The organism is Shimia aestuarii, assembly GCF_900114635.1.
Classification (GTDB): Bacteria; Pseudomonadota; Alphaproteobacteria; order Rhodobacterales; family Rhodobacteraceae; genus Shimia; species Shimia aestuarii.
Genome location: NZ_FOTQ01000009.1, coordinates 1 through 102,500 on the forward strand (window position 1 = coordinate 1; position 102,500 = coordinate 102,500).

Consider the following 102,500-nt stretch of genomic DNA (forward strand, 5'->3'; position numbering starts at 1 on the left):
AGGCCGGCGGCGGAGACGGTAAAGGTGCCGTATCCCTGGTCGGAGGCGGTTGCGGTCGTGACGGGCTGGAAGAGGTCGTCGGGATCGGCGCTGTCTGGATCGGCATGGTCGAGGTCGCCGCTGGCGGCGGTGGTGTTCTCGGCCGGGGTTGCGGCGGTGTCGCCGGTGATGACGGCGCTGTCATTACTGTCCTCTATTCTAAGACGTCCCTCGTCGAAAGCGCCGTCGTTGGTGCTCCTGTCCTCAATTTCTCTGTTGCCGCCACCATCGCCTCGGTTGTCCTCTACGGGGTTTTCACCGTCGATCAGAGGGTCGCTGTCAATCGCGTCCAGATTCTGATTGGAGTCATCGACAGGGCTTTGTTGAACGTTTGGATTCCCGGTAATACTGTCTCCAAATTCGACGAATGTCTGTCCTGCTCCAACTCTGGTTAACGCCGATTGCAGCGCGGCCATCGCATCAGCGATGATGACGTTGTCCTCTGCGTCGTCAGAAGAATTGCGAGGCTCCTCGACAGTGTCGCCATCCCCTCCTTGGATGATCCACTTCGAATTAGTGTCTGTGATGTTCGCAATGAGGTTTCCTGAAAGATCGAACAGCTCAATTTGCCCAACGCTTCCATCCATGTCGCGTGTCAGCGAAACTTCCGTCGTGACCACGCCGTTTTGGGTTTGCACATGGACAACGACTGTCGTGCCTCGAATGCCCATGGTGGACGACGGGGTGTCCACTTGCATCCCACCCGTTTTTGCCACTTGGCCGGCAATGAATACAAATCCGCCCTGAACCAGGCTGAAACCGCCGCTATTCGAGTTGCTATTCGAGTCATATACCAAATCATCGATGACCATCCGTGACCCTGATGACAGGGTGAAGATCGTGCCATCTACGAAAGTCACGGATAACTTTCCTGACTGGTCCGTAATCAGAATGTCGTTCTGGAAAACCTTCGAACCGACGTCGAGCTGTTCTCTGATGCCGCTGGCTCTTTCGACGAATGCGTTGCCATCGACAGCTTCAACTTGTCCAATAGCGCCGGTTTTCGCCACATCTCCAACTTGCGCGTACTGTCCGGGGGCTTCTGGTCCCGCCAATCGTTCAACGATATTGCCCTTTAGAACTGCGCCATTTGGGGCGTATAGGTCTGCAGGTTGCCCTTGAGAAAAGTAGTCGGCAATTCGCAGCGTGGCCGATCCCTTGTTGTGAATATACAGGTCGTGCCCTTGTCTCTCGAATTCGCCGTTAAAAAGAAGCGGAGCGTCAGGAACAACGGTCCGCCCGTCGGTAGACGGCGGAAGACTAATAATTTCAGCAGTTAATTCTACGACTTCAAATTTATCGTATGCCATGAAGTGCCCCCATTTCATGGTTAACGAGCACGTGAGTGAACACTATCAAATTGGCGCCAGTTTGTATTCAGTGTCGAAATCACCAAACGTTCGATTCAGGCTAACATCCGATTTTTTCACTCTCTTTCGCCTGACTTGGTAATGTCTCTGGGTACCGAAATACGAGTTTTTCGTTACCTTACGTCATGGTGGCCATGCCGAATCAGGGGCGAATCGGTCTGGCTCTATTGAGAACAGGTTGATTGGGGAGCATGCACACGTCTATGCGCGCTTGGGCATCAAAATGGATCGGTTGGGTCAGGGTTGTCGCCCTGCTTGGCGTTTTCTTCGGCCTGATTGTTCGCATTGGCGATCCACTTCCCCTCAGTGTTTTGAGAAACGTTTCGCTTGATTTTTTTCATCAGTCTTATCCTCGGGAATACACGCCGCTTCCGGTTGCCATTATTGATGTGGATGATCGGAGTTTGAGCGAAATCGGGCAGTGGCCTTGGCCGCGCACGCGAATTGCCGAGATTGTGCAGAAGTCTACACTGGCCGGTGCTGCTGCAATCGCGTTTGATATCGTGTTTTCCGAACCGGATCGGCTGTCTCCAGGCGCCGTGGCAATGGACAACCCGCGTTTGCCGCCCGATGTTGCGGAGCAACTGAAAAGTATGCCGGACAACGATATATTGCTTGCCGATGCTATTGCCCGAAGCAGGGTCGTTCTGGGGCAGGCCAGCGTTCGGACCATTGAAGGCAACCGGAGCACCAAGATTGAAATGGCGGATGTGCCGCATGCCTTTGTTGGAGGAGACCCGACCCCCTTTCTTCCACAGTTCCCGGACGTCGTGCAGAACCTGCCCATCTTGGAAGCCAATGCTGCGGGGTATGGTGTTTTTTCTGCGCGGCCGGACGTAGACGGTGTCTACCGGAGTGCTCCACTGGTCATCAGCGTTCAGGGCAAGGTCCGGCTTGGTCTAAGCGCCGAGTTGCTGAGGATTGCCACCGGTGGCGGACCATTCCTTGTCAGAACGAACGAAGCCGGAATTGAGGGCGTCGTGATCGCGCGTCAGTTGATCGAGACAGCTCAGGATGGAAGTGTCTGGCCCCATCTGACCCCGTCCAATCGGGCCCGATATGTGTCCGCGACAGATCTTTTGAACGATCGAATGCCGCAGGGAAGACTGGCCGGGCACCTTGTCTTTGTCGGAACATCGGCGATTGGTCTGGAAGACTTCCGCCCCACGATGCTGGGTGTTTCTATGGCGGGGGTCGAGATTCATGCTCAGGTTCTCGAAAATATCATAAGCCAGACAATGTTGAAGCGTCCGAACTACATGATTGCCATCGAACTCGTGGTGACATTGTTCCTTTGCGTTTTGGTCATCTTGTTCGTGCCGGTCATGGCCGCCCGTTGGGTCATCAGCCTGTCCTTGGCCTTGCTTGGGCTCTATGTATCGGTTTCTTACTACTTCTTTACACAGAGGGGGGTGGTACTAGATCCTTCATATCCCGTCATTTCGACATTCCTTACCTTTGCGCTCATGACCACCGTCAACTACCTGCGCGAAGAGCGGTTGCGTCGCTCGATCCGGAATGCTTTCGGGCAGTATGTATCACCTGATCTTGTCGGTCAGTTGAGTGATCACCCGGAAGACCTGAAGCTTGGGGGCGAGACACGCGAACTGACTTTGCTGTTCTCAGATGTACGTGGGTTCACCGCTATCGCCGAAGACTACAAGGATGATCCAGAAGCGCTGACACGCTTGATGAACCAGTTCCTGACCCTCGTTTCGCAGGCGATCATGGATAACGGGGGAACGATCGACAAGTTTATGGGGGACGCGGTGATGGCATTCTGGAATGCGCCGACGAACAATCCGGATCATCCTCGGGCCGCCTGTAATGCGGCCCTGAGGATCATGGCGGACATTCATGCATTCAATGAGCGATCGGCGTATGTGGAGAGTGCAGGCACAGAAGGTGGCGCGCGCGCGCGGGAGCATCACAAGATCAATATTGGTGTCGGCATCAATTCCGGCATGTGTGTCGTGGGCAACATGGGAAGTGAAACCCGCTTTGATTACACGGCCCTTGGCGATCCAGTGAATGTCGCATCGCGCCTTGAAGGGCAATCGCGATACTATGGGGTTCAAGTCATATTGGGGATGAACACGGTCAAAGTCGTCGGCGCCGAATTTGCGATCCTGAAACTCGATACTGTCATGGTGTTGGGAAAGCACCTTCCGGAAACGATATTTGCCTTGCTGGGCGACAAATCCATGAGGGACGAAGCCGGGTTTCAAGAGATCTTTTCTCTCAACGAACAAATGCACGAGGCATATGACGCTCAGGAATGGGACAAGGCACAACAGAAACTGGACCAGATGCAAAGTATAAACGAGCACCTGCAATTGAGTCTGGCGGTGTATCTGGATCTTTTCAGAAGCAGGATCTCGGAGCTTCGTTCAGATCCTCCCGGTGAAGACTGGGATGGTGTCTATAAGTTCACGAAAAAGTCGAGTTAGAGTGGATGAGGAAGGTCATGTATTCCCAGAAGCATATTGGAAAACACAGGCCGTTTTTCTTCAACGTTCGTGCATGGCTTCGGCACGTGCACGTAGAATGGGTTTCGCCAAATAGGACAAAACGGTTTTGCGACCGGTCTGGATATCTACACTTGCAATCATGCCGGGGGTTATCGGGTACACCCGATCCCCGTCCCCCAAATAGGCACGTTCAGTTCGGACGATAACGCGGAAATATTCTACGCCATCCGCATTTTGCAGAGTATCGGCGCTCACGCGGTCCACGACGCCGTCCAATGCGCCGTAAATCAGGTAATCATAGGCTGAAACTTTCACGGAAGCGGGTTTCCCAGCCGTTACAAATGCGACGTCCCGCGGGCTTAGACGTGTTTCTATCAGCAAAGTATCGTCTGTCGGCACGATTTCAATCAAGGCGGCTCCGGGTTGTACAACCGCACCCACGGTCGTTACGTGAACCTTGTTGACCGTCCCTCGGACCGGTGCCTTCAGATCGGCGCGAAATACCCTGTCGTCGGCGGCTCGGAGGTGTTCCTGAACGACCGCGAGTTCCAATTGCAGCCGGGCAAGCCGTTGGCGTGCATTCAAAATGTAGGTGGATTGTGCGGCTTTTATTTCATTTTCGACCTGGCTGATGGCGGCAAGGATTCCGGGTTCCGACGCTTCGCTGACTTCGATGTCACCTGTCAAATCAGCATATCTCGACTGTAGCCTCAGCAATTCGATCTTGGGCACGACGCCCTGCTCAACCAGGTCCCTGGTCTGGTTCATTTCTTCGACAAGTGGTGCAAGCACCGCGCGGAATTTTTCGCGTTTCGTGGAAAGTTCAACAAGATCGATGCGCCGCTGGACAAGCTTTTGCTTCAGGATTTCCAGATCGCGGTTCAGTTGGTCTCGCTGTGACTGGAATAGTTGCTCTTCTGCGATGGTTGCAAGCGGGTTTCGGCTGGACAGAGCCTCGGGAAATTCAAGCTCTGGCGCCATTTCAGCTTCTGCTGTCAGCCGGACCGCCTCGGCCATTAAGGCCTCCTCTTGCTCTCGCAGACGCCCCCGTTCGGATGTAAAATTGGTGTCGTCGATGCGCATCAGGACAAAGCCTGCGTCGACCAAATCTCCCTCTTGCACTTGGATTTCACGCACGATGCCGCCTTCCAGACTTTGCACAACCTGGATCTGTTGCGATGGGATTACGCGACCCGACGCATGCGCGGTTTCCTCGATCTCGAATAGGTATGCCCATAGCATAAAAGACGAAATTCCCGCAGCGATGACTGCAAGCACGCGCCAGGGGCCACCTGATGTGGATGTGTCCCCCGCAGCGGGCACGCGATTGACGAACTCCGTATCGCTGGGGCTACCGAACATCACCTGCTCCTGCCTGTTCGTGCTTTGGCATCAACAATTGAGCCATGACTTCTTCCCGTGGCCCTTCAAGAACCACGCGGCCCCGATCAATCACGACCAACCGCGAAGCCATTGCCGTGAGCGAGTGTCTATGCGTTGACACAATCACCCCGGTTCCGGCTTTTTGCAGTTCGCCCAATCTCGAGACAAGCCGTGCTTCCATTGTTTGATCCATGGCGTTCGTTGGCTCGTCCAGGAACAGCATTTTGGGCCTGCGAAGGATCAGGCGGGCAAGCGAGATGCCTTGTCGTTGTCCTCCGGAAAGCCGGTCTCCTCGCTCCCCGATAAAAAGATCCATGCCATCCGGGTGTTCGGAAACGAATTCGTCCATCGCGGCAAAATACAAAGCGCGCATGACTTCGGACTCGGAGGCGTGATTGACACCGATCGCAACGTTTTCCTGCAATGTGCCTGTGAAAAGTTCGGGGTTTTGTGGCAAGTAGCCTACGCCTGCCCGTAATTCAGCCGGTTCGTACTGGTTGATAGCAATGCCATCTATCAAAACGGTCCCCGAATCCGGCGAAATCAGCCCAGAAATGACCTTGCCCATGGTTGTCTTGCCGGATCCGACTCTTCCCAACAGGGCGACGACTTCACCAGGAGAGGCTTTGAAGTTCAGGTTGTTCAAAGCCGGAACGTGAGCGGCGGGATAAGTGAGGGTGACATTCTTGAGTTCGACTTGCCCATGTTTCACTTTGACGTCATGGGAGATGGATTGCGATTGGTCGACCGGCAGCTTCATGAAACTGTTCAGCGCGCGCAGAGACTTTGTCGCGTACTGTGCTCGCAGGATCGTTTGCGCGATCATCCCAAGGGGCGCCAGAACCCGCCCGGCCAGAATGTTTGCAGCAATCAGGCCACCGATTGAAACCTGTCCTTCGCTGACAAGAAACACGCCCCAGACGATAATTGTCACACTGACGATCTGCTGAATCAGGATGGTCGAATTTGCCGCAAAGCCGGACCAGATGCGCATGCGCCCGTTGACGCGGGATGCATCTGCCACGGCTTTCTCCCACTCGCGCTGCATGACCGGTTCGGCATTGACCGATTTGATCGTTTCAATTCCGGACAAGGTTTCGACCAGCACAATATGTCGCTTGGTTGCCATTTGTTGCGCACGCTCCGCGGACTTTCCAAGCGGAACCTGTGTGATCAATGCGAGTGTGAACACCACGGGCAAGGCGGCAAGGGGGACAAAAGCAAGAGGGCCAACGATCCAGAAGAGCAACGCAATAAAGATGCCAATGAACAAAACGTCGATCAGCGAAACAAAGGTTGCCGAAGAGAAAAACTCGCGGACGGTATCAAAGTCTCTGATCGTACCGGCAATTCCGGCGGCGCCTCCGGGGCGGTTCAGGAGTTTGACATTCATGGCATGAGCAAAAAGCCGAGACGCGACTGTGAGATCGACGCGTTGACCAATATGTTCGATCAGCCCGGCACGAAGCAATCTGAGCACCAGGTCCAAAGAGAGTGCAATGATCACGCCAATCGCCAACGTCCAAAGTGTCACGAACGCAAGGTTCGGAATGACTTTGTCATAGACGTTCATGACGAAGAGCGGCAGGGCGAGGTTTAGTAGGTTGAGGCAAAGTGCCGCCAGAAGCACTTGTATCCATGATCGCCTGCAGTCGCGCACGGCGCTCCAAAACCAGTGCGACCGCCGTTGCTCAGGTTTTGCGATCTCGGGCGAAAACCTGCTCTCGGACAAATCGTCAGCCTTGGTGACAAAAAGCACTCGAGACTGTACCTGGCGTCGTAACTGCCGTAACTTTATTTCCCTTTCAATGCCGCCCTCGAGGGGATCAATGACAATCGCGTTTCCCTTGCGACGGTCGATTTCATTCAAAATAATTGCGCCACCGGTTTTCCGCAGCAGCACGCAAGGCAAAACCATTGGGTCAATACGAGTTGGGGAACGCGTAACCATCCGCGATTTCAACCCGATTGCCGAAAACGCCCTTGCGATCACTTCGAGATCGTTCAGCTTGTACCCGCGGGGCATCCGCGCATCCAGGGATGACGGCGAGAAGCGCTGATCGAAGTGATCCGCGAACCAGCGAACAAGTGCCAAGTCATCTGACGCGGCCAGTTCGTTGTGTGGTGACTGATCTGCCAGGTCCACGGCCTGATGAGCAGTACCCCCATCGGATGTCATTCGAGAGGACCGATTGTCGTGTTGAAAATCAGGCTGCTTGGCGACGTTCTGGCGCGTTCACGGAAATTCGGCTCAAGCGCAATGTTGCTGCGTTTGACCCCGAAATACTCTGCCAAAGTGCCTTGCGTCGCAAGGACGCGAAAAGTGCTGTAGACAAGGCTTGCGTCGGCGCTGACCTTTTGAAACTCGACATTGAACCGCGAGCGTTCCACCTCAAGAAGATCCAGCAGGGTGCGTTTGGCCGCATCGAATTCGGTCGCATAGACACCGACGATGAGTTGGTTTATCTCCAACTGTTGTTCAAGTTGAGTCCTGCGCTCTGCCGACGTCACGTAGTTGTTCCAGGACTGAGCGGCCAATTCGCGCACCTCGCGCACGACGGTGTCGCGCTGGAAGCCAGCTTGGTATTCGGATTGAACAAGTGCATTGCGTTCGAATTTGCGCCCGCCTTGATAAACTGTCCACTTGACCGCCAATCCGACATAGGTATCGCTCCGATCGCCAGACAGACCGTTCCGGTTCATTCCGTAAGTGCTGCCAGCGTTGAGCGAAACTTCGGGTAGGTTGTCGGACAGGACAATTTGCTTGTTGGCGCGTACTTCGTCGATCTTGGTATTGGCGTGATGTATGCGAAAATTGTTGCTGAGCGCACGCTGGGTCAATTGCGAAAGAGAACTGGGAACTTTCGCTGCGAAAATACCGGATATCGAGCTGGGGGCATTGCCGATAACACGTTCGTAACGTGCATTCGCATCGCGAAGTGATCTTTTCACGTCAATAATCGCCAGATTGGCTGCATCCACCCGGTCTTCGGCGGTCAGGAGGTCCGAATACGGCAGTCGCCCGCCGTCAACCAATGAGCGAACACGCTGAGAGATGTCCTGATGCCGTTCCAGGTTGCTGCGCGCGACAGCTAGCAGGCGTTGATTGCGATAGACGTCGAGATAAGCCTCAGTGGCATTCAGCGCCATAGTCTCGGAAGCATCCAACAGTTTGAAAACATTCCCGTCCAATCGTGCAGCGCGTGCATAGACCATGTTCGCGCGCCGATAGCCATCAAACAGGACAAGCTTGGCATTCACGCCGACCTGCTGCCGCCTCTGTGTCTTACTGTTATCTGTTATTGGCAGGAATGCCGGGTCATTCACATGCTGTGCACCGAGTTCGCCAAAAACTTCAACCGTGGGCAGATAGTTTTCCCTGGTTTGGTACAGCTCATAGGCGCTCGCTTTCATTTCGGCGGAGACAGCCTTGATTGACGGGTTGGTGGTGAGCGCGCGTTGTACGGCGGCGCGCAGAGATTCCGCATCTGCAGACGCACCTGCGCCTGACAGAGCCGCTGTTGCGAGAAGCGTTTTGATCAAGACTCTCAATACAGTGCGCTCCGCTATCAAAAAATTTTTAAGTCTTAGACAGTTAACCATACTAAATTATTGGAAATTTGCAAAATTGTGTTTTTGGGAAGTCAACTTCCCCCTTTAAGACGCCAGCGAGGGCTTTGGTAAAGGCATTCGGAGTGCACCGAACGGTGCGGGGATGTCCTTGCTCCTGATATGTATCTTACCGCCTTGTTTTGCTGGGTTTCGGGCCTTCGGTAACGCGTCGGTTTCATGTCGGTATTGCGTCGGTATGGATTTGCGGTTTTCGCTAAACGGCCGGTGTTAACGCGGCGTGCGCAAGGATTTGGTAAGCATTGCCGCGTGACAAGCAGGGCACGCGCGCGGTAGCGTGGCGCATGAAACAAGTTCCCAAAAAAACCACCGATGAAGCGCTGATCCAGGCCTATCTGGACAAGGGCGGTAAAGTGACCGTCGGCGAAACCAAACCGCCCAAGCCTGAACTGGGCCTGAGCAAGAACGCGTGGAACGCGAAACTGACCAAGGAAGAGAAAGCCGCCCGCGACGGGAAGTAAGTGTCGCGGTGTGGGCCGGGTGTCGCCCGATCCGGTCCGGTGGATTTGATATTCCACATATTGAATATTTATGGCGGTGGTGCTATATCTCCTCCAGACCCGGGCCGCGTGGCCCGACCATGAGGAGAAATGAGATGACCCTTGACCGTGCCGTGCTGGCATTTGCCGGCGTGATGGTTCTTTTGAGCGTGGTGCTGACCATGTTCGTGCATCCGATGTGGGTGTGGTTCACCGTGTTCATCGGTGCCAACATGCTGCAATCGGCCTTTACCGGCTTCTGCCCCGCCGCGATGATCTTCAAGGCGATCGGGTTCAAGCCCGGGAATGCGTTCTGAGAATTGACGGAAGACCACTCACGGAAAAGCCCCGCCGGTTAGGCGGGGCTTTTTGCTTTTTGGGGAGGGGCCGGGTAGCGCCCGACCTTGGGCGAGGTGTTGTGTCTTTCCCGTTTTCGCTACGCGGATGGTTTGGGACCGGGCGTCGACCGACCGGGGTGGGCGAGCCAACCTGTTTTTGGGGCGCTTTATGGTGCCAAATACTGCCGACGGTGGTGCGGAGGGAAGAGGGGGCAAAATCGCCCGCCCATGGGGCGGTCGGGCGATGCCCGGCGGCTTGCAGAGCAAGCCTTGATTCCGGGCTAGTGATTATTGGCGGCAACTCAACCCAGAAACTATTTGAGTATCATGCGTCAGTGTATCTAATGTCAGCGTTTTCGATTTTTTCTATTAGTTGATTTAGGTCGTTCCTACATTCTTCAAAACTGTTGCCAAAGCCAATAATGTCGTTCGCGTTATGCGCGAAGTGCTTTTTGGAATGTCGAACGTCATAAACCGAACCATAGATGGAGTTTTCCACATAGTACCCAGCCGACGTGGTTGTGGAATCGTCTCTGGTGATCGTATTATTTAAGTGCGCTATTTGCCCATGGACCACTTCGTTACGTCGCTGCGAAAGCCTCTTAATGCGTTCGAGCATTGTATTCAGTTGTTTGAGCGTTTCGGAGTGGTTTTTAAGACGATATTCGGCCAAGCGTTCAATGGTGGTAGCTCTGGCCCGGAAAGACAATATCGCGCTGTAAGCTTGTGTATCGGAGAAGAAATCTCGAGACGCTAAGTTGGAGTACAGCAAGAATAGGCGAGTTTCCAAGTGTTCCCACTTGGAAACTGCGTACCCAATTGCGAGATAAAGTTCTCTAATATCTTGCGTGCCGTGTTTGAGAACGGGTTTCATCACCGCGTAAATTTCTTATGCTTCAACCGCTTCGGCTCAAGCGCATCGGCCCCCAGACGACGTTTCTTGTCTTCCTCGTAATCCTCGAAGTTGCCTTCGAACCATTCCACGTGGGCTTCGCCTTCAAAGGCGAGGATATGCGTACAGATACGGTCGAGGAAGAAACGGTCGTGCGAGATGACCACGGCGCAGCCAGCGAAATCGACAAGCGCGTCTTCCAGTGCGCGGAGGGTTTCGACGTCGAGGTCGTTGGTCGGTTCGTCGAGGAGGAGCACGTTGCCGCCCTCTTTCAGAAGACGCGCCATGTGCACGCGGTTGCGTTCACCGCCCGAAAGCAGGTTCAGCGGTTTCTGCTGATCGCCGCCCTTGAAGTTGAAGGACGAGCAATAGGCGCGCGAGTTGACCTGTGCGTCGCCCAGTTCGATGATTTCGGCACCACCCGAGATCGACTCCCAGACAGTGTCCTTGGGGTTCAGGTCGTCGCGCGACTGGTCGACATAAGAGAGCTGCACCGTGTCGCCGAGTTCGATCGTGCCGCTGTCGGGCTGTTCCTGCCCGGTGAGCATCTTGAACAGGGTCGATTTACCCGCGCCGTTGGGGCCGATCACGCCGACGATGCCGCCGGGGGGGAGGCTGAAGGAAAGGTCTTCGATCAGCTGTTTGTCACCCATGTGCTTGGAGAGGTTCTCGACCTCGATCACCTTGGAGCCAAGGCGGGGGCCGTTCGGAATGACGATCTGGGCGCGGGTGATTTTCTCGCGCTCGGACTGGTTGGCCAGTTCGTTATAGGCCTGGATACGGGCCTTCGACTTGGCCTGACGCGCCTTTTGCCCCTGCCGCATCCATTCGAGTTCGCGTTCCAGCGTCTTCTGCTTGGACTTGTCCTCGCGGGCTTCCTGCTCCAGCCGCTTGGCCTTTTGTTCGAGCCATGCGGAGTAGTTGCCCTCGTAAGGAATGCCGCGACCGCGGTCGAGTTCGAGGATCCAGCCGGTGATGTCGTCAAGGAAATAGCGGTCGTGGGTGACGATCAGGATGGTGCCCTTGTAGTCGATCAGGTGCTGTTGCAGCCATGCGATCGTCTCGGCGTCGAGGTGGTTGGTCGGTTCGTCGAGAAGCAGCATGTCGGGCGCTTCGAGCAGCAGTTTGCAGAGCGCAACGCGGCGGCGTTCCCCGCCCGAAAGGGTCGACACATCGGCGTCATCGGGGGGGCAGCGCAGGGCCTCCATGGAAACGTCGATCTGGCTGTCGAGATCCCAGAGGTTCTGGGCGTCGATATCGTCCTGCAGCTTGGCCATTTCCTCGGCGGTTTCGTCCGAGTAGTTCATGGCGAGTTCGTTGTAGCGATCAAGGATGGCTTTCTTCTCGGCCACGCCCAGCATGACGTTTTCGCGCACGGTGAGCGATTCATCGAGCTGGGGTTCCTGCGGGAGGTAGCCAACCTTGGCGCCTTCTGCGGCCCAGGCCTCGCCGGTGAAATCCTTGTCGAGACCGGCCATGATCTTCATCAGGGTCGATTTACCGGCGCCGTTGACGCCGACGACACCGATTTTCACGCCGGGCAGGAAGCTCAGGTGGATATTTTCAAAGCACTTCTTGCCGCCGGGATAGGTCTTGGAGACCCCCTGCATGTGGTACACGTACTGATAGGATGCCATGGGTGCCGACTCCGTTCGCCAAAAATCGTTTCAGGGGTGATAGCGGAGGGGGCGGGCGGGGGCAATCGGTTCCGCGTCTAGAGATGCTTTTCAAAGAAATGCGTCGGGTAGGGATCGTCGTTGAAGCGGTCGATCTGGTGCCAGCCGGTGGTTTCATAGAGGCGGATGGCTTCGGGGAGGGCGGCGTTGGTGTCGAGGCGGAGCGTTGTCATGCCAAGGCTGCGGGCCGTGTCTTCGGCGGCGGTCATCAGGCGTTTGGCAAGGCCCAGCCCGCGCGCCGCATCAGCGATCCAGAGACGTTTGATTTCACCATAGCCCTTGTCGGTGCCCTTGAGGCCGACGCAGCCCACGGGCAGGTCGTCAGACATGGCCAGAAGAAAGTTGCCGCGCGGCGGGATCATGTCGGTCGCCTCGGGATCAGCCGAGAGGTTGACGTCAAAGCCCTGCTCAAACCGGCGGGCCAGCTCGGCGTAATAGGCTTGGAGACAGTAAAGCGAGTCCGCGTCGCGGGGATCGGCGGCGATGATCTCGATATCGTCCTGTCCAAGCGCCGAGGCGATGAGGTCCATGGCCGCAAGCAGCGCTTGGGAATTGGGACCGCGCGCCAGAAGGGTCTGGGCGCGCGCGTCGGAGAGGGCGTTATAGGCGGTGAGCTCTTCCTGCCCTTTGGAGGTCAGGGTGGCGGTCCGGCGGCGGGCATCCTCGGGGTCGGGGGTCAGAAGGACAAGGTCTTCTTCCTGCAACGATTTGAGAAATCGGCTCAACAGCGTCTTGTCTAGGCCAAGATAGGTGCGCACGGTTTCAAGGTCGGCCCCGTCGCGCCCGATGGCGTGCAGGACCCGTGCCGCGCCCAGGGGGCGGCCGCGGCCAAGGAAAGACTGGTCCAGAACGCCGGTTTCGCGTGTGACAGCGCGGTTGAAGCGGCGGATGCGGGTGACGGGGTCGTGCGGCATAGTTTACCTTGGTCAACTGTTTTCCAACTTCTAGGGAGCGGATTTGTCGGGGTCAAGCGGGGAGAGGCGCGTCGAGGGCGGGCTTTGCGGTTGACAGGGGGCGGGGGCAGGGCAAGAAACCCTTGATGCGAAATGGATTGCCATACGTCGCGCCGGGTCAGGTTATCGGGCTCTTGGGGGGATCGTTTGATCCGCCCCACCAAGGACATGTGCATATCACTCGCGAGGCACTGCGCCGGTTCGGGCTGGACCGGGTGTGGTGGCTGGTGTCACCGGGCAATCCGTTGAAAGAGCGCGGCCCGGCGGCGCTGAGCCGACGTATGGCGGCGGCGCGCGAGATCATGCAGCACCCGCGGGTGCATGTCTCGGATTTCGAGGCGCAGGCCGGAACGCGCTATACGGCAGAGACGATTGTCAGGTTGCAGGCGGCCTGTCCGCAGGCCCGGTTTGTCTGGCTCATGGGCGCGGATAATCTGGCGCAGTTTCACCTCTGGAAAGACTGGCAGGAGATCATGGCGCGGGTGCCGGTTGGTGTGATGGCGCGCCCGGGTGATCGGGTCGAGGCGCGCACGGCCAAGGCGGCGCAGGTGTTCCGGCATGCCCGGATCGCGCCGCGGCAAAGCCGCGCGTTGGGGCAGGCAGCAGCTCCGGCATGGTGTTTTGTCAATGTGCCGATGGTGGATGTCAGCTCGACCCGTATCCGTGCCAGCGGGCGCTGGCGCTAGGGTTTGCGGGGCAGGGCGGCGCTGGTGATCCCGGCGCCGATGATGAGGGTAAGTCCGCCCCATGTCAGAGGGTCCGGCAGGTCGCCAAAGACAAGCCAGCCAAGCGCGACGGCGCCGACAAGTTGGAAATAGACATACGGGGCAAGTGCGGCGGCTTCGGCGCGGGCATAGGCGAAGAGCAACAGGAAGTTGCCTCCGAGCGAAAAGACCGCGCTGGCGATTGTCAGGCCCACGAGGGCAGGTGTCAGGGCGGGCGTGAGCATCCAGCAGAACGGGGTCAGCACAAGGGCGCTCAGGAAAAGCTGTGTGAACAGAAGGCTGCCGGGGCGGGCCACGGTCGAGAGCCAGCGTGAGGCGGTGAGAAATGCGCCGTAGAACGTGCCTGCGAGAACGGCAAACGCCATGCCGGGACCCATGCTGAGGCTGGGGCGTACCACGAGCAACACGCCGACAAAGCCGACGGCCATGAGCAGCGTGCGCAGGGGCGTGACCTTTTCCCCCAGAAGCAGCACGGAAAGTGCGTAGCTGACGATGGGGCCAACGAAAAAGGCGGCAAAGACATCCGCGACGGGCGCATGTTTCAGGGCGAACTGGATCGAGGTGATCCCGCCAGCCAGCAGCATCGCGCGCAGCCAGATGCGCCAGTCGCGCAGGGCGCGCAGCGTATCGGCCCGCGCCAGGGGCAGTGCGATCAGGCTGCCCAGCACAAAGCGCGACCACGCCACGAAGAGCGGGCTGACGCCGTGTTCGGTGCTCAGCAGCTTGCCTGCCGTGTCCCCGGCGGGGATCATCGACATGGCAACGAACATGAGGGCGGCGAGTTTCCACATGGGTCGCCAGTAACATGTTGGCGACAGGCTCAAAAGCACGTTCTTGGTTCTTGTAAGCCGTCGCGGGGCGGGGTTAGAATCACGGAATGAGAAAGTCATTTTCGAGACGGGTATTTCTGGCAGGGCTTTTGTCCGGGGCGGCGGTTCCGGGCTGGGCGAACCCGCCCAAGGTCTCGTTGCGCCCGGTGCTGCGCCCATCTTCGCTTCTGGCGCGCTCGGCGCCGGGGATGGCGACGCTGATCAAGGCCGCCGGGGTCAGTGGCGTTGTGGGCTGCGCGGTCGCCAATGCCCGGACCGGGGAGATGCTGGAAAGCCACGGGGCGGAAACCGGGCTGCCCCCGGCCAGTGTGACCAAGGCGCTGACCGCCCTCTATGCGCTTGAAACGCTGGGGCCGGACTATCGGTTCAAAACGCGGTTGGTGGCGGTCGGAACCCTGTCCAATGGTGTGCTGAACGGGGATCTCGTGCTGAGCGGGGGCGGCGATCCGACGCTGGACACGAACGGATTGGCCGAGTTGGCCCGCCAGCTCAAGGCCGCCGGGGTGCGCGAGGTCACCGGGCGGTTCCTTGTTTGGGGGGGCGTGTTGCCGCGGGTTGTACGCATCGACAACAAGCAGCCTGATCACGCAGGGTATAACCCGTCGGTTTCGGGGCTGTCGCTGAACTACAATCGGGTGCATTTCGAATGGAAACGGGGCGCCAAGGATTATGCCGTGACGATGGATGCGCGCTCGGACCGCTATCGTCCGGCCGTGACAGTCGCGCGCATGAATATCACCAACCGAGATCTGCCGGTCTATACTTTCAAGCAGGTCAATGGCGTTGATCATTGGACCGTGGCGCGTTCGGCGCTTGGAAACGGGGGCGCGCGCTGGCTTCCGGTGCGGCAGCCCGAGCTTTATGCCGGAGAGGTCATGCGCACGCTGGCTCGGTCTCACGGGATTGTCCTGAAACAAGCCAAGATGACCAGCGGCGCACCTCAAGGGGCTACGCTGGCGACACTTTCCAGCGACCCGTTGCGCGACATCCTCAAAGGCATGCTGAAATATTCGACCAACATCACGGCGGAAATCGTGGGGATGACCGCCAGCCGGGCCCGTGGCGCGCAGTTCAGCGATATTCGGGGATCGGCGGATGCGATGAACCAGTGGGCGGCGCAAACGCTGGGCATGGCGCATGCGGCCCTGGTCGACCATTCCGGTCTGGGAGAGGACTCGCGTATGCGGGCCAGCGAGTTGGTGCAGGTGCTGAGCCGTGCCGAACGCCAGCAGGTGCTGCGCCCGATCCTCAAGGACATTCGTTTGCGTGGGAAAAACGGCAAGGTGGACAAGTTCCATCCGCTGAAGGTGCAGGCCAAGACCGGAACGCTGCATTTTGTCAGCGGGCTGGCCGGGTATGTCAGCGCCCCCGGTGACAGCGAACTGGCCTTTGCGATTTTTGTGGCGGATACATCGGCGCGGGACCGGCTCATCGGCCCGGATCGCGAGCGCCCGCCCGGTGCGCGGACATGGAACCGCAATGCAAAGGCACTTCAGCAAAGCCTTCTGGAACGTTGGGGCGCGGTCTATGGGTCGTGATCCGGTTTGGGTCTGATCACTCGGGCGGTGGCGCGATGATTTCGACCCACATGTTTTTCAGGCCGACCGATAGCGTGAGATCAAAGAGGATCTCGGCGTTTTCCGGATGCAGGCGTACGCAGCCGGCCGACGCGGGCGTGCCCAGCCGCGCGGTCTGATCAGTGCCATGCACCGCGTAATTGCCATTGAAGAAGATGGCAAAGGGCATGGGTGCATTGTTGTAAAGAGACGAGCGGTGATACCGCGACAGGGATTGCGCGCGAAAGAGGCCATTCGGCGTGCATTTGCCGGGGCGTGCCGTGGATACCGGCCAGTCGCGAAAAATGGGCCAGCCGTCAAAGTAGACAGTAAGCGTCTGGGTTGTCTTGTTGACGCGGGCGACTACGGTTTCCGTCGCGCCCGCCGTTGCGACCCCCGGAAGGAGCGCGCAGAGAAGGGCGACAAGGAAACCGCGGAGAGACCTCATCAGGTCATGTGACGCGCCCGGGCGCCGCGTTCGATCCCGGCGGCATGGAGGCGGTCGATTTCAAGCTCGTAGCGGATTTCCTCGAGCAGGCGCAATTCCGGTTCCGCCAGCGAGCCGTCGGCGGCGGCCACGTCACAAGCCAGCGCATAGGCCGTTTCATAAAGCCGCTCGGGCAGGTTGTCGCGCACGAGGCCGAAAAGCGCGGCCAGCCCGTCCTCCTGCTCGAAGAGGTCGAACACGATCTGGCTCACTGTTTTCAAACGGTCGACATCGTATTCACCAAAGACGGGCAGGTTGTTCACCGCCGTCTGGATCTTGATCAGTTCGGCGGTGCGGATGGTTTCATCGCTGGCCGAAATGGCGACCATGACAGCCACGAGGCAGTCCTGCGGGGTAAGCGGGGTAAGAATGTCGTCTGCCACTGTCGATTTCCTCATGAATGCGGTGTTGCAGCGCAGAATATTGACTGGCGACGTCAGGAGCAATAGGAAGCGTCAGATTGCCGGATGCAATGATGTGACCGGCCGCAAAACCCCTTGCATGAACCGGAGATGGACATGTCTGACCTGCGCGACGCAGCCCTCGTATCGAAAGCCTGGCCCTTTGAAGAAGCGCGCCGGGTGCTCAAACGGTACAAGGACAAGGCGCCGGAGAAGGGATACGTGCTGTTCGAGACCGGCTATGGCCCGTCAGGGCTGCCGCATATCGGCACCTTCGGGGAAGTGGCGCGCACGACGATGATCCGCACGGCGTTCGAGGCGATTTCGGACATTCCGACCAAGCTGATCTGTTTCTCGGACGATCTGGACGGCATGCGCAAAGTACCGGGCAACGTGCCGAATGCGGAGATGTTGCAGGAGCATCTGCAAAAGCCGCTGACCTCGGTGCCGGACCCGTTTGGCGAATATGACAGCTTTGGCGATCACAACAACGCCATGCTGCGCCGGTTCCTCGACACGTTCGGGTTCGAGTATGAATTCTACTCGGCCACCGAGTTCTATCGCTCGGGCCAGTTCGACGAGATTCTGCTCAGGGCGGCAGAGCGCTATGACGACATCATGGCGATCATGCTGAAGTCCTTGCGCGAAGAGCGTCGCCAGACCTACTCGATCTTCCTGCCCATTCACCCGGAAACGGGTCGGGTGCTTTATGTGCCGATGAAAGAGGTCAACGCCAAGGACGGCACGATCACTTTTGACGACGAGGACGGCAAGGAGTGGACGCTGCCGGTCACGGGCGGCAACGTGAAGCTGCAGTGGAAACCGGATTTCGGCGCGCGCTGGGCGGCGCTGGGTGTCGATTTCGAGATGTATGGCAAGGACCACTCGACCAATACGCCGATCTATGACGGCATCTGTCGGGCGCTGGGGGTGCGGGCGCCGGAGCATTTCACTTATGAGCTGTTCCTTGATGAAAACGGACAGAAAATCTCGAAGTCATCTGGCAATGGCGTGTCGATCGACGAATGGCTGACCTATGCCTCGACCGAGAGCCTGTCCTATTTCATGTATCAGAAACCCAAGACCGCCAAGCGGATGCATTTTGATGTCATCCCCAAGGCGATGGACGAATATCATCAGCAGCTGCGGGCCTATCATGGGCAGGATCTCAAGGCGCAGCTGAACAACCCGGTGTGGCATATCCATGGTGGGGACGTGCCGCAGAGCAACATGGTGGTTCCGTATTCGATGCTGCTGAACCTCGCATCGGTGGCCGGAGCGGAAGAGAAAGACCAGCTTTGGGGCTTTATCCAGCGCTATGCGCCGGAGGCCAGTGCCGAGACGCACCCCGATCTGGATGCGGCGGCGGGATTTGCGGTGCGCTACTACAATGACTTCGTGAAGCCGACCAAGGTGTATCGCGCGCCGAGCGATCTTGAGCGCGAAGCGCTGGAAGAGCTGCGTGACAAGCTGAAAACGTGGGAAGGTGGCGCGGATGCGGACGAGCTGCAGTCGCTGGTCTTCTCAGTCGGGCGCGAGCGGTTCGACCCGATGCGCGATTGGTTCAAGGCGCTTTACGAAGTGCTGTTGGGCGCAAGCCAGGGGCCGCGTTTCGGCGGGTTCATCGCGCTTTATGGGGTTGAGGAAACCATTGCCCTGATCGAGCAGGGGCTGGCGGGCGAGCTAGCCTGATTAGAAGCCAAGCTTGACGATTTGAGATGCGTGTGACCCCGCCAATGGCGGGGTCATGTCGTTTCAGAACCCACCTAAAACGATCTGCTGCCTGTTCTGTTGCGTAATTATGCGCAGGAGGATGGAGACATGCGTGTTTTTCTTTCGTTTGTGATGGCACTCGGGCTTTGGGGGGCGGTGGCGTCCGCCAATCAGGATGACGTGAAGTTCGTGATCGAAAGCCAAATGGAGGCCTTTAAGGCCGATGACATGGCCGGGGCGTTTGATTTTGCGGCAGACGGGATTCAGAAGGTATTTGGCACAGCCGAACGGTTTGGCGAGATGGTGCGGCGGGGCTATCCGATGGTGCATCGCCCTGAAGAGGTGGTCTTTCTGGAGTTCCGCCAGGAAGCGGGATCGCTTTGGCAGAAGGTGCTGGTCACGGACCAGTCCGGCGTGGTGCATGTGCTTGACTACGAGATGATCCCGACCGAGTCCGGCTGGCGGATTGGCGCAGTCCTGTTGATGAAGCGCGCCGTCGTGGGGACATAGACGCAACGGATAAAGATTTGTTTCTTATAAGTTAAATCCCAAAGCGTAGCGTTTGGGACGGTCGTCTAAGGCCGTGAAAACCCCTTGTCTGATATTTCCCTGCTGTACCGGTTCCAGGGCCGGGGAGTGAGCCAAGCAGCGAAAAGTGACGGTGCCCCGACGAAGATGGGGTGCAGAAAGGGATTTCATGAACAAGGCGATTACGGATGGTGTGCTTTTCACGCCGCCCCAGTTCGAAAACGGGTTGGATGTCTGGTCGAGCGAGGACGGGACGCCGGGGTCCGATACCTATGAGAACGCGTTAAACGCGGCCTTCGTGCCAGCCGATCAGGATTTTGGCGGCTGCCTTGAGCTTCAGAAGACCGACAGTGTGCAAAAGCTGCGCTACATGGGCGAAACACCCATTCTGCCCGGCTGTTACCTGCGGGTCACGGCGCGGGTGAAGGCGATCAGCGGGAACCTTCCTTCGGTGCGGATCGCGGCCTGGGCCGGGAACGGCAGCCATGCCCACGTGTCCGGGCTTACCGAAACCGGGCCTTCGGTGACGTTGTCGTCATATGGCAAAATTGTCGAGGTGAGCGCGATTGTCGGCAGTGGCGGGCGCGACGGGGTCGACATGGTCTGGGGCACCGCCCCTGTCTACGGTCATTTCGGGCTGGACCTGACCGGGTTGAACGGAGGGATCATTCGGATCGACGATATCGAGATCGAAGACATCACTCACGCGTTTCACCGGGACATGATGAACTGGGTCGATGTCAAGGATTTCGGGGCCGTAGGTGATGGCAGCACCGATGACAGCGCCGCCTTTATCGCTGCGGATGCAGCCGCAAACGGACGCGCGGTGCTGGTGTCAGAAGGGGTTCACTACCTCGGGTCCGGCGTGACTTTTGACAACCGGGTCGTGTTCGAGGGCACGGTTACGATGGAGACGAATGGTATTCTGTCCCTGACCAAGAATTTCGACCTGCCCAGCTATATTGATGCCTTTGGTGACGAAGAACTTGCCTTCAAGAAGGCGTTCCAGTCGCTGCTCAACAGTGCGGACCATGAAAGCCTTGACCTCGGTGGGCGGCGGTTGACCATTTCGGCACCGATCGACCTGCAATCCGTTGTGCCCAACCGGACGTCCTACGCGCAGCGCCGTCACATCCATAACGGGCAGTTCTACGTGACCGGTGACAGCGCATGGGACCCGGATGTTGTCACCAGCCAAGCGACCTATTCCGCGAGCGACGGGCGCACTCTGCGCAACGTGGCCAATGTTGCCAATATACAGGTCGGTTCCCTGGTGACGGGCAATGGCGTGGGGCGCGAAATCTATGTGCATTCCAAGAACACCGCGACCCAGGAAGTTGTGCTGACGCAGCCGCTTTACGATGCGGAGGGCACGCAGAACTACACGTTCACCCGGTTCAAGTATATTCTGGATTTCAGCGGGTTCTCGAAGATCTCGCAGTTCCAGATCTCGAATGTCGAGTTCCTCTGCAACGAACTGGCCAGCGGTATCCTGTTGTCGCCAAGCGGCGTGGTGTTTCATCTTCGTGACAGTTTCATTACCCGCCCGCGGGATCGCGGGATCACCTCGCCGGGAGAGGGGTGTCAGGGCATGCTGATCGACCGCTGCCAGTTCCTGACCCGTGAAGGTGGCGAACGGGCGCAGGACCGGGTGACGGTGGCCATCAACACCAATGCCAACGACGTCAAGCTGCGCAACAACCGCGCCAGCCAGTTCCGGCATTTCGCCGTGATCGGGGGCACCAACTCGACCATCACCGGAAACCATTTTTTCCAGGGCGATGGTCAGGCGGACGGGGTACGCACGGCGGGGATCGTGCTGGCGCAGGGCTATACGTCGACCACGATTGACGGCAACTACGTGGACAATGCGACGATCGAGTGGACAAACGAATATGACTCGGAGCCGGAATTCACGGGCGGGTTCTCGTTCGGGGCGCTGTCGATCACGGACAACGTGTTCCTGTCGGGCGACGTGGCACCGTGGTTCGCCTATCTGGTGATCAAACCCTATGGGCAGGGCCATTTCATCACCGGCATGAACGTGACCGGCAACAAGTTCCGCTCGATCAACGGGACGATTGACCGGGTGGACCGGGTGGATACGAGCTTTGCCGGTCTGGATATGGGGCGGGGGAAGAACGTGTTCGTCTCGGGCAACACGTTCCACAATGTCACGACACCGATCTACAACCCGCTTCAGATCACCCACGAACAGAACACCGCCAGCAACACCTGGATCGTCAAATCCGAGGGGCAATTGCCCTTTGGCGGCCGCAGCCGTGGTGTGGACGCGGTGGTGGCGACGAAGGCGCTGCGCAATGGTTCGAACCAGATCACCTTTGCCACGCCCTATGTCGGGCTGCTGTCAGGGAGTGGGCAGGATGAAGTCACGCTGCACTGGGAAACCGCGATGACCGGGGATGTCACGGTAACAGTGCGTATGGACTGATCCCGATGTAGGTGAGGAATGGCGGCGCCTCCGGGGGCCGCCATTTGTCATGGGATCTGGTGCATTCGGGGGCGCGCTTCGCGCCAGACGAGGATCGCGGCGGCGGTCAGGACCAGCCCGGCACCGATCCAGGACACCCGGTCGGGATGTACGCCGAAGATCAGCGCGTCATAAAGCGCGGCAAAGGCGAGGGTCATGTAGAAGAACGGTGAGACAAAGCTGGCATCGGCGCGGGCCATGGCGTTGATGAAACAGGTCTGTGCCATCGCCATCAGGACACCGATCCCGGCCAGCGCGGCCCATTGCGCGGCAGTGGGCATCCGCCAGACAAGGAGCGCGGCACAGGTAGAAATGAACAGCCCGATCGCGTTGTTGATCAACAGGATCTGAAACGGGCGTTCGCGCCCGGCCAGTAGCTTGATGAAGATCACCTCGGCCCCCATGCTGAGCGCGGCACCGAGGGCCAGCAGGGCGCCGAATTCAAGGCTTCCTGCGCCGGGGCGCACAAGCACCAGGGCGCCGCAAAAGGCAATCGCCGCCGATCCCCAGCGCCAGGGGCCGATCCGTTCGCCCAGAAACGGGATGGCAAGAAGCATTCCGACCACCGGGTTCAGAAAGCTGATTGCGGTGGCGTCGGAGAGCGGGATGAAGGCGGCGGCGGCAAACATCAGCGACACGCCACCCCAGCCAAAGGTCGAGCGCCCGACATGCAATCCCCATGCAGGTCTAGATATGGTCGGACGCATCATGGCGGCAACGCCGGAAATGGCAAGAAAGGCGAAAAGAAAGCGGCCATGGCTGATCTGCAGGGGATGGAGTTCCGGCCCCAGCGCCCCGGTGCCAAGCGCCTTGGCCAACAAGGTTGTCCCTGCAGCGAAGGCCGAGGCCGCAATCGTGAGCACGGCGGCGAGGGCAGGGTTGGCGCTGATGGGGGGAACGCGTGTCATTCCTGCACCTTTGCGGCCAATGTTGCGCTTTCGCAAGCGTCGAGTTGGGAATCCTCTTTTCAAACGCCTTTTCCACCGCTAGAGACCGGGGCATGACCAAACACGCACATATCCTTGTTTTGCGACGCCGACGCCTGAGCGCGTAACCGGTTCCGTTTGTTCATTGCGCCACAAATTGGCGCAGACTCTTCCAACATCGTTGACGTTAATGCCCCAAGTGTTGCAGTCACAGGGCTTCACACATGCAAAAGGATGATCCGCATGATCCCGTCCGTACTTCCGACCTATTCGCGCGCACCGCTGACCTTTGTCAAAGGCGAAGGCAGCTGGATGATCGAGGCGGATGGCCGACGTTTTCTAGACCTTGGCGCGGGGATTGCGGTGAACGCGCTGGGCCATGCCAACCCGGTTCTGGTGAACGCTCTGACCGAACAGGCGGGCAAGCTGTGGCATGTCTCGAACCTTTACAACATCGAGCAGCAGCAGGCGCTGGCGGACAAGCTGGTGGACAATACCTTTGCCGACACGGTGTTCTTTACCAATTCCGGCACCGAGGCGTGTGAACTGGCTGTGAAAATGGCGCGCAAGTACTGGTATGACAAAGGTCAGCCCGAGAAGGTCGAGATCATCGGCTTTGAAGGCGCGTTCCACGGGCGTAGCTCGGCCGGGATTGCCGCGGCTGGTGGCGAAAAACTGACCAAGGGCTTTGGCCCGCTGTTGCCCGGTTTCCGACATGTGCCGTGGGGGGATCTCGAGGCGGTCCAGTCCGCGATCGGCGATGAAACCGCTGCTGTCATTGTCGAGCCGGTGCAGGGCGAGGGCGGAATCCGGCCGATGGAAGATGCCGATCTCAAGGCGTTGCGCGTGATGTGCGACGCGGCAGGGGTTTTGCTGATCTTTGACGAGGTGCAATGCGGCGTGGGCCGGACAGGGCGGCTGTTTGCCCATGAATGGGCGGGCGTGACCCCGGACATCATGATGGTGGCCAAGGGCATCGGCGGAGGCTTTCCGCTCGGCGCGGTTCTTGCGACCGAAGAGGCCGCCAGCGGCATGACGCTGGGCACGCATGGGTCGACCTATGGTGGCAACCCTCTGGCCTGTGCCGTGGGCTGTGCGGTCATGGACGTGGTGTCCGATCCCGCATTCCTTGAAGAGGTGAATACCAAGGCCGGGCTGTTCCGTCAGAAGCTTGAAGGGCTGGTGGCCGGACACCCGGATGTGTTCGAGGCGGTGCGTGGTTCGGGCCTGATGCTGGGACTGAAATGCAAGCTGCCATGCGGCGACGTCGTCGCTGCGGGGTATGGAGAAGAGCTGATTACCGTTCCGGCAGCGGACAATGTCGTGCGCCTGCTGCCGCCGCTGACGATTTCCGAAGAGGAAATCGCCGAAGCGGTGGCGCGGCTGGATGCGGCGGCCACGAAATTGGCCGCGGATGCAAAGGATTAATAAGATGAACCATTTTCTCGACATCAATAAGACCAGCGTGGATGAGCTGCGCGGCATCATCGAAGACGCCAAGGCGATCAAGGCGGCGCGCAATGGACGCCCCAAGGGCGCGCCGGATGACCAGCAGCCGCTCAAGGATCACATGGTTGCGCTCATCTTCGAAAAGCCCTCGACACGGACGCGGGTGAGCTTTGACGTGGGCGTGCGCCAGATGGGCGGGCAGACCATGGTTTTGTCGGGTAGCGAGATGCAGCTTGGCCATGGGGAAACCGTGGCCGATACGGCGCGCGTGCTGAGCCGCTATGTCGACCTGATCATGATCCGGACCTTTGAAGAAGCGACGCTTCTGGAAATGGCGGAACATGCGACGGTTCCGGTGATCAATGGTCTGACCAACCGCACGCATCCCTGTCAGATCATGGCCGACATCCTGACCTATGAAGAAAAGCACGGGTCGATTGCAGGCAAGAAGGTGGTCTGGTGCGGCGATGGCAACAACGTGTTCGCCAGCTTTGCCCACGCGGCAGGCCAGTTCGGGTTTGACCTGACCTTCTCGGGGCCGGAGCCTTTGGACCCTGAAATGGTGTTCGTGCAGGAGGCGCGCGGCAAGGGGGCCAAGGTCGAGATCGAGCGCGACCCGGCCAAGGCCGTGGCCGGAGCGGACCTGGTTGTCACGGATACATGGGTCAGCATGCATGATGCACCCTCGGCCCGCGAACGTCGCCACAACCAACTGCGCCCTTATCAGGTGAATGCAGACCTCATGCGCCATGCCAAGGACGATGCGCTGTTCATGCACTGCCTGCCAGCGCACCGGAACGAAGAGGCCACCAACGAAGTGATGGACGGGCCGAATTCGGTGATCTTTGACGAGGCGGAAAACCGGCTGCATGCCCAAAAAGCGATCATGCGGTGGTGCGTCGGGAGGTAAGTCCGACACCTGTCAACAAAACCAAGAGGGCGTCGCGCGAAACCGTGGCGCCCTTTCTTGTTTCACGTTAGGGTTGAGACGCCGCAAATTTGCCCTAAATCCGATCTAGGGCTGATCGGGGCGATTTTCTTTGAGAAAAGGGGGGGCGCAGCATGGCGTCTGATACGGCACATCACTCTGGATCACCGCGGATTGTCGTGGCGGGTGCTGGCGCTGTGGGCTGTTTCATTGGTGGGATGCTGGCGCGGGGCGCGCATGATGTGACCCTGCTCGTGCGCCCCTACATGGCCGAAGAACTTTCGCGCCAGGGTCTGACCCTCACAGATTATTCCGGTATTGACGAAGAGCTGTCTCCGGACATGGTAAGCATGTCCACCACGCCCGAGTGTCTGGCCGGGGCGGAGATCATTCTCGTGACGGTCAAGAGCGGCGCAACGAAGGACATGGCGCAGCTGATCGCACGGCACGCGCCCAAGAGTGCCGTGGTGGTGAGCCTTCAGAACGGGGTTCAGAATGTCGGTATCCTGCGCGAAATGCTGGCCGGATATGACGTGCGTGCGGGCATGGTGGGCTTCAATGTCGTCGCCATGGGGGGCGGCCGGTTTCATCGGGGCACCAGCGGCGAACTGGTGATCGAGAAGGGGCCGGGACACATCGCGTGGACGCTGAGCGTGAAAGATCTGGACTTCACTGAGCGCAAGAAAATGGCGCCTTTGCAGTGGGGCAAGCTGTTGATCAACCTCAACAACGCGCTCAATGCGCTTTCGGGATTGCCGCTCAGGAAACAGGTTCTGGACATGCGCTGGCGGCGGCTGATGGCCGACCAGATGAGCGAGGCGTTGCGGGTGCTTGAGGCGGCGGGGCTTGAGACCATCAACCCGGTTCCGGGACCAGTTCCGATGCGGCATGCGCCAAGGGTTCTGCGCCTACCGACGGTGCTTTTCCGCCTTGTTGCGCGTACGATGCTGTCCATTGATCCGAATGCGCGCAGTTCGATGTGGGCCGACCTCGCGCGGGGGCGGGATACAGAGATCGAAGAGCTGCAGGGGCTGGTTGTAAAGCTGGCGCGGGAAAACGGCATTCCCGCACCGCTCAATGAGCGTGTGCTTGAGCTGGTGCGTCAGGCCGAAAAGATCGGCACGGGGTCGCCCAAGCTGAGCCCGAAAGAGGTGCGGGGACGCAAGCGCTAGGGGCCCCGCCTGGTCTTCAGGAGACCAGGCTGTTCAGGACCAGGAAGATCACGGCCGACATCAAGGCGGCGGCGGGGACGGTGATGACCCAGGCGGCTACGATGGTCATGAAGTGCGAGCGGCGGACCAGCTTGCGGCGGCGACGCTCTTCGGGGGCGATGCGCTTGGCTGCCGGGCGGGTGGCGGCGCTTTTGCGCAGGCGGCGCTCGGCATGCCATTCGCGGAAAAAGCCCACCCCGAAAATACCCCCGACAGCAATGTGTGTCGAGGAGACGGGCAGACCCAGCCACGATGCCACGATCACCGTGATGGCCGCCGAAAGCGCTACACAGTAGGCCCGCATCGGGTTGAGCTTGGTGATCTGCTCCCCCACCATGCGGATCAGCTTGGGGCCAAACAGGAACAGGCCGAAGGAAATCCCCAGCGCGCCGATCACCATGACCCACATGGGGATTGCCACTTTGGCGGCGAAGTCGCCGAATTCGGACGCGTGCACGATTGCCGCCAGCGGGCCAACCGCGTTGGCGACGTCGTTCGCGCCGTGGGCAAACGACAGCAGAGCGGCAGAAAAGACCAGAGGCAGACCAAACAGTGCCTTGAGCGACTTGTTGCGGTTTTCCATACCCTCTGACTGTTTGCGGATCAGCGGCGCGGATACGACATAGGTGATCGCACCGGCGGCAACCCCGATCAGAAGCGCGGTGGTCAGGTCAATCTTGACGATGCGTTTCAGGCCCTTGAGCGCAAGATAAGCGGCAAAGGCGGCAGCCATGATCCCGACGAGAACCGGCACCCAGCGGCGTGCGGCGGCGATCTTGTCTTCCTGATAGATGATCTTGGCCTTGATGAAGGCGAGGAAGGCCGCCGCGATGATCCCGCCCAGCATGGGAGAGATCACCCAGCTCGCGGCGATCTTGCCCATGGTTGGCCAGCTGACAGCGGCAAATCCCGCCGCCGCGATACCAGCGCCCATGACGCCCCCGACCACCGAATGAGTGGTCGAGACCGGCGCACCCACGAAGGTGGCAAGGTTCACCCACAGCGCCGAGGAAATCAGCGCGGCCATCATGGCCCACATAAAGATTTTTGCATCGGCAAAACCGGCGGGGTCAATGATGCCCTTGGAAATGGTCGACACCACGTCGCCGCCCGCCAGAAGTGCACCCGCGCTTTCACACAGGGCCGCAATCACGATGGCGCCGCCCATGGTCAGCGCATTGGCGCCGACGGCAGGCCCCATGTTGTTGGCAACGTCATTGGCGCCGATATTGAGTGCCATGTAGGCGCCGAACCCAGCGGCGGCGACAACAACGAGGTTGGAGGGGAATGATCCGAAGAACACACTGGCCACGATGGCTGCCAGAACAATGAAGGCCAGCGCGATGCCAAGGCCGACTAGGGGGCGCGCCACATAGTTGGTGGCATATTCGACATGGGAAATGCGGTTGAGATCCTTGTCGAGCGTCGACCAGTTCTTTTGATTTGAGGATTCGGGCATCTGTTCCCCCAGACAAACAATTTGGCCGGGGGCTATCGGGGATTGAATGTGAAATCAACGGAGTTGTTACAATTCCGTTACCAGCGCGTCATATTTCTCGCAGTAGCTTTTGCAAACCGGGTTCATCAACAAGCTGGGCCGCTTCGTTCGGAGAGACCCATTTGCGGGTGCGTTCGTCGGATTCGGGAAACTCGTCGACCAGCTTCTCGACCTTGGTTTCATAGACCTGAACTTCAACGGGAACCTCGGCGCCACCGTCCAGGCGCTTGTCGTATTCGTAGGTTCCAACAGCCGATGTGTTGACCTGAGCTTTCTTGACGCCGGCTTCTTCCCAGGCTTCCTGAAGTGCGCTTCCCGGGGCGTCCAGACCGTCAATCGGCCACCCTTTGGGTAGCACCCAGCGTCCGGTGTCGCGGGACGTGATCAGCAGGACCTTGCGCTCTGTCTTGTTGTCGCAAAAGCACAGGGCGGCGACCTGAAGCCGTTTGGGGCGTCGCAACAAGGGTGTGACCACGCTTGAAAGCGCGTTCTTGAGGGCATCCGTCATGGGTTTCTGCTCTGTTCGTCCGTTTTTGTCTGTGCTTTGTATATACGTTGTTTTGGTGGGGTTCAAGGCTTTGATTGGAAAATGTTGGTTTTTGTGTGGAAATGACCGAATTCAGCGCCGTCGGGGCTTGGCGCGCAACGTTGGGGCGGCCTCGGTCGGATCCTCGGGCCACGGATGCTTGGGGTATTGCCCGCGCATATCCTTGCGCACATCCGCGTAGGAGCTTGCCCAGAAGCCGGGCAGATCCATGGTCGTCTGGACCGGGCGGCCCGCAGGCGACAGCAGCGTAACCCGTAGCGGCGTGCGCCCCACACATGGATGCGTTTTCTGTCCGAACATCTCTTGCAGACGCAGTGCGATTTCCGGGTGTTCGCCGGAATAGTCGATCGGTGTCTTGCGCCCCAGCGGGGTGGTGAAACTGGCCGGGGCCTCGCGGTCGAGCAACTGCATCTGGTTCCAGTCAAGGCATGCGCGCAGCGGGTCGAGGAGATCGAGCTTCTTCCAGTCCTGCGCGGTGCGCACGCCGCCGAGATGCGGCAGGAGCCAGTCCTCAATGGTTTCCATCAATGCGGTGTCGGACATGTCAGGCAGATCGTGGCCTGCGTCGCGCACCAGCGTGACACGCGCGATGAAACGTCGCGCCGCGTCGGAGAAGGAAAATCCAAGGTCGCGCACCCCGTCGAGCATGGCGCGGGCGATGGCGTCGTCGGGGGCGTCTTTCCAGATGCGGTCATCCAGCGGCACCGCGCCAAGGCGTTCCTGCGCGCGTGCCACGACGCGACGGTCGCGCTTGGACCATGTGCAGGTTTCGACCCACGCGATCTGGTCCTCAAAGAGCGCGCGAAGTTCGGCTTGGGAAATCTGGATCGCCTGACGGATGCGCGCTTCGCGGGGATTGCCGTCGGTGTCGGTGACGACGATGAACGGGGCGCTGGCCATCGGGTCGGCCTCGTCCATCACGGCGCCCTTGCCGCCCGAGAGGACAAAGCGGGGCGCGTCGCCCTTGCGGTGACCGCCGATGCGGTCGGGATAGGCGAGTGCGGCCATCTCCGCAGGGTTCAGGCCGTCTTTGCCGGATGTCTTCGTGGATTTGGCAAGGCGCTTGGCCTCGTCGCGGATGGTATTGAGAGCGGCGCGGTTGACCTGAAACGGGCGGCGGTCGGTGAAGTGTTTGAGGTCGCTCAGCGCCTCAAGGCGCAGGGCGAGATCGACCGGGGCATTGCGCGCCAAAGGATCACGTGCGGCGAGGAGCGCGGCGAGCGGGGCGGCGGAGGGTCCGGCGATGGTCAGCATATGCGCAAGGCGCGGGTGCAGCGGAATGCTTGCCAATATGCGCCCGTGATCAGTGATCCGATTTTGGGCGTCGAGCGCTTCGAGCATGCGCAACACCGCCTGTGCCTCGCCATAGGTGCCGGGGTTGGGTTGGGTCAGAAAGGCCATGTCTTCGGGCGAAGCGCCCCATTGCGCCAGTTCGAGGGCAAGGCCGGTGAGATCGGCGGCCTCGATCTCAGCAGGGGGGAAGGGCAGGAGCCCGCCTTCTTCGCCCTTGGTCCAGAGCCGGTAGCAAACGCCCTCGGCCACGCGGCCCGCGCGGCCCTGGCGTTGTGTGGCCTCGGCGCGGGTGACGCGCTCGGTGACAAGGCGGGACATGCCCGAGCCGGGATCAAACCGGGCGCGGCGGGCGCGGCCTGCATCGACCACGACGCGGATATCCTGAATGGTAAGCGAAGTTTCCGCGATGGAAGTGGCCAGCACCACCTTGCGCCCCTGTTCGGCGGGGCGGATCGCGGCCTGTTGATCTTTGAAGGGCATGGCGCCGAAAAGCGGGCGGATGGCGCAGTCAGCGGGGAGTTTGAGCTGTGCGGCGGTGCGACGGATTTCGCCTTCGCCGGGCAGGAACACGAGAATGCCGCCCTCGGTTTCCTTGGCGGCCTGTTCGATCAGCCGGGCTGTGGCGGCTTCGAGCCGGTCGTCCTTGCGCATCGGCGTGCCCAGCCAGCGGGTTTCGACAGGAAAGGCGCGGCCTTCGGAGGTGATGACCGGAACGTCGCCCATCAACGCAGCGACAGGGGCGGCATCGAGCGTGGCCGACATGACCAAAAGCATCAGATCGTCGCGCAGGGCATCCGCAATTTCCAAGGAGAGCGCCAGCCCGAGATCGGCATTGAGCGAGCGTTCGTGAAATTCGTCAAAGATGACCGCGCCAATGCCCGACAATTCGGCGTCGGACTGGATCATGCGGGTCAGGATGCCTTCGGTGACAACTTCGATGCGGGTGGATTTGGAGATACGGCTTTCGACCCGCACCCGGTAGCCAACGGTTTCGCCTGCGCGTTCACCAAGGGTCTGGGCCATGCGCTCAGCGGCGGCGCGGGCGGCGAGGCGGCGCGGTTCCAGCATGACAATCCGGCCCTTGGTCAGTCCCGCCTCGAGCATGGCGAGCGGCACAACAGTGGTTTTGCCCGCGCCGGGGGGCGCTTGCAGAACCGCACGTCCGCAGGCATTGAGCGCCGCCAGCAGCGGCGGCAGGGCGTCATTTATGGGCAGGGTCGTCATGCGCCCCCTTATCCGGCAAGGCTTGGGCGAGGTCCAGTCAGTCCTGACGATAGAGCGTGGCGCTGCCGTGGCGGGTCTTGACCCGGAGTTGGGTGGCGCGCCATGTCGCGCCCGTGTTTCGGTAGGTCACGGAAATGGGGGAGGTCTTCATTTCGGCCAGTTCCTCGGCGGAATAGCCGCCGATCCGGTCGTAGGTGCCCGAGCAGGTCACGCTGTCGCCATCGTTGCTGCGGCTGGTGAGCGTGATCCGCACGAGGCGGGTGCCGTCATACTGGGTTTGAGACAACTGGCAGAGTGTTTTGGCGTCCTGATCCTGCAGGACCTGCCACATCAGCGTCATTGGATCATGAGCGCCGCGCAGGTCGGCCTCGGGGATTGGGGTGGCCGGGTCCTGTGCGCCTGCCACCTTGACCGGAAGCGTGCCCGAGTATTCCAGGCGCGTTTCCGAGACGCGGCGGCCGGTGTCGATCGACCCGTCATAGGTAATCGGGCGATAGCTGCCTTGTGAAATGCGCCCGCGCGCTGAAACAGAGAAACGAATACGGCGCAACACCCCGGCAAGCCCGGTGGTGCGAAAGCCGCCCGAGCCGGTGTAGGACGTTGCATTCTCGGAAACGGTCAGGCGCAGTTCCCCGACCTTGAGGCCGAAAGCATGCACGGACCAGCCCTGCGTTTCGGCCAGAGAAGGGGTGGCGGCCATCAGGGCTGCGGCACAGGGAAGCGCAAGCGCAGGAAATCGGCGCGCGCGCCGGGGGCGGGCTGGACAAAGACGGCTGTGACGCGGCATGTACGCTTTCCAACAGGATCAGACAGGTTTGGGCCATGGATATCGCAGATTTGCGCGACAGGATATTGAAACAGGACCGCCGGGCACTGGCAAGGGCGATCACCCTTGTCGAAAGCGCGCGGGCCGACCATCGCGCGCATGCAGGGGAACTGCTCGAGTCCCTGCGGGGCAATGGCAAGCAGGCTTTGCGTATCGGTCTTTCCGGCACGCCCGGTGTCGGTAAATCCACCTTCATCGAAAGCTTTGGCATGATGTTGACCGCCAAGGGGCTCAAGGTGGCTGTGCTGGCGGTCGATCCGTCCTCGGCGCGGTCAGGCGGGTCGATCCTTGGGGATAAAACGCGGATGGAGCGGCTCAGCCGCGATCCCAACGCCTTCATTCGTCCTTCTCCGAGCCAGTCACACCTTGGTGGTGTCGCCCGCCGCACGCGCGAGGCGGTGGCGCTTTGCGAGGCGTTCGGGTTTGACGTAGTGCTGATCGAAACCGTGGGCGTGGGGCAATCGGAGACGGTTGTCGCGGAAATGTCCGACCTGTTCCTGTTGCTGCTGGCCCCGGCGGGCGGAGACGAGTTGCAGGGTGTGAAGCGCGGGATCATGGAAATGGCCGATATCATCCTTGTGAACAAGGCGGATGGCGAGCTGAAATCCACGGCGATGCGCACCTGTGCCGATTATGCCGGGGCGCTGCGTTTGTTGCGCAAACGCCCGCAGGATCCGGAAGGGTTCCCCAAGGCGATGACGGTGTCGGCGTTGCAGGAAGACGGGCTGGAAAAGAGCTGGGACGAGATGACCGCGCTGACCGAGTGGCGGCGCGAAAGCGGGCATTGGGATATGCGGCGCAGCGCGCAGGCCGATTACTGGTTCCACGAAGAAGTGCGGCAGGGGGTACTGGCTCTGTTGGAAAACGGCGATGTGAAGGCCGCGATTGACCAGTTGGGCGCGCGGGTGAGCGCGGGCGAGGTGACGCCGTCCGCAGCGGCGGATCGCGTGCTGGGGATGCTTGACCTCAAGACCGGCTGAGCGGGGGGCGGGCTTTGTGGGGGCAAGCGCGAAAAGCTTTGCCTGAATCACTTGACGCCCCCCGCGTTTCGGCCTAATGACCGCGAACGAAATTCCGGGCGCGGCCTTGGCGGCGCCCCTTTGCATTGACGGGGTCCGCTCCCCGTGGACCGAAAAACGAGGATGTACCCATGTCGCGCCGTTGCGAACTGACCGGAAAAGGCCCGATGACTGGCAACAATGTCAGCCACGCCAACAACAAAACCAAGCGTCGTTTCCTGCCCAACCTGAACGACGTGACCCTGCAGTCCGAGACCCTGGGTCGTGGCGTCAAGCTGCGCATCTCGGCGTCGGCGCTGCGCTCGGTGGATCACCGTGGCGGCCTGGACGCGTTCCTGGCAAAAGCCAAGGACGACGAACTGTCGGCCAACGCGCTGAAGGTCAAGAAAGAGATCGCCAAGGCACAGGCCGCAAACGCCTGATCTGCTTGCGAAAATCGCTTTGAGAGACAGCCCTGTCCGGATCGGACGGGGCTGTTTCCTTTTGTCGCTATACAATCTCGAATGTCCGTGGCTATATGCGGCGTGATGGCAAAGCTGCGCGCATATCTTTCCGGCGTTCTGGTGCTGGTGCTGGTCCTGACGGGGCACAGCATGGCCATTGCGCGGGGGATGCCGGGCGCGTCCGGCTACGCGGAATACTGTATCAGCGAAACCGCTGTCATGGTGCCCGTGGACGGGGAAGGCAACCCAACTGGCCCGGCGCATATCTGCCCCGATTTCAGCCTGTCCCTTCTGGATTACGTGGCGGTTGCGCCTGTGGTTGCGGTGCCTGTGAGCGGCGGCGTGAGTCGCCTTGAGACGTGGCATGTGGCCTCGGTTCACGCGATTCGCGTGGTGGTGGCCTCGGCGCGGGCTCCGCCTGTTTTCTCGTAAGTTCCAAACAAAACAAGAAATCTTACGACTGAAAACGGACTGGAGACCAGAATGTCCTTTAAAACCTTGTCTTTTGCGGCCATTGCAGCCGCATCGTTTGCCCTGCCTGCCTTTGCTGAAAGCATCATCGCGGTGGATGACCCCTATGCGCGCGTCTCGACCAAGATGTCGAAATCCGGCGCGGCCTTCATGGTGATCGAAAACAGCGGTGACGAAGATGATCGCCTGATTGACGTGAAATCCGACATTGCCAAGAAGGTCGAACTGCACACCCACAAGGATGATGGCAACGGCAACATGTCGATGGTGCATGTTGAAGAGGGGTTCGTGATTCCCGCAGGTGGCAAGCACATGCTGATGCGGGGCGGTGATCACGTGATGTTCATGGGGCTCAACAAAGGGCTCGACCATGGCGATATCGTCGGCGTGACGCTGGTGTTTGAAAAAGCCGGTGACGTGACGCTGGAGATTCCGGTCGATCTTGAACGCAAGCCTATGCACGGCATGAAGCACGGCAACTGACGCCATTCGGGACGCTCCAAAATGCGTCCTGAGAGGAGCGTTCCGTCTCGGGCCACCCTGCCTGCAGGGTGGCCTTCGGCGAAACGCGAAAAAGACGGACCCGGTGGGGTCCGTTTTTTCTTTGCCGTGATCCCTAGCGGTGGCGGTCCAGTTCGGCCTCGACCCATTGCGGCACGGTTTGGGATGCAGGGCCAAAGCAGGTCTCGGCAAAATCGGACACGGTGGCGGAGGGTTCGAGATTAATCTCGATCGTATGGGCGCCGTTGCGGGCGGCTTCCTGTACGAAAGCCGCAGCCGGGTAGACCTCGCCCGAGGTGCCAATAGATGCAAACAGGTCGGCCGTGGCCAGATGCTCCCAGATCGTATCCATGTGATAGGGAATTTCCCCGAACCAGACCACGTCGGGACGCGTCGCGGGTGCCTTGCAGGCGGGGCAGGGGTCGTCATTGTGCATCTCGGGTGGTGCGGTCCAGCGCGCGCCACAGGCCGCGCAGAGCGCGCCCGCAAGTTCACCATGCATGTGTAGCACGTTCCTAGACCCCGCCCGTTCGTGCAGGTTGTCGACATTCTGGGTGACGATCACCACTTCGCCGGGGTGATCCCGTTCCAGGCGTGCCAACGCTGTGTGGGCGGCATTCGGGCTGGCACCAGCGGCGTTGGCACGGCGCGCGTTGTAGAAGGATTGCACAAGATCGGGGTTGCGGTGGAACCCCTCGGGCGTGGCGACATCTTCAAGATCGTAGCGGGTCCAGAGTCCGTCCTTGTCTCGAAAGGTGCCAAGGCCGCTTTCCGCGCTGATGCCCGCGCCGGTGAGGATGACGATCTTGCCAGTCATGAAATGCTCCCAGAGTGTTGGATCGCCCCAACCTTGCAGGACCGGGACACAGCGGCAAGGGGTGCTTGACCTCTGTTGGGCCGTGGCGGACATAGAGTTGTGGAAACAGGAGGTCACGCCATGAAGGTTCTGTTCGTGTGTCTGGGCAATATCTGCCGGTCCCCGGCCGCGGAGGGTGTGTTTCGGGAGATGATGCCCGAAGCCGAAACCGACAGCGCGGGCACGGGGGGTTGGCATGTGGGCGAGCCGCCTTATGGGCCGATGCAGGCGGCGGCCCGCGCGCGGGGTTATGACCTGTCCGACCTGAGGGCACGCCAGTTTCGCCGGGACGATTTCGAGACGTTCGATCTGATCATCGGGATGGATAGCGACAATATCGCCAACATGGAGCGCCTGCGTCCAAATGGGAACGAAACCCCGTTGGTACTGTTCACGGACTATGCCCCCGACAGCGGGGCACGCGAGGTGCCGGACCCTTATTACACCCGCGATTTTGACGGGGCGCTTGACCTTGTGGAGGAATGCGCAAGCGGTCTGAAGGCTGCCTTGTCCTGAGACCTGTTACGGAGGCGCGGCCGCATTGAACATGGCGCGGGCGGGAATGGGTTTTTGAATTCCGAAAAGTGAGCCTAGCGCTCGAGCACCCGGAACGTGCCGTCGAGCCAGGGAAAACGCTCCACGGCCGGGGTGATCAATTCCTGACGGATCAGGCTGCGCATGGTTTGCGCGACATCGCGGGGCACCGTTTCGGCCCAATCCCGGCGGGCATAGAGCGAGATACGGCGGCTGAAGGGTTCAAACGGCAGAGGGTGGACCGAGACGCGTTCATGGAACCGGGACGCCCGTAGATAACTGAGCGGGGTGGTGATGGCCCAGCCGATGCCGCGCGACACCATGGCCAGAAGGGTCGGGTTGGACCCGATTTCGAAGCGGTTGGGAAATTGCAGGTCGAGGCGTCTCAGGTGGGCTTCGATCTGGCGTGAAATCAGTTGTTGGTGGTCGTAGCGAAGCAAGGGCAGCTCATCGAGCACGGCTTGCACGTCTTGCGCTGCGGCGGCGGCATCTGCGGGAACAACCAGGATGAAGGGATCGCGAGCAAGCGGGTATTCGGTAATGTCAGCTTGAACTTCGCCCGCCGAGGCCGCGATTCCAAGGTGGAGGCTATTGTCGAGCAATCCCCGCGTGATCTCGTGGCTGGGGGCCGTGATCAGCGAAAACTGGCATTGCGACAGGGACTCGGCAAGGGTTGTGACAAGGCGCGGCGTAAGATCGTTGTCGAAATCGTCGATGATGCCCATGTTGAGCTTGGTCAGATGGGTCAGGTCCATGACCGAAAGTTCGGATTGAGCAAGGCGCAACTGGGCAAGGACCGCGCTCGTGCGCGTCAGATATGCACGCCCCGCTGTCGTCAGCTGCATGGGACGTTTGCCATGATCCAGAAGCGCCGTACCGACGGCTTTCTCCAGGTTGCGAATCTGCTGGGATACGGCAGGCTGGGACAGGCCGGTTGTCTCGGCAGCCTGTGCCACCGAGCCGGATGCCGCCAGCGCTTCGAACACTTCGAGGCCTCGCAGGGTGATGCCTTTTTTCAGCATGCAATGTCTCCGACAGATTTGCCTTTTGTGAAACTGGCGAGGGCCGACGTCAAGTCGGAACGCCGCAAGCTGCCGGCAGACAGGGCCTAGCGCAGATGCCCGCACGACGCGGCGACGACCGTGCCGAATTCCTTGTATCGGCTCCAGAACTGTTCATGTCCGCGCGTGTCGGACTGACGGATTTCCTGTGCTTTGTGAGGGTCGGAAAAAAACGAGGCGGCAAGGCGTTGATCGGCGCGGGACAGGTTCTGGTTGGCGACCTGTTGAATACAGTTGCACATGGGGCGCGTCGCGGCCTTGCGATCAGAGCGCATGCACGCGCGGCTAAGGATGCCAGCGTCGCTTTTGGATGGCATGAACGGGATTGCAATCGCGGCGATCGCCACCGCAAGAATCAAGGGTCTGGTCATGTCTGCCTCATGGTCTCAAGACCGGCGCCCGTGTTTTCACGGTGTCATCCGGAATTGTTTCTTGCGGCAGAGTATGGGCAATTCGGGCGGGAATTTCAATTGGTCTCAGAATTGCAGCCAGATACCGAATTTGAACCGGGCCGGGCGGTCCGGCGACAGTATGACCGACGTGGTGAGGAAACTGCTCTTGCCGATCGCCTGGGCGTGAGTGGGCGTCATGGTAAAAGTTGCCGGTTTTCCGGTTTCCTGTTCAGCGGTGAATTGTATCAGGATCTTGCTGTCCGCGCCAAGCGTGACCCCGAGCGTGGTTTCAAGTTTGCCGATGGCACGGCGCAGGCGGGGAAGATAGGTCAGGGTCGCATCTGCGGACATCCAGCCATGCCTGCCCAGCAGGGTCACGTTGCGCCCCCAGCTGATCCCGGGCCGCAAGGCGACGTCCGTACCCTGAAAGGCCGCTTGAGAGCCCAGCCCGAACTCGACCGCGACCCTTGCCCGATCGCCGCGCCAGATGGAACGGCGGGCAAAGGCGATGGCCTTGCCGTACCCAAGCGTGTCCGCGCCGATGTCGAGCCCGAGAGTCCAGTCGTTGCGTGCCCCGTACTCATAATAAAGGGAGGTATAGCTTTGTTCGGCGAGCTGGGGGTCGGACGGGCTTTCCAGTGCGAGGGAGAGAAAATGCGTTCCGGGCGCACGCGGCCAGGGGCCTGCCAAAGCGGCGTCGGCAGCTAGGAACAGGCCAAGGATGCAGGTGAACGGACGGAACATGGGAGCCTCCAGTCAAGCATTTGGTGATCTTGATGAATATTGTGTTAACGCCTTGCATCTCGATGGGGTGAAAACCGGTAGCCAGCGTGGCAAACGCTGGTCTAAGCTGGAACCATCAAGGAGGAACCGATGCCAAAGATTTCAAAAGACTCCAGCCTTCAAACGGTCATCACCACATTCGAGATGACACCCGGCACCTGTCAGGATCTGATGGATGCGTTGACCGACGCTTATGAGACCTTCATTTCAAAACAGCCCGGCTTTATTGCCGCCGGATTGCACGTGAATGATGCCCAGACCCGGATCGCCAATTATTCGCAATGGGAACGGCGAGAGGATTTCCAGGCGATGCTGCGCACCGACGAGATGCGCGAGCGCAATCGCAAGATCAACCTCCTGTGCCGCAGTTTCGAGCCGGTCATGTATGATGTGGTGGCCGCGTTCAATTGATCCGGTACGCGGTGGACGTGATTTGAATCAAGGCCCTGTACGTCCCACTGTCATAAGGTGAGGCAAAACAGGAGGTGTTGATGTATCGCCATATACTGATCCCGGTATCCTTTGATGACGAGCGCAATGCCAGCGCTTCGGTCAGCGTTGCGCGCCAGCTCTGCAACGCTGATACGCGCGTTACGCTGCTGCATGTGATGGAGCAGATACCGAGCTATGCCATCAATTATATCCCGGAGGGGTTTCACGAAAAGGCCAAGGCCGCGATTGCCGAAAGCCTCGTGGCCCTTGCAGGGGATTTGCCGGATGCACACGCAGAAGTGATTGACGGCCATTCCGCGCGGTCGATTCTCGACTGGTCCGAGCAGAACGGTGTGGATTGCATCGTGATCGCATCGCATCGGCCCGGGCTGCAGGACTATTTCCTGGGCAGTACCGCAGCGCAGGTTGTGCGCCATGCGCGCTGCTCGGTTCACGTGCTGCGCTAAAGCGTGCAGCGCGACACTCATTCACGACCTAAGGAGCGAGAAAAATGTACAAAAACATCCTGGTGCCAGTGGCATCTGACCATGATCCAAAGACCGATCGTGCCGTTGGCGTGGCCCGTCTTTTGAAAGACGGCGGGGGCAAAATCACGGTTCTGACCGTCGTGGAGGCCTTGCCGGAATTCATTTTGACCCAGCTTCCTGCAGGCCAATTGGAAAAAAATCGCAAAGAGATGGAGGCGGGGCTCGCCGAAGATTTCAACGAGGCCGATGACGTCGAAATCGTGGTGATTTCGGGCCATGCGGGGCGTACGATTGTGGATTATGCGCAGGAGCAGGGGATTGACTGTATCGTGATGAACTCGCATCGTCCTGATCTGTCGGATTATTTCCTGGGCAGCACTGCGGCGCGCGTCGTGCGCCACGCGCAATGTGCCGTTCATGTTTTGAGGTAAGGAGTTTGTGGATGCGGACCGCAATTGCAGGTGTCACTTTGTCGGTGGGGCTGGTCATTGCCGGGATGTCCTCAGCAGAGGAACAGAACGGGGTTGGCTTCTCGCAGGCGCAGACCCAGCGGGCCGTGTCCACCTTCAATGACGGTGCCAAGGGCTGCATGGGGGCGCCGGTGGCGTATCGCGTGGACTGCTTTCAGCAGGTCTTTGGGCAGACCGCGCGCGTGATCAGCAAGGCGTCGGCTTATTGGGAGGCCGAGGTGGCGCTCACGCGGGTCAACCGCAACCTCTATACTTTTGTCCGCAATCACACCGACAAGAATGCAGGCCGGGAGCGGGTCAACGGCGCGCGTGTCAAGGCGGTGACGAAAGAGTCGTTGCCCGAGGCGCGCGCGGTTTTCGAGAAAAGCATCGATCAGGCCGTCGTGATCCTGCAAGGCAGCACGGCGTCTGAAACCAAATATTTCGCGCCGATTGCCGAGGCCGTCGCCGGGGTGAGAAACGCGCTGGACTGATTGGTTCAGCGGGTACGCAGGTAGGCGAACCGATAGGCCAGTGCCACACCGCCCGCCCCGCCCAGGATATTGCCCAAAGTTACCCAAAGAAGGTTGGAAAACGCCGCAATGGGCGCGATGTCTGCCCCGGCCAGCATGGCCTGTGGCAGCAGGTACATATTGGCTACCGAGTGCTCGAAACCGAGCAGCACGAAGGCGCTGATCGGCCAGAGAATGGCGAGGATCTTGCCTGCGGCCGTGCGGGCTGCAAAGGTCAGCCACACAGCGAGGCAGACAAGGGCGTTGCACAATACGCCGCGCATGAAGGCTTCGAGCGGTGAGAGGGAGGTCTTGGCCCGGCCGATGGCTTGAGCGGTGTCGCCCATCGACCCGTCCAGCAGGCCAGTCGCTGCCATGGCGCCCGCGAGCGCGAGCGAGCCAATGGCGTTGCCCAGAAAGACCAGTCCCCAGTTGCGCAAAAGCTGTGCCGGGCTGATGCGTCGGTCCACGGCGGCCATTGTCATGAGCGCGTTGCCCGTAAACAGCTCTGCGCCACCCACGATCACAAGGATCAGTCCGAGAGAAAAAACGATGCCCCCCAAGAAACGCGCTGGTCCAAAACCTGGGTCCACGCCGGTCATGACCATGGTGAAGGCCGCGCCGCCAAAGCCGATGAACACCCCGGCAAGCACCGCAAGAGTCACGGTTTGGGCCAGGGAAAGATGGGCCTTGGCGACCCCGGCTTCTTCGACAAAGCGGGCCATTTCGGCGGGTTTGTAGGCATCAAGCCCGGTTGGATTCGGCTGGGTCATGGGGTCCGGGTCCGGCTGGTAGGGTCCTGATGAGACTACAGGATTTGCGGGCCACGCCAAGCATGGGGTTGCCAAAGGTTCGGGGGGCGAAGAGACTGGTGCAAAAGTTCTGAGTATGAGGTGGCGTGATGGCTGAACTTCCCGTGGTGGGCGCACAGTTGACGGTTCTGGATATCGACAAGCACCGCGACTGGTTATTCGAGAAAAACCGGGACCTTGAATTGCCGGAATTCTGCATGGCCGACATCCTGCGGGCACCGGGTGCCTTTGTCGATATGGCCAAGGACAAGCTTGATGGCTGGAAAGGGCGGCTGGGCATTCACGGACCCTTTGCCGGGTTCGAGTTGGACACCAAGGACCGCGACATGCGCACCGTGGTGCAGACGCGCCTCGATCAGGCGCTGGATGTGTGCGCGGCGCTGGACGCCAGGCAAATGGTGCTGCATTCGCCGTTCGACCTGTGGGATGTGCACAATTTTGGAAATGGGCCCAAGGACTTGGACAAGCGCGTCACGCAGATCATGGAAACGCTTGGGCCTGCGCTGCGTCGGGCCGAGGCGCTGGGCGTGATGCTGGTTCTGGAAAACATCAAGGACGTGGACCCGGCCCATCGCGCCGCTGTGATCGACGCCGCTGGCAGTGCGTCGCTCCGCCTTTCTGTCGATACGGGGCACGCAAACTGGGCGCATGTGATGGCCGGGGCTCCGGCAGTTGACCGGTTCATAACGCAAGCCGGTGACATGCTGGGACATGTGCATCTGCAGGATACGGATGGTTATGCCGACCGGCATTGGCCGCTGGGGCAGGGCACGATCGCGTGGCACGGGGTGTTCGAGGCGCTCAAGCGCTGCAAGTCGGACCCGCACCTGATCGTGGAGATCAACGATTTTGACCGAGTGCAGGAGAGCGTTGCGCATCTCGAACGCCTTGGATTGGCACAATAGTAACCATGAGGGGTTAACCGTTTGGGAGAAAACAAAAAACCCATTCGGTATTACGTCGGTATCACGTCGGTATTGCGTCGGTATCGGATTGGTGGATTGGCAGATTAATACGGCGCGCGCTTGAGTTGGGGCGCGTCAACACCTAGGTGGGCGTCATGACCCAGGACCTGACCCTTGGCGTGCGCTCCGGATTGCCCGACGCGCTACGCATCCTTGTCGAAGAGCTGCCCCGCGAGAGCTGGGAGTCGCACCCGGAGTTCGGTGGCATGGTGCAGTTCTGGCTGGACCGTCACCTGATGTTCCGTCGCCTTCTGGCGGCGCTGGAAGAGGATGTGCAGGCGGTGCTTGACCGCCAGATGGCGTTCGAAAGCTATGCCCCCCGGCTGTCGCGGTTCGGGGGCATGTTGCTCAACCAGTTGCACGGGCATCACCAGATCGAGGACATGCATTACTTTCCCCAACTCATGCAGCTTGATGCGCGGGTCGCGCGCGGGTTTGACCTTTTGGAGGCCGATCACGGTGCCATGGATGGGTTGCTGAACGGGCTGGCCGAGGGCGCGAACGCGGTGCTTGGGGCGAAGACGGACGGGCGCGATCGGGCCGGGGAGTTCGCGCGGACACTGGAGGGGTTCCACGGGCTGCTGGATCGCCACCTTGTCGACGAGGAAGAGATCATCGTGCCCGTCATTCTCAACAGCGGGTTTGCCGGGTAGCTCGCGACGCTTGCCCCGGGACCGGGATTGCGCCACGCTGTGATCAGAGCGGGGGAGGCGGTCTTGGATATCAATACGCAAATCGTGAATGACCTGATCGGGGCCAAGGTGGGGTTTGTCACCACCGTGCCCTGCAAGCAGCTGGCCGGGGTGATCGACGTTGTCGAGGCGCACCCGGATATCCTGCACGTGCCGTCGAACAAGGAAGACGAGGGCATGGGGCTTTGTGCCGGGGCATGGATGGGCGGCACGCGGTCGGCCATCATCATGCAGAACACCGCCATCGGTGTGACGATCAACGCGCTGGCGACCCTGATCCAGTATTACCGGATGCCGTTGCCCATGCTGATCTCCTATCGCGGAGAGCTGGGCGAGCCGGTGGCCTGCCAGGTGGAGATGGCGGTACATACCAAGGCGCTGCTCGCACAGTTGAACATCCCGACCTATCATTTTCACCACGAGGCGGATGTCGGTGAGCTGCCGCGGATTCTTGAGTATACCTACATGTGCAACAAGCCCGTCGCGGTGCTGATGGATGCCACATTCTGGAAGGGGTATTGAACCATGATCCGTTACGAGATGCTTCAGAACATCCTGCCGGTGATCCGCGATCAACTGGTGGTGTGCAATATCGGGATTCCGTCGCAGGAGCTTTTTGCGCTGGATGACCAGCCAAGCAATTTCTACATGCTGGGGACGATGGGGCTGGCGAGTTCGATCGGGTTGGGGCTTGCCCTTGTACAGGACAAGAAGGTGGTGGTGATCGACGGGGACGGGTCGGTTCTCACCAATCTCGGAACCTTGCCGACCATCGGGAACAACCCCCGTGGCAATTACGTGCTTCTGATTGTGGACAACGGGTCCTACGGGTCGACCGGGGATCAGCCGACCTATGCCGGGAAAAAGACCTCGCTGGCCGAGGTGGCGCGGGCCTGTGGGTGTGACAGGGTGGTGGAATGCAGCGCAGAAGACACCCGCGCAGCGCTGGAAGACGCGCTGGCGGGGGACGAGATGACCGTGATCGTGAGCAAGTGTGAGAGCGGCAACAAGAAGATGCCGGTGATCACGATGGACCCGGTGACAATCCGCGACCGGTTCATGAAGACGGTGGCCGGGTAGGGCGCTTTAGTGGCAGCTGAACGAGCCGAGCTTGGCGTCGCTCATCAGGCGGTCGAAGTGGTGGCCTGACATGTGCACGAGTGTGCGGTGGTCGCCAGCTTCGAACCAGACCTCGTCGAGCCCCATCAGGGATTTGTCGAGCACGGTCGGAATGCCATAGGCAACGCCCACGGGCGGGGCTGCGCCGATCTCGCAATCCTCGAACACTTCGGCCAGCTCCTCTTCGGGGGCGAGGCCAAGGCGCCGGTTCATCATCAGCTGCAATTGGTGCAGGTCGACGTGAAGATGGCTTGGGATGACAGCGGCAAAGGGGCCTTCCTCCATGTGGATCAGCACGGTCTTGGCAAGGTGATCGCCGGGCACATGCGCCTGTTCGGCGGTTTCGCTTGCGGTCGCCGTGTAGGGGTGCGGGAGCATGTCGAAAGGAAAGCCGTGGGCGTCGAGGTGGTGCTTGAGGCGGGATGCAATGGGCATGGTGTCCTCCAGAGACGGAGGGCGCCGCGGCCGCGTTCTGATGCCTGTTTTTCATGGGCGCAACCGGAGCGCCCCTTGGGTTTCGTGATGGCGAAGTGTGACACCGAACGGGTGAGTCGGGCAAGGGTGGCCGGGTCTACGCAGTATTGCGGATGAAATCGGGGGCGTCGTGCCTATCTCTTTAGGGCGAACAACCAAGGAGGAGATGCTGATGAAATGCCCTGTGGATGGTGCGACGCTGGTGATTGCGGACCGTAACGGTGTGGAGATCGACTATTGCCCGGAATGCCGTGGTGTGTGGCTGGATCGGGGAGAGCTGGACAAGATCATCGAACGCTCCGCCGAATATGCCGCCCCGCCGCCGCCCCCACGCGAACACCGGGAAGACCACCGTGAAGAGTATCGCGGCGATTACCGGGGCAAGCCGCGCAAAAAGAAGAAGATGGGTGGGTTTCTGGAAGACATCTTTGATTTCTGAGGGAAGGGCGCCGGCGGGCGCCCTTTTTTGTTCAGACGACGCTGGACATCATCGCGAGGATCAGAAGCGCGGCGGGGGTGAGGGCCAGGCCAAGCGCCCATTTCAGCGCCTTGTTGTTGAGCGCCATGATCAGGGCAGGGATCACGAAAAGAGCGGTGACGGCGATCCCGATGGTCATGAAGCCAAGCGCCATACCCCGCCCCGCCGCATCCATCGAGGCGTTGACGGTGTCGATCCATGCCCATGTGAAGAGGATCACGTAGGCGAGGGACAGGGCGTAGACGGCACGTTTCATGGAAAGAGGGTAGGCGGTTTTGGGGTTTGTGTCGACGGGGTGGCTTTTTCACCCAAGCGAAATGCAGGGCATTTCGCACGCGCGCGATCGTGGTGATTGCGGGCAATCGCCGATGCGCGAGAGGTACGCCTCTTGGGGTCTTGTGGAGCGGTGGTCTCTCCATTCTCACCAATGCATGATGCTTTGCATCATGCACGCGCCCGACCCGCCCCCATGGGCGGGCGCGTTCCGCACCCACCCCGGGTCGGGCGCGTGGGGTGCCAAATTGCTTCAACTAAGAGTTGCTTTTCGTCTGCATGAAAAGCTATGGATTGCTAATCCCCAGACGAGAATTGAAATGGATGCACATTTTAAAATCACTGAAACGAGAGATCACGAAATAGTAATCTTTGAGGAACAATATCGTTCACTGAGGCGAGAGATTCTTGAACGACAGCAAAGGCGGTTTTGGATCGTAGCCGGTGGTGCCCTTGGTTTGCCAGGTTTGTCTGGGCTAAAAGTAGCGGACTTATTTCTTTTGGAATTTATCTATGCGATGCCATTTTTGATCATCGCGATGTCGCTGCTCTTCATCGTGGAGGTCAACGGTATCGCACGTGCTGGAAGGTTCATTGAGGAAAAAATAGAGAACGCGTTTAGGAATGTTTCGGGTTGGGAGCATTTTCTGAAAGACGGCGGAGCCGATAAGGGTGAGCAAATTCCCGCAGTTAGATTGGCCAATGCGAGCTTCATTGTCCTCATGCTAATTTATTATCTTTTGTCTGCGGCTTTAGCGACTTTCAAGTTGGCGGAGACGTTCAACAACGTTGTGGGTTTGCTTTATGCATCGCTAATGTTCGTAGTATTTGTTTGGTGGATATTTGAGATAGTTCCATTCTTGGGCTATTCGGCGGAAAGTCAAAAGAAAGGGCCTAGGTAAGCCCATTAACGCCCCCGTCTCTTCACATTCCCCCCGCGTTGCCCGGCCCGTCCAGCCGTTGAGCGCCCCTTGGCGCCCACGGCTTTCTCCGCCGCCGCCTCAACCGCGTATTGACGCGCCATGGGGTCGTCTGCCACCGCCAGATCGACCGCCTCCAGCCGCTTGATCTCGTCGCGCAAACGCGCTGCCTCTTCGAATTCCAGGTTCTCGGCGGCCTTGCGCATGTCGGTGCGCAGGCCGTCGAGAACGGCCTCCAGATTGCCGCCGTGCAGGGGCTTGTCGATCTTGGCGGTGACGCGGTTCATGTCGGTGTCGCCCTGATAAAGACCGGCCAGAACGTCCTCGACGTTCTTCTTCACCGTTTCGGGCGTAATGCCGTGTTCCTCGTTATAGGCGATCTGCTTGGCGCGGCGGCGGTTGGTTTCGCCAAGGGCGCGCTCCATCGAGCCCGTGATGCGGTCGGCATACATGATCACGCGGCCTTCGGCATTGCGTGCCGCACGCCCGATGGTTTGCACGAGCGAGGTTTCCGAGCGCAGGAAGCCTTCTTTATCCGCATCGAGAATGGCGACGAGGCCGCATTCGGGGATGTCCAGCCCCTCGCGCAAGAGGTTGATGCCGACCAGCACGTCAAACGCGCCAAGGCGCAGGTCGCGCAGGATTTCGATGCGTTCCAGCGTGTCGATGTCGGAATGCATGTAGCGCACCTTGATGCCCTGTTCGTGCATGTATTCGGTGAGGTCTTCGGCCATGCGTTTGGTCAGCGTTGTCACCAGCGTGCGGAAACCGTTGGCAGAGACCTTGCGCACTTCGTCGAGGAGGTCGTCGACCTGCATTTCCACGGGGCGGATTTCGACCTCGGGATCCAAGAGGCCGGTGGGGCGGATCACCTGTTCGGTGAAGACGCCGCCCGACTGATCCAGCTCCCACGACGCCGGGGTGGCGGAAACAAAGACGGATTGCGGGCGCATGGCGTCCCATTCCTCGAATTTGAGGGGGCGGTTGTCCATGCAGGAGGGCAGGCGGAAACCGTGTTCGGCCAGCGTGAACTTGCGGCGATAGTCGCCCTTGTACATGCCGCCGATCTGGGGGACCGAGACATGGGATTCATCGGCAAAGACAATCGCGTTGTCGGGGATGAATTCAAACAGGGTGGGGGGCGGTTCGCCCGGCGCGCGGCCCGTCAGATAGCGGGAATAGTTCTCGATCCCGTTGCAGACGCCGGTGGCCTCGAGCATTTCGAGGTCAAAGTTGGTGCGTTGCTCAAGACGCTGCGCTTCGAGCAGTTTGCCTTCGTTCACCAATTGGTCGAGCCGCTGGCGCAGCTCTTTGCGGATGTTGATGATCGCCTGCTGCATGGTGGGCTTGGGCGTGACGTAGTGCGAATTGGCGTAGACGCGGATCTGGTCAAAGGTGTCGGTTTTCTCACCCGTGAGGGGGTCGAACTCGGTGATGCTTTCGAGTTCCTCGCCAAAGAAGGAGAGTTTCCACGCGCGGTCTTCGAGGTGGGCGGGAAAGATTTCAAGACTGTCGCCGCGCACCCGGAACGAGCCCCGCTGAAACGCCTGATCGTTGCGGCGGTATTGCTGGGCGACGAGGTCGGCCATGACCTTGCGCTGGTCGTATTCGTTGCCGACCTTGAGGTCGAGCGTCATGGCGCCGTAGGTCTCGACCGAGCCGATGCCGTAGATACAGGAGACCGAGGCGACGATGATCACGTCGTCACGTTCCAAAAGCGCGCGGGTGGCCGAGTGGCGCATCCGGTCGATCTGTTCGTTGATCTGGGATTCTTTTTCAATGTAGGTGTCCGAGCGCGGAACATAGGCCTCGGGCTGGTAGTAGTCATAGAAGCTGACGAAGTATTCGACCGCGTTGTCCGGGAAGAAACCCTTCATCTCGCCGTAAAGCTGGGCCGCCAGTGTCTTGTTGGGGGCAAGGATGATGGCGGGGCGCTGGGTCGCCTCGATCACCTTGGCCATGGTAAAGGTCTTGCCCGTTCCGGTCGCACCCAGAAGCACCTGGTTGCGCTCGCCATCCAGAACACCGGCTGTCAGTTCCTTGATCGCGGTGGGCTGGTCCCCGGCGGGCGAGAAATCGGTCTGCATGACGATGCGCTTGCCACCCTCGAGCTTGGGGCGGTTTTTCACATCCGGGGCGGGGGTGTTCAGGATCGGGGCGTCGGCGGCGTCCATCATGGGAGATTCCTTTCGCTTGGCCCTAGATTTGATCTCTTTTTGTTCTGGTTCAAGGGGGATTTGCCCGGTGGGCTCACAAGCGCTTGGAAACGCGTTCGTTTGTATGCAAAAGATTCGTCTGAGGTGATGCTTTTAGGCGTCAATTGACGTAACGGCAGGCTCGCAAAAATAGTTGCATTGTGCACTTGCGGCAATTGAGCAACATTTGGGTGGATGTTCGGGTCCGCTTCGGACCTAAAATGACGTAAGGTAAGCCGGATTTCTCAAGAATTGGTCAACATTAATGGCCGATTTTGAAGTTTTTGAAAAGCTTGTAGGTGGTTGGGGTAATTTTCTTCTGACGGTCTTGCGTCGCATACGCAGAAATGGGTAGTCTCGTCAGTGCAAGCAGTGCGACAGGATTGCCGGTACAGGCCGCATTACACCCCTCGCTCCCCGTGGTTTGGTTGGCGTTCCGCACTGCTTGCAAGCTCTCTCCCGAAGAATGGACCATGTGATTGTGCAGTTGCGGCAAAGCGACCCGGAATCTGCCTCTTGCCGCAGCGCGCAGAATCCGGGATAAAGCGCCAGAAGCAAGGAGATTGCGATGATTGCGCGTATCTATCAGCCAGCCCGCACCGCCATGTCGTCGGGCACCGCAAAAACCAAGATCTGGGTTCTGGAATACGGGCCCTCGGAAGCACGCGACATTGACCCCTTGATGGGCTGGACCGGATCGGGAGACACCCAAAGCCAGGTCAAGATGCGCTTTGCCACAAAAGAAGCCGCCGTCGAATACGCGCGCGAAAAAGGTATCGAGGCGCAGGTGATGGAGCCTCAGAAGCGTAAGGCCAATATCCGCCCCGGTGGATATGGCGAGAACTTCGCAACGAACCGCAAGGGTCCCTGGACGCACTGAGATTTCAGAAAACCTCTGAGTTCAATGGCCTGCCGCTTGCGGTGGGCCTTTTTGATTCCTGGTGCGGTGACGCCGGAAATGCTGCTTTGTAAAGGGTTTGAGCAGGCAAGTCAGCTGCACCGTTGACAGGTCTTTCCAAAATGCTTAACATGACAACAATTATCGGACGCAGCCGTCCGGTGCTGGTAATGTCAAGCAGAGGGAGGGGGCCATGGCCGTCCTTGAGCAGAATGTCGACAAGCTGCAAGGTTATCTCGCGCGGTTTCGTGAAGGCGGAATTGCGAACCGGATCGCGGGTGCGGATCGCGCCGGAGGGGCGGGGGTGTTCCAGACATGCTCTCCGGTCGACCGGTCGGTGATCTGCGATGTGGCACATGGCACGCGTGACGACATCGACGCCGCTGCGCAGGCCGCCTCGGACGTTTTTGCCGATTGGCGCGACATGCCCGCGACCGAGCGGCGCAAGATCCTGATCAATGTGGCCGAGGCGATCGAGGCGCGCGCCGAAGAAATCGCGCTGTGTGAATGCTGGGATACCGGCCAGACCCTGCGCTTCATGTCCAAGGCGGCGTTGCGGGGGGCAGAGAATTTTCGCTATTTCGCGGATCAGGTGGTGCAGGCGCGGGATGGCCAACACCTCAAAAGCCCGACCCTGATGAACATCACCACGCGTGTGCCGATTGGCCCGGTCGGGGTGATCACGCCATGGAACACGCCGTTCATGCTATCCACGTGGAAGATTGCACCGGCCCTCGCGGCGGGCTGTACCGTGGTGCACAAACCGGCCGAAGCCAGCCCGCTGACCGCGCGACTTTTGGTCGAGATCGCCGAAGAGGCAGGGTTGCCGCCGGGGGTGCTCAATACAGTCAACGGGTTTGGTGAAGAGGCGGGCAAGGCGCTCACCGAACATCCGCTGATCAAGGCGATTGCCTTTGTCGGGGAAAGCCGCACAGGGAGCATCATCACTAAGCAGGGGGCGGATACGCTCAAGCGGATGCACCTTGAACTGGGGGGCAAGAACCCGGTGATCGTGTTTGATGATGCCGATCTTGAACGCGCGCTGGATGCGGTGATTTTCATGATCTACTCGATCAACGGCGAACGCTGCACCTCGTCTTCGCGCCTTTTGGTGCAGGACACGATCAAGGACGAATTCGAAGCGCGCCTGATCGAACGGGTGAACAATATCAAGGTGGGCCACCCGCTGGATCCGGCGACGGAAATCGGGCCGCTTGTGACCGAGGAACACTTCAACAAGGTCACCTCCTATTTCGATATCGCCAAACAGGACGGTGCCACGGTGGCGGCGGGTGGCGAGACCGTTGGCGACGTAGGCTACTTCGTGCGTCCGACGCTTTTCACCAATGCAACCAATGACATGCGCATCGCACAGGAAGAGATCTTCGGTCCGGTGCTCACCTCGATCCCGTTCTCGACCGAGGAAGAGGCGCTGGCGATGGCCAACGACACGGCCTATGGGCTGACCGGCTATCTCTGGACCAATGACCTCACCCGCGCGCTGCGGTTCACGGACAAGCTTGAGGCCGGGATGATCTGGGTGAACAGCGAGAATGTCCGGCACCTGCCCACGCCCTTTGGCGGGGTCAAGGCGTCCGGGATCGGGCGTGACGGGGGCGACTGGTCGTTTGAGTTTTACATGGAGCAAAAGCACGTGGGCTTTGCCACCGGGGCGCACAAGATCATGCGGCTCGGGGCCTGACCTCTTCCTTTTGCCGGAAATATCCCGGGGAGTGTGAGGGGCTGGCCCCTCACCCCCGCCATCGCCAAGGGAGGAACAGATGGGTGAAATCGTACTGGCTGCCAAGATGACACATGTCCCCACAATGCTCATGTCCGAGCAGGAGGGACCGATCAAGGGCAAGCGGCAGGCCGCCATTGACGGGCACCGCGAAATTGCGCGCCGCGCCAAGGCGTTGGGGGCGGACACGGTGGTGGTCTGTGACACGCATTGGGTGATCAATGCCGGGTTCCATATCAATGCCAACACGCGGTTCGAGGGGCTGTTCACGTCCAACGAGTTCCCGCAGTTCATTCAGAACCTGCCCTATGGCTATGACGGCAACCCGGAGCTGGGGGCGGCGATCGCCAAAAAGGCTAGTGACATGGGGGCTTACACGCTGGCGCATCATCTGGACTCGCTGGAGCTGGAATACGGAACGCTGGTGCCGATGCGGTTCATGAGCCGCGAGCATGACATGAAGGTGGTCAGCGTCGCAGCCTGGGCCACGGTGCATGATCATCAGGAGAGCCGCATCGTGGGCGAGGCGATCCGCAAGGCAGTGGAAGAGAGTGACAGCAAAGTGCTGCTTGTGGCGTCCGGGTCATTGTCCCACAAGATATGGGCCAACAAGGACTATGCCGCCAACAATGGCACCTTCACGATTTCCAGCGAGTTCAACCGCCAGATGGACCTTCATGTGCTGGATATGTGGCAGCGCGGGGATCATGCGACCTTCCTCAGGATGTTGCCGGAATACGCGCAATATTGCTGTGGAGAAGGCTCGATGCATGACACGGCGATGCTTTATGGCGCGCTGGGCTGGGACAGTTACGACGCCAAATGCGAGGTCGTGACCGAGTATTTCCCAAGCTCGGGCACCGGTCAGACCAACGTGATTTTCCCGGTGCAGTGACCCCGGAAAACCCGCGTCGGTATCATGTCGGTATCGCGTCGGTATCAGAACCGCCGGGCCGCAATGCGCGTCAGCCTGCCTGCATCAGGTGATGCAGGCAGCCATGCAACGCCGCGCCGTCATCGGTGATGACCGACACCGGGATATCGGCGGGGCGGACCACTTCCATGCCGGGGGCGAGATAGGCTTCGGCAAAGGCGTTGAGCGCAGGAGAACCAAGGATGCCGCGCGCGGTGCTTCCGGCAAAGATCATGCCCGCACCGGGCAGGTACTGGCAGATCAGAGCGCGCGAAAGCTGTCCCAGCCCGCGGGCAAAAAGCGTGATCGTGGCCGCCGCTTCGCGATCCTGTCCGGTGACATAGCCCTGCATGATTTCCGGCCCGCTCAGAGCCCGGCCACAGAGTGCCTCGTGCAGCCGGGCGAGCCCCAGCCCGGAAAACACATCTTCGACCGTGGTGAACCCCGCTGCCGCCGTACCAAGAGACGCTGACAGGGTGTCGCGTACCGAAGCCGGGAGTTCGGCATGGCCCATCTCGGCTTCGAACACGGTGATCCCGCCCGCCGGTCCCGGCTTGGTCAGCCCGACATTGAACCCGGTGCCCATGCCCACGACAAGGCTTTGACGGTTGTTGTCGGGGCGCGCCGTGCCACTGATCGGTTCGGGAGAGAGCTGGGGCAGGGCATAGCAGAGTGCAGAGAGATCATTGATCAGCACCCCGCGCGCTGCGCCGACCATGGCGGCGACCTCGCGCGCACAGATATGCCAGTCGCGGTTGGTCAGCCGCCCCCGACCTTGAGAGACAGGACCGGCGATGGCGATGCAGACGGCGTCAACCCCGGCGCAATCCTGTTCGTCCCGGAACCGCGCGATCACGTCGAGCAGGCTGGCGTGATCGTCATTTGGCGCACGCAACAACGTGTCGCTGCGCAGGCCGGACGCATCGGCCAGTGCAAGACGGGTGTTGGTGCCCCCGACATCGCCTACAAGAAAAGTCATGACGCTTGCCTCTTCATGCCCCTCAGCACTCTACGCCTTCGGGTTTCTTGCCAAGGATGATCATGCCCAGAAGGTCGTCATCGGTGACATCGTCAACCTTGACCGTGCCGACGAGCTTGCCGTTTTTCATCACGCTGGCCCGGTCGCACAGTTCCATCACGTCATGAATGTCATGGCTGATCAGGAAGATGCCGATACCTTCGGATTTCAGCTGCTGGATCAGCTCCGAGACCATTTGTGTTTCGTGCGGTCCAAGCGCGGCGGTGGGTTCGTCCATGATCAGGATGCGCGCGTTGAAATAGACGGCGCGGGCAATGGCGACCGATTGGCGCTGACCGCCCGAGAGGGCCGAGACCGGGTCGTTGAACTTCTGGAAGTTCGGGTTGAGGCGGCCCATGATCTTGCGGCATTCGGCCTCCATCGCGTCGTCATCGACAAAGCCGAAGGGCGTCACAAGCTCGCGGCCCAGAAACAGGTTCGAGGCGGCATCGAGGTTATCGGCCAGCGCAAGCGTCTGGTAGATGGTTTCGATATTGTAGCGCCGCGCGTCGCGCGGGTTGTGGATCTCGGCCCTTTCACCGTTGACGTAGATTTCGCCACCATCGGCCCTGTAGGCGCCGGACAGCATCTTGATCAGGGTGGATTTCCCGGCGCCGTTGTGCCCCAGAAGGCCCACGACTTCGCCCGGGTAGAGATCGACCGAGACATGATCCACGGCCTTGATGCCGCCGAACGAGATGTGCATGTCGCGCATTTCCACGAGAGGGGTTTGGGTTTCCATGTGTCTCTCTCCTCTCTTAGCTGCCGGTCCGGCGGCGATAGACGATGTCGATATAGACGGCGAGGACAAGCACCATGCCGACGACGATGGATTGCAGCGGCGCATCGACACCGACCATGGCCATGCCCGATTGCAGGGACTGCATGATCAGCGCACCGATCACGGCGCCATAGATGGTACCAAAGCCCCCGGCAAGCGCCGTGCCGCCTATGACGGCTGCGGCGATGACCCGCAGTTCATCAAGCGTGCCAAGGTCATTGCCCACCGCGCCCAGACGGGCCGAGGCGATCACGGCGGCAATTGCGGTGAGACCGCCCATCAGGGCAAAGATCTTCACCGTGAGCAGGCGGGTGTTGATGCCGGAAAGCTCGGCCGCCTCGGGGTTGCCGCCGGTGGCATAGATGTAGCGGCCAAAGCGGGTGCGGCGCGAGATGATGGTCATGGTGATTGCGACCGCCAGCAGGATCACAACGGGAATGGCGATGCCATGATTCATGGTGAAGTCATCCGGCACGTTCCAGCCACGGGCCTCGGCAATGCGGGCGGCGGCGCGGTCGGGCACCTTGTAGGAGTTCATCAGCCAGACAAACCCGACGGTGAGCGCGACCACGAGGGCGATCAGCGTGCCTTCGGCCCAGGCCGGTTTCACGGCGATGCCGTGGCGGGCCTTGGTGCGGCGGCTCATCAGCATGACGGCGGTGGCGGCAATGGCGGCGATGATGCCCACGGCCCAGCTCAGCGTTTCGCCCAGCGTGCCTTCGGCACCGCCTCCGAGGAGTTTGAAGGTCGGATCAAGCGGGGCGACGGTTTGGCCGGATGTGACCCACCACGCGGCGCCGCGATAGACGAGAAAGCCGCCGAGTGTCACGATAAAGGCGGGGACGGTCAGGTAGCCGATGATCCAGCCCTGGAATGCGCCGATCATGACGCCGAGCGCGATGCCCGCGATCACGGTGATGATCCAGATCGAAGGGTGGCCCAGCCCGACGATCTCGGGAAGCAGCTTGGCCTGCAGCGCGCCCATGACCATGCCGAGCAGGCCAAGCAGCGAGCCGACCGACAGGTCGATATGGCGGGTGACGATCACAAAGACCATGCCGGTGGCCATAACGGCGACGGACGCGGTCTGAACCGACAGGTTAAAAAGGTTGCGCGGGGTCAGGAAACGCCCATCCGTGGCCAGATGAAAGGTCAGCCAGATCAGCACAAGCGCGCCGATCATGCCGAGCAGGCGCATGTCTATCCCGAGATTGGCAAAGAGTTTTTTTGCCGCGTTTTGCATGTGAACAGCCTCCCTCTCATGGTGTTTCCGGGCCGCGCGGTAGCGGATGCGCGCACACATGTCGTGTCGCCCATGAATACCATGTTGCATGTTCAGGAAAGAAGGGATGGTGTCCCCCCGGGTGGCCCGGAGGGACGCGAAAGTTATTTGCAGTAGTCGATCGTGGCGCCGGCGCAGACGGCTTCCTTGTTGATCCACTTGGCGTCTACAACAAGGTTCAGATTGTCCTGCGTGATCGGGATCGGCTTGAGGAAGCGTGCGTGCATCTTGGTGCCTGCGGGCGAGGTCCACTGGTGCGAGCTGTCGATCTGGGCCAGACCTTTGCCTTCGGCCATCTGAACGGCGATCTTCGCGGCGGCCTTGCCGAGGTCGCGGGCGTCTTTCCAAACCGATACGGTCTGTGTGCCGAGCGCGACACGGTTCAGCGCGGCATGGTCGCCGTCCTGACCCGAGACAGGGATACCTTCCATGCCCTGAGCTGTCAGCGCGGCGACAACGCCGCCGGCGGTGCCGTCATTGGAGGCCACGACCGCGTCGACCTTGTTGTCGTTGGCTGTCAGAATCTGTTCCATGTTGCGCTGGGCGTTCGCGGGGACCCAGCCATCGGTATAGGCTTCGCCGACGATAGTGATGTCGCCCTTGTCAATTGCCTTCTGCAGCACTTCCTGCTGACCGCCGCGCAGGAAATCCGCGTTCGGGTCAGTGGGGGAGCCCTTGATCATGACGTAGTTGCCTTTGGGCTGGGCTTCGAGCACGGCGCGGGCCTGCATCCGGCCGACTTCGACATTGTCAAAGGTCAGGTAGAAGGCGCGGGAATCTTCGATCAGGCGGTCATAGGCGACAACGCCGATGCCTTCGTCCGAGGCCATCTGGACCGCCGGCCCCACGGCAGAGGCATCCTGTGCCAGAATGATCAGCGCGTCTGCGCCCTGTGCGATCAGGCTTTCGATGTCGGAAAGCTGTTTGGCGGACGAGCTTTGCGCGTCGGCCGAGATATAAGTGGCGCCGGCGGCATCCAGTGCGGCCTTGATGGCGGCTTCGTCGGTTTTCCAGCGCTCTTCCTGGAAGTTTGACCAGCTGACGCCGATGATCATGTCCTCGGCCATGGCTGCGGTTGAAATCAGCGCGCCGGCAATGATCGCCGTCGCGGATGCGAAAAGTTTCATGATGTCCTCCCAATTTCTGTGCCCGGTGCAGTTCTTGCGAACGATTTCATGGGCTGAGGACAGTTTAGAGTATTAAATTTGAAAATCAAATTAAATTGGTTAACCTTGCAAAAGGCGCGATATCCGCGCTGTTTAGAGGGGGTGGTTTGCCGGAGGTGGACGGCTCCTGCGGACCAAGATAGACAAGGGAAGGCAAGCCTAAATGTCTGTGAATCAGAGAGAATTCGGGCGGCGTGTGTTGCTGGGAGAAATCCGCAAGCACCGCCGCATTGCCCGGATCAATCTTGCCGATCACACCGGAATCAGCCGCGCAACCGTGACGACAATCACCGCCGAGTTGTTGCGTGAAGGGTTGATCGAAGAGGTGCCGGGCGACTCACCCGAGCGGGACGGCAAGCGCGGCCGCCCCACGGTCGACCTCAGAATTCGCGGCGCGGCGCACTTGGTGGCGGGGGCCAAGATCTCGAACAGGACGATCTCGCTCGTACTTCTGGATTTCGAGGGCAACCAGCTGGCCGACCATGAGGTCATTCTTGATCAGAACGTGTTCGAGGCGCAGGAGCTTGCCGGGGAACTGGCGACGCATGTCGAGGTGCTTGCCCGGAAAATCGACCGCCAGAGGACGGATATTTCCGGGCTGGGCGTCGGCATCGCCGGGATTGTCGATGCGCCGCGGGGGTTCGTGCATTGGTCGCCCCTGCTGGATCAGCGCAATGTCGAGTTCGGGCGCGTGCTGAGCGATGCACTGTCGATCCCGGTCTATCTCGACAATGATGCCAACCTTGTCGCGGTGGCCGAGAAGACATTTGGCCTGGGGCAGGGGCATTCGGATTTCATCGTCGTCACCATCGAAAGCGGTGTGGGCATGGGCCTTTATATCGGGGACGAGATCTATCGTGGCACGCGTGGCTGCGGTGCCGAATTCGGACATACCAAGGTGCAGTTGGACGGGGCGTTGTGCCGGTGTGGCCAGCGTGGTTGTCTTGAGGCCTATGTTGCCGATTACGCGTTGCTGCGAGAGGCGATGATCGCCAGTGGAGACAAGGACGGCAGGCCGGTGGAGGCCCTGTTGCGGGACGCGCAGGAAGGAGACGCGGTGGCCAAGTCCATCGTGGACCGTGCCGGGCGCATGTTTGCCATGGGGCTGGCCAATCTTGTCAATATCTTCGACCCTGAGCTGATCATTCTGGCCGGGGAACAGATGCAGGCGAGCCACCTTTACGCCGAGGAGGTGATCGAGGCGATCCGCGCGTCAATCGTACAGATCGACAAGGCGCCGCCCGAGGTGGTGATCCACAAATGGGGCAACCTGATGTGGGCACGGGGGGCCGCTGCCTATGCGCTTGATAACGTGTCCGAGGCGGCCTTGGCGGAGATGGCGGACCATGCGGGTTAGATTTGGTGCGGCCTTGGTGCTGAGCGCCTCGGTGGCCGGGGCGGCAGAGCCGGAATTTCAGCCTGTGCCGGCGCCGCAACATGTTTATGCCGGAGGGTGGGAACATTACGTGGGTGGCGGTGTGGCAGTCATGGATTGTGACGCGGACGGGCTGCCCGATCTCTATGTCGCGGGGGGCAGCAACCCGGCGCAGGTGCTGCGCAACCGGGGCGGCATGCTGTTTGAGGCAGAAACGCCTGCGGCGCTGGCGCTCACGGGCGTAATCGGGGCCTATCCGCTGGATATCGATAGCGACGGGCGCATGGACCTTGCCGTTCTGCGGGTGGGGGAGAATGTGTTGCTGCGTGGCGATGGCGCCTGTGGGTTTTCCCGCTTTGAGCCGCAGGGATTTGACGGGCGCGACCGCTGGACCACCGCGTTTTCGGCGACATGGGAGGCGGGTCAGTCCCTGCCGACATTGGCCTTTGGCAATTACGTGAACCGGGATGACCCCAAGGGGCCGTTTGAAGCCTGTGATGACAATACGTTGTTTCGCCCGGAGGGTGGGCAATACCGCATGTCGCTGCTTCAACCGGGATTCTGCCCGCTGTCCATGTTGTTTTCCGATTGGGGCCGTCAGGGGCGAGCCGATCTCAGGGTGAGCAATGACCGGCATTATTACGTGCGTGGCGGGTCGGAACAGATGTGGGCGATGGAGGACGCCCCGCGCCTGTTGGGGGCGGAGGATGGCTGGCGGACGCATATGCTCTGGGGCATGGGGATCGCCTCGCGGGACGTGGATTTCGACGGCCTGCCCGAAGTGTATCTCACCTCGATGGGGGATCAGAGGATGCAGCGTCTTGAGGGGCCGGGGGCGGCCTTTGCGGATGTACCTTACGAAATGGGCACAACGGCACACCGCCCCTATCTGGGCGGGGACGGGCGGCCGTCGACCGGGTGGCACGCGAGTTTCGGAGATATCGACCTTGATGGGTGGGACGATATTTTCCTGTCCAAGGGCAATGTCGAACAGATGCCGGACGCGGCGATGGAGGACCCAAACACACTGTTGATGCAGCAGCCCGACGGGACGTTTGTGGAAAAGGGCGATGTAGCTGGTGTTGCGTCATTGGTGCGCAGCCGCGGGGCGGCGCTGGTGGATCTTGATCTGGATGGGCGGCTTGATCTCGTGGTGGTGAACCGCCGCGCACCCATGGAGATTTATCGCAATGTGACCGAGACGGTGGGCAACTGGGTGTCGGTGGCGCTTTTGCAGGATGGTGTTAACCGCGATGCGGTTGGGGCGTGGATCGAACTGCGCGCGGGAGACCGCGTTTATGCACGCGAGATCAGCGTGGGTGGTGGCCATGCCGGGGGTGTGGCCGGGCCGGAGCATTTTGGCCTTGGGGCAGCATCAGAGATCGCGGCGCGCGTGATCTGGCCGGATGGTGCAGTGAGCGATTGGGCGGCAGTACCGGTCAATCATGCGCTGGTGTTGATACGCGCGGGCGACGCGCTGTCGGTTGCGGCCTACTGATCCACGAGCAGGCCGCTGGGCACTTCTGACGGAACGCCAAGGCGGGCATTCAGCGCGCCGGGATCGTTCAGGGCAAAACGCAGGAAGGCGACGATCTGGTCGACCTCGGTATCGGAAAGCGTCATCGGGGCCAGTTCATTTGCCGCCGCGATGGCGTTGATTTCCTCCGGGTCGGACATGATTGCGAAATCGCTGTCAAAGCCGGGGGGCAGAAGAAGCGCCTGATCGGGTTCGTAGGCCCAGAGCGACTCGACCGGGTCGAGGTGGTGGCGGACCACGCCTTCGATGGTGGCATAGGCGCCCGAATGCCCATAGGGGCCGCTGTCGGGCAGGTTGCGCAGGGACGGGGTGCGGAAGCGGTAAAGGTCGGCGTCATCGCCGGTAACACGGGCGCGGCCCGTGTCGCGGTTGTGCCGCTCAAAGCGGGCAGCCTTACCGGGGCCGATTTGGGGCATGGCGATGGCGTGATAGCCGTGGTCGGTCTGGAACTGACCAGCGTGGCAGCTGTCGCATTGTGCCTTGCCATAAAAAAGCGCCATGCCCGCGGCGGCGTCGGGGGGCAGGGGGCGTCCATTGCGCAGAAAGCGGTCAAAGGGGCTGTTGTCGCCGCGCCATTCGAAGATGATGAAATCGGCAATCACATTGGCGATGTCAAAAAAATGGATCGGCGTGTCCGGGCCGAGCACAACATCAAAGCGGGCGCGGTAGTCCGGGATGGCCTCGATCCGCTTGGCAAGGATGTCCCACGCCCCACCGGGGCCGGTGAGAAAGCCCTGGCGTACGGCCTGTGCGACATCGTTTTCCGAATAATGCCCGGCCATCTCATCGCCCGAAAGCACCGGGAACATGGCTTGTGCCGCCAGCGCGCTGTCAAAGCCGCTCTCCATCTCCGCCCCCAAAGGGGTGCGGATGCCAGAGGGGCGGGTGGGGTCTTCTTCAAGGCGGCCGTCATGGAAGAAACGGGTGAACTCGGCCGCGCCGAGGTTGAAAAGGGTGGGCGCGTTGCGCGGGATACGCAGTTCGGGTGGATTATCCGGGTCGATCACCCGGTCAATGCCAAGCCCCGTCGCCCCATCGCCAAAGCCAAGCGACAGCCCGTCGCCTGTGCCAAGGCGCGGGTGGTGGCAGGTGGCACAGGACACGGTTTTGTTGCCCGACAGGATCGGGTCGTAAAACAGCAGGTGGCCCAGCTCGACACGCGCCATGTCCGGTTCGGGGAAAGTGGCGTTGGCTTCGGGGAGCGGCCCGGCAAGGGCGGCTGAGGAGAGAAGCGCGAGGCAGGGGGCGAGCCACTTCATGTCGTGGCCTCGACGCGCAGGGTCAGGCGCTGATGATAGGGCCTGTCCGGAGTGGCGATGATGGGGGCGAAATGCGGATGGTTCACGGCGTCGGGGAAATGCTGTGCCTCAAGGCAGATCGCGTCATAGGCGGTATGTGACTGGCCCGGCACAGGGGGATGCACCGGTTCGAGATAGCGTGAGGAATAAAGCTGCATGCCCGGTTGGTCGGTTTCCAGTGTCAGGCGCAAGCCATCCGGGGCGGTCAGCGTGGCGACATTCCCATCAAGGGCAAAATTGTCGTCATACCCAAGCGCCTGCGGGTCGGCCTCGGCAAAGGAGCGCGCTGTAGTGAAGTCATGCCGGGTTCCCGAGATGGGCAGCAGCGCGCCGGTGGGGATCGAGTCGCCATCGGTTTCGGTGATCTGCGCGGCGGGCAGGCGCAGGACGTGATCGCGCGCGCTGCCATGGCCCATGAGGTTGTAGTAGTTGTGCTGGGCAAGGTTGATCGGGGTGGGGCGGTCGACCTCTGCACCCATGTCATAAGTCAGGGTGTTGCCCGCCAGCGTGATCGTGACCCTAAAATCCGCGCGCCCCGGAAAGCCCTGATCCCCATCCGGAGAGCTCAGGCGCAATTGTACGGCGTTTGTTGCGTCGGGCTCCATCTGCCAGAGGCGCTTGCCGATCCCGCCTGTTCCCCCGTGCAACATGTGCGGCGCGATATTGGCGTCGAGTCTGTGGCGCGAACCGTTGAGCGCAAAGGTGGCATGGCCGATGCGGTTGGCAACGCGGCCCACGATGGTGCCAAGATTGGCGGGGTTGTCGAGATAAGCAACCGGATCGGCATAGCCCAGCACGATCGAACGGCGCGCGCCCTGATGGGGTACGCGCCAGTCTTGCGTGATGCAGCCAAGGCTGAGGATCGCAACCGAAACATCCCCGTCCCGAAGGACATGGCGGCGGATATCTTGGGGCGCGATCCTGCGGGACATGTTTCAGACGAACCGGTTGACGTAGTTTTCGAGCATTTCCTGACGGCCCGATTTTGGGGCGGGATTGATGGCGCCGCTATTCACTTTTTCGAAGATCGTGTCGAAATCGCTGTTCAGCATCGCCTGCGCCTCGGGGCTGTCCCATCCGGCGTAGCGCTCTTTCAGCGCATCCTCAAGCCCGCCGTCTTCGATCATGGCGGCGGCGGCCTTCAAACCGCGCGCGCAGATATCCATGCCGCCAACATGCGCGGCGATGAGGTCTTCGGCGTCCAGCGATTGGCGGCGCAGCTTGGCGTCGAAATTGGTGCCCCCGGTGGTGAACCCGCCATCCTTGAGGATGTGGTAATAGGCCAGCGCCACTTCGGGGACGTTGTTGGGGAACTGGTCGGTGTCCCAACCGGATTGGTAATCGTTGCGGTTCATGTCGATCGAGCCCAGCACGCCAAGGGCGGCGGCGGTGGCAATCTCGTGTTCGAAACTGTGGCCTGCCAGAATGGCGTGGCCCTGTTCGAGGTTGAGTTTCACTTCGCTCTCCAGCCCGTATTTCTGCAGGAAGCCATAGCAGGTTGCGGCGTCGTGGTCGTATTGGTGCTTGGAGGGTTCCTGTGGTTTCGGTTCCACGAGGATCGTGCCTTTGAAGCCGATCTTGTGCTTGTAATCCACAACCATGTTGAGGAAGCGGCCCATGTGATCCAACTCGCGCCCCATGTCTGTGTTGAGCAGCGTCTCATAGCCCTCGCGCCCGCCCCAGAGCACGTAGTTTTCCCCGCCCAGCTTCATCGTGGCGTCCATGCAGGTTTTCACCGTGGCCGCCGAATAGGCAAAGACATCCGGATCCGGGTTGGTTGAAGCGCCGGACATCCAGCGGCGGTGGCTGAACATGTTGGCGGTGCCCCAGAGGAGCTTGACCTTGCGGATCGACATCTTCTCTTCGAAATAGGCGATGATCTCTTCGAAGTTCTTCAGGCTTTCTGCAAAGCTATCGCCCTCGGGGCGGATATCGGCGTCGTGCCAGCAGAAATAGGGCTGGCCGAGGATGTCGAACATCTCAAAGGCGGCGTCGGCTTTGGTGCGGGCGGTGGCCATCCGGTCCTGCGGGTGCCAGGGGCGGACAAAGGTCTGGCCGCCAAAGGGATCGTTCCCTTCCCACGCGAAGGAATGCCAATAGGCGATGGCAAAGCGCAGATGATCTTCCATGCGCTTGCCCATGACGATTTCGTCCGGGTTGTAGTGACGGAAGGCGAGTGGATTGGGGCTGTCGGGGCCTTCATAGGCGATGGGCGCGATGCCGTTGAAAAACTCGGTCATGATTGCAGGGCCTTTACTGCGGGGTAAGAGGAAGCGAAGGCGCGATAGGCGTCTTCGTATGCGGCGCGCAGGTCGCTGCGCGGGTCGATGGTGGTGGCGATCTCGGGGCGGGTCATGACTGTCTCCGGGGCCGCGCCCGTTGCGGCGCAGAGAGCCAGCCGGGCGGCACCGAGGGCCGCGCCGAACTCGCCCTTGGCTGGCAGCGAGATCGGCATGTCGAGCAGCGTGGCGATCAGTTCGACCCAATAGGGCGACTGCGCCCCGCCGCCGATGGCGATCAGGCTGTGCAGGTCGGCCCCGGCGGATTTCAGGGCTTCGAGAGTGTCGCGCAGGGCGAAGGACACGCCTTCGATCACGGCTTGGGAGAGGTCGCGGGGGCCGTGCGCGATATCAAGCCCGATCAGGGCGCCGCGCAGATCGGCATCATTATGGGGCGTGCGTTCACCAGAGAGGTAAGGGAGGAAACGCAAGCGCCCCGGCCCGCCGATGGTTGGTCCGAGAGTGGTAGCAAGGTCGGCAGGCGGTGTGTTGAGTGTGCGGGCCAGCCAGTTGAGGCTGTCCGTTGCGGCGAGGATGACGCCCATCTGGTACCAGCGGCCCGGAACGGCGTGACAGAAGGTGTGCACGGCGCTGGCGGCGTTGGGGGCGTAGCTGTCGCGCCCTGTGAGCAGCACGCCCGAGGTGCCGAGGCTGACGAAGCCGTCGCCTTCGGAAAGCGCGCCGATGCCACAGGCGGCGGCGGCGTTGTCGCCCGCACCCGCGGCGACGACGGTGTCGGGGGACAGGCCCAGATCGGCGGCGACGTCGAGATGCAGGGTGCCAATGGGTTGGTTGCCTTCGAACAGCAAGGGCATCTGATCGCGCCGCATGCCCGAGGCATCGAGCAGGGTCTGCGACCAGTCGCGCGCGCCCACGTCGAGCCAGCTTGTCCCGGCGCTGTCGGACATGTCCGAGGCGTAAACGCCTGTCAGCCAGAAATTGAGGTAGTCCTTGGGCAAAAGCACCTTGGCGGTGCGGGCGAAGATGTCGGGTTCGTTTTCCGCGACCCAGAGCAGCTTGGGTGCGGTGAACCCGGGAAAGACGATATTGCCAGAGAGATCGCGGACCTGTGGCGTGGCATCCAGACGCGCGGCCTGTTCGGCGCTTCTTGTGTCGTTCCACATCATGCAGGGGCGCAGCACCGCGCCCTTCTCGTCCAGCAGGATCGCGCCATGCATGTGACCCGAGACGCCGATGCCTCGGATTGCGGGCAGGAGCGCGGTGTGATCGGCGTGTAGGGCGGCAAAGACCGCGCGGCAAGCGGCGATCCAGTCCGCGGGGTTCTGTTCGCTCCAGCCCGGGTGCGGGCGGGCGGTGTTGTAGCTGGCTTCGCTTGTCGCGACGACGCGCTGTTCGGCGTCGATCACAAGCGCGCGCAATCCCGATGTGCCCAGGTCGAGTCCGACGAACACGGCAGTCCCCCCAAATGTCTCCTCACTTAATTTTAGACTCAAATTAATTTGAAAGGCAAATGCGAAATTTGCCGGAGGTCAAAGATGCAGGTTTTTTGCGAAGTTTTGCATGTGCCGTGCACAGGCCCTTGACCTTCCCCTAACTGGAACCCTTATGTAGCCTGTCATACGAGAAAGACGGGTATGTCATGACAGAGTCGCACGCTGCACAATTACGGGTTTCGGGGCTGAACTGCGCGGGATGCGCGGGGCGGGCCGAGAAGGCTTTGGCGGGGGTTGAGGGGGTCGCGTCGGCCTCGGTCAACTTTGCCAATGAAACGGCGCAGGTCGCCTATGACGCGCCTGCCACGCTGGACGCGCTGATCGGGGCGCTGGAAAAGGCCGGGTACCCGGCGGTCATCCAGGAAACATCGTTCCGGGTGTCCGAGATGACCTGTGCAGGCTGTGTGCGCCGGGTCGAACAGGCGTTGCTTGCCGGGCGCGGTGTGGTCGAAGCCAATGTCAACATGGCGACGGAAACCGCGACGGTGCGCTATGCCGTCGGGGCCACCGCGCCGGACGAGATCGCGGCGCTGGCGACGGCGGCGGGCTATCCGGCCCGGATCGACACCGAAACACCGGACGTGGTCGAGGCGCAGAAGGCGGATGAGTTCCGGGCGCTGAAAACGCGGACCCTGCTGGCTGCAGCATTGGCCCTGCCGGTCTTCGTGCTCGAGATGGGATCGCACATGATTCCCGGCATGCACCATTGGGTGATGGCCAATATTGGCATGCAAAACAGCTACCTGCTGCAGTTTGTGCTGACCACGCTGGTGCTCGTCGGGCCGGGCCGGGTGTTCTATGCCAAGGGCTATCCGGCGTTGTTCAAGGGCGCGCCGGACATGAACTCGCTGGTGGCGCTGGGCACGTCTGCGGCCTATCTGTTTTCGGTGATTTCGACCTTTGCGCCGGGGCTGCTGCCTACGGGAACGGCCAATGTCTATTACGAGGCGGCGGCGGTGATTGTCGTGCTGATCCTTGCCGGGCGGTTGATGGAAGCGCGCGCCAAAGGACAAACCGGGGCGGCCATTCGCAAGCTGATCGGGTTGCAGCCGCGTCAGGCGCGTGTCGAGCGCGCGGGCGAGGTGGTCGAGGTGCCGATCGCCGGGATCGTGGTGGGGGATCACGTCCATGTGCGCCCCGGCGAAAAGATCGCGGTGGATGGCACCGTCCTGTCCGGCGAAAGCTGGGTTGATGAAAGCATGATCACGGGCGAGCCCGTGCCGGTTGAAAAGACACGGGGCGGCGGGGTTGTCGCCGGGACGGTGAACGGGCAGGGCGCGCTTGTGTTCCGGGCCGAAAAGGTCGGTGCGGATACGATGCTGTCCCAGATCATCCGCATGGTGCAGGACGCACAGGGCGCCAAGCTGCCCATTCAGGGTATGGTCGACCGAATTACCATGTGGTTCGTGCCTGCGGTGCTGGTCGTGGCGCTTCTTACGGTGGCGGTGTGGCTGCTCTTGGGGCCGGATCCGGTGCTGAGTCGTGCGCTTGTCGCCGGGGTGGCGGTGCTGATCATTGCCTGCCCTTGCGCGATGGGTCTGGCCACGCCGACCTCGATTATGGTGGGCACCGGGCGCGCGGCCCAGTTGGGCGTCTTGTTCCGCAAGGGCGATGCATTGCAGCGGGTGCGCGATTGCAAGGTGGTGGCATTTGACAAGACCGGGACGCTGACCAAGGGCCAGCCGGAGCTGACCGATCTGGAGGTGTCAAAAGGCTTTGACGCCGATCACGTGCTGACGCTGGCGGCGTCGGTTGAGGCGACGTCGGAGCATCCCATTGCGCAGGCCATTCTGCGCGCAGCCAAGGGCAAGGGGCTGTCGGTGCCCAAGGCCACCGGCTTTGAAGCCTTGGCCGGGTTCGGGGTGCGCGCCACGGTGGAGGGGCATGAGGTTCTGATCGGGGCGGACCGCCTGATGACGGGAGAGGGGCTGGAGCTTTTGGGCTTGGAGGCGCAGGCCGAAAGCCTTGGGCAACAGGGCCGCACACCGCTTTTCATTGCCGTGGACGGGGTGGTTGCCGCCGTGCTGGGGGTGGCCGATCCGGTGAAACCTTCGGCCCGTGAAGCGGTGCGTGCCCTGCATGATCTGGGTCTGCAGGTGGCGATGATCACCGGCGACAACAAGCATACGGCGGGGGTGATCGCCCAGGAGCTTGGCATTGACCGGGTGGTCGCCGAAGTGCTGCCGGATGGCAAGGTTGCAGCACTTGAGGCACTGCGCGACGAGGTTGGTGCCGTGGCTTTTGTCGGGGATGGCATCAACGATGCTCCGGCTTTGGCGTCTGCCGATGTCGGGATTGCGATTGGCAGCGGCACGGACGTGGCCATCGAAGCCGCGGATGTGGTGCTGATGTCGGACGATGTGCGCGGCGTGGTCAACGCGGTGGCGATCAGCCAGCAGGTGATCCGCAATATTGGGCAGAACCTGTTCTGGGCCTTTGGGTACAACACGGTGCTGATCCCGGTTGCCGCCGGGGTTCTGGTGCCCTTTGGCGGGCCGATGCTGTCGCCGGTTCTGGCCGCCGGGGCTATGGCCCTGTCGAGCGTCTTTGTATTGAGCAACGCCTTGCGCCTGCGCTGGGTCGCGGCGGCGGTGGAAACGGCAGAGGCGCAAGGGACGCGTCCGCTGGTTCCCGCAGCGGCGGAATAAGGAGAGTTGGCATGAATATCGGGGAAGTGGCCAAACGGTCGGGCCTGCCATCCAAGACCATCCGTTATTACGAGGAAATCGGGTTCATCACGCCCCGGCGCAGTGAAAACGGCTACCGTGATTTTGATGAAAAAGACCTGCATCGGCTGGCCTTTATCGGGCGGGCGCGCTCGCTTGGGTTCACCATCGAGAACTGCAGGGCGCTGCTTGAGCTTTATGCGGACCAGAGCCGCGCGAGCGCAGATGTGAAGCGGGTGGCCGAAGAAAACCTGCGCGAGATCGACGCCAAGATCGCCGATCTTCAGGCCATGCGGGCCACGCTGGCGCATCTGGTGGGGGCCTGCGCCGGGGATTCCCGCCCCGACTGTCCGATCCTCGAAGACCTCGGGCGCGCCTTGGGTTAGCGGCCTCGCGCGGGGTTTTGCTCCGCTCATAGCTTTTTTCAATATGATCTCGGCGAAATTGATTTGCCGAAACGCCTGCTTTTCCGGGACACTTCGGCAAAGGGCGCAGGCGCGCGGAGCAAGGGGTTTCGCGTGTCCGGCACCCCCGAATGAGATCGCAAAAGGCGGATGCGCGGCCATCAAAACCTTGACAGGCCGCGTTTGAACTGTCGCAGTGTGAGCCAATGCCGGGCGCGCATGGACAGCGCTACAAGAGCAACAGGGACAAGACCGGGACAGGGATCGAACACCATCATGTATAATATGTTGAACACGGGCGTAGGCTGGCTGGCCCGCGTCATGGCCATACTGGGAGGGATCGTGTTGATCGGGTTGATCATCATGACCTGCCTGTCGATCACCGGGCGTGCGCTCATCCCGTTGGGGCTGGGGCCTGTGCCGGGGGATTTCGAACTGGTCGAGGCCGGGGTGGCATTTGCGATTTTCGCCTTTCTGCCCTGGTGTCAGTACAACCGAGGCCATGCGCGCGTGGACTTGTTCCAGCCCGCCTATGGGCGTTTTGGAAATCGCCTGATTGATCTAGTTGCGGACGTGATGATGTTCATCGCCGCCTATATCATCGCATGGCGGCTCTATCTGGGCATGATGGACAAGTACAATTACCACGAAACAACCTTTATCCTGCAGTTCGAGATCTGGATGGCCTATGCCGCCGGGTTCCTCGGGGCCTCTGTGTTCGTGATCGTTGCCGCGTTCTGCATCCTGCGCAGTCTGCGCGCCCTGCTGGGGCGGTCGTCGGAGGCAAACGCATGAGCAATATTGAAATCGGCCTCTGGTCCTTTCCGGTTCTCCTTTTCCTGATTTTCATCCGCATTCCCATCGGTCTGGCGATGATGGCGGTGGGGATGGGCGGCACCTATATCGTATTCGGCTCGACCATGATGACGATGGGACAGCTCAAGCACCTCGTCTATGGCACTTTCTCGAACTACTCGCTGTCGATCGTGCCGTTGTTCCTTTTGATGGGACAGTTCGCGACCCTGTCGGGCATGTCCAAGGGGCTGTTCAAGGCTGCCGAGGCGTGGCTTGGGCATCTCAAGGGCGGGGTGGCGATGTCGGCGATCGGCGCCTGCGCCGGGTTTGGCGCGATCTGTGGCTCATCGCTGGCCACGGCGGCCACGATGGGGCAGGTCGCCCTGCCGGAACTGCGCCGTTATGGCTATTCCGGGCCGCTGGCCACTGGGACCTTGGCCGCCGGGGGGACGCTGGGCATCCTTATCCCACCCTCGGTAATCCTCGTGATCTACGCGATCCTGACCGAGCAGAACATCGCCAAACTGTTTGTCGCGGCCTTTATCCCCGGCATTCTGGCGGCGATTGCCTATATGCTGGTGATCGCGATCTACGTGCGCGTGGTGCCGGGATCGGGCGATGCGCTTGAGCCGGTGCCTTATGCGGAGCGGTTCAAGGCGCTGATCTCGGTCTGGCCTGTGATCCTCATCTTCCTTGCGGTGGTCGGCGGTATCTATGCCGGTATCTTCACCCCGACCGAAGCGGCGGCGGTGGGCGCGGCAGGCACCGGGCTTGTGGCGCTGGTGACTGGCGGGCTCAATGGCAAGAAGATTGTCAATTCGATCCTGACCACGGCCAATTCCACTGCGATGATCTTCCTGATCGTGCTGGGGGCGGGCATGTTCAACAGCTTCCTTGCACTCACGCAACTGCCGCAGACTTCGGCGCAGTGGGTAACGGAACAGGGATTCAGCCCTTGGTTCGTGCTGTTCTGCGTGCTGGTGCTCTACCTGATCTTTGGCTGCGTGATGGACAGTCTGTCGATGGTGCTTTTGACGGTGCCGATCTTCTTCCCGATCATGACAGCGCTCGATTTCGGGATGAGCACCGAGGAATTCGCCCTGTGGTTCGGCATCATCGTCCTGATCGTGGTCGAGGTCGGATTGATCACGCCACCCGTGGGGATGAACCTGTTTGTGATCAACACCATGGCGCGCGACATCCCGATCAGCCAGACCTTCCGCGGCACGGCGCCTTTCGTGCTGGCCGATATCATCCGCGTGGCGATCCTGGCGATGTTCCCGTCGATAACTTTGGCGTTGGTCTGGGCGATCTACTAGCCTGGGCTCATCGCTTGAAAAGGGCCATGGGGCATAGCCCCGTGGCCCTTTTTGCATTCGGACTGCGGCGTTGCGGCGCTGGTGTTGGCGCATGGATCGGGCAGTATGGGGCAAAGTAAAGGAGCACAGATCCCATGAGCAGCGACGTACCCGCCATCCGTGATGGTGAAACCACCCTGTCTTTTGACCCGGCAGAGCGCGTGGACGCCACCGTGCGGTTCATCGGGCGCATTCACACCCCCTGGAAGCGCGGGGATTGCCCCAAGAACGTGACCTCTGCACGGGTACGCGCCGCCGATGAGGGCGGGCGGTTCACCGTGAAACTGGAAGAGGGGTTTGCGCCGGGGCTGACCGGGCTCGAGCCGGGGCGGGGTATTTTCCTGATCTACTGGATGCATCAGGCGCGCCGGGACCTGATCACGCAGGCGCCCAAGCATGTCGACGGCACACGGGGAACCTTTGCCCTGCGCTCGCCCAATCGTCCGAACCCCATGGCGATGTCGGCGGTGACAATCCTGTCGGTTGATGTCGAGACCGGGGAGATCGAAGTGGATGCGATTGATTGTTTCGACGGCACACCGCTTGTCGATATCAAACCGTGGACGGCGGGTGTGGATACGCCGGTGCCGCTGGCAGAGGCCGATTAACGTACCGACGGAGGCGACAGCAACAGGTCGGTGGGCGGTTCGCGCAACAGATCAGCGGCAAAGCCGCCCAGCCTGTGCAGGGCAAATCCGCGGGTATGTGTGCCAAGCACCAGAAGGTCGGGTGTGATGCTGGCGATCTTGTCATGCAGGGCCTGGGTTACGCTGCCAGTCACGATCTCTGGCGGGGCATAGGCGCCGGGGACCGCCGATTTCGCCAGCCACGCATCACGTTTGGCTTCGGTTTCCCGGCGCACGGCCTGGGCCATTTCGCTGACATGCGACTCGCCTGTGAGCCCGGCAAAGGGCACGAGCATTGCGTGGAAGGATGTCATCGTTGCCTTGGGCGCAATGCTGGCCGCCGCCCGCAACGCGGCGGCGCAGGCATCGGAAAAGCTGACCAGCGCAACGGCGGCGGCGTAGTCGCCCTCGACCATGTTCCGGGCGATCAGGACCGGGGCAAGGCTGGCGGCGGCAATCCGTTCGGACGTGGTTTCGCGCAGCTGGTCAAAGAGGCGCCGGGCGCGGTGCAGTCCCATGACGACAAGGTCGGCTTCCTTGTCGATGGCAAAGGCGTTCACCTGTTCCACGGGATCGCCGGCAAGCACGGTGATCGTTGTCAGCGCCTTGCCCGGCTGGCGGGAAAGATAGGCCTCGAGCCGCTCGGAAACCGACTCGCGCAGCTGGTTCACCATGTCTTCGGGCAGGGCGTCATCCACCACCGACACCACGTGCAGCCGCGCGCCGTGTTGCGTGGCCAGAAACAGGGCGCGTTCCAGCGCGCGATCGGAACGGGGGGACATGTCGGTGGCGACTACGATGGATTTCACGGGGGACCTCCTTGCCGGTGCGACCGGGACAAAACATGCGCTTTCCTGGCTACACATTATGCAGCAGCGCCAGCGATGGCAAAGGCGCGGTGTCACGATGGAGGCGGAGGTGCGGCAGAAGTGGCAGCCCGTAGGGGAATCGAACCCCTCTTTCCAGGTTGAAAACCTGGCGTCCTAACCGATAGACGAACGGGCCACGCTGTTGCTTGGTTCAAGGTGGAACAGAAGTCCGGAGAACCGGCTTCGACTGGCAGCCCGTAGGGGAATCGAACCCCTCTTTCCAGGTTGAAAACCTGGCGTCCTAACCGATAGACGAACGGGCCGTGCCGAAGCGTGAGGCGTAATTAGTGAAAGGCCGGGGGCACTGCAAGCGGAAATTTCAAACTGGGCGCGACTTTTTTGACCGCGGGGTTCCGGGGGCGCTGCCCCCGTCGCGAGCAGGCTCGCGACTCCCCCGGGATATTTGCGGCAAAAGGAAGAATGGGGCGGGTGTTCAGGCGGGCGCGGCGTCTTCGAGGCGGAGCTGTACGGTCTGGCGGCCGCCCCACGAATTGAGCTCGAGCCGCCCGGCAAGGTGAAAGCGGGCCTGTCCGTGCGATTCGAGCGCTGGGCCAAGGGGCGTGTCGAAGGCGCCGAAACAGATCGCTTCAAGCCGCGCGCCGAGCCCGTCGCCGAAGGTGATCTTGAGATGGCTGTCACCCACGCGTTTGGCAAAGCGAATCTCGGCCTCGGGGAAGGCGAAGCGGGGGGCGGGGGCGCCCGCGCCAAAGGGGCCGGCCTTGTCGATGTCCTGGACCAGTTCGACCGTGGCGGCGCCGGGCATCAGCAGGGCATCGAGTTTGAGATCGGCAGGACCCGCGCTTCCTGCGCCCTGTTTTGCGAGCAGGTCCGACAGGCGCGCCATGGCCGATTCAAGCTGATCGCGGGCCACGGTCAGACCGGCGGCCATCTTGTGCCCGCCGCCCTTGATCAGTAGGCCCTCGGCGGCGAGTTTCTGGATGGACGCGCCCAGATCAACGCCTGAAATGGAGCGGCCCGAGCCTTTGCCCTCGTCCCCGTCCAGTCCGATGACGATGGCAGGGCGGTTGGTGGCCTCCTTGAGGCGCGAGGCGACGATGCCGACGACGCCGGGATGCCAGCCTTCGCCCGCCGCCCAGACGAGCGGGGCGTCGAGGCCGCGTTCTTCGGCTTGTTCCATTGCGGCGGCGCGTACAGCACTTTCGATGTCGCGGCGTTCGGTGTTGAGTTGGTCCAGCCGTTCGGCCATGGCGCGGGCTTCGTCGGGGTTGTCGGTCGACAGGAGTCGCGCGCCAAGATCGGCCTGTCCGATGCGCCCGCCTGCGTTCACACGCGGGCCGAGCAGGAAGCCGAGGTGGTAGCTGTTGGGGGCCGAATCCATGCGGGCGACATCCGAAAGCGCGACGATGCCGGGGCGGTCACGCCGCGCCATGACCTTAAGCCCCTGCCGCACCAGCGCCCGGTTGACGCCGATCAGGGGGGCGACATCGGCCACGGTGGCCAGCGCCACGAGGTCGAGCAGGTACATCAGGTCAGGGCCTTGCGCGCCCGCGTCGCGCATTTGCCGGTTGGCTTCGACCAGCATCAGGAACACCACCGAGGCCGCACACAGATGAGCGAGGTCGCCGGATTCGTCCTGACGGTTCGGGTTCACCACGGCGTGACAGTCGGGCAGGGTTTCACCGCCCAGATGGTGATCGAGCACGATCACATCCGCGCCTTTGGCGGCGGCGATGGGGCCGTGGCTGAGCGTACCGCAGTCCACGCAGATAATCAGGTCATGGTCGCGTGCAAGGGCCGCCATGGCTTCGTCATTGGGGCCATAGCCTTCGTCGATCCGGTCAGGCACGTAGAGCGTGGCCCGCAGCTCCATGGCGCGCAGCCACGTGACCAGAAGCGCACCGGAGCTGCCGCCATCCACGTCATAGTCGGCAAATACTGCAAGCCGTTGGCGGGTCTTGACCGCCTGCAGGAAGCGGGTGGCGGCCTTTTCCATGTCCTTGAGGCTGCGTGGGTCGGGCAGCAGGTCGGCCAGTTTGGGTTCAAGAAACCCGGCGGCCTCTTGCGGGGAGACGCCGCGCCGGGCGAGAACGGCGCAGAGCGCGGGCGGCAGGGCGGTGTCCTGTTGCAGAAGTTCGGCCGCGCGGGTGATTTCGACCGAGGGGCCAACCCAGCGGCGCCCGGTCAGAGAACTGGAAACGCCAAGAAAATCGCTCATGCCAAGGCCTTGAGAATGTCGTCGGTGGCGAGGGCCTGTCCGAATTCGCCGTGCAGCATGGAGATTTCGGCATCGTGAATCTGTTGTGCCGTCATCGCGGGCAGGCCTGCGCGCCAATCGCTGCGGGCGTGCGTGTCAAAAGCGGCGCAGGCGTCATGGGCCAGCCAGACGTCGAACCCGAGATTGCAGCCCATGCGCATCGAGGTTGAGATGCATTGCGGGGTCGACAGCCCGGCCATGATGAGATCTGTCACGCCGCGCGTTCGCAGGTGCGTTTCGAGGTCCGTGCCGATGAAAGCCGAGTTGGTGTTTTTTTCAAACACCGGCTCGTCGCCTTCAGGTGCGACAATGGCTTTGATCGCGTTGCCGCCTTGATCCGGGTGCAGCGGGCTTGTCGGGCGGGTCGAAAAGTGCCGCACGTGGGCGACGGGCAGGCCCTGAACACGACAGCGCGCCAGAAGGCGCGCCGCTTGCTGTTCTGCATCAGGGTTGTTGCGGGCGCCCCAGAGAGGGCTGTCCATGCCCTCCTGAATGTCGATGAGAACCAGTGCCCGCTTCATTCAGCCCTCGATCGGGGCGCGGTAGGTCATGCGGCGGACCGAACCGGATTTCGAACGCATCAGCAGAGTGGTGGTTTCAACCCAGCCCGGGCTGCGTTTGATGCGCGGCAGGAGCGAGCCGCCGGTGACGCCGGTGGCGGCAAAGATCACGTCGGCGGTGACCATTTCGTCACGCGCATAGATGCGGTCGAGATCGGTGATCCCGGCCTTGGCCGCACGGCCCTTTTCATCGTCGTTGCGGAACAGCAAGCGGCCCCACATCTGGCCGCCCATGCATTTCAGCGCCGCCGCCGCCAGCACACCCTCGGGGGCGCCGCCCTGGCCCATATACATGTCGATGCCGGTTTCCTCGGCCTCGGCGCAGTGCATGACACCGGCCACGTCCCCGTCGGTGATCAGGCGGATCGAGGCACCGGTCGAGCGGACCTCGGCAATCATGTCTTCGTGGCGCGGACGCTCAAGGATACAAACGGTGATGTCCGCCGGGGCGCAGCCCTTGGCCTTGGCCAGCGCTTCGACGCGCTCTTTGGGCGACATGTCGAGCGATACAACGTCGGTCGGGTAGCCCGGACCAATCGCCAGCTTGTCCATATAGGTGTCCGGTGCATGCAGCATCGACCCACGCGGCCCCATCGCGATCACGGTGAGCGCGTTGGGCATGTCCTTGGCGGTCAGGGTGGTGCCTTCGAGCGGATCAAGCGCGATGTCCACGCCGGGGCCGTTCCCGGTGCCAACCTCTTCGCCGATATAGAGCATCGGGGCTTCGTCGCGTTCGCCTTCTCCGATCACCACAACCCCGGCAATGTCCAGCAGGTTGAGCTGTTCGCGCATCGCGTTCACGGCGGCCTGATCGGCGGCCTTCTCGTCGCCGTTGCCAATCAGCGCAGCCGAGGCAATCGCGGCCTGTTCGGCAACACGTGCCAGGCCAAGAGAGAGCATACGGTCATGAAATTCCGCGATTTCGGGCATGGAAATATCCTTGTGCTTAGGTTTGTTCCCGCAATAACGCAGGGGGGGCAATGTCACAAGCCCGCGCGATGTCTCAGCCGGGCTTGTGCAAGTTGCGTGTTCAGACCATCTCGATGCGCAGCGCGACCGGCGCGCTTTCCACGACACCGGTGTCCTGCATGGCTTCAATTGCGGCATCCAGAGCCGCGCGCTGGGTTTTATGCGTCACGATCAGAACCGGGGCCGCCGCATTCTTGTGCTTGGTCTGGCGCATCCGGTCGATGCTGATGCCATTGTCGCCCAGAACCGTGGCGATCTTGGCCAGTGCGCCGGGTCGGTCTTCGAGCTTGAGGTGCAGGTAATAGGGGGCTGGTGAATTCGACTGGGCCGTCTTGGCCTTGCTCAGCGACTTGGCCGGAATGCCGAATGTCGACACCCGGAACCCGCGCGCGATGTCACATACGTCGCCCATCACGGCGCTGGCGGTCGGGCCTTCGCCCGCGCCGGGTCCCCGCAGCACGATCTGCTCTACCGCATCGCCTTCGATCACCACCATGTTGGTGCCGCCCTTGAGCTGACCCAGCGGGCTGTTCTTGGGGACGAGGCAGGGCGACATGCGCTGTTCGAGACCGCGCCCGGTCATCTGGGCCACGCCCAGAAGCTTGATGCGGTAGCCAAGATCGTTGGCCTGCTTGATGTCCTCGATCGAAATGCGCTGGATGCCCTCAAGTTCGACGGCGTCGAAATCGACCTGAGTGCCAAAGGCGATGGACGACAGCAGCGAGAGCTTGTGCCCGGCGTCAATCCCGCCCACGTCAAGGTTCGGATCTGCTTCGAGATAGCCCAGCTTGTCGGCCTCGGCGAACACCTCGTCATAGCTCAGCCCGTCATCCAGCATCCGGGTCAGGATATAGTTGCAGGTGCCGTTCATCACGCCCATGACGCGGGTGATGTCGTTGCCCGCCAGACCTTCGGTCAGGGCCTTGATCACGGGAATGCCGCCGGCGACAGCAGCTTCGAACCGGATCACGCGACCTGCCTCTTCGGCGGCTTCGGCCAGCGCCTGACCGTGATGCGCCAGCAGCGCCTTGTTGGCGGTGACAACATCCTTGCCGCTGGCAATCGCGGCTTCGATCGAGTCCTTGGCGGGGCCGTTTTCGCCGCCCATCAGCTCGACGAATACGTCCACGTCATCGCGTTTGGCCAGCGCGACGGGATCGTCTTCCCACGCGTAATCGCTCAGGTTCACGCCCCGGTCCTTGTCGCGCGACCGCGCGCTGACGGCGGTGATCACCACGGGGCGCCCGGTGCGTGTCGCCAGAAGGTTGGCTTTCTGGCGGACGATCTTGACGACGCCGACACCGACGGTGCCAAGCCCGGCAATCCCAAGGCGCAGGGGGGTGGTCATCTGGCGCTCTCCTTGATGACAGAATGCAATCAAGAGGCCGTGTATCCCAACCCGTTGACCTGTGCAACGGCGCGTCGGAGGTGACATGACGGCTGGGGTGCGGGTTGCCTATTGGGCAGGCGTTGCCTTGACGTCGGCGGCCCGCCGTTTGAGGCGTTGCGCCCGAGCTTCCAGCGCTTCGTCACTGTTCTCGTCCAGGCGAGGTGTATCCATGGCAAGGGTCTGTTCGACCGGCAGAAGCTCGGGATAGGGCGCGGCCGCGGCCGCGGCATCGTCGATGTCGAGCACGTCCCGGCCCGGGCTGCAGGCCGCCGCGATCAGGAACAGGAAGGAAACGTAAATGCGCATGGGTCTCGGATGGCTCGATTTTCCTATCTGTGCCCCAGAGCGACGCGCAGGGCAAGCAGGGGTTTTATTAGAACATATGTTCAGTTAATCTGGGGCCATGGCAAGAACCGCAGGATCACATTCCGAAATCACCGGCCCGCGCGTCCGCACCGCGGCGCTGGCGTTATTTGCGCAGCACGGTTATGCGGCGGTCTCGATGCGCCAGATCGCACGCGAGGTCGGTGTGCAGGCCGGGGCGCTCTACAATTACACGCCGGACAAGCAGTCCCTGCTGTTCGACCTGATGCGCGCGCATCTTGAAGATCTGCTTGCTGCACATGCCCCCAGGGACGGGTCCGATCCGATGGCAGGGCTCGAGCATTTCACCCGGTTCCACATCCAGTTCCACGCCGAACGCCCTGACGAGGTTTTCATTGCCTACATGGAACTGCGCAATCTCAGCCCGGAGAACTTTGCCGAGATCGAAGCATTGCGCCGCCGCTACGAGGACCGGCTTGAAACCATCCTGCGCGCTGGGGTTGAGGCGGGGGTGTTTGCCGTCCCTGACCCCAAGATCGCCACAATGGCCGTGATTGCCATGCTGACCGGTGTGAATACCTGGTTCCGCGAAGGCGGACGGCTTTCATTGGCCGAAGTCGAACAGATCTATTGGGACATGGTGCGCAAATCCGTGGCGATCTGATCTTTGAAACCTGTGGCCGGGGAAGTGTCGGACTTGGGTATTTGTGACCATTGAGAAGCGCTCGGTTCTCACCTCTCAATGGTTCCAAATACCCAAATGCGGGGCGGTTTGGCCTGTCGGGCGGCCGCGTCAGTGCGCGGGCCTGATGAACGTGCCGTTCCGCAGCTCGGCAAAAGCCTGGCGCAGTTCTTCCTGCGTGTTCATCACGATCGGCCCATGCCAGGCCACGGGCTCCTGAATCGGGGTGCCCGAAATCAGCAGGAAGCGTACGCCGCGTTCCCCGGCCTGAACGGTGATCTCATCCCCGGTGCCGAACCGCACCAGCGTGCGATCGCCTGACATGTCGCGGATATTGACCTCCTGACCAGCGACTTCCTTTTCCAGCAGGACGCCTGTCGGCGTGCTGGCATCGGCAAAGGCGGCCTCGCCTTCGAACACATAGGCAAAAGCGCGTCGGTAAGTGTCGATCGGCAGGGTCTTTTTCACCCCTGCCGGGACCGTCACATCCAGAAAGACCGGATCGGCAGCGATGCCATCCACGGGGCCGGTGCGCCCCCAGAATGTGCCGGTGATGATCCGCACATGGGTGCCGTCATCGTCGGTAATCTCGGGGATTTCGCGCGCGTTCACATCCTGATAGCGCGGGTCCACCATCTTTTGCGCGCCGGGCAGGTTGGCCCAGAGCTGGAACCCGTGGTTGACGCCATGCGCATCCGGTGACGGCATTTCCTGGTGCATAATACCCGAACCGGCCGTCATCCACTGAACGTCCCCGGCGCCGAGATTGCCGGTATTACCCAGCGAGTCCTGATGCTCCACGGCGCCAGACAGCACATAGGTAATGGTTTCAATGCCGCGATGGGGGTGCCAGGGGAAACCGGCCTTGTACTTGGCCGGGTCATCGTTGCGGAAATGATCCATCATCAGGAACGGGTCAAGCTCGTCGGGATCGCGAAAGCCGAAGGCGCGATGCAGGTGCACGCCAGCCCCTTCCAGGGTCGGCTGGGCGCGGCGGGTTTCCAGAACGGGGCGGATGGACATGGTGTGACTCCTTTCACGAAGAAATCTAGGCATCGGCCTCGGGTCGTTCAATTCCGGCCTCTGCGCATTTGCGAAGACTGAATGTGCGGGGCAATAGTGGAACGCTGCGGCAGATTGCAAAGGAACCTTTTGCAATTCGGTACGTGCTGGCTAACGTATCGGTTCAGAAAACCATCACCAAAGGCAGGGGAGGGCCAGAGATGCTTGGGTCAATGATGAATATTCCGCTGAATATCGCGGACATCCTGAAATACGCGGCCGAGATACATCCGACCGGCGAAATCGTGTCGGTTCGTACCGAGGGCGACATTCACCGCACCACCTATCGCGAAACGCTGGGGCGCGTGTCGCAGCTGGCCCATGCGCTCAGGGGGCAGGGCGTCGAGATCGGCGATAGGATCGCGACCCTTGCGTGGAACGGGTATCGCCATTTCGAACTCTACTATGCGATTTCAGGGAGCGGGGCCGTGTGCCACACCATCAACCCGCGCCTGTCTGCCGAGCAGATGACTTATATCGTGACCCATGCCGAGGACACGATGCTGTTTGTCGACACCACCTTTGTGCCGCTGGTCGCGGCGTTGCGGGCGCAGTGGCCCGCTGGATTGAAGGTGGTGGTGATGACCGGCCGGGCGCATATGCCCGAGGGCGATTACCTGTGTTACGAAGACCTGCTCGAGGGGCAGCCAGAGAGCTTTGACTGGCCGGTGCTTGATGAAAACACGGCTTCGGGACTTTGCTATACTTCCGGAACAACCGGCAACCCCAAGGGGACGCTCTATTCCCACCGCTCGACGGTGCTGCATGCCTTCATGGAGGCCGTGGGTCTTCCGGATGTCCTGCAGCCGGGGCGCGCGATCCTGCCTGTTGTGCCACTGTTCCATGTGAACGCGTGGGGGCTTCCCTATGCCGCGCCGCTGACCGGGGCGTCGCTTGTCTTTCCCGGCGGTGCGCTGGACGGCGAAAGCCTGTTCAAACTTATGGAGTCGGAAAGCGTCTATTCCGCCTGGGGGGTGCCGACGGTCTGGCTTGGTCTTCAGGGCGAGATCGCGAAACAGGGGCGTCTGCCCAAGGGGCTGGCGGACGTTGTGGTTGGCGGGTCCGCCGCGCCCGCCTCGATGATCCGGTTCTTTGAAGAGAATGACGTGAATGTCTGCCACGCCTGGGGCATGACGGAAATGTCGCCGATCGGGACGACGGGCAACCTGCCGCCCCATCTCGAGCACCTTCCGCTGGACGAGAAGCTGAAGATCAAGGCGAAACAGGGGCGACGCACCTGCCTTGTGGAACTCAAGATCCTTGATGAAGACGGCCAGCGCCTGCCCCATGATGGCGTTGCGGCGGGCGAGCTTTTCGTGCGTGGCCCGGCCATCACGGCGGGGTATTTCAAGAATGACGAGGCCAACCAGAATGCCTTTGACAGCGAAGGCTGGTTCGGCACCGGAGACGTGGCGACGATTGATGCCAACGGCTATCTCAACATCACCGACCGCGCCAAGGACCTGATCAAGTCGGGAGGCGAATGGATCAGCTCGCTGGACCTTGAAAACACGGTCATGGCGCATCCCAAGGTGGCCAATTGCGCGGTGATCGCGATAGCCCATCCCAAATGGGACGAACGTCCGTTGCTGGTGGTGGTGCCTTCGCCCGATGGCAAACCCGAAGTGTCGGAGCTGATGGGGATGCTTGATGAGCATTTCGCAAAGTGGCAGTTGCCGGATGACGTGGTGTTTGTCGATGAATTGCCGCTGACGGCGACGGGCAAGGTGTCCAAGCTGAGCCTGCGCAAACAGTTTGCCGACTACAAGTTGCCCGATGCCTGACGCGCTGAAGACGGAACGTTTGACCGTTAACGGCCAGACGTTCTCTGCCCTGACAGCCGGCGACCCGGAAAAGCCGTTGATCCTGTGTCTGCACGGGTTCCCGGAGTATTCCGGCGCTTTCGAGGATATCCTGCCATTTCTGGCGGGGGAGTATTTCTGCGTGGCGCCGGATCAGCGCGGCTATGGAGAGTCATGGAAGCCAGCCGAGGTAGCGGCGTATGCCATGTCCGAATTGATGGCGGATGCTGCCGCGATGATTGCGCATTTCGGCCGGGGCAAACCGGCGGCGGCCGTGATCGGGCATGACTGGGGCGCGGCGGTGGCCTATGCGCTGGCCTTTCGTCACGCCGACAAGTTCGAGCGGCTGGTGATCGCCAATGGCGTGCACCCGGTGCCGTTCCAGAACGCACTGGCAGCAGGCGGCGCGCAGAGCGCGGCGAGCCAGTATATCGAGTGGTTGCGCGCGGACGGTTCGGAATCCGCGCTGGTGGCCGAGGATCACGCCCGCATGTTCCGTATTTTCTCGGAAAACATGGATATGTCGTGGATGACGCCCGAGAAGCGGCAGGGCTATCGCGACGCTTGGGGGGACGTGGACGGGGTGCGGGGCATGGTGAACTGGTACCGCGCCTCTGCGCTCAAAGTTGCCAAGCCGGGGGTGCCGCTGACCCCGGATGCCCTGCCGCGCCTGAACCCGAAACATCTGCGCGTGTCCATGCCGCATCTGCTCTTGTGGGGGCTGGAGGATACCGCGCTCTTGCCCGAAGCGCGCCAGGGGATCGAACGGTTCTGCGACAACATCGAGATCCACGAGATCGAAGGGGCCGATCACTGGCTGTTGCACCAGCAGCCCGAACGGGTCGCGCGCCTGGTGCTCGATTTTCTCGCCCGTCCCTGATTTCTCAATGGTTTCAAATACCCCCGCCGGAGGCGCCTTGCAGCGCTCGCCCCGCATGCAATCAAAGTGACGTTATGTCGTGAACGGCGATCCTTGCTATGCGGCCCGCGCAGCCTAGGCTAACGATCAGGGAACAGGAGGACAAACATGCGTGGGGACAACCATTTGCCCGCAGCGCTTCAGGGATTGCGTATCCCCGCCGTTGCATCACCGCTTTTCATTATTTCCGTGCCGGCACTCGTCATTGCCCAGTGCAAGGCCGGGATCGTCGGCAGTTTTCCTGCGCTCAATGCGCGTGAGGGCGAAGGCGAACATCCGCTGCTTGATACCTGGCTGACCCAGATCCGCGAAGAACTGGACCGGCACAATCAGGCCAACCCGGACCGCCCGGCCGCACCCTTTGCGGTCAACCAGATCGTGCATCGCTCCAACACACGGCTGGAACGCGATATCGAGCTTTGCCACAAGCACGAGGTGCCGATCTGGATCACCTCGCTGGGCGCACGGGTTGAGGTAAACGAAGCCGCACATGATTGCGGTGGTATCGCCCTGCATGACATCATCAACAACCGCTTTGCCAAGAAGGCCATCGAAAAAGGCGCCGACGGTTTGATCGCCGTGGCCGCTGGAGCGGGCGGACATGCCGGGCCGCAATCGCCGCTGGCGCTGATCTCGGAAATCCGTGAATGGTTCGAAGGGCCGCTTCTGCTGTCCGGGTCGATCGGCACGGGCGACGCGCTTTTGGCCGCGCTCGCGATGGGGGCGGATCTGGGCTATATCGGCTCGCCCTTCATTGCGACGAAGGAGGCCAACGCCCTGCAGGGGTACAAGGACATGATCGTGGAAAGCGGCGCGGATGACATCGTCTATTCCTCGCTGTTTACCGGGGTGTCCGGGAACTACCTGCGTGGCTCGATCGAGAACGCGGGCATGGACCCGGACAACCTGCCCGAAGGTGATCTCAAGACGATGAATTTCGGCGACAAGCGCGAAAAGCCCAAGGCTTGGAAAACCATCTGGGGCTCGGGACAGGGCATTGGTGCGGTCAAGGACGTCACGTCTGTGGCCGACCTCGTGGATCGCTATGAGCGCGAATTCAATGCGGCGTGGAAGCGGCTTCAGAGGCGCATGGCATGAGCGCCATGTTCCACCTTGTGCGTCACGCGCAGGCCAGCTTTGGCGCGGCGGATTATGACAACCTGTCCGAGCTCGGGCATCGTCAGTCCGAAGCGCTTGGCGCGGCGCTGAAGGCGCAGGGCGTGGCCCCGGATGCCGTGTTCATCGGCGCGCAAAAACGGCATCGCCAGACTTGGGAAGGTATGGAACGCGCGCTAAAGACCGGGCTGGACCCGGTGGTGCTGCCGGGGTGGAACGAGTTTGATTTCGGCGGGCTGCTTGAGGCGCGTTTTGCCGGGCGGGATGACCGGCCCGACGATCTGCACACCGACCGCAAGACGCATTTCCGCATCCTGCGGGATACGGTTCTGGAATGGCAGCGCGAGGAAATCGACAATCCGCCCGAAAGCTTTGCCGCTTTCACGACGCGCGTCCGCGAGGCGCGCGAGGTCATCGCACAGAGCGGCGCCAAGGCCCCCATCGCGGTGAGTTCCGGCGGGGCCATCGGGCGCACGCTGGCGGATGTGCTGGACGCGCCTGCCGAGCAGATGATCCTGCTGCAATTGCAGGTCAAGAACTGTGCCGTCGCGCGGTTTGTCATGGCGCGGGGCAACACTTGGATGCACGGTTTCAACGAGACACCGCATATCACTGCGGAGAATGAACAGGACATGCTGACCTATAGCTGAGGGGAGACAGCACATGGACACCAGCACATTGGATACCGAGGCCGTCGCGGGCTGGCTGAGCGCCAACCTGCCGGGGTTCGAAGGCCCGCTTGAGGCCGCCAAGATCGCGGGCGGGCAATCCAACCCGACCTTTTTGCTGACAACACCGGGGCGCAAATACGTGCTGCGGCGCAAGCCGCCCGGCGTGCTGTTGAAATCCGCCCATGCGGTGGATCGCGAGTTCCGTGTCCAAAAGGCCCTTGCCGGGAGTGACGTGCCGGTCGCAGGGATGCATGTGCTGTGTGAAGACGATGACGTGATCGGCTCGGCCTTTTACGTAATGGACCATGTTGCGGGGCGGCAGTTTGACGATCCGCGCCTGCCCGACCTTGATCCAGAGGCACGGGGCCGGGTATTTGACGAGATGAACCGCGTGCTTGCGGCCATTCATTCTGTCGACATCGACGCGGTGGGCCTGTCGGATTACGGACCCGAGGGCAATTATTTCGAACGCCAGATTGCACGCTGGACCAAGCAGTACCGCGCTTCGGAAACCGAGCCGGTGCCGGACATGGATGCGCTGATTGACTGGCTTGCGGCCAACACGCCGCCCGATGATGGCAGGCGCACGCTGGTGCATGGGGATTTCCGCATTGACAACATGCTCTTTGCGCCCGACCGCGAAGAGGTGATCGCAATGCTCGATTGGGAGCTGTCGACCATCGGACACCCCTATGCCGATCTGGGCTCGGTCATCATGCAATGGCAGATGCCTCCGGGCAACGAGGGGCGCGGGCTGGCCGGGGTGGATCGCGCAAGCCTTGGCATTCCAACCGATCAGGCGTTCATCACCGCTTATTGCCAGCGCATGGGCCTGCCCGGAATTGATCGCTTCGGCTTCTACCTTGCCTTCTGCTTCTTCCGCATGGGGGCGATCATTCAGGGTGTTCTGAAACGCGCGTTGGACGGCAATGCGTCTGACCCTGAGCGGGCGATGCGTCTCGGGGCCTTTGTGCCGCGCTTTGCCAAGGCGGGGCTGGAGGCCGCGAAACATGGATAAACGCTATCAGGACAAGGTGGTCATGATCACCGGCGCGGCCAGCGGTTTTGGCGCGCTTGCGGCAGAGATGTTTGCAGCCGAGGGTGCCAAGCTGGGCTTGTCGGATGTGAATGGCGCGCAGCTTGCCGAGGTGGCCGACGCCCTGCGCGCCAAGGGCGTCGAGGTTGTGTCGGACGTGGTGGATGTTTCAGACGAGGCGCAGGTGGCGGCCCATGTGGGTCGGATTGCCGAGACCTTTGGCACCGTGAATGTCGGGATCAATAACGCGGGCATTGGCCATGACGTGAAGCCTTTGCAGTTCCTCAGCACGGATGATTTCGACCTGATGATGAACGTGAATGCCAAGGGCGTGTTCCTGTGCATGAAATACCAGATTCCGTTGATGCAGCAGCACGGGAGCGGCGCGATCCTGAACGTGGCCTCGGCGGCGGGGCTGGTCGGCTCGGGGCACCTGTCGCTTTATGCGGCGGCCAAACATGCAGTGGTGGGCATCACCAAGGCCGCCGCGGATGAAAACGCCAAGCGCGGCATTCGCGTGAATACGCTGTGTCCGTCATTCTCGGCCACGCCGATGGTGGATGAAATGGCGGTACAGGTGGGCGGCAAGGCCGGCCTCAGCCGCGAACAGGCCTTTACCCATATCGCCAGCCGTGTGCCGATGGGACGCGTGAGCGCCCCGGAAGAGGTGGTGCAGGCGATGCTGTGGATCTGTGCGCCGGAAAACTCGTTCATGACCGGGCAGGCGATCGCCATTGATGGCGGCTTGACCGCCGTGTGAAGACCGGGCAGGCAAGAGACATGAGTGAAACACCGCTTGACCCCCGCCTTGATGAAGACCCTTATGCCTTGCAAAAGCATCTTGGGTTCAGGCTGACCCATTGGGATGTGGACTATGCGCGGCTGGAGCTGCCGATCGAGCATTTCCTGATGAACCGGGCGGGCATTCCGCATGGCGGCATCTACGCGACGCTGCTTGATACGGTGATGGGCTATGCGGGCTGTTACACGGGCGATCCGGGGCACAAGAAGCTGGCCCTGACCCTTTCGCTGACCACCAACTTCCTGTCGCGCCCCATTGGGCATGTGTTGATTGCCGAGGGGCGGCGCGTGGGGGGCGGGGCCAGTACGTTCTTTGCCGAAAGCACGGTCAGCGACGAGACCGGCGAAATCATCGCGCGCGGGTCCGGCGCGTTCAAGTATCGCAAGACCCGGCTCTGAGGCGCGTCAGGCCGCTTTGGCCTGCCATCCCGACGCCAATTCGCCCACCGCGTTCAGGATGAAATCAACGATCTCATCCGTCATCAGCACGCTTAGGTTCAGGCGCACGAAGCCCGGTTTGCTGGTGCCGCCACCATGCAGAATGTCCTCGCGGATTTCGGCGCTGAGGGCGTCGTCGATGCTCAGGAGCGCATGCACATAAGGCCCTGCACAGGAACAGCCCCCGCGTGCCTGAATGCCATAAATCTCTGACAGCGCACGGGTAAAAGCGTTGTGGTCGATCCGCTGGCCGTTTGCGTCACGGGGGACGAAGGACAGGATCGGCAGGCGGTCGGGGCGATTGTCGGCCAACAGCTCGATGTTGGGATGTTTATACCAAGCGTCGAAGGCTCGCGCGGCCAGTTGCGCGTTGCGCGTGTCGAAATAGCCCTGTCCGATCACGTCCTTGACGATCATGGCCAGCGCGACGCGGATATCGCCGATCACGTTGGGTGTGCCGCCTTCTTCGCGCTGCTCGAGCCGGGTGACGTAATCATGCTGATGCGCGTTCACGAAAGCCACGGTGCCCCCGCCGGGGCGATAGGGCACATCCGTCTCCACCGCGTCGCGACGCAGGATCAGAACGCCGCTGGCACCGGGGCCACCGATGAACTTGTGCCCCGAAAAAACCAGCGCGTCGATCTCGGCATCCGGGGCCGGGGTCATGGCCATGTGCAGATAGGGGCCGCCGCCAGCGTAATCCCAGACCATGCGTGCGCCATGCGCCTTGACGGTGCGGGTCACCGCCGCGACATCGGGGCAAACGCCGGTCACATTTGCTGCGGCGCTCATGGCGACAATCACCGGGCCGGACTTGGTATGCTCTGCAAGGGCACCATTGAGCGCGTCCATGTCGGGGCCGCCTTTTGCGGCTTCGGGCAGTTCGATCACTTTTGCACCACTCTCGCGCCAGGGCAGGAGGTTGGAGTGGTGTTCATAGGGGCCAACGATGACGGTGGTGCCCGCATCGACCTGCAGCAGGTGGATCAGTTGGTTCAATCCCGCCGTCGCGCCCGAACCAGAGAAGATTACCGCATGGTCTTCGGTGCGGGCACCGCAGAGATCAGCGACAACCTTGCGGGCGTCTTCGCGCAACCGCGTGGTATGGGCGCCACAGAACGACGCTTCGGTGTGGCTGTTGGCATAAAACGGCAGCACCTTTTCCATGACAAAGCTTTCAACCTGACGCAGGGCGCGGCCTGAGGCGACGTAATCGGCATAGATCAGCTTGGTCGGCCCGGCAGGTGTGTCGATCGTGGCGTCCCCGCCGATCAGACCTTCGCGCAGTCCTGACAGGGGATTGGGGTCCTGCCGGAGTTTTTTGGCGAAGTCTTGGAATGCATTTGTCTGATTGGTCATGGGACGCCCTGTTACCGTGAGTGGTGTGCTGTCAGGTTAGCGCTGTCGGGCTGGGGCGAGTTCACTTACTTGATATGGTATGTCATCAATTTTTGTGTCATATGATCGAAATGGTAGGAAAAATGGACAACATTGATCGAAAGTTGCTTGATCTGCTGCAACGCGACGGATCGCTGTCGCAGCGTGATCTGGCGGAACGGGTGGGGCTGTCCCAGAATGCCTTGTGGCGCCGATTGAAGCGTTTGGATGAGCAGGGCATTCTCAAGGGAACGCGGATGAAGATCGATCCGGCGGCGTTGGGGCTTGATCTGACGGTGTTCGTCATGGTGCGTACACGCAATCATTCCATGGAATGGGCCGAGGGGTTTGCAAAGCATGTGGCGCGCATTCCACAGGTGGCGGAGATGCACAGGATTGGCGGAGATTGGGACTATATGCTCAAGATCGTCACCACAGGCATGTCGGGGTATGACGCGGTGTATCGGCGGCTGACCACCGGCTACGAGCTGGACACCGTGACGGGGTATTTCTCGATGGAAACCATGTTGGAGGACCGGCCGCTCGACGTGTTTGGGTGAGGTTAGCGCGGTGGGCCAGCGCCCGCAGGCAAGCAAGTAGACCGCGGGGGCCAGCCCCCGCACCCCCGGAGTATTTTTGGCAAAATGAAGAGGTGGTCAGGCGCGGGCCTTGGCGGCGGTCTGGAGAATGAACTCTGCGCAAGCTTCGGGGGCCGTGAGCGGGATCATGTGGCCATGCCCGGGCAGGAGCGTGGTGTCAAAGCCGAAAGCAGCCATGGGGGTGCCGTGGTGGTCGGGAGACAGAATGGCGTCGTCTTCGGCAAACAGGATGGCTCCGGGCACGCGCAGGTCGGTCGCGTAGCGTTCCGTCAGGTGGGACACGCTTTCGCGCGTGGCCATCAGGTCAGCAGACGCCGAGATGAAGGTTTCCGGGCGCAGCGCAAGCGGTCCGCCTCCTCTGGTTTCGAAGTCTGTGGGGACCGGGTCGGGGGCGAAGATCTCTTGCAGCATGCGGCGGCGGGTGAGCCGCGTCATTGGGACCACAAGCGTGTGGGCCAGAACACGGCGCATGCCGCGCCATTTGAGGTGGAGCGGGCGAAATACGTCGGGAATGCCCGCCTGTGGTTGGGTTGCAGGGCAAAGCAGGGCAAGGGCGGCCGGCGCGTCGGGTCGCTCAAGCGTCATCGCCAGCGCCACCGCGCCGCCAAGGGAATGGCCGACCAGAACCGGGTTGGTGATGCCTTGGCGATCGAGGAATTCCCAGATCATCGTGGCTTGGGCTTCAAGCGTGGCCTGTCCGTCATCCACACGTGTGGAGTAGCCGCTTCCGGGTCGGTCGAGCGCTATCACGTGATGCGATTTGGCCAGAATGTCGACCATTGCATATGTGAAGTGGTGCAGATTGCCGGCCAGTCCGTGGATCAGCACAATCGGTTGCGCCTCTTTGGGGCCGGCTTCGACGTAGTGGATGGTTCCCCCGGTGACGGGCTGGAAAGCGCCGGTCGGAGGCTGCGCAGTTTCAGCGGCGCGCGACAGGGCACGGGTCCAAACGGCAAGGCTCGCGATCAGGGCGAGGAAGACAACAAGGGCGGTCATGCAGGCTCCGGTATGAACCTGCGCATGAGGGCGCGGCTGTGTGGGGGGAGTCAAGTCACAACTGCCGCGCGCGTCATGCGGTTGTTACAGAAACTTCATCATATGGGGTCGGGGAATCGCTTGCCTGAAAATTCACATTTCAATAATTCATGAATTATGGAAAAGACTAACGCCCTGTCGGCCTTTGCTGCCCTGAGCCAACCGCTTCGGCTGGAAGTGTTTCGCCTGTTGATTACGCGGGGCGAGGACGGGATGCTTGCGGGTGAGATCGCTCATGCGATGGATGTGCGCCAGAACACACTCTCGGCCAATCTCTCTGTGCTGTTGCATGCGGGGTTGGTGCGCAACACGCGCGAGGGGCGGGCCATCCGGTATTTTGCCGATACCGAGGGGCTTCGGGGGCTGCTCGGGTTCCTTTTGCAGGATTGTTGCGGCGGGCGTCCGGAGCTGTGTCAGCCGTTGATCGAGGATCTGACATGCGGATGTTGAGCGGGATAGGAATGGGAGCCTCGGAATGAGTGATCACGCGCGAGAGGCCGAAGCCGGTTTGGGAACGTTTGAACGCCTCCTGTCGCTTTGGGTGGCGTTGGCCATCGGGGCGGGCTTGTTGCTTGGCAGCGTGATGCCGGGTGTATTCGGCGCGCTGGCTGCGCTGGAGGTGGCGTCCGTGAACCTGCCCGTCGCGGTGCTGATCTGGGCGATGGTCTATCCGATGATGGTGGGCGTGGACTTCGGATCGCTGGCCCATATCGGGGAACGGCCCAAGGGGCTGGCGATCACGCTGGTTGTGAATTGGCTGGTCAAACCCTTCACCATGGCCGCACTGGGAGTTCTGTTCTTTGAACATGTCTTTGCCGCATGGATCGCACCCGAGGATGCGCAGGCCTATCTGGCGGGGGTGATCCTGCTTGGCGCGGCGCCCTGCACGGCGATGGTGTTCGTCTGGTCGAACCTCACGCGCGGTGATCCGACCTATACGCTGGTGCAGGTGAGCGTGAATGACGTGATCATGGTCTTTGCCTTTGCGCCGATCGTCGCAGTGTTGCTTGGGGTGACGGATATCGTGGTGCCGTGGGAAACGCTGATCCTGTCGGTGGTGCTTTACGTGCTTTTGCCCCTGCTGGCGGGGTTGGTGACACGGTCCCGGCTGGTCCGGCAGGGCGGTGAGGCCGCCGTGGATGCCTTCAAGGCCAAGGTGGCGCCGTTTTCGATCACAGGCTTGCTGGTGACGGTTGTGCTGTTGTTCGGGTTTCAGGCGCAGGTGATCCTGAGCCAGCCTTTCGTGATCCTGCTTATTGCCATTCCGCTTTTGATCCAGTCATACGGCATCTTCTTCCTTGCCTATGGTTGGGCGCGTCTGTGGAAAGTGCCGTTCAACGTGGCCGCGCCCTGCGCCATGATCGGCACGTCGAATTTCTTTGAACTGGCCGTGGCCGTCGCGATCTCGCTTTTTGGGCTGGGATCGGGGGCGGCACTGGCCACCGTCGTGGGGGTGTTGGTCGAAGTGCCGGTCATGCTCTCGCTTGTTGCTTTTGCCAACCGCACGCGCGGATGGTTCCCGACTGATTGAGGACTGAACACATGACCAGAATCGCCATCAATGGCCTTGGCCGCATGGGCAAGCTCGTGATCCGCAGCTTTTTTGACCTTGGGCTGGATGCCGAGATCGTGCTTTTGAATGACGCGATGGGCGACCCCGAGCTGCACGCCCACCTGCTGGAATTTGACACGGTGCATGGGCGTTGGCGGGCGGATTTTGCCTTTGATGACAGTAGTATCACGGTCGATGGCCAGCAGATGCGCTTTACCTCGACACGTGATCTTGATGCCCTGCCGCTTCAGGAACTGGGCGTCGATCTGGTGGTGGACTGCACCGGGGCGTTCAAGACCAATGCCAAGCTGCAGCCCTATTTCGATCAGGGGGTGAAAAAGGTCGTGGTGTCCGCCCCGGTCAAAGAGGCGGATGTGGCCAATATCGTCTATGGCGTCAACGAAAGCGCCTATGACCCGGCCGCGCACCGGGTCGTCACGGCGGCCTCCTGTACCACCAACTGTATCGCGCCGGTGGTCAAGGTCATCAACGAGGCGCTGGGGATCGAGCAGGCGTCTTTCACCACGATTCATGACGTGACCAACACGCAGGTGATCGTGGACCGCGCCCACAAGGATCCTCGCCGGGCGCGTTCGGCGCTGAATTCGCTGATCCCGACGACAACCGGGTCTGCCAAGGCGATCATCCAGATTTTCCCGGAACTGGAGGGCCGCATTGACGGCCACGCTGTGCGGGTGCCGCTGTTGAACGCGTCGCTGACCGACATTGTCTTTGACGTGAGCCGCGACACCACCGCCGAAGAGGTGAACAGCCTGTTCGAAGCGGCCTCCAAGGGCGCGCTTGAAGGCATTCTGGGCTATGAAACGCGCCCGTTGGTTAGCTGCGATTACACCAATGACGAACGCTCGACCATCGTGGACGCCCTGTCGACGCGGGTGGTGAACGGGCGGCACGTCAAGGTCTATGCGTGGTATGACAATGAATGGGGCTATGCATGGCGACTGGCGGATGTGACCCGCATGGTTGTTGCCAGCCTCTGACCATTCACCATGACGGACACGACCAAACCCAACGGCCTTGCGGCCTATGCCACCGTCACGGCGGCCTATTGGGCCTTCATGCTGACCGATGGCGCGCTGCGTATGTTGGTGTTGCTGCATTTCCATGCGCTCGGGTTTTCGCCGGTGCAGCTGGCCTATCTCTTTGTTTTGTACGAGGTGATGGGGGTGATCACCAACCTTTCGGCAGGCTGGCTGGCGGCGCGGTTCGGACTGACCTCGACGCTTTATGCCGGGCTGGGGTTGCAGATCGTCGCGCTGCTGGCGCTGGCGCAGTTTGACCCGGCATGGGGGCTTTCGGCGTCGGTTGTCTATGTGATGTGCGTTCAGGGGCTGTCTGGCGTGGCCAAGGATCTGGCCAAGATGTCGGCCAAATCGGCGGTCAAGGTGCTGGCGCCCGAAGGGCAGGGCATGCTTTTCAAGTGGGTCGCCGTGCTCACCGGGTCCAAGAATGCGGTCAAGGGGCTGGGGTTTCTTTTGGGCGCGGTGCTGTTGGCGGTCTGGGGCTTTGAAACCTCGGTCTGGGTCGTGGCGGCGGTTCTGGGCGCGATCCTGATCGGGGTTGTGGCCTTCATGCCTGCGGGCCTGCCACGGGGAAAGAAATCGGCCAAGTTCTCTCACGTCTTTTCCAAGGACAGCAATATCAACCGCCTGAGCCTTGCCCGCCTGTTCCTGTTCGGCGCGCGCGACGTGTGGTTCGTGGTTGGCATCCCGATCTATTTCTATGCCGTCCTGTCGGATGGCAGTGAAGCGGGCAACCGCGCTGCATTCTTCATGATCGGCAGCTTCATGGCCGTTTGGATCATCCTTTATGGCTTTGTGCAGGGCCTCGCCCCCAAACTGCTTAAGGGGGCCAGCAGCACGACGCCTCAGATCGTGCACAAGGCGGTGGTCTGGTGCGCAGCGCTGACCCTGATCCCGCTTGTCCTTGCCGGGGCGGTCTGGCTGGACATGCCGGGGCTGACGGCGATCCTCGTTGTGGGGCTGTTGGTGTTCGGCTTTGTCTTTGCGGTGAATTCTTCGGTGCATTCCTACCTGATCCTCGCCTTCACCACAGGCGAACGGGTGACGATGGATGTCGGCTTCTACTACATGTCGAACGCTGCCGGGCGGCTTGTGGGCACGCTCTTGTCGGGGCTGAGTTACCAGCTTGGCGGACTGCCGTTCTGCCTTTTCACGGCGGCCCTGATGGCGGGGGCCGCGACGCTGGCGGCGAACAGGTTGCGGGGTTAGACCGGGTCGGCCTCGGGGTGGAGTGCGTCATTGATCCACTCGAAACCATCTGGCAGAGGGATGCGCTGCACGGCGATGCAGGGCTGTTTTTCGAGTTTTTCCGCCGCACGCCGTGCGGCCTCCAACCCGGCAGTGTCCCCGGCCTCGCGACAGGCCAGAGCCTTGAGTAGGTGCAGACCTCGTTCCTCGGGCCGCAGATAGGCCGCCTCCTTGGCTTCGCGTGCCGCTTCTTGTGCATTCCCTGCGCATAGGTGGGCGCGGGCGTTGAAAGTCAGACGCACCAGCTTGAACGGGTCATCCGACCCGCGGATGAGGTAGCCTTCCAACGCTTTCAGGGCATCCTCGATCCGCCCCTCTCGCAGGGCGATCTGGGCTTGCACTTCTACAATTCCCAGGAAGTTCGGGTTGACCTCCAGCGACTGCGCCATGTCGAACCTGGCTGCCTCAAGGTCATCAAGCATCCGCAGGTGATAGGCCGCGCGCGCCCAGAATATGAAATCGCTGTGGGGCTCCTCCTGAACGGCGACATCCAGTTCGCGGCCCAGCTCGGCTGCAAGTGCTGCGTCGAAGGGTTCGAACCTGATCCCCCACCAATTGAGACGGTTCTGTGCTTTCATGGCGAGCGCCATCGGGTCACGCGGGTTCAATGTTACCGCGCGTTCGAGCGCGGCATAGCCGCGCCGCCAGTCTTCGAGACGTTGTTTGAAAAATAGATTTGCGGCACGGGCGCGCAACTCTGACAGGCTCAACTGATCGTCGGCAAGATGCGCCATCCTGTCGCCATCATGCTGGATGGTCTGAAGACGGATGTCCGCCTCGGCCCGCGCCACCACGTCATCGGTAAAGGCGAAGATATCGGATGCGTCGCCATCATAGGTACTTGTCCACACGGTGCTGAAATCCTCGCGCAGGATGAGGCTGATGGCCAGCCGACCCCGCGCGCCGGCAAGACGCAGCCGCCCCCGCAGGATGAACACGGTCGGCGCGGAAGGATCGTCCCCCAAATCAATCGTATCGATCCCGGTGCGTTTCATAGACGTCTGGAGGATCCCGTCATGCAGGTCCGCTGCGACGGCGGCTGTATCCGCATCGTCCGGGGCAAAGCTGAAAGGCTCAAAGCCGATGGAAGGCAACGCACCGGCCGCGCCGGGTGCCGTGACAAGGTTGGCGGGACGCCATTGGTAAAGCCGCATCGGTGTCGCGATGTTCTTGAGCTTGAACACGCCCGCATCCGCAAGATTGCCGCGCCGCGACTCGCTCAACTGGCGAAACAGGTCTTCCGAGAGCATCACCCCGCCCGGGGGAGCTTCGGTTTCGATTCTTTGCGCGATATTGACCCCCGCGCCGTAGAAATCATCCTCGTCCTCGACGATCTCGCCGATATGACAGCCGATGCGCAGCTTGATCACCGCGTGATCGGCCAGCCCGGTCTGCACCTCTTCTGCGCAATCCAGCGCCGCCTCGACGCCCGGAAAAGACAGGATCCAGCCGTCGCCCATCCGCTTGAGAACCTCGCCCCCATGGTTGGCGGCCACCGGTTCCAGAAGCCGGTTCTTGAGGTCGCGCACCGACGCCACCGCCAGCGCCTCATCCCGCCCCATCAGGGCAGAATACCCGACGAGGTCGGCACACATGAGGATGGTCAATCGGCGGTTCATAAGGGGGCATTTCCCTGGCGTGGGCGCTTCGATGTCTCTTCAGGCTAGAATAAAACCTTGGATTGGCCAAACCGGGATACAAGGGTCCTGTCGAAATTTGATCTCTGTCTTGGAAACATCGTGACGGCAACTGTGCAAGCCACCTTGACCAAACCCGCATTTCCGCTCATATGCCGATCCATGACAGAGCTCTCGAAAATCCGCAATTTCTCCATCGTCGCCCATATCGACCACGGAAAATCCACGCTTGCCGACCGTCTCATACAAGAGACCGGCACGGTGCAGGACCGTGACATGAAGGAACAGCTTCTCGACTCGATGGATATCGAGCGTGAACGCGGCATCACCATCAAGGCCAACACCGTCCGCATCGACTACCAGGCGGACGATGGCGAGACCTATGTGCTCAACCTGATCGACACCCCCGGTCACGTCGACTTTGCCTATGAGGTCTCCCGCTCCATGCGCGCGGTCGAAGGCTCGCTACTGGTGGTCGACTCCACCCAAGGGGTCGAGGCGCAGACGCTGGCCAACGTCTATCAGGCGATTGACGCGGATCACGAGATTGTTCCGGTGCTCAACAAGATCGACCTGCCGGCCTCGGATTGCGACCGCGTCGCCGAACAGATAGAGGACGTGATCGGCATCGACGCCTCGGGCGCGATCCAGGTCAGCGCCAAGACCGGGCAGGGCATCCACGAAACGCTGGAAGCCATCGTCCAACACCTGCCCGCCCCCAAGGGCGACCGCGACGCCCCCTTGAAGGCGATGCTGGTGGACAGCTGGTATGACGCCTATCTCGGCGTGATCGTGCTTGTGCGGATCATGGACGGGGTTCTCAAGAAAGGCATGCGCGTTAAGTTCATGTCGAACGGCACCCTGCACCATGTCGACCGGATCGGCGTGTTCCGCCCCGCGATGCAGGTCATCGACGAGCTTGGCCCCGGTGAAATCGGCTTTCTCACCGCCTCGATCAAACAGGTGCGCGACACCCGCGTCGGCGACACGATCACCAATGACCGCAACGGCACCGAAACCGCGCTGCCGGGCTTTAAACCGGCCCAGCCGGTGGTGTTCTGTGGCCTCTTCCCAGTGGATTCGGCCGAGTTCGAAGACCTGCGCGATGCCATCGACAAGCTGGCGCTGAACGATGCGTCCTTCAGCTTTGAAATGGAAACCTCCGCCGCGCTGGGCTTTGGCTTCCGCTGCGGCTTCCTTGGGCTCTTGCACCTTGAAGTGATCCGCGACCGGATCGAGCGGGAATACAATATCGAGCTGATCACCACGGCGCCGAGCGTGATCTATCACGTCTACATGAAAGACGGCACCAAGATCGACCTGCACAACCCCGCCGACATGCCCGACATGTCCAAGGTCGACCACCTTGAAGAGCCGCGCATCAAGGCGACGATCCTTGTGCCGGACGATTATCTTGGCGACGTTCTGAAACTCTGTCAGGACCGCCGCGGCATCCAGCTTGACCTGACCTATGCGGGCAGCCGCGCGATGGTGGTCTATGACCTGCCGCTCAACGAAGTGGTGTTCGACTTCTACGACCGTCTGAAATCCGTGACCAAGGGCTATGCGTCGTTCGACTACCAGATGGAAGACTACCGCGAGGATAACCTCGTGAAGATGTCGGTTCTGGTGAATGACGAACCCGTCGATGCGCTCTCGACCATGGTCCACCGCGACCGCGCCGAACAGCGGGGCCGGGCAATGTGCGAAAAGCTCAAAGACCTGATCCCGCGCCACATGTTCAAGATCCCGATTCAGGCAGCCATCGGCGGCAAGGTGATCGCCCGCGAAACGCTGTCCGCCTTGCGCAAGGACGTGACCGCGAAATGTTACGGCGGCGACGCCTCACGGAAACGCAAACTGCTCGACAAGCAGAAAGCGGGTAAGAAGAAGATGCGCCAGTTCGGGAAAGTGGATATCCCGCAGGAGGCGTTTATTTCTGCTTTGAAGATGGATGGGTGAGGGGGGCAGGGCTTCGATTTTGCGCCCGTTTCACTCTAGGCGATTTCTTTTCGAGTGACTTGGGTGGTGGTCCCAGTTCAGTCGCAATTTGCTCCGCTGTTTTGTCAATTTCGGGGAACAAGTTCTCACGGCCAATGGTCAATACTCGAAGCTCGTCGAGGATCCTTTGCTTACGTGACCCGGAAACGTATACTTCTTCGAACTCTACGTCATCTACAAAGAAATGGTCTTCCGGCCTTAGCCGTAAACCGTACACCAGAAACTCACCAAACTGAGCAGAGATTCTTGCGTTCAACTTTTTGGGGACCACTGCAAATACATTGGAAAGGTCTCTTGGATCGATCCTAGCTTCGAAGCCCGGTCTTTCTATCGAAACCAAGTGTACCAATCTTTTGACATCCGGGTGATTGTTGAACTCAGACACCCATGTTTCTTCGAACTTTGCTTTGTCGTCAGGCTCTCTGTCGAATGCAATCTCTCTGCTTTTTGTTACGTGAGTTTGCACATTTTTTAATTGGCTATCTGATAGGAGGCACAGATTTGAAAGACAGCTAACTGTATCACTATCAAAGTATTTTTGTCTCGGCGGCTTAGGCAAAAAAACTACGACTTCCCCGGTTGTCTCTCGTTTTCGGTTATCGTTTTTGCTCGTTTGACAGGCAAAGAAAAGTGCTACGAGAGGGTTTCGTGTAACGTCTAATAATCGAGTGGGAAGGCCGTAGTGTTGGGCGCGAACCAGTTTTTCTAACGTTGTAGCATCCTTCTCAAAGCTTTCTGGATGAGTCGCTAGCAATCGCTTCAGCATCTCATCCTCTCTTTCTGCCCAATGACTGTTTCTAAAAACCGAAGGAAGAGCGTCGTAAGCTTTGTTGCTATGTCCCCTAAACAACAAGCGACCGTTTGTGCTTCGAAAATCGAGCGATGCAACCCACTCTAGGTATTCTCCCAATGATGAAATCAGCGCCATATCCATGCTATCTTTAATTGAACTCACATCCGGAAATCGTAGCATCCAGAAACGTAAACGGAAACGTTTGTCGGTTTCGGTTTGACCACGAAACGCTGAATTTTTCTTGCCCACGGTTTTGCCCGGCATCGCCGGGCAGCGCCCATGGGCTCCGCCCGTTCAGGCCTGAATTGATCCGCTGGATCACTTCCGAGACGGCCTTCACTCCCCACGGGAGGGCGCTTCACGCCCACCCAGGGTCGGGCGCTGCCCTTTGTTGGTGGGCATTGACTCCCGAACCCCATCCCGCAAACTGCAGTCAACGCGATTTGAACAGGAGACTCCCCATGCCCCTTACTGCTGCTGCCATGCTCGAAGCCGCTCATGCGGTTGTGCCAAAAATCTCGACCGAAGACGCGCAGGCCAAGATGGCCGAGGGTGCGCTTCTCTTGGATATTCGGGATGCGCCGGAATTGCAGATGAACGGGCGCGCCGCAGGGAGCCACCACATCCCGCGCGGGATGCTGGAGTTTCGCGCCGATCCGGCGACGCAGTTTCATGACCCTGAGTTGCGGTTTGATCGTCCGGTGATCCTGCATTGTGCCAGCGGGGGCAGGGCGGCCTTGGCCGGGAAGCTGCTCAAGGACATGGGCTATGCCGAGGTCTACAATCTTGGCGGGCTGAAAGACTGGGTCGAAGCGGGTGGTCCGGCGTCCGAACCGGTCGATCCGGGCATGTGATCGGGATACCGACGCAATACCGACATTATACCGACGTGATACCGATTGGGCATTCCAGCGCCAAGTTGACGCGAACTTCGCGCTGGAATCTTGCGGAAATGCTCAATAGACTTGAGCCCGGACCCGTCAGCCCGTAAGGGTCTTTAGAACGGATTGACTACTCTGGAAGGACGGACATGAGCACTGACCGCGAGACGCTGACACGGGAACTTCTGGCCCTTGTCGCAGATGAAGGTATGGTGGAAGCGTCTGAAATCGCGCCGGAAAAACGGCTCGAAGACCTTGATATCCAGTCGGCCGACTTCGTCATGATCCTGATGGCGATCGAAGAGAAGTACGATGTCTATATCTCGGTCGACAACGAATTGTCGGATGTGGAAACCGTGCAGGACCTTCTGGACCTGGTGATCACGAAAATCGAAGATCAAAAGGCCGCCTGAACGTGAAACGGGTTGTCATTACCGGCATGGGCGCAGTCTCTGCCTGCGGCCTCGGCGCCGACGCGTTGGTGCAGGCCACCCAGTCCGGCGCCTCCGGTGTGCGTCCTGTGAAGTTCACGAATATTGACCAGCAACGTGTTGGGACTGCGGCGGCGCTTGCCCCTGAAACTAAAGAGAAAATCGAAGAGGACGCGGGCCATCGCATGCGCGAGCCAGTGTCCAACTACGCCGTTATGGCCGCGCGGGAAGCCGTGGCTCAGGCGGGGCTTGGCCCGGAGGACTTCGGGGACCGATGTGGTGTTTCGATCGGGTCGGGCTTCGGAGGGGCGCAGACCCTGGATCGCAACTACATGAAGTTCAGTGTTGAAGGCAGCATGCGGCTTGATCCCATGTCAGTGCCCAAGATCATGAACAACGCAGCGGCGAGCTGGGTGTCGATGGAGTTCAATGCAATGGGTCCGGCCTATTGCCTCGCGACCGCTTGTTCCTCTGGAAGCCAGTCGATTGGGTTGGCTTACCAATTGCTGAAGGCAGGCGTGATGGATCGCTGTTTGGCTGGCGGCTCTGAAGCCAGTCTTGAGGGCGGAGTGTTCCGGGTTTGGGAGCTGCTTCGGGTCATGACAGCTGATAAGAATCGGCCTTTTTCCAAGGATCGCAACGGTATGACGCTGGGCGAAGGGTCGGGCGTTTTTGTGCTGGAGACCCTTGAAAGCGCTAAGGCGCGCGGGGCGAACATTCTCTGCGAAATCGCCGGCTACGGTACAAACTCGGATGCCGGCGACCTGCTGCGCCCCAACCCCGAGCGTGCGGCGGCCTGTATGAACCTGGCCCTTGCCGATGCGGGGCTGCAAGGAAGTGACATCGGATACGTCAATGCACATGGCACCGGTACGGTCGCCAATGACATCAACGAAGTTGCCGCGTTGCGTTCTGTCTTTGGCGAGGATCTGGCCGGGCTGGAAGTTTCGTCGACCAAACCGGTGCACGGACACGCGCTTGGCGCGGCGGGGGCGCTGGAACTGGTGGCGTCTTTTGGGGCGTTGCAACGGCAATCGGCCCCCCCGACGATCAACTTCAACGAGGTTGATCCCAAGATCGGAATCGACCCGGTCGGCAATGCGGCCCGCCCGATTTCGACCCGCGCGGTCATGTCGAACTCTCTGGCCTTTGGTGGCATCAACGCGACCTTGATCCTGAAAACCTATGAGTGACATTTCCAGGCGCTGTGTGCGCGGGGTCCGTCTCGTGAATGAAGAGGCGGCGCGTGACCTGCGCGCGGTGTTGGCCGCGCCGGTGGGGGTGGAAACTGGCCCTGACGTGCCGATGATTGCCCCTGCCATGCTGTTAGGGGCGCCGAAGATCAGGGAACTAACCCACGCGATGACACCGCCTGAAGGGCTTGGCGTCGTGCATGAAGCCCAAGTGTTTCAGCGCGCAGCACCCATCTACCCTGAAGGTTGTCCGGAAATCTGGATTTCCGGGGAGGCTGCAGCGATGTCGGCTCGTTTCGATTTTGAAATCCAAAGCGGAGACGCGGCGTTGGCCCGTATGCAGACCCGGTTACGGTTCGTGTCTTTTGAGGAAATGGCCGCGATCCAGGGAACGTCTTTTTCTTCGCGTTTCGAAACATCCCAGACCGTCTGGCACGTGACTGGCGCGATTGGCGCGGAGGAAGTTTTAAGCTATCTTGCGCTGTCGCATGATGGCAACCCGATCCACAGCGATGATAATGCGGCGCGCGCTGTCGGGCTGCCCGGCGCGGTGTTGCCCGGCATGATGCTGTGCGGGGTTTGCGAATACGCGCTGGTACAAGCGTGGCCGGGGATATGGGTGCGGGAGATGAAGGCCCGTTTCATGGCATCCGTGCCCGTTGGGGCAAGTGTGCGCTTTGCTATGGTGCCGCGAAAAACCGACGCTGACGGTTTTGTTCAGATGGCGCGGGTCTTTGCGGTGACGAGTGAAGATATCATCGCCGCGATCATGGATGTGCAGACAGAGCCGGTGATCAACTGAAGCTCAGCCAGGCCCAGACCATCGCGATATAAGTCAGTTGGTGAAGGGCCTGATCCGTGCCCATGGCGTACCAATACATCGGCTGATCCGGGGTCAGGGCGCGGCTTGTAGAATAGCGCGCCTTGGCCCAGTCGATGTGGAAATGCACTACGAACTCGGCCAGAACGATCCACAGGATCAAGGTGAGATCCGTTCCAAACAAGGCAAAGATCACGGCTGTCATAAGCACATGGATGCCAGCATGTTGTGCACGTCCCACGTGCCAGTATTTTTCCCGTCCCATGATCATCTTGGAATTCTGCAGGAAGAAATCCGCAACCAGATGTTTGATCTGGAGCGCTGCAAACAGCAGCAGAATAGTCATGTCATGATCCATCGCCGATGGTCCTGTGTAACCCCTCTCGTCCAGAGCCTAGCGCCTGATATGGATTATCGCAAACTTCGCTTGTCGTTCGTGAAAAAGAAAGCGTTTGAATTGCGCGGGCTAACATTGCTAGCATCGGCCCAGCACGGACAGAACAATTGCCACATTCCAAAAGTGGCTCGGGAGTTCAGACGATAGAACCAACGCTCTTTTCGTTTATATGGAAGTATTCGAAGCGGGATCAGTTGCTGCTCTTGCTTCTGACGGCTTGCCTGTTCCCGTTGCAGTTCCTCACGCTCGAACTGCCCAAGCGGATCATCAATGACGCGATTGATTCCGATCAGTCCATCATCGACGTTTTCGATTATGAAATGGATCAGGAAAGTTTCCTGATCATGCTGAGCGTTCTCTTCCTTGTGGCGGTTCTGGGCCACGGCCTGATGAAGATGCGTATCAACACAATGAAGGGGGTGTTGTCCGAACGCATGTTGCGGCGGTTCCGCTTTACCTTGATCACGCAGATCACACGGTTTCCGCAACCTTACCTGAAACGCACGTCGCAGGGCGAGCTGGTGGCGATGATCACGGCCGAGGCCGAACCGATGGGCGGGATGATGGGGGACGCTGTTTCCCTGCCTGTTATGCAGGCGGGGCAGATGCTCACCATCCTTGCCTTTCTGTTCCTGCAGAGTTTCTGGTTCGGCCTGGCTGCAATCGCCTTGATTCCCCTGCAGGCCTGGCTGATCCCCAAGCTGCAGCGCCAGATCAATCTGCACAACAAGGACCGCATTCAAGAAGTGCGCCACCTTGCCGCCGAAATCGGGGAAACCGCGACCGGAGCGCCCGAGCTTCGCGGCAATGGCGGCTGGAGGTATCGTTTGTCACGGATTACGCGCCGTCTTGGCACGTTGTTCCTGATCCGTCTGACGATCTACAAGAAAAAGTTCTTCATGAAGTTCCTCAACAACTTCATCACGCAGCTGACGCCGTTCTTTTTCTATCTCGTGGGCGGTATCCTCGTGATCCGGGGGCAGGTTTCGCTAGGTGCGCTCGTGGCGGCATTGGCGGCCTACAAGGACTTGTCCAGCCCCTGGAAAGAGCTCCTTAACTATTACAACCGCGTTCAGGACCTGTCGCTGCGCTGGACCCTGATCGGCGAGCGTTTCACGCCGTCGGGCATGATTGACGAGTCTCTTATCCAAGGGGAACCGGAAGACATCCCGCGTCTAACGGGCAACATCGTGTTCAAGGACGTTTATGTGCGTGACCACGATGGCGACTCGGTTCTCGAAAATATCGACATAACCCTTCCACAAGGGGCCTTGGTCGGGATCGCATCTCAGGATGCCGAAGAACGGCGCGCGATCGCGGAATTGTTCACACGGGAAATCGTGCCGATGAGCGGGCGGATCGAGGTTGGTGAGGTCGATCTGTCCCGCGTGCATCAGCGTGTAATCGCCACGCGGGTCGGTTATGCGGATCCGGCGCCTTACGTTTTCGAGGGGACGTTTGGGCACAATGTCCTGATGCCGCTGAAGCGCCGCCCGGTATCGGAGCTTCCCGACCCCGAAGGAGAAGCCGAGGATAAGAAGCGCGCCTATGAAACAGAGCGTACCGGCAACAGCCCCGACCGGTTCTATTCCGATTGGGTCGATCCGACCCTTGCCGGTATGGCGAGCGAGGATGAAGTACATGCCTGGTGGCTTGAACTGATGGACGCCACGGGTGCGGGAAACGCGCTTTTCCGGCGCGGGCTGGACCAGACCTTCAAACAGTCCGACCATGAAGAGCTGGCCGATGCGCTTGTCGAGATGCGCCCGGTGATCCGGGAGAAGATGGAAGAGGCGGGGCTGGACAAATTCTACTATCGGTTCGACCCGACGCAATACAACCCGGCGCTTCCCGTGGCCGCGAACCTTTTCTTCGCCACGCCCCGGAAACCGATTGAGGACACCTCTCCCGAAGCCATCAGCGATTTTCTCGATCTTCTGCATGAGCTGGGCATCGAAGACGGAATCCTGCGCATGTCGCAGGAAGTGATCGAGATGCTCAACCAGACATTTGGTGTGGATGGCACGGATCACCCGCTGTTCCGGCAACTGGGGTTGAACCCGGATGTGTTCACCAACAAAGTCGCGCTTGTTGAGAAGAGCCGGTCTGTGGGACTTGATGCGATGGAGCGCGGGGAACTGGTACAGATGCTGGCCCTGCCTTTCGAAGTGTCCGCCGAACGGATCGGCCCGGGTTTCAGTGAGGAACTCAAGGCATCCATTCTCGAACTGCGGCGGACCCAATCAGAAAAGCTGTCGGAATGGCTGGTGGTTCATTTTGCTCCTTTACGGGAAGACGCCTTTGCGCCCGGGTTGACCGTTCTTGAGAACGCGATTTACGGCAAACTGTCGGCCGCAGCCGGCATGCGCGGCGAGGCGATCCGGGACATCGTGGCGGACACGCTGCGCGAAGCCGGGTTGAAACAGCAGGTGGCCGAATTGCTCTATGCCGTTCCGTCGGGCATCGCCGGGGCAGGGTTGCCGACCGCTTTCTTCGAGCCTTTGGCAATCAGCCGTGCGGCGATCAAGAAGCCGGACATCCTGATCCTGAACCGCTGTCTTGTGAATTATGATGACGCCGAAAAGCAGAGTACCATAGAGAGGCTGCGCCGCCTTTTGCCCGAGGCGACCCTGATCCTGCTGGAAGAGGAGTTCTCCTATCCAGATGCCCTGGACATGGTGCTCGAGCTGGAACATGGACGGCTGAAAGACGGCGGCGCTGTTACGGTGGAAGAAACCGACAATGCCGCAAGCGCGGATCTGCGGCGCAAGATGCGGGCACTGGTTTCGACTGACATGTTTGCCAACCTCTCGCGCCGTCAGTTGCGACTGCTGGCCTTCGGTGCTCAATGGCACCAGGAAAGCGCGGGGAATTACGTTTTCCGCATGGGCGATGATCCTGCGGACGGCGCCTACCTGATCCTCGAAGGTGAAGCCGGGTTGGGATATGAGACAGAAGACGGAAAGCAAAATCTGATCGCAGTGGCGGGGCCGGGGACTCTTGTTGGGGAACTGGCGCTCCTGAGGAAAGAGAAGCGAGCTCTCGACATGCTGGCGCATACCGACCTGGAAATGTTGCGATTGGGGGAATCGGAGTTCATGGCGGTCGTGGAGAATGATGCTTCGACGGCGTTCCGTATCCTTCAGGCAGTTGCGGGCTATGTCGGCGCCCCTAAACAGACCGAGTCGAGCGACGACTCATAGGAATCGCCGCGAGTCGCGCCGGAAATGGGCGTTTCGAATGGCGTCGGGTGCCGATTCATGGCCGGAATTGGGGTGACTCGGTGGCGGATTCGGCGCCTACGGAGCAAAATCT

Annotated in this window: 99 protein-coding genes and 2 tRNA genes; 55 read left to right on the forward strand and 46 right to left on the reverse strand. The window is 60.8% G+C overall.

Annotation, left to right across the window (positions count from 1 at the left end; genetic code table 11):
- A partial coding sequence (locus tag BMZ35_RS20655) for a FecR family protein (protein ID WP_165610115.1) occupies positions 1-1,349 on the reverse strand: 1,349 nt, incomplete at its 3' end.
- Positions 1,350-1,612: 263 nt separating this feature from the next.
- Between BMZ35_RS20655 and BMZ35_RS17295 the strand changes: the two genes are divergently transcribed.
- Positions 1,613-3,859, forward strand: coding sequence for a CHASE2 domain-containing protein (locus tag BMZ35_RS17295; RefSeq protein WP_165610116.1), 2,247 nt, complete (start codon positions 1,613-1,615; stop codon positions 3,857-3,859).
- A 60-nt stretch (positions 3,860-3,919) separates the two neighbouring features.
- Here BMZ35_RS17295 and BMZ35_RS17300 read toward each other — a convergent pair whose 3' ends face one another.
- From BMZ35_RS17300 to BMZ35_RS17310, 3 genes are read right to left on the reverse strand one after another with little or no spacing between them, the layout of a single operon-like run.
- Positions 3,920-5,242: an HlyD family type I secretion periplasmic adaptor subunit gene (locus BMZ35_RS17300; RefSeq protein ID WP_093095597.1), complete on the reverse strand. Its 1,323-nt coding sequence runs from the start codon at positions 5,240-5,242 to the stop codon at positions 3,920-3,922.
- Positions 5,232-7,409 carry a type I secretion system permease/ATPase gene (locus BMZ35_RS17305; protein ID WP_165610117.1) on the reverse strand — a complete coding sequence of 726 codons (2,178 nt, stop codon included), beginning with the start codon at positions 7,407-7,409 and terminating at the stop codon, positions 5,232-5,234. The genes BMZ35_RS17300 and BMZ35_RS17305 overlap by 11 nt, the downstream gene beginning before the upstream one ends.
- A 29-nt stretch (positions 7,410-7,438) precedes the next feature.
- A complete protein-coding gene (locus BMZ35_RS17310) occupies positions 7,439-8,806 on the reverse strand; it encodes a TolC family protein (protein ID WP_165610118.1) in 1,368 nt (455 codons plus the stop codon).
- 371 nt (positions 8,807-9,177) lie between these two features.
- On the opposite strand from BMZ35_RS17310, the gene BMZ35_RS21000 reads away from it, so the two are divergent.
- Both BMZ35_RS21000 and BMZ35_RS17320 read left to right on the forward strand, forming a co-directional pair.
- Positions 9,178-9,354, forward strand: a complete 177-nt coding sequence (locus tag BMZ35_RS21000; protein ID WP_165610119.1) for a hypothetical protein — start codon at positions 9,178-9,180, stop codon at positions 9,352-9,354.
- 119 nt (positions 9,355-9,473) lie between these two features.
- Positions 9,474-9,689 (forward strand): YgaP family membrane protein, encoded by a 216-nt coding sequence (locus BMZ35_RS17320; RefSeq protein WP_278247161.1) that lies wholly within the window; start codon positions 9,474-9,476, stop codon positions 9,687-9,689.
- Between the two features lie 346 nt (positions 9,690-10,035).
- On the opposite strand, the gene BMZ35_RS17325 is transcribed toward BMZ35_RS17320, so the two are convergent.
- The 3 genes from BMZ35_RS17325 to BMZ35_RS17335 form a co-directional block, all read right to left on the reverse strand.
- The gene (locus BMZ35_RS17325; RefSeq protein ID WP_093095611.1) at positions 10,036-10,584 is read right to left on the reverse strand and encodes a hypothetical protein; all 549 of its coding nucleotides are present in this window, start codon (positions 10,582-10,584) and stop codon (positions 10,036-10,038) included.
- The gene (gene ettA / locus BMZ35_RS17330; protein WP_093095613.1) at positions 10,584-12,239 is read right to left on the reverse strand and encodes an energy-dependent translational throttle protein EttA; all 1,656 of its coding nucleotides are present in this window, start codon (positions 12,237-12,239) and stop codon (positions 10,584-10,586) included. The genes BMZ35_RS17325 and ettA overlap by 1 nt, the downstream gene beginning before the upstream one ends.
- A 77-nt stretch (positions 12,240-12,316) precedes the next feature.
- Complete coding sequence (locus tag BMZ35_RS17335) at positions 12,317-13,192, reverse strand: bifunctional helix-turn-helix transcriptional regulator/GNAT family N-acetyltransferase (RefSeq protein ID WP_093095616.1); 876 nt, start codon at positions 13,190-13,192, stop codon at positions 12,317-12,319.
- 125 nt (positions 13,193-13,317) lie between these two features.
- On the opposite strand from BMZ35_RS17335, the gene BMZ35_RS17340 reads away from it, so the two are divergent.
- Positions 13,318-13,917 (forward strand): nicotinate-nucleotide adenylyltransferase, encoded by a 600-nt coding sequence (locus tag BMZ35_RS17340; protein ID WP_093095618.1) that lies wholly within the window; start codon positions 13,318-13,320, stop codon positions 13,915-13,917.
- Here BMZ35_RS17340 and BMZ35_RS17345 read toward each other — a convergent pair.
- Positions 13,914-14,747, reverse strand: a complete 834-nt coding sequence (locus BMZ35_RS17345; RefSeq protein ID WP_093095621.1) for a DMT family transporter — start codon at positions 14,745-14,747, stop codon at positions 13,914-13,916. The genes BMZ35_RS17340 and BMZ35_RS17345 overlap by 4 nt on opposite strands.
- An 86-nt stretch (positions 14,748-14,833) precedes the next feature.
- Here BMZ35_RS17345 and dacB point away from each other — a divergent pair, with 86 nt between their 5' ends.
- Entirely contained in the window at positions 14,834-16,324 is a 1,491-nt protein-coding gene (dacB, locus tag BMZ35_RS17350) for a D-alanyl-D-alanine carboxypeptidase/D-alanyl-D-alanine endopeptidase (RefSeq protein WP_093095623.1), read from the forward strand.
- A gap of 16 nt (positions 16,325-16,340) precedes the next feature.
- Here dacB and BMZ35_RS17355 read toward each other — a convergent pair whose 3' ends face one another.
- Both BMZ35_RS17355 and BMZ35_RS17360 read right to left on the reverse strand, forming a co-directional pair.
- Complete coding sequence (locus BMZ35_RS17355) at positions 16,341-16,790, reverse strand: L,D-transpeptidase (RefSeq protein WP_093095625.1); 450 nt, start codon at positions 16,788-16,790, stop codon at positions 16,341-16,343.
- On the reverse strand, positions 16,790-17,227 hold the full coding sequence (locus BMZ35_RS17360; RefSeq protein WP_093095627.1) for a tellurite resistance TerB family protein: 438 nt from the start codon (positions 17,225-17,227) through the stop codon (positions 16,790-16,792). Before BMZ35_RS17360 ends, BMZ35_RS17355 begins: the two co-directional genes overlap by 1 nt.
- A 120-nt stretch (positions 17,228-17,347) precedes the next feature.
- Between BMZ35_RS17360 and BMZ35_RS17365 the strand changes: the two genes are divergently transcribed.
- The 3 genes from BMZ35_RS17365 (at position 17,348) to BMZ35_RS17375 (ending at position 21,923) form a co-directional block, all read left to right on the forward strand.
- Positions 17,348-18,922 (forward strand): lysine--tRNA ligase, encoded by a 1,575-nt coding sequence (locus BMZ35_RS17365; RefSeq protein ID WP_093095840.1) that lies wholly within the window; start codon positions 17,348-17,350, stop codon positions 18,920-18,922.
- Positions 18,923-19,051: 129 nt separating this feature from the next.
- Positions 19,052-19,453, forward strand: a complete 402-nt coding sequence (locus BMZ35_RS17370) for a DUF4864 domain-containing protein (protein WP_093095629.1) — start codon at positions 19,052-19,054, stop codon at positions 19,451-19,453.
- A gap of 187 nt (positions 19,454-19,640) precedes the next feature.
- Positions 19,641-21,923: a glycosyl hydrolase family 28-related protein gene (locus BMZ35_RS17375; RefSeq protein ID WP_093095631.1), complete on the forward strand. Its 2,283-nt coding sequence runs from the start codon at positions 19,641-19,643 to the stop codon at positions 21,921-21,923.
- A 47-nt stretch (positions 21,924-21,970) separates the two neighbouring features.
- Here the strand turns inward: BMZ35_RS17375 and BMZ35_RS17380 are convergent, their stop codons facing one another.
- Complete coding sequence (locus BMZ35_RS17380) at positions 21,971-22,870, reverse strand: DMT family transporter (protein ID WP_093095634.1); 900 nt, start codon at positions 22,868-22,870, stop codon at positions 21,971-21,973.
- Between the two features lie 261 nt (positions 22,871-23,131).
- On the opposite strand from BMZ35_RS17380, the gene BMZ35_RS17385 reads away from it, so the two are divergent.
- The 3 genes from BMZ35_RS17385 to BMZ35_RS17395 all read left to right on the forward strand — a co-directional run bounded on the left by BMZ35_RS17385 (position 23,132) and on the right by BMZ35_RS17395 (position 26,437).
- The gene (locus tag BMZ35_RS17385) at positions 23,132-24,316 is read left to right on the forward strand and encodes an aspartate aminotransferase family protein (RefSeq protein WP_093095842.1); all 1,185 of its coding nucleotides are present in this window, start codon (positions 23,132-23,134) and stop codon (positions 24,314-24,316) included.
- A 4-nt stretch (positions 24,317-24,320) separates the two neighbouring features.
- The gene (argF, locus tag BMZ35_RS17390; protein WP_093095637.1) at positions 24,321-25,247 is read left to right on the forward strand and encodes an ornithine carbamoyltransferase; all 927 of its coding nucleotides are present in this window, start codon (positions 24,321-24,323) and stop codon (positions 25,245-25,247) included.
- A gap of 152 nt (positions 25,248-25,399) precedes the next feature.
- Positions 25,400-26,437 carry a 2-dehydropantoate 2-reductase gene (locus BMZ35_RS17395; RefSeq protein WP_093095641.1) on the forward strand — a complete coding sequence of 346 codons (1,038 nt, stop codon included), beginning with the start codon at positions 25,400-25,402 and terminating at the stop codon, positions 26,435-26,437.
- A 16-nt stretch (positions 26,438-26,453) separates the two neighbouring features.
- Here BMZ35_RS17395 and BMZ35_RS17400 read toward each other — a convergent pair whose 3' ends face one another.
- The 4 genes from BMZ35_RS17400 to BMZ35_RS17415 all read right to left on the reverse strand — a co-directional run bounded on the left by BMZ35_RS17400 (position 26,454) and on the right by BMZ35_RS17415 (position 31,738).
- Complete coding sequence (locus BMZ35_RS17400) at positions 26,454-27,935, reverse strand: inorganic phosphate transporter (protein ID WP_093095644.1); 1,482 nt, start codon at positions 27,933-27,935, stop codon at positions 26,454-26,456.
- Between the two features lie 88 nt (positions 27,936-28,023).
- The gene (locus BMZ35_RS17405; RefSeq protein WP_093095650.1) at positions 28,024-28,482 is read right to left on the reverse strand and encodes an NUDIX hydrolase; all 459 of its coding nucleotides are present in this window, start codon (positions 28,480-28,482) and stop codon (positions 28,024-28,026) included.
- Positions 28,483-28,593: 111 nt separating this feature from the next.
- Complete coding sequence (gene hrpB, locus BMZ35_RS17410; RefSeq protein ID WP_093095654.1) at positions 28,594-31,038, reverse strand: ATP-dependent helicase HrpB; 2,445 nt, start codon at positions 31,036-31,038, stop codon at positions 28,594-28,596.
- A gap of 37 nt (positions 31,039-31,075) precedes the next feature.
- Positions 31,076-31,738 carry a DUF3108 domain-containing protein gene (locus tag BMZ35_RS17415; RefSeq protein WP_165610120.1) on the reverse strand — a complete coding sequence of 221 codons (663 nt, stop codon included), beginning with the start codon at positions 31,736-31,738 and terminating at the stop codon, positions 31,076-31,078.
- 122 nt (positions 31,739-31,860) lie between these two features.
- Between BMZ35_RS17415 and meaB the strand changes: the two genes are divergently transcribed.
- The 4 genes from meaB to BMZ35_RS17435 all read left to right on the forward strand — a co-directional run bounded on the left by meaB (position 31,861) and on the right by BMZ35_RS17435 (position 34,280).
- Positions 31,861-32,844: a methylmalonyl Co-A mutase-associated GTPase MeaB gene (gene meaB / locus BMZ35_RS17420; protein WP_093095661.1), complete on the forward strand. Its 984-nt coding sequence runs from the start codon at positions 31,861-31,863 to the stop codon at positions 32,842-32,844.
- A 170-nt stretch (positions 32,845-33,014) separates the two neighbouring features.
- Positions 33,015-33,305 (forward strand): 50S ribosomal protein L28, encoded by a 291-nt coding sequence (gene rpmB, locus BMZ35_RS17425; RefSeq protein ID WP_093095665.1) that lies wholly within the window; start codon positions 33,015-33,017, stop codon positions 33,303-33,305.
- A gap of 81 nt (positions 33,306-33,386) precedes the next feature.
- Complete coding sequence (locus BMZ35_RS17430; protein ID WP_165610121.1) at positions 33,387-33,758, forward strand: hypothetical protein; 372 nt, start codon at positions 33,387-33,389, stop codon at positions 33,756-33,758.
- A 51-nt stretch (positions 33,759-33,809) separates the two neighbouring features.
- Positions 33,810-34,280: a copper chaperone PCu(A)C gene (locus BMZ35_RS17435; RefSeq protein WP_093095670.1), complete on the forward strand. Its 471-nt coding sequence runs from the start codon at positions 33,810-33,812 to the stop codon at positions 34,278-34,280.
- 133 nt (positions 34,281-34,413) lie between these two features.
- On the opposite strand, the gene BMZ35_RS17440 is transcribed toward BMZ35_RS17435, so the two are convergent.
- On the reverse strand, positions 34,414-35,115 hold the full coding sequence (locus BMZ35_RS17440; RefSeq protein WP_093095672.1) for an NAD-dependent deacylase: 702 nt from the start codon (positions 35,113-35,115) through the stop codon (positions 34,414-34,416).
- A gap of 120 nt (positions 35,116-35,235) precedes the next feature.
- Between BMZ35_RS17440 and BMZ35_RS17445 the strand changes: the two genes are divergently transcribed.
- A complete protein-coding gene (locus BMZ35_RS17445) occupies positions 35,236-35,670 on the forward strand; it encodes a low molecular weight protein-tyrosine-phosphatase (RefSeq protein ID WP_093095674.1) in 435 nt (144 codons plus the stop codon).
- A gap of 74 nt (positions 35,671-35,744) precedes the next feature.
- Here BMZ35_RS17445 and BMZ35_RS17450 read toward each other — a convergent pair whose 3' ends face one another.
- The 3 genes from BMZ35_RS17450 to BMZ35_RS17460 all read right to left on the reverse strand — a co-directional run bounded on the left by BMZ35_RS17450 (position 35,745) and on the right by BMZ35_RS17460 (position 37,885).
- Positions 35,745-36,710 (reverse strand): LysR family transcriptional regulator, encoded by a 966-nt coding sequence (locus BMZ35_RS17450; RefSeq protein WP_093095677.1) that lies wholly within the window; start codon positions 36,708-36,710, stop codon positions 35,745-35,747.
- 86 nt (positions 36,711-36,796) lie between these two features.
- Positions 36,797-37,120, reverse strand: coding sequence for a hypothetical protein (locus BMZ35_RS17455; protein WP_093095680.1), 324 nt, complete (start codon positions 37,118-37,120; stop codon positions 36,797-36,799).
- A 105-nt stretch (positions 37,121-37,225) separates the two neighbouring features.
- A complete protein-coding gene (locus tag BMZ35_RS17460; protein WP_093095683.1) occupies positions 37,226-37,885 on the reverse strand; it encodes a hypothetical protein in 660 nt (219 codons plus the stop codon).
- Positions 37,886-38,014: 129 nt separating this feature from the next.
- Here BMZ35_RS17460 and BMZ35_RS17465 point away from each other — a divergent pair, with 129 nt between their 5' ends.
- The 4 genes from BMZ35_RS17465 (at position 38,015) to BMZ35_RS17480 (ending at position 39,787) form a co-directional block, all read left to right on the forward strand.
- On the forward strand, positions 38,015-38,335 hold the full coding sequence (locus tag BMZ35_RS17465) for an antibiotic biosynthesis monooxygenase family protein (RefSeq protein WP_093095685.1): 321 nt from the start codon (positions 38,015-38,017) through the stop codon (positions 38,333-38,335).
- Positions 38,336-38,415: 80 nt separating this feature from the next.
- Entirely contained in the window at positions 38,416-38,823 is a 408-nt protein-coding gene (locus BMZ35_RS17470; protein ID WP_093095689.1) for a universal stress protein, read from the forward strand.
- A gap of 44 nt (positions 38,824-38,867) precedes the next feature.
- Positions 38,868-39,275: a universal stress protein gene (locus tag BMZ35_RS17475; protein ID WP_093095693.1), complete on the forward strand. Its 408-nt coding sequence runs from the start codon at positions 38,868-38,870 to the stop codon at positions 39,273-39,275.
- Between the two features lie 11 nt (positions 39,276-39,286).
- Positions 39,287-39,787, forward strand: coding sequence for a hypothetical protein (locus tag BMZ35_RS17480; RefSeq protein WP_093095695.1), 501 nt, complete (start codon positions 39,287-39,289; stop codon positions 39,785-39,787).
- A gap of 5 nt (positions 39,788-39,792) precedes the next feature.
- On the opposite strand, the gene BMZ35_RS17485 is transcribed toward BMZ35_RS17480, so the two are convergent.
- The gene (locus BMZ35_RS17485; protein WP_093095697.1) at positions 39,793-40,578 is read right to left on the reverse strand and encodes a formate/nitrite transporter family protein; all 786 of its coding nucleotides are present in this window, start codon (positions 40,576-40,578) and stop codon (positions 39,793-39,795) included.
- Positions 40,579-40,706: 128 nt separating this feature from the next.
- On the opposite strand from BMZ35_RS17485, the gene BMZ35_RS17490 reads away from it, so the two are divergent.
- The 4 genes from BMZ35_RS17490 (at position 40,707) to comE (ending at position 43,354) form a co-directional block, all read left to right on the forward strand.
- Entirely contained in the window at positions 40,707-41,522 is an 816-nt protein-coding gene (locus tag BMZ35_RS17490) for a sugar phosphate isomerase/epimerase family protein (protein ID WP_093095699.1), read from the forward strand.
- 155 nt (positions 41,523-41,677) lie between these two features.
- Complete coding sequence (locus BMZ35_RS17495; protein WP_093095701.1) at positions 41,678-42,235, forward strand: hemerythrin domain-containing protein; 558 nt, start codon at positions 41,678-41,680, stop codon at positions 42,233-42,235.
- 63 nt (positions 42,236-42,298) lie between these two features.
- Positions 42,299-42,796, forward strand: coding sequence for a decarboxylase (locus BMZ35_RS17500; protein WP_093095704.1), 498 nt, complete (start codon positions 42,299-42,301; stop codon positions 42,794-42,796).
- 3 nt (positions 42,797-42,799) lie between these two features.
- On the forward strand, positions 42,800-43,354 hold the full coding sequence (comE, locus tag BMZ35_RS17505; protein ID WP_093095707.1) for a sulfopyruvate decarboxylase subunit beta: 555 nt from the start codon (positions 42,800-42,802) through the stop codon (positions 43,352-43,354).
- Between the two features lie 6 nt (positions 43,355-43,360).
- On the opposite strand, the gene BMZ35_RS17510 is transcribed toward comE, so the two are convergent.
- Entirely contained in the window at positions 43,361-43,828 is a 468-nt protein-coding gene (locus tag BMZ35_RS17510; protein WP_093095712.1) for an aminoacyl-tRNA deacylase, read from the reverse strand.
- A gap of 211 nt (positions 43,829-44,039) precedes the next feature.
- Here BMZ35_RS17510 and BMZ35_RS17515 point away from each other — a divergent pair, with 211 nt between their 5' ends.
- A complete protein-coding gene (locus BMZ35_RS17515) occupies positions 44,040-44,306 on the forward strand; it encodes a TFIIB-type zinc ribbon-containing protein (protein ID WP_093095845.1) in 267 nt (88 codons plus the stop codon).
- A 31-nt stretch (positions 44,307-44,337) separates the two neighbouring features.
- On the opposite strand, the gene BMZ35_RS17520 is transcribed toward BMZ35_RS17515, so the two are convergent.
- On the reverse strand, positions 44,338-44,601 hold the full coding sequence (locus BMZ35_RS17520; protein WP_093095715.1) for a hypothetical protein: 264 nt from the start codon (positions 44,599-44,601) through the stop codon (positions 44,338-44,340).
- Positions 44,602-44,776: 175 nt separating this feature from the next.
- Here BMZ35_RS17520 and BMZ35_RS17525 point away from each other — a divergent pair, with 175 nt between their 5' ends.
- Positions 44,777-45,520: a hypothetical protein gene (locus tag BMZ35_RS17525; RefSeq protein ID WP_165610122.1), complete on the forward strand. Its 744-nt coding sequence runs from the start codon at positions 44,777-44,779 to the stop codon at positions 45,518-45,520.
- Between the two features lie 5 nt (positions 45,521-45,525).
- On the opposite strand, the gene uvrB is transcribed toward BMZ35_RS17525, so the two are convergent.
- Positions 45,526-47,712 (reverse strand): excinuclease ABC subunit UvrB, encoded by a 2,187-nt coding sequence (gene uvrB, locus BMZ35_RS17530; RefSeq protein WP_207503009.1) that lies wholly within the window; start codon positions 47,710-47,712, stop codon positions 45,526-45,528.
- Positions 47,713-48,093: 381 nt separating this feature from the next.
- Positions 48,094-48,291, reverse strand: a complete 198-nt coding sequence (locus BMZ35_RS21320; protein ID WP_423227765.1) for a double zinc ribbon domain-containing protein — start codon at positions 48,289-48,291, stop codon at positions 48,094-48,096.
- A 10-nt stretch (positions 48,292-48,301) separates the two neighbouring features.
- On the opposite strand from BMZ35_RS21320, the gene BMZ35_RS17535 reads away from it, so the two are divergent.
- From BMZ35_RS17535 to hpaD, 3 genes are all read left to right on the forward strand, one after another.
- On the forward strand, positions 48,302-48,613 hold the full coding sequence (locus tag BMZ35_RS17535) for an ETC complex I subunit (RefSeq protein WP_093095724.1): 312 nt from the start codon (positions 48,302-48,304) through the stop codon (positions 48,611-48,613).
- Positions 48,614-48,824: 211 nt separating this feature from the next.
- Positions 48,825-50,333: a 5-carboxymethyl-2-hydroxymuconate semialdehyde dehydrogenase gene (hpaE, locus tag BMZ35_RS17540; RefSeq protein WP_093095727.1), complete on the forward strand. Its 1,509-nt coding sequence runs from the start codon at positions 48,825-48,827 to the stop codon at positions 50,331-50,333.
- A 79-nt stretch (positions 50,334-50,412) separates the two neighbouring features.
- Entirely contained in the window at positions 50,413-51,267 is an 855-nt protein-coding gene (gene hpaD / locus BMZ35_RS17545; RefSeq protein WP_093095730.1) for a 3,4-dihydroxyphenylacetate 2,3-dioxygenase, read from the forward strand.
- 70 nt (positions 51,268-51,337) lie between these two features.
- Here hpaD and BMZ35_RS17550 read toward each other — a convergent pair whose 3' ends face one another.
- From BMZ35_RS17550 to xylF, 4 genes are all read right to left on the reverse strand, one after another.
- The gene (locus BMZ35_RS17550) at positions 51,338-52,264 is read right to left on the reverse strand and encodes a glucokinase (RefSeq protein WP_093095732.1); all 927 of its coding nucleotides are present in this window, start codon (positions 52,262-52,264) and stop codon (positions 51,338-51,340) included.
- A 22-nt stretch (positions 52,265-52,286) separates the two neighbouring features.
- Entirely contained in the window at positions 52,287-53,045 is a 759-nt protein-coding gene (locus BMZ35_RS17555) for an ATP-binding cassette domain-containing protein (protein ID WP_093095734.1), read from the reverse strand.
- Between the two features lie 16 nt (positions 53,046-53,061).
- Complete coding sequence (locus BMZ35_RS17560; protein ID WP_093095737.1) at positions 53,062-54,327, reverse strand: sugar ABC transporter permease; 1,266 nt, start codon at positions 54,325-54,327, stop codon at positions 53,062-53,064.
- A 143-nt stretch (positions 54,328-54,470) separates the two neighbouring features.
- Positions 54,471-55,493: a D-xylose ABC transporter substrate-binding protein gene (xylF, locus tag BMZ35_RS17565; protein ID WP_093095739.1), complete on the reverse strand. Its 1,023-nt coding sequence runs from the start codon at positions 55,491-55,493 to the stop codon at positions 54,471-54,473.
- A 202-nt stretch (positions 55,494-55,695) separates the two neighbouring features.
- On the opposite strand from xylF, the gene BMZ35_RS17570 reads away from it, so the two are divergent.
- Together BMZ35_RS17570 and BMZ35_RS17575 are read left to right on the forward strand one after the other, a co-directional pair.
- Complete coding sequence (locus tag BMZ35_RS17570) at positions 55,696-56,889, forward strand: ROK family transcriptional regulator (RefSeq protein ID WP_093095741.1); 1,194 nt, start codon at positions 55,696-55,698, stop codon at positions 56,887-56,889.
- Positions 56,879-58,405 carry a CRTAC1 family protein gene (locus BMZ35_RS17575; RefSeq protein ID WP_093095743.1) on the forward strand — a complete coding sequence of 509 codons (1,527 nt, stop codon included), beginning with the start codon at positions 56,879-56,881 and terminating at the stop codon, positions 58,403-58,405. The genes BMZ35_RS17570 and BMZ35_RS17575 overlap by 11 nt, the downstream gene beginning before the upstream one ends.
- On the opposite strand, the gene BMZ35_RS17580 is transcribed toward BMZ35_RS17575, so the two are convergent.
- Genes BMZ35_RS17580 through xylB form a run of 4 tightly spaced genes read right to left on the reverse strand, consistent with a single transcriptional unit; the run spans position 58,399 to position 63,433 of the window.
- Positions 58,399-59,703, reverse strand: coding sequence for a cytochrome-c peroxidase (locus BMZ35_RS17580; RefSeq protein WP_093095745.1), 1,305 nt, complete (start codon positions 59,701-59,703; stop codon positions 58,399-58,401). The genes BMZ35_RS17575 and BMZ35_RS17580 overlap by 7 nt on opposite strands.
- On the reverse strand, positions 59,700-60,674 hold the full coding sequence (locus BMZ35_RS17585) for an aldose epimerase family protein (protein ID WP_093095747.1): 975 nt from the start codon (positions 60,672-60,674) through the stop codon (positions 59,700-59,702). Before BMZ35_RS17585 ends, BMZ35_RS17580 begins: the two co-directional genes overlap by 4 nt.
- A 3-nt stretch (positions 60,675-60,677) precedes the next feature.
- Complete coding sequence (gene xylA, locus BMZ35_RS17590; RefSeq protein ID WP_207503006.1) at positions 60,678-61,982, reverse strand: xylose isomerase; 1,305 nt, start codon at positions 61,980-61,982, stop codon at positions 60,678-60,680.
- Positions 61,979-63,433 (reverse strand): xylulokinase, encoded by a 1,455-nt coding sequence (xylB, locus tag BMZ35_RS17595; protein ID WP_093095749.1) that lies wholly within the window; start codon positions 63,431-63,433, stop codon positions 61,979-61,981. The genes xylA and xylB overlap by 4 nt, the downstream gene beginning before the upstream one ends.
- Positions 63,434-63,621: 188 nt before the next feature.
- Here xylB and BMZ35_RS17600 point away from each other — a divergent pair, with 188 nt between their 5' ends.
- The 5 genes from BMZ35_RS17600 (at position 63,622) to BMZ35_RS17620 (ending at position 69,306) form a co-directional block, all read left to right on the forward strand.
- On the forward strand, positions 63,622-66,123 hold the full coding sequence (locus BMZ35_RS17600; RefSeq protein ID WP_093095751.1) for a heavy metal translocating P-type ATPase: 2,502 nt from the start codon (positions 63,622-63,624) through the stop codon (positions 66,121-66,123).
- Between the two features lie 11 nt (positions 66,124-66,134).
- Positions 66,135-66,527: a Cu(I)-responsive transcriptional regulator gene (cueR, locus tag BMZ35_RS17605; RefSeq protein ID WP_093095755.1), complete on the forward strand. Its 393-nt coding sequence runs from the start codon at positions 66,135-66,137 to the stop codon at positions 66,525-66,527.
- 294 nt (positions 66,528-66,821) lie between these two features.
- A complete protein-coding gene (locus tag BMZ35_RS17610; RefSeq protein WP_093095757.1) occupies positions 66,822-67,340 on the forward strand; it encodes a TRAP transporter small permease in 519 nt (172 codons plus the stop codon).
- Complete coding sequence (locus BMZ35_RS17615; protein ID WP_093095759.1) at positions 67,337-68,659, forward strand: TRAP transporter large permease; 1,323 nt, start codon at positions 67,337-67,339, stop codon at positions 68,657-68,659. The genes BMZ35_RS17610 and BMZ35_RS17615 overlap by 4 nt, the downstream gene beginning before the upstream one ends.
- 134 nt (positions 68,660-68,793) lie before the next feature.
- On the forward strand, positions 68,794-69,306 hold the full coding sequence (locus tag BMZ35_RS17620) for an SAM-dependent methyltransferase (protein ID WP_093095762.1): 513 nt from the start codon (positions 68,794-68,796) through the stop codon (positions 69,304-69,306).
- On the opposite strand, the gene BMZ35_RS17625 is transcribed toward BMZ35_RS17620, so the two are convergent.
- The 8 genes from BMZ35_RS17625 to BMZ35_RS17660 all read right to left on the reverse strand — a co-directional run bounded on the left by BMZ35_RS17625 (position 69,303) and on the right by BMZ35_RS17660 (position 75,633).
- Positions 69,303-70,133: a universal stress protein gene (locus BMZ35_RS17625; RefSeq protein WP_165610123.1), complete on the reverse strand. Its 831-nt coding sequence runs from the start codon at positions 70,131-70,133 to the stop codon at positions 69,303-69,305. The two genes, BMZ35_RS17620 and BMZ35_RS17625, sit on opposite strands and share 4 nt — an antisense overlap.
- A gap of 121 nt (positions 70,134-70,254) precedes the next feature.
- Positions 70,255-70,329: transfer RNA gene (locus tag BMZ35_RS17630), tRNA-Glu, on the reverse strand.
- 52 nt (positions 70,330-70,381) lie between these two features.
- A tRNA-Glu gene (locus BMZ35_RS17635) sits at positions 70,382-70,456 on the reverse strand.
- 170 nt (positions 70,457-70,626) lie between these two features.
- Positions 70,627-72,369: a single-stranded-DNA-specific exonuclease RecJ gene (gene recJ / locus BMZ35_RS17640; protein WP_093095767.1), complete on the reverse strand. Its 1,743-nt coding sequence runs from the start codon at positions 72,367-72,369 to the stop codon at positions 70,627-70,629.
- On the reverse strand, positions 72,366-72,929 hold the full coding sequence (locus tag BMZ35_RS17645) for a cysteine hydrolase family protein (protein ID WP_093095769.1): 564 nt from the start codon (positions 72,927-72,929) through the stop codon (positions 72,366-72,368). The genes recJ and BMZ35_RS17645 overlap by 4 nt, the downstream gene beginning before the upstream one ends.
- On the reverse strand, positions 72,930-73,898 hold the full coding sequence (gene glpX / locus BMZ35_RS17650; protein WP_093095773.1) for a class II fructose-bisphosphatase: 969 nt from the start codon (positions 73,896-73,898) through the stop codon (positions 72,930-72,932).
- Positions 73,899-73,998: 100 nt separating this feature from the next.
- A complete protein-coding gene (locus BMZ35_RS17655; protein WP_093095776.1) occupies positions 73,999-75,285 on the reverse strand; it encodes a homoserine dehydrogenase in 1,287 nt (428 codons plus the stop codon).
- 108 nt (positions 75,286-75,393) lie between these two features.
- Complete coding sequence (locus tag BMZ35_RS17660) at positions 75,394-75,633, reverse strand: hypothetical protein (RefSeq protein WP_093095778.1); 240 nt, start codon at positions 75,631-75,633, stop codon at positions 75,394-75,396.
- Between the two features lie 97 nt (positions 75,634-75,730).
- Between BMZ35_RS17660 and BMZ35_RS17665 the strand changes: the two genes are divergently transcribed.
- Positions 75,731-76,315: a TetR/AcrR family transcriptional regulator gene (locus BMZ35_RS17665; protein WP_093095780.1), complete on the forward strand. Its 585-nt coding sequence runs from the start codon at positions 75,731-75,733 to the stop codon at positions 76,313-76,315.
- 129 nt (positions 76,316-76,444) lie between these two features.
- On the opposite strand, the gene BMZ35_RS17670 is transcribed toward BMZ35_RS17665, so the two are convergent.
- Entirely contained in the window at positions 76,445-77,356 is a 912-nt protein-coding gene (locus BMZ35_RS17670; RefSeq protein ID WP_093095782.1) for a pirin family protein, read from the reverse strand.
- A gap of 200 nt (positions 77,357-77,556) precedes the next feature.
- Here BMZ35_RS17670 and BMZ35_RS17675 point away from each other — a divergent pair, with 200 nt between their 5' ends.
- The 7 genes from BMZ35_RS17675 to BMZ35_RS17705 all read left to right on the forward strand — a co-directional run bounded on the left by BMZ35_RS17675 (position 77,557) and on the right by BMZ35_RS17705 (position 84,139).
- Positions 77,557-79,179: a long-chain-fatty-acid--CoA ligase gene (locus tag BMZ35_RS17675; protein WP_093095784.1), complete on the forward strand. Its 1,623-nt coding sequence runs from the start codon at positions 77,557-77,559 to the stop codon at positions 79,177-79,179.
- Positions 79,172-80,077, forward strand: a complete 906-nt coding sequence (locus BMZ35_RS17680) for an alpha/beta fold hydrolase (RefSeq protein WP_093095785.1) — start codon at positions 79,172-79,174, stop codon at positions 80,075-80,077. Before BMZ35_RS17675 ends, BMZ35_RS17680 begins: the two co-directional genes overlap by 8 nt.
- Positions 80,078-80,224: 147 nt before the next feature.
- On the forward strand, positions 80,225-81,214 hold the full coding sequence (locus BMZ35_RS17685; protein ID WP_093095787.1) for an NAD(P)H-dependent flavin oxidoreductase: 990 nt from the start codon (positions 80,225-80,227) through the stop codon (positions 81,212-81,214).
- Positions 81,211-81,882, forward strand: coding sequence for a histidine phosphatase family protein (locus tag BMZ35_RS17690; protein WP_242654841.1), 672 nt, complete (start codon positions 81,211-81,213; stop codon positions 81,880-81,882). Before BMZ35_RS17685 ends, BMZ35_RS17690 begins: the two co-directional genes overlap by 4 nt.
- Before the next feature lie 13 nt (positions 81,883-81,895).
- Positions 81,896-82,921 carry a phosphotransferase family protein gene (locus BMZ35_RS17695; protein ID WP_093095790.1) on the forward strand — a complete coding sequence of 342 codons (1,026 nt, stop codon included), beginning with the start codon at positions 81,896-81,898 and terminating at the stop codon, positions 82,919-82,921.
- Positions 82,914-83,699, forward strand: a complete 786-nt coding sequence (locus tag BMZ35_RS17700) for an SDR family NAD(P)-dependent oxidoreductase (protein WP_093095792.1) — start codon at positions 82,914-82,916, stop codon at positions 83,697-83,699. The genes BMZ35_RS17695 and BMZ35_RS17700 overlap by 8 nt, the downstream gene beginning before the upstream one ends.
- A gap of 20 nt (positions 83,700-83,719) precedes the next feature.
- Positions 83,720-84,139 (forward strand): PaaI family thioesterase, encoded by a 420-nt coding sequence (locus BMZ35_RS17705; protein ID WP_093095796.1) that lies wholly within the window; start codon positions 83,720-83,722, stop codon positions 84,137-84,139.
- A gap of 6 nt (positions 84,140-84,145) precedes the next feature.
- Here BMZ35_RS17705 and BMZ35_RS17710 read toward each other — a convergent pair whose 3' ends face one another.
- Positions 84,146-85,537 carry an aminotransferase class V-fold PLP-dependent enzyme gene (locus BMZ35_RS17710; RefSeq protein WP_093095798.1) on the reverse strand — a complete coding sequence of 464 codons (1,392 nt, stop codon included), beginning with the start codon at positions 85,535-85,537 and terminating at the stop codon, positions 84,146-84,148.
- A 110-nt stretch (positions 85,538-85,647) separates the two neighbouring features.
- Between BMZ35_RS17710 and BMZ35_RS17715 the strand changes: the two genes are divergently transcribed.
- A complete protein-coding gene (locus BMZ35_RS17715) occupies positions 85,648-86,115 on the forward strand; it encodes an Lrp/AsnC family transcriptional regulator (protein ID WP_207503010.1) in 468 nt (155 codons plus the stop codon).
- A gap of 96 nt (positions 86,116-86,211) precedes the next feature.
- On the opposite strand, the gene BMZ35_RS17720 is transcribed toward BMZ35_RS17715, so the two are convergent.
- Positions 86,212-87,150, reverse strand: a complete 939-nt coding sequence (locus tag BMZ35_RS17720) for an alpha/beta fold hydrolase (RefSeq protein WP_093095800.1) — start codon at positions 87,148-87,150, stop codon at positions 86,212-86,214.
- A gap of 156 nt (positions 87,151-87,306) precedes the next feature.
- Between BMZ35_RS17720 and BMZ35_RS17725 the strand changes: the two genes are divergently transcribed.
- Genes BMZ35_RS17725 through arsJ form a run of 4 tightly spaced genes read left to right on the forward strand, consistent with a single transcriptional unit; the run spans position 87,307 to position 90,993 of the window.
- Entirely contained in the window at positions 87,307-87,639 is a 333-nt protein-coding gene (locus tag BMZ35_RS17725) for an ArsR/SmtB family transcription factor (RefSeq protein WP_093095802.1), read from the forward strand.
- 25 nt (positions 87,640-87,664) lie between these two features.
- On the forward strand, positions 87,665-88,720 hold the full coding sequence (arsB, locus tag BMZ35_RS17730) for an ACR3 family arsenite efflux transporter (protein ID WP_093095805.1): 1,056 nt from the start codon (positions 87,665-87,667) through the stop codon (positions 88,718-88,720).
- A gap of 11 nt (positions 88,721-88,731) precedes the next feature.
- On the forward strand, positions 88,732-89,742 hold the full coding sequence (locus tag BMZ35_RS17735) for an ArsJ-associated glyceraldehyde-3-phosphate dehydrogenase (protein ID WP_093095808.1): 1,011 nt from the start codon (positions 88,732-88,734) through the stop codon (positions 89,740-89,742).
- Positions 89,743-89,751: 9 nt separating this feature from the next.
- Positions 89,752-90,993 (forward strand): organoarsenical effux MFS transporter ArsJ, encoded by a 1,242-nt coding sequence (gene arsJ, locus BMZ35_RS17740; RefSeq protein WP_093095812.1) that lies wholly within the window; start codon positions 89,752-89,754, stop codon positions 90,991-90,993.
- On the opposite strand, the gene BMZ35_RS17745 is transcribed toward arsJ, so the two are convergent.
- On the reverse strand, positions 90,990-92,651 hold the full coding sequence (locus tag BMZ35_RS17745) for an adenylate/guanylate cyclase domain-containing protein (RefSeq protein ID WP_093095816.1): 1,662 nt from the start codon (positions 92,649-92,651) through the stop codon (positions 90,990-90,992). The two genes, arsJ and BMZ35_RS17745, sit on opposite strands and share 4 nt — an antisense overlap.
- A 180-nt stretch (positions 92,652-92,831) precedes the next feature.
- Here BMZ35_RS17745 and lepA point away from each other — a divergent pair, with 180 nt between their 5' ends.
- A complete protein-coding gene (gene lepA, locus BMZ35_RS17750; protein WP_093095818.1) occupies positions 92,832-94,631 on the forward strand; it encodes a translation elongation factor 4 in 1,800 nt (599 codons plus the stop codon).
- Here lepA and BMZ35_RS17755 read toward each other — a convergent pair.
- Positions 94,603-95,727, reverse strand: a complete 1,125-nt coding sequence (locus BMZ35_RS17755; RefSeq protein WP_093095822.1) for an FRG domain-containing protein — start codon at positions 95,725-95,727, stop codon at positions 94,603-94,605. The genes lepA and BMZ35_RS17755 overlap by 29 nt on opposite strands.
- Before the next feature lie 197 nt (positions 95,728-95,924).
- On the opposite strand from BMZ35_RS17755, the gene BMZ35_RS17760 reads away from it, so the two are divergent.
- The 4 genes from BMZ35_RS17760 (at position 95,925) to BMZ35_RS17775 (ending at position 98,770) form a co-directional block, all read left to right on the forward strand.
- Complete coding sequence (locus BMZ35_RS17760) at positions 95,925-96,317, forward strand: rhodanese-like domain-containing protein (protein WP_093095826.1); 393 nt, start codon at positions 95,925-95,927, stop codon at positions 96,315-96,317.
- 176 nt (positions 96,318-96,493) lie between these two features.
- Positions 96,494-96,757, forward strand: coding sequence for an acyl carrier protein (locus tag BMZ35_RS17765; RefSeq protein WP_093095830.1), 264 nt, complete (start codon positions 96,494-96,496; stop codon positions 96,755-96,757).
- A gap of 2 nt (positions 96,758-96,759) precedes the next feature.
- Positions 96,760-97,968 (forward strand): beta-ketoacyl-[acyl-carrier-protein] synthase family protein, encoded by a 1,209-nt coding sequence (locus BMZ35_RS17770; protein WP_207503007.1) that lies wholly within the window; start codon positions 96,760-96,762, stop codon positions 97,966-97,968.
- The gene (locus BMZ35_RS17775; RefSeq protein WP_093095833.1) at positions 97,961-98,770 is read left to right on the forward strand and encodes a MaoC family dehydratase; all 810 of its coding nucleotides are present in this window, start codon (positions 97,961-97,963) and stop codon (positions 98,768-98,770) included. The genes BMZ35_RS17770 and BMZ35_RS17775 overlap by 8 nt, the downstream gene beginning before the upstream one ends.
- Here the strand turns inward: BMZ35_RS17775 and BMZ35_RS17780 are convergent.
- Positions 98,763-99,134 carry a DUF3307 domain-containing protein gene (locus BMZ35_RS17780; protein ID WP_242654842.1) on the reverse strand — a complete coding sequence of 124 codons (372 nt, stop codon included), beginning with the start codon at positions 99,132-99,134 and terminating at the stop codon, positions 98,763-98,765. The genes BMZ35_RS17775 and BMZ35_RS17780 overlap by 8 nt on opposite strands.
- 245 nt (positions 99,135-99,379) lie before the next feature.
- Between BMZ35_RS17780 and BMZ35_RS17785 the strand changes: the two genes are divergently transcribed.
- Positions 99,380-102,388 (forward strand): cyclic nucleotide-binding domain-containing protein, encoded by a 3,009-nt coding sequence (locus BMZ35_RS17785; protein WP_242654843.1) that lies wholly within the window; start codon positions 99,380-99,382, stop codon positions 102,386-102,388.
- The last annotated feature ends 112 nt before the right edge of the window (positions 102,389-102,500 follow it).

Bases quoted from the DNA above. Each gene is read 5' to 3' on its own strand.
- BMZ35_RS17295 (WP_165610116.1), top strand. From the start codon at position 1,613: ATGCGCGCTTGGGCATCAAAATGGATCGGTTGGGTCAGGGTTGTCGCC.
- BMZ35_RS17300 (WP_093095597.1), bottom strand. From the start codon at position 5,242: ATGTTCGGTAGCCCCAGCGATACGGAGTTCGTCAATCGCGTGCCCGCT.
- BMZ35_RS21000 (WP_165610119.1), top strand. From the start codon at position 9,178: ATGAAACAAGTTCCCAAAAAAACCACCGATGAAGCGCTGATCCAGGCC.
- BMZ35_RS17320 (WP_278247161.1), top strand. From the start codon at position 9,474: ATGAGGAGAAATGAGATGACCCTTGACCGTGCCGTGCTGGCATTTGCC.
- BMZ35_RS17325 (WP_093095611.1), bottom strand. From the start codon at position 10,584: ATGAAACCCGTTCTCAAACACGGCACGCAAGATATTAGAGAACTTTAT.
- ettA (WP_093095613.1), bottom strand. From the start codon at position 12,239: ATGGCATCCTATCAGTACGTGTACCACATGCAGGGGGTCTCCAAGACC.
- BMZ35_RS17335 (WP_093095616.1), bottom strand. From the start codon at position 13,192: ATGCCGCACGACCCCGTCACCCGCATCCGCCGCTTCAACCGCGCTGTC.
- BMZ35_RS17340 (WP_093095618.1), top strand. From the start codon at position 13,318: ATGCGAAATGGATTGCCATACGTCGCGCCGGGTCAGGTTATCGGGCTC.
- BMZ35_RS17345 (WP_093095621.1), bottom strand. From the start codon at position 14,747: ATGTGGAAACTCGCCGCCCTCATGTTCGTTGCCATGTCGATGATCCCC.
- dacB (WP_093095623.1), top strand. From the start codon at position 14,834: ATGAGAAAGTCATTTTCGAGACGGGTATTTCTGGCAGGGCTTTTGTCC.
- BMZ35_RS17355 (WP_093095625.1), bottom strand. From the start codon at position 16,790: ATGAGGTCTCTCCGCGGTTTCCTTGTCGCCCTTCTCTGCGCGCTCCTT.
- BMZ35_RS17360 (WP_093095627.1), bottom strand. From the start codon at position 17,227: ATGAGGAAATCGACAGTGGCAGACGACATTCTTACCCCGCTTACCCCG.
- BMZ35_RS17365 (WP_093095840.1), top strand. From the start codon at position 17,348: ATGTCTGACCTGCGCGACGCAGCCCTCGTATCGAAAGCCTGGCCCTTT.
- BMZ35_RS17370 (WP_093095629.1), top strand. From the start codon at position 19,052: ATGCGTGTTTTTCTTTCGTTTGTGATGGCACTCGGGCTTTGGGGGGCG.
- BMZ35_RS17375 (WP_093095631.1), top strand. From the start codon at position 19,641: ATGAACAAGGCGATTACGGATGGTGTGCTTTTCACGCCGCCCCAGTTC.
- BMZ35_RS17380 (WP_093095634.1), bottom strand. From the start codon at position 22,870: ATGACACGCGTTCCCCCCATCAGCGCCAACCCTGCCCTCGCCGCCGTG.
- BMZ35_RS17385 (WP_093095842.1), top strand. From the start codon at position 23,132: ATGATCCCGTCCGTACTTCCGACCTATTCGCGCGCACCGCTGACCTTT.
- argF (WP_093095637.1), top strand. From the start codon at position 24,321: ATGAACCATTTTCTCGACATCAATAAGACCAGCGTGGATGAGCTGCGC.
- BMZ35_RS17395 (WP_093095641.1), top strand. From the start codon at position 25,400: ATGGCGTCTGATACGGCACATCACTCTGGATCACCGCGGATTGTCGTG.
- BMZ35_RS17400 (WP_093095644.1), bottom strand. From the start codon at position 27,935: ATGCCCGAATCCTCAAATCAAAAGAACTGGTCGACGCTCGACAAGGAT.
- BMZ35_RS17405 (WP_093095650.1), bottom strand. From the start codon at position 28,482: ATGACGGATGCCCTCAAGAACGCGCTTTCAAGCGTGGTCACACCCTTG.
- hrpB (WP_093095654.1), bottom strand. From the start codon at position 31,038: ATGACGACCCTGCCCATAAATGACGCCCTGCCGCCGCTGCTGGCGGCG.
- BMZ35_RS17415 (WP_165610120.1), bottom strand. From the start codon at position 31,738: ATGGCCGCCACCCCTTCTCTGGCCGAAACGCAGGGCTGGTCCGTGCAT.
- meaB (WP_093095661.1), top strand. From the start codon at position 31,861: ATGGATATCGCAGATTTGCGCGACAGGATATTGAAACAGGACCGCCGG.
- rpmB (WP_093095665.1), top strand. From the start codon at position 33,015: ATGTCGCGCCGTTGCGAACTGACCGGAAAAGGCCCGATGACTGGCAAC.
- BMZ35_RS17430 (WP_165610121.1), top strand. From the start codon at position 33,387: ATGTCCGTGGCTATATGCGGCGTGATGGCAAAGCTGCGCGCATATCTT.
- BMZ35_RS17435 (WP_093095670.1), top strand. From the start codon at position 33,810: ATGTCCTTTAAAACCTTGTCTTTTGCGGCCATTGCAGCCGCATCGTTT.
- BMZ35_RS17440 (WP_093095672.1), bottom strand. From the start codon at position 35,115: ATGACTGGCAAGATCGTCATCCTCACCGGCGCGGGCATCAGCGCGGAA.
- BMZ35_RS17445 (WP_093095674.1), top strand. From the start codon at position 35,236: ATGAAGGTTCTGTTCGTGTGTCTGGGCAATATCTGCCGGTCCCCGGCC.
- BMZ35_RS17450 (WP_093095677.1), bottom strand. From the start codon at position 36,710: ATGCTGAAAAAAGGCATCACCCTGCGAGGCCTCGAAGTGTTCGAAGCG.
- BMZ35_RS17455 (WP_093095680.1), bottom strand. From the start codon at position 37,120: ATGACCAGACCCTTGATTCTTGCGGTGGCGATCGCCGCGATTGCAATC.
- BMZ35_RS17460 (WP_093095683.1), bottom strand. From the start codon at position 37,885: ATGTTCCGTCCGTTCACCTGCATCCTTGGCCTGTTCCTAGCTGCCGAC.
- BMZ35_RS17465 (WP_093095685.1), top strand. From the start codon at position 38,015: ATGCCAAAGATTTCAAAAGACTCCAGCCTTCAAACGGTCATCACCACA.
- BMZ35_RS17470 (WP_093095689.1), top strand. From the start codon at position 38,416: ATGTATCGCCATATACTGATCCCGGTATCCTTTGATGACGAGCGCAAT.
- BMZ35_RS17475 (WP_093095693.1), top strand. From the start codon at position 38,868: ATGTACAAAAACATCCTGGTGCCAGTGGCATCTGACCATGATCCAAAG.
- BMZ35_RS17480 (WP_093095695.1), top strand. From the start codon at position 39,287: ATGCGGACCGCAATTGCAGGTGTCACTTTGTCGGTGGGGCTGGTCATT.
- BMZ35_RS17485 (WP_093095697.1), bottom strand. From the start codon at position 40,578: ATGACCCAGCCGAATCCAACCGGGCTTGATGCCTACAAACCCGCCGAA.
- BMZ35_RS17490 (WP_093095699.1), top strand. From the start codon at position 40,707: ATGGCTGAACTTCCCGTGGTGGGCGCACAGTTGACGGTTCTGGATATC.
- BMZ35_RS17495 (WP_093095701.1), top strand. From the start codon at position 41,678: ATGACCCAGGACCTGACCCTTGGCGTGCGCTCCGGATTGCCCGACGCG.
- comE (WP_093095707.1), top strand. From the start codon at position 42,800: ATGATCCGTTACGAGATGCTTCAGAACATCCTGCCGGTGATCCGCGAT.
- BMZ35_RS17510 (WP_093095712.1), bottom strand. From the start codon at position 43,828: ATGCCCATTGCATCCCGCCTCAAGCACCACCTCGACGCCCACGGCTTT.
- BMZ35_RS17515 (WP_093095845.1), top strand. From the start codon at position 44,040: ATGAAATGCCCTGTGGATGGTGCGACGCTGGTGATTGCGGACCGTAAC.
- BMZ35_RS17520 (WP_093095715.1), bottom strand. From the start codon at position 44,601: ATGAAACGTGCCGTCTACGCCCTGTCCCTCGCCTACGTGATCCTCTTC.
- BMZ35_RS17525 (WP_165610122.1), top strand. From the start codon at position 44,777: ATGATGCTTTGCATCATGCACGCGCCCGACCCGCCCCCATGGGCGGGC.
- uvrB (WP_207503009.1), bottom strand. From the start codon at position 47,712: ATGGACGCCGCCGACGCCCCGATCCTGAACACCCCCGCCCCGGATGTG.
- BMZ35_RS17535 (WP_093095724.1), top strand. From the start codon at position 48,302: ATGATTGCGCGTATCTATCAGCCAGCCCGCACCGCCATGTCGTCGGGC.
- hpaE (WP_093095727.1), top strand. From the start codon at position 48,825: ATGGCCGTCCTTGAGCAGAATGTCGACAAGCTGCAAGGTTATCTCGCG.
- hpaD (WP_093095730.1), top strand. From the start codon at position 50,413: ATGGGTGAAATCGTACTGGCTGCCAAGATGACACATGTCCCCACAATG.
- BMZ35_RS17550 (WP_093095732.1), bottom strand. From the start codon at position 52,264: ATGACTTTTCTTGTAGGCGATGTCGGGGGCACCAACACCCGTCTTGCA.
- BMZ35_RS17555 (WP_093095734.1), bottom strand. From the start codon at position 53,045: ATGGAAACCCAAACCCCTCTCGTGGAAATGCGCGACATGCACATCTCG.
- BMZ35_RS17560 (WP_093095737.1), bottom strand. From the start codon at position 54,327: ATGCAAAACGCGGCAAAAAAACTCTTTGCCAATCTCGGGATAGACATG.
- xylF (WP_093095739.1), bottom strand. From the start codon at position 55,493: ATGAAACTTTTCGCATCCGCGACGGCGATCATTGCCGGCGCGCTGATT.
- BMZ35_RS17570 (WP_093095741.1), top strand. From the start codon at position 55,696: ATGTCTGTGAATCAGAGAGAATTCGGGCGGCGTGTGTTGCTGGGAGAA.
- BMZ35_RS17575 (WP_093095743.1), top strand. From the start codon at position 56,879: ATGCGGGTTAGATTTGGTGCGGCCTTGGTGCTGAGCGCCTCGGTGGCC.
- BMZ35_RS17580 (WP_093095745.1), bottom strand. From the start codon at position 59,703: ATGAAGTGGCTCGCCCCCTGCCTCGCGCTTCTCTCCTCAGCCGCCCTT.
- BMZ35_RS17585 (WP_093095747.1), bottom strand. From the start codon at position 60,674: ATGTCCCGCAGGATCGCGCCCCAAGATATCCGCCGCCATGTCCTTCGG.
- xylA (WP_207503006.1), bottom strand. From the start codon at position 61,982: ATGACCGAGTTTTTCAACGGCATCGCGCCCATCGCCTATGAAGGCCCC.
- BMZ35_RS17600 (WP_093095751.1), top strand. From the start codon at position 63,622: ATGACAGAGTCGCACGCTGCACAATTACGGGTTTCGGGGCTGAACTGC.
- cueR (WP_093095755.1), top strand. From the start codon at position 66,135: ATGAATATCGGGGAAGTGGCCAAACGGTCGGGCCTGCCATCCAAGACC.
- BMZ35_RS17610 (WP_093095757.1), top strand. From the start codon at position 66,822: ATGTATAATATGTTGAACACGGGCGTAGGCTGGCTGGCCCGCGTCATG.
- BMZ35_RS17615 (WP_093095759.1), top strand. From the start codon at position 67,337: ATGAGCAATATTGAAATCGGCCTCTGGTCCTTTCCGGTTCTCCTTTTC.
- BMZ35_RS17620 (WP_093095762.1), top strand. From the start codon at position 68,794: ATGAGCAGCGACGTACCCGCCATCCGTGATGGTGAAACCACCCTGTCT.
- recJ (WP_093095767.1), bottom strand. From the start codon at position 72,369: ATGAGCGATTTTCTTGGCGTTTCCAGTTCTCTGACCGGGCGCCGCTGG.
- BMZ35_RS17645 (WP_093095769.1), bottom strand. From the start codon at position 72,929: ATGAAGCGGGCACTGGTTCTCATCGACATTCAGGAGGGCATGGACAGC.
- glpX (WP_093095773.1), bottom strand. From the start codon at position 73,898: ATGCCCGAAATCGCGGAATTTCATGACCGTATGCTCTCTCTTGGCCTG.
- BMZ35_RS17655 (WP_093095776.1), bottom strand. From the start codon at position 75,285: ATGACCACCCCCCTGCGCCTTGGGATTGCCGGGCTTGGCACCGTCGGT.
- BMZ35_RS17660 (WP_093095778.1), bottom strand. From the start codon at position 75,633: ATGCGCATTTACGTTTCCTTCCTGTTCCTGATCGCGGCGGCCTGCAGC.
- BMZ35_RS17665 (WP_093095780.1), top strand. From the start codon at position 75,731: ATGGCAAGAACCGCAGGATCACATTCCGAAATCACCGGCCCGCGCGTC.
- BMZ35_RS17670 (WP_093095782.1), bottom strand. From the start codon at position 77,356: ATGTCCATCCGCCCCGTTCTGGAAACCCGCCGCGCCCAGCCGACCCTG.
- BMZ35_RS17675 (WP_093095784.1), top strand. From the start codon at position 77,557: ATGCTTGGGTCAATGATGAATATTCCGCTGAATATCGCGGACATCCTG.
- BMZ35_RS17680 (WP_093095785.1), top strand. From the start codon at position 79,172: ATGCCTGACGCGCTGAAGACGGAACGTTTGACCGTTAACGGCCAGACG.
- BMZ35_RS17685 (WP_093095787.1), top strand. From the start codon at position 80,225: ATGCGTGGGGACAACCATTTGCCCGCAGCGCTTCAGGGATTGCGTATC.
- BMZ35_RS17690 (WP_242654841.1), top strand. From the start codon at position 81,211: ATGAGCGCCATGTTCCACCTTGTGCGTCACGCGCAGGCCAGCTTTGGC.
- BMZ35_RS17695 (WP_093095790.1), top strand. From the start codon at position 81,896: ATGGACACCAGCACATTGGATACCGAGGCCGTCGCGGGCTGGCTGAGC.
- BMZ35_RS17700 (WP_093095792.1), top strand. From the start codon at position 82,914: ATGGATAAACGCTATCAGGACAAGGTGGTCATGATCACCGGCGCGGCC.
- BMZ35_RS17705 (WP_093095796.1), top strand. From the start codon at position 83,720: ATGAGTGAAACACCGCTTGACCCCCGCCTTGATGAAGACCCTTATGCC.
- BMZ35_RS17710 (WP_093095798.1), bottom strand. From the start codon at position 85,537: ATGACCAATCAGACAAATGCATTCCAAGACTTCGCCAAAAAACTCCGG.
- BMZ35_RS17715 (WP_207503010.1), top strand. From the start codon at position 85,648: ATGGTAGGAAAAATGGACAACATTGATCGAAAGTTGCTTGATCTGCTG.
- BMZ35_RS17720 (WP_093095800.1), bottom strand. From the start codon at position 87,150: ATGACCGCCCTTGTTGTCTTCCTCGCCCTGATCGCGAGCCTTGCCGTT.
- BMZ35_RS17725 (WP_093095802.1), top strand. From the start codon at position 87,307: ATGGAAAAGACTAACGCCCTGTCGGCCTTTGCTGCCCTGAGCCAACCG.
- arsB (WP_093095805.1), top strand. From the start codon at position 87,665: ATGAGTGATCACGCGCGAGAGGCCGAAGCCGGTTTGGGAACGTTTGAA.
- BMZ35_RS17735 (WP_093095808.1), top strand. From the start codon at position 88,732: ATGACCAGAATCGCCATCAATGGCCTTGGCCGCATGGGCAAGCTCGTG.
- arsJ (WP_093095812.1), top strand. From the start codon at position 89,752: ATGACGGACACGACCAAACCCAACGGCCTTGCGGCCTATGCCACCGTC.
- BMZ35_RS17745 (WP_093095816.1), bottom strand. From the start codon at position 92,651: ATGAACCGCCGATTGACCATCCTCATGTGTGCCGACCTCGTCGGGTAT.
- lepA (WP_093095818.1), top strand. From the start codon at position 92,832: ATGACAGAGCTCTCGAAAATCCGCAATTTCTCCATCGTCGCCCATATC.
- BMZ35_RS17755 (WP_093095822.1), bottom strand. From the start codon at position 95,727: ATGCCGGGCAAAACCGTGGGCAAGAAAAATTCAGCGTTTCGTGGTCAA.
- BMZ35_RS17760 (WP_093095826.1), top strand. From the start codon at position 95,925: ATGCCCCTTACTGCTGCTGCCATGCTCGAAGCCGCTCATGCGGTTGTG.
- BMZ35_RS17765 (WP_093095830.1), top strand. From the start codon at position 96,494: ATGAGCACTGACCGCGAGACGCTGACACGGGAACTTCTGGCCCTTGTC.
- BMZ35_RS17775 (WP_093095833.1), top strand. From the start codon at position 97,961: ATGAGTGACATTTCCAGGCGCTGTGTGCGCGGGGTCCGTCTCGTGAAT.
- BMZ35_RS17780 (WP_242654842.1), bottom strand. From the start codon at position 99,134: ATGACTATTCTGCTGCTGTTTGCAGCGCTCCAGATCAAACATCTGGTT.